Genomic DNA, 110,303 nt, shown 5'->3' on the forward strand with positions numbered 1-110,303 from the left:
CGTGCGGAATAGACCCTGCACTCCGTACTCAATGACATCCATCGAGGTAAGAAAAATTAAATTACTCAAAAGAATCCTACTGGCGACTGCGTTTCTGTCGTCCTTCGTATCCCTGAACACTTGGGCTGATACGGCCATGTCGTGGAACTTGGCCCGGGACATGTACCTGATGATCGAAGCCGCACCGGCCGGTTCGCCATGGTCACTCATGCAAAACAAATCGGGGGTGAATGTCTCGGCTAACTACACGCTCTTTCCTACGTTCAAGGCGGGGACATGCAATGGCCAGCCAACCACCTGCTGGCGGGACGATGCTACGGGAGCCTGGATTTCCATTCCCAACGCAAATTTCACCTTCACGGGTTCAGGCACCAGTTTCGTATTCAAGCAGGGCGATGTAGCCACACATCCCGGCACCAACAGCCAGAGCATCTTCCGCTGGGCCAGTCCTGTCACCGGCAACATCAACGTACTGGGGCGGGTCAACGACCTGCATAACGCCTGCGGGGATGGGATTGGCTGGTCGCTCAACCTGGGCGACACCGTGCTCCAGTCCGGAAGCCTGGCAAACGGCGGCAGCACTACGTTTATGTTGAGTAGCGTAGCGGTTACGCCGACGTCTTCGCTTTATCTGGTCATCGACCGGAAGGCCAACAACTCCTGCGACGCGACCAGCATCGACATGCTCATCACTCGATAAGCGCGATTGGGCCCCTTAACTTCAAACCCTTACTCCCCAGGAAACGAGACATGACAAACGAGCAACAAGCGTTGCTGGACATGCCGATCTGGCTGGTCATCGTGCTCGCCCTGGTGGGCGGGGTGTCCGGCGAGATGTGGCGCGCTGACAAGGAGGGCGCCCGTGGCTGGCCGTTGCTGCGCCGCGTGGTGCTGCGCTCCGGTGCCTGCGTGGTCTGCGGGGTTTCGGCAACCATGCTGTTGTATGCCCTCGGTATGTCGATCTGGAGTGCTTGCGCCCTGGGTTGCCTGACCGCCATGGCCGGTGCCGATGTGGCGATCGGTCTTTACGAGCGCTGGGTCGCCAAGCGGATCGGCGTATGCGAAGTGCCACCGCGGGACCTGCCGCCCGACCAGCAGTGAATCGACAGAGCTGATCCATACAAAAGGAGGCGATCAATGCCTGCCCTTATCGAAAAACCGTCGCAGCTGTTCGCCGCCATTGCCCAGACGCTGCGCAGCACTTATCCCACCTTGAAAGTCGGTAGCCCTCAGGAGTTCGATGGCACCGACGACCAACCCTGGGTGCTGATTGCCATTGAACGCGATGCGTCAGGCAACCGCGCCAATGACGGGCGTATCGCCCATGTCCTGACGGTTTCCCTGCAAGTGGTCATGGCCGTTCCAGGCTGGGAGGCCTGCGATTTGGCCGGTGAATTGAAACACCTGGTCGTGGATAACCGCTGGGGCCTGTCGGGTGATCAATGCGATCTGCCCACGGAGATCGATGGCCTCGCATCCACGTTCATCCACGAAGCGCGGGTGTACAGCGCCTGGACCCTTTCCTTCAACCAAACCCTGTACCTCGGCCCGACGCTGCTGGAGGACCCGTTGGGCATTCCGAAATTTGCCCGTACCTGGGAAGTGTCGAACATCGACGACCCGGATCAATACACCGCACTCGAGGGCTGAGCCATGTTCGATGGGCTGTTACGGATGCATCTGGGGCCGATCATCGAGCGTCTGGCACAGATGGAAACCGAGCTGGAAGACCTGCATCGACGTGCGGAGAGTTTCTGCCGCATCGGCGTTTGCCAGGAAGTCGATGCGGCCAGCAACACCTGCAAGGTCAGCCATGGTGGGTTGCTGACACCGGCGATCCGCTTTTTCAACCCGAGCGCCGGCGCCCAGAGCGAGTCGCGGATTCCGTCCGTGGGCGAGCAATGCCTGTTGCTGAACCATGGCGGCGGCGAGAGCGGCGGGCAGGCGGTGGCGTTGTTCGGCCTCAACGGCGGTCAGTTCCCGCCCGTCTCGACCCAGGCCTCGCTGACGCGTCGTCTCTATCAGGACGGTACGGAAAACGGCTACGACCACGCCAGCCATGTCCTGCACTGGCAAAACGGCCCGGCGGCGTTCAGCGGTTCCCGTGAAGCCCTCCAACTGAGCATCGGCCCGTCGCGGTTGGCGATGACAGCCGAGGCCATCGAATTGCAAGTCGGCGCCGTCGGCATTCGGCTCGACGCTTCCGGTGTGCACCTGAGCGGCCCGGTGGTGGATCACCAGGGGCGCGTCATCAGTACCGCATAAGAGATTTCCTCATGATTGGAATCGATCGAAATACCGGCGCCACGGTCGACGACTGGCTGCAGTTCGTGCAGCGCGCCACCCGTGCATTGACCACGCCGTTGGGCACTCGCCAGAAGCGTCCGTTGTATGGCTGTGCACTCACGCAGTTGCTGGGGCAGAACCTCGGCGACGACCTGCTGATCCTCGCCCAGAGCCACGCGGCCCAAGCGTTCTACAACCCGGACAACGGCATCGATGATTTCGAGCCGCAGGTCATTGTCGCCAGCCGGCAGGGTGCCGGATTGCTGCTGCGTTTCGCTGGCACCTGGAAAAACCGTAAACAGACTTTCGAGGTGGTGACATGAGCATGTTGATACCCGGCCAGAACCAATTGGCCGAACCGGCCATTGTCACCGTCGAAGCATTCGAAGACCTTCTCGCGGAGTTCAAGACCTTCGTGGTCGAGTACGTCGCCGCACGCTCTCCCGCCAGCGCGGCGAAGCTGGTGGACAGCCTCGAAAACGAAAGCGAACTGCTGACCCTGGCCCTGGAGGCGTTCTGTGTCCGGCTGCAAACCCACGAACGCAAATACAACGCTCGCATCAAGCAGATGCTGGCGTGGTGGGCCACCGGAACCAACCTCGATGCCCGCCTTGCGGACATGGGCTTGGAGCGGCAGTTGCTAGACCCGGGCGACCCGGCGGCCTTCCCGCCCATCCCCCCGGTCTACGAGAGCGACGATGACGCTCGGTTGCGTTATTACCTGGCGCCCCACGCCCCGGCAGCCGGCTCGCGCATGCAGTATCGGCGGGAGATTTTTACCTTGGGGGAGCGGCCCGTCGTGAAGGTGGAAAGCGCCTCGGCCGGTGTGGTGACAGTCACCTACACCTTCGACCCGGACGGTCGTGCGGCGCAGGTCAAGGACGGTAACGCACGCCGGACGGCGCCGGGCCAGGTCACGGTCACGGTGTTGTCCCGTGAGGGTGATGGGACGCCATCCGAAACGCTGCTCGACGGTGTTCGCCAGCATTTCGCTCGGCCTGATGTGCGACCGGAAACGGACCTCGTTATTGTCCAGGGCGCGCAGATCAAACCCTACAAAATCCGCGTCGTGGCGAAGATCAATGCCGGCCCGGATTCGGGCTTGACCCAGGTTGCCGCCGAACAGCAATTGCGGGAATACGCCGAGGCGTGTCATCGATTGGAAGGTCGAGTGGACCCGAGCTGGATCGACTACACGCTGCACAGTGCCGGCGCGGTTCAGATCCAGATTCTCGAACCGCTCCAGCCGATCGTGACGACGGCTTTTCAAGCCCCGTATTGCACAGGCGTCGAGGTCGAGGTGGACACGTTATGAGTGACGACACACCACGCCTGAGCCTGCTGCCGATCAACAGTTCGCCACTGGAACGGGCGCTGGATCTCGGTTTCGCCCGGCTGCTCGAACGCATCGATCCGCCGTTTCCCGAGCTGATGAACCCGGCGGCCACGCCCTTGGCGTTCCTGCCATATCTCGCAGCAGACCGCGGCGTCAGTGAATGGAGTTCCGCGGCGCCCGCAGTTGAAAAGCGCCTGACCGTTGAACTCGCCTGGCCCACCGCCCGGCAGGCCGGGACGCGAAAGGCGCTGGAAAATGCCGCCAAGGGTTTGCAATTGATGCCTGAAGTACGCGCCTGGTATGAGCAAACGCCACCGGGTCCGCCCTACAGTTTTTCCGTCAGGGCGTTTACCGAGCAGCCCTACAGCGAAGCTATCGATGCCCGTCTCGACCGTCGCCTGGCCGATGCCAAGAGCGAGCGCGACACCTTGACGGTGTCTGTCGGTTTGAGGGCCTTCGGCAGGCATGTCATCGGCGCCGCGACGCTGTGCGGCGAACTGACCACGGTTTATCCGGTTGTCATCGAAGGGCTTGAAGCCTCGGGCCAGGCCTTCATGGCCGCCGGGCTCTACAGCGTCGAAACCTCCACTATTTATCCACAGGGGTCCTAAATGGCCGACTACTACACCCTGCTCACCGATGCGGGGATCGCCTACGAAACCGCCTGCAAGGCGGCGGGCACACCGATCAAGCTGTCGCAGATTTCCGTTGGTGACGGCGGCGGCGCGGAATACAACCCGGCCGCAACGGCGACGGCACTCAAGCGCGAAGTCTGGCGTGGGCCGCTCAATGCGCTGTTCCAGGATGAAGCCAACCCGAGCTGGCTGCTGGCCGAGGTCACCATCCCGTCCGATGTGGGCGGCTGGTATGTGCGTGAGGCCGGGCTCTGGACCGATACCGGCATCCTCTATGCGATCGTCAAATATCCAGAGTCGTTCAAACCGGTGTTGGCGACGTCTGGTTCGGGCAAAGAGTTCTACATTCGGTCGATTTTCGAGACCAGCAATGCCGAGCTGGTGACGTTGCTGATCGACGACACGGTGGTCAAGGCGACGCGGGCCTGGGTGGCCGGCTATGTGGCCGACGAACTCGCCAAACTCGACAGGAAGCAGTCGGTGCGGGTGGCGACAACGGCCAACATTGCCTTGAGTGGCGCGCAAGCCATCGATGGTGTTGCGGTGATCGCTGGGAATCGGGTCCTGGTCAAGTCCCAGACCTTGGCGAAAGACAACGGTATCTACGTGGTTGCGAACGGCGCTTGGGTTCGGGCAAAGGATGCCGATGCGAGCGTCGACGTGACTTCGGGGTTGATTGTCTCGGTGGAGGAGGGCGCGACGCTTGCCAACACGATCTGGCAGTTGATTACCGACGGTACGATTGTACTGGGCACTACGGCGTTGACGTTTCAGAACATCACTCAAGGATTTGCGCCGCTCAATTCGCCGGTGCTGGTTAATCCGACGGCAAATACGCCGCCGCTATTCGACAACACGAAGTCGATCGCGACGACTGAATACGTTATGCGTGCCAGCGGTAACTATCGCGGCTTTACCAGCTTGACGTCGGCCACCACATTGACAGCAGCAGCGGTCGGCACTCTAGTTTCGGTGATCGGGACGTTCACGCTTACCTTGCCGACGGCCAACGCCCTACCATCGGGTGGTTCGATCCACTTCCGGAACATTGGCGGCGGCATTGTCACCGTGGCCTGTGTGGGGGCTGATCTAATCAACGCCGGGAACTTCAATCAGCCCAACAGTATTGCATTGCAGCCGGGTACCACCTTGGTGTTGAGCAGTAATGGTGTGACTGCCTGGTGGGCGGAAGGATCTGCACAGTTGCAGTTTTCCAAGGTGTTTGGTGACACCCCGGCGCAATTCGATAGCAGTAAGTTGCTGGCAACTACTGAGTTTGTGAAGAGAATGGGGGTCGAGTGGTCGAGCCTCACCTCGGTCAGCGCCAACACCGTTCTGGGGAATTCAAGCGCTGGCGGCATCGTTACTGCGTCAGCGTCGACGGCGATCAACGTTACTTTGCCGCCCACCGCGCCAGTAGGGCCAGGAGCCATGATCATGGTTCTGAGTGGCGGGGCAGGTGCTGTCACGCTGCTGGCTTCGAATGGCGAGCAGATTACTAATTCGAGCGGAAGCGCAATAGCACTTGTTTTGGGACAGGGTGATTTTGCGATATTGACCAGACTAACCGGCGAGTGGCGATTGGTCGGCGGTACCGCTGCGTTGAAGTTCTCCAATGCATTTGCCGCAATTTTTGGAAATACCGCCAATCAGGTATTACCAAGCGGCTGGATATTCAAAATCGGACACGCTTCAACGGATGTCGCGACAGGAACAGTGCCGGTAACGTTTCCTGTCGCATTCCCTACAGCCTGTATGTACGTAGGGGCGATCTATTCCGGGGCTACTTCCGCGACGAATCCATCCGTTTGTCAATCCGGGATACCGACCCGTACAGGTTTTACGGGCTACATCACTAATGTGGCTGGCAATAACTCTGCTGTCACTGTGGGTGGTTACAACTGGCTAGCCATCGGCTACTGAGGCGACTATGTACGCAAAATGGATTGAAGAAGACGGTCGATTTGCCTTCGAGCTAATTGATAACGGGGGCATTGAGATATCTGATGAGGATCATGCGGCGCTCTTTGAGCCGCGACAGGGGGGAAGATCATCGGCAGGGGGCCTGATGGTTTTCCACAATTGCAAGACCCGTCATTGCCGACGCTAGCAGAGCTATCGCTCGTTGAGCGTGCATGGCGGAATAGGCAGCTTTCACTTACTGATGGGATGGTAACGCGTCATCGAGATGAGCTGGAAGATGGGACCGAAACCACGCTTTCGGTTGAGCAATACGCTGAGCTGCAAGCGTATCGCCGGATTCTACGTAATTGGCCTGAGGCCGGGGAGTTCCCGCTGAAGGAGCATCGTCCGCTCGCACCGTCTTGGCTAGCCGAGCAATCCCAGTAACCGCCCCGTAACTACGGGGCGTTTTCTTTTCCGCCAAAACAACTGACAACATCCGACAGCCCCTTCCTCAAGGGGCTTTTTCATATCTGGAGAAACCTAAATGGCACCACGCCAAACCTACACCGTGCTCCTCCCATTCCCCATCGGCGGTGGTCACTGGTCGACCGCCGGCCAGGAACTCGACCTGCTCGACGTCGAGGCCAATGCCTTGCGCAGCGCCGGTCGCCTGGAGCTGAAAAAAACCGAGGCTGGTGAACCGGTCTCTGCATCCACCCCGGCCAAAAAGGCCGCCACCAAGAAGGCTGAATAACCATGGCTGAGGTTTTGAACTTCGAGCACAACGGCATTACCGTCAATGCCACTGAATCTCCCGAGGCCATGGGTGGCCTGGGTGACAACGTCATCGGGCTGGTCGGCACCGCGCCGAATGCCAACCCGCTGATTCCGAAAAACACCCCGTTCCGTATCAACAGCTTCACCACTCAGGCCCAGTTGGACCCGACCGGTGCCGAAGCGGGGACGTTGTTCCACGCCGTCTACCAGATCCTCAAAGTGGTCAAGGTGCCGGTGTACGTGGTCATTGTCGAAGAGGGCGCCACGCTGGCCGACACGCAGAACAACGTGATCGGCGGTATCGAGGCGCAGACCGGGCGCAAGTTGGGCTTGGCCGCGTTGAGTGGGGTCGCTGAAGACCTGACCATCATCGGCGCGCCAGGCTTCACCGGCACCAAGGCCGTCGCCAGCGAGTTCGCCTCGTTCGGCAAGCGCATCAAGGCCCGTGTGGTGCTCGATGGCAAGGACGTCGCGGTCGCCGACCAGGTGACCTACAGCCAGGAACTGGGCGGCGCGGACCTTGGTTTCGACCGTTGCCTGGTGGTGCACAACATGCCGGCGGTGTATTCCAAGGCCGCGAAGAAAAACGTCTTCCTGGCCCCGTCGAGCCTGGCCATCGCCGCCCTCGCCAAGGTCAAGCAATGGGAGAGCCCGGGCAACCAGGTCACCTACGCCGAAGACGTTTCCCGCACCGTCGAATACAACATCCTCGACACCTCCACCGAAGGCGATCTGCTCAACCGCTACGGCGTCAGCTACTACGCCCGGACCATCCTCGGCGGCTTCTCGCTGCTGGGCAACCGTTCCATCACCGGCAAGTTCATCAGCTACGTCGGCCTGGAAGATGCCATCAGCCGCAAGCTGGTGAAAGCCGGCCAGAAAGCCATGGCGAAGAACCTGACCAAGTCGTTCATGGACCAGGAAGTCAAGCGCATCAACGACTGGCTGCAAACCCTGGTCGCCGACGAAACCATCCCGGGCGGCAGCGTGTACCTGCACCCGGAATTGAACAGCGTCGAGAAGTACAAGAACGGCACCTGGTACGTGGTCATCGACTACGGCCGCTACGCGCCGAACGAACACATGATTTATCAACTCAATGCCCGCGATGAAATCATCGAGCAGTTCCTGGAGGACGTTCTCTAATGTTTACCAACCGCGTAAGACAGGCCATCGCGGCCACCCTGCAGGGCCTGCCGTTGTCGGCGACCGTGGAAGAGTTCACCCCGCCGAAGATCGAATTCGAGATGGAAGAGATGCGTGGCGGCCGTTTCATTGGCGAGGAGATGGCCAAGGCCGGCAAAGCGCTGACGGCCAAGCTGACGCTGCAAGGCCTCGGTCCGGAAGTCATGCTGGCGCTGGGCGTGAGTGTGGGCGACGACATTCTGCTGAATGTGCGTGAAGCCGGCCAGGATCAGGACGGCAACACCTGGTTCACCTACCACACGGTGGGCGGCAAGTTGAAGTCCCTTGAGGAAACGACGCTGAAAATGAACGAGAAGCCCAAGACCATCCTTGATCTGTCCTGCCGCACCTACAACCGCCTGGAAAACGGCGTCCCGGTGATCGACATCGACGTGCGCACCCAGAAGTTCGTGCTCAACGGCGTCGACATCCTCGGCGATGCTCGCCGTGCGGTGTTGTTGCCGTAAACGAACGCCCGTCAGTTGAACCCAATCCCTGTGGGAGCGAGCTTGCTCGCGATAGCGGTGTGTCAGCCAACATCGATGCTGACTGATCCGACGTCATCGCGAGCAAGCTCACTCCCACAGGTTGTCCTCTGATTTATCAAGGAACCGATTCCATGTCCTGGACGCCTCCCGTTCACGTCTTGCTGTCGCCGATCGCCGGTGATGACGAAACACAGATCGAGCAACTCCCCCTCAAGCCGCTGTACTACGCCGCGCAAAAAGACGCCCTGGCCCGCGCCGGCGATGACGAAGACGATCAGTTTTTCGAGTTGGCCAAACTGGCCACCGGGCTGTCGGTCAAGGAACTCGACCAGCTCAAGCGCCCGGACTACGTGAGCATTGCGCAGTACGTGCATGAAATGTCCACCCGTCCGACGTCCCACTTCCTGGAACAGGTGGCCGGCGCACCCGCCGACCCTGACCAGGTACAGCTGCTGCAACCGCTCGACGTCGCGGGCCGCAGCATGACTTCGCTGACCCTGGAAATGCCGGTGCTGCGGGCCACCAAGGCGATGAAGAAACTGAAGACGGCCAAGGAACGCGCGGAGTTCATCACCGCCCATTGCACTGGCCTGATGATTCCCGATCTCGATCGGCTGACCGTGCCCGACTGGACCCAGTTGCAGGTGCGCATCGACGATTTTTTAAACAAACCGGCGGACTTCTTTCGGAGCGCGACATCGAAGTGATCCTCGATGTGGTGCCGCTCATTTACTCGGTAAGTGAGGCGGAAATCCTGGAGTGGGACGCCGGCAAGGCCTTGCGCCGCTACGACATCGCGATCGCTCGCCTTGGCGTGAAACAGGAGTAGAGCGGGATGGCGGACGATAGATATTCGCTCAAATACGCAGCCTTCAACGAGAGTGGGTTGGCGTTCGGTAATACCAGCCTCACCAGTGGCGTGTCGGCGCAAGGCGCGTTCGCCAGGGACCAACTGGCGAGCCTCGATCTGGCGCTGGAAACACTCGGGCTCAAGCTCGGCCTGCTGACCACGGCAATCGAGTCGCTGACCGTGAAGCTGTCGGCGCAACGATTGTTCTCCCAAACGATGGGCGCCGACGCCAAGGGCGAGTCGGCCAGTGAGCCAAAGGGCAAGCCGAGTGGCGGTATCGAACCACCGGCGCTGCTCAAGCCCGCAATCGCGATGGATTCGGCCATGGCCGATCTGAAAAAGGCCACCCAATTCGGGCCGCGCCAGATTCAACAGGTGGCTGAGTCAACCCAGCAGATCGCCACCGCACCGTTGGTGGCGGCCAGGGGCACCACGGCGGTTGAAGTGGTGAGGATGCAAAGCCTGGCGGCGGGGAAGGGCATCGGTAGCGATGTGCTCGATGCCTCTGACCGACAGTTGGCGCTGTCACGTTTTGCCTCGGATGCTGGCGTCACTGCGACGGCGTTCGAGATGCCGGCCATGAAGGCCGCCGAAATGCTGGCCGACTGGCGCATCTCCATGAAGCTCAACGGCGCCGAAGCCTTTGACCTGGCGGATGCCGCCAACCAGTTGGGCAAGCTACCCAATGGTGCGAAACCGGCTGAGATTGGTGCGGTCTTGCAGCGTGACGGTGCGGCGGCGACGACGGCAGGCCTGGCCCCTGCACAAGCCGCAGCGTTGACGGCGGCGTTGCTCAATACCGGTACCCAACAAGCTGAAGCCGGCGTGGCGCTGGATGGTTTCACGACGGCCCTGGGCAAGGCTGACCAGACCTCCGCCACCGAGCAAACGGCCTGGAAACAGCTGGGCCTGGAGCCCAAGGCGGTGGCGAGCGGTTTGCGTGACAAGGACACGGCGCCTGGCACGGTGATGACGGTGCTGGCGGCCTTGAACGCGCAACCGGCCGAAAAGCGCTCGACCCTTGCCGCCACGCTATTCGGCAATGGCGACGAGGCGGTGCTGCGCATGGCGCAGAAGCTGCCCGATGTGAACGCCGCCTTCTTGCAGGTGAAAGACCCAGGCCAATACGCCACGTCGCAATTGGGCAACGACGGCTCGGTGCGGCAGGACGCGTTGGCGCTGTCGAACACTCGGCAAGGCCAGTTGAACATCCTCAACGCCCGCAACGAGCGTTTGTCGATGGCCACGGGAAACGCCCTGATGCCTGTGACGGATAGCTCGTTTCAGTGGCTGGGTTCGTTGACCGATGGCATGAGTGAGTTGGCTGAGTCCTCCCCTAAAGCCACCGCGGCCATCGTGCTGCTGGGGGCGGCGATCAAACCGCTGGTGGGGGCGCTGCTCAAAGCCGTAGCGGATGAGATGTCCAATCAGGTAGCCAAGCGGGTGTTGGGTAGGGCCGCTCCGCACCTTCCCGGCCGACTGGGCGAGGTGATCTCCGAGGACTTCAGGAAAAATCTTCCTGGGGACAAGCTGGATACAAGCAATGCCAGCCAGCGTCCCGAATCCACGAGAGGGCCGAAGATACGCGTCAGTACGCGAGGCTCGCGGGGGACCGCAGGGCGTTTTTCACTCGGGCCAACGGCCTCATTACGCTCGATGACGCGCAAGGCGCCCGGCCCATTGAAAGTGGTCGGTGCCGTCGCTGATGTGGCCGAGGGTGTGCTGACCGGCGACAAACGGATGATGGGCGCAGGCCTGGGAGCCGCGGGTGGCGGCTGGGCAGGCGCGGCTGCGGGGTCTGCGGCCGGTGCCGCTTTGGGCAGTGTCGTTCCGGTGATCGGCACTGCCATTGGGGGGCTGGTTGGCGGACTGCTGGGCGGCTGGTTGGGGAGTGATGCAGGCGCGTCCCTGGGGGAAAAACTCGTCGCCCCCGCCGACAGGCTCGCTGCTCCAGACCAGGTCAGCAAAGACCTGGCCAGCACCCAGACAACCACACAGCAGAACACCATGACCGCGAACATCTACATCAACGGCCAAGACCAGGCCAGTGCCAGTCAGTTGGCCAACCTGGTCGTGCAGCAGCTCTCGGGCCAATTCGGCTTGACGACCATGCCCAGCTCACTGGCCATGCGCAGTGATGCCGCCCTGACCGACGGAGGTACGTGATGCGTCAACAAATGGCACTCGGCAGTTTCATCTTTGGGCTGTCGAGAAAGTTTGCGTACCACCAGCTGGTACACACGTCGGAGGGTGGCTGGAAAAGCATCGACATTCTCACCAGCAAACCCAAGTCCAGCCAGATCGGCCAGGGGCTGCAAGGGCTGACGATCACGGGCAAGTCGATGTACGCGACCGCCATGGATCGTCTCGATGAGCTGCGCGCATTGCAGGCGCAGCGCATCCCCCTGCCGTTGGTCGATGGCATCGGCCGCAACTGGGGCCTGTGGCAGATCAACAAGGTCACGGAAACCCAGACCGAAATCATCGATGACGGCACGGCGATGGTGGTCGGCTGGGTGGTTGAATTGATGGAGTTCGCCAATGCGTAGGGTTCGAAGTATCGCCGGTGATTCGGTGAATCTGCTGCTGTACCGCGAGCTGGAGCGTTGTGACGATATCGTCGAGGAGGCGCTCTGGTTGCTCAATCCGGGGTTGGCTGAATGGGGCCCGGTATTGCCGGCGGGCGTATGGGTTGTCTTGCCGGAAGTGGACCTCAAGCCCGTGGCAACCCCACCGGTTTCGGCCTGGGATTAAGGAGGCGACATGTCATTGGGTTTCACGCCTGCGGTGGAAATTTATGGTGCGAACGCCGCGCTGCTCAACGAACGCCTGCTCAAGTGGGTGCATGTCGACGCGGCGGGTATCGAGTCCGATCAATTGACCCTCACCATCAGCCTGGACGGGCTCGAAGGGTTGCCCAGCCTGGGCGGCAAGATTGGCCTGCGGGTCGGCTATCTGGAGTCGGGTCTGGTGGACAAAGGCGAGTTCGTCATCACCCGGCGCACGCCGCTCCTGTTTCCCCTGCAACTCGTGCTGGTGGCCATGGCAGCGCCGTTCAGCGCGGCGGACCAGACCGGGTTCAAGCAACGCCGATCCGTCAGCCATGGCCCGACGACCCTGGGGGCGCTGTTTCGTCAGTTGACCTCCAGGCACGGGTTTTCCCCGCGAGTGGCGCCGGACCTGTCGCTGATCAAGATCGAGCACATCGACCAGTGCAATGAGACCGACATGGGTTTCCTCACGCGTCTGGCCCACCGGTATGACGCCGTCGCCAAGCCGGTCAACGAACTGTATGTGCTGGCCCGGCGCGGCCAGGCGAAGTCGTTGTCGGGCAAAGTTTTGCCCGACATGAAACTGTCGGTGACGACCAACAACCGCCCGGGCGACCACGCCTTCATTTCGGCCAAGCTGGATGAAGGCGCCCGGGCCAAGTACCAAGGCTGCAAGACCCGTTGGTGGGATGCGGCAGCGGGCAAGCTGCAGGTCGAGGAGAGCGGCATCGCGCCGTTCAAGACCCTGCGCCAGCGCTTCCAGAGCGCCGACGATGCCCGCGCCGCCGGTGAAGGCGAGGTACGTCGGATGCTGCGCGAAGCGCTCAAGGTGACGATCGAGTGCCCGGGTAACCCGGGGCTGTCTGCCGAGGGCATCGTCCTGCTGGATCCCTCCTGGCCGGATTTCATGCGCGGTCGCTGGTCGATCGACAAGGTCACCGCCAGTGGCGACCGGGAAAAAAGCTATCGCTGCTTGATTGATGCAACCTGCCTGGATGCCAAGGCCTGATCCCCCTGTGGGAGCGAGCTTGCTCGCGATAGCGCCCCGACATTCAACATTTGCACTGACTGACACGCCGCCATCGCGAGCTAGCTCCCACAGTTTTGTTCAGCGTTGCACATACCCCCTGCGCCCAACCGAGTCCCCCTGTGGGAGCGAGCTTGCTCGCGAAGACGACAGCACATCCGACATCAATGCTGCCTGCCCCACCGCTTTCGCGAGCAAGCCCGCTCCCACAGGGGAGGCTCGCACCTTCAGATACTGGAGTCTCCCCATGAAGATCACACCGATCCTCACGCAATTGCGTGAGCAATGTCCGACGCTTGCCCAGCGTGTGGCCGCAGGTTTTGACCTCGCCACGCTGCAAGCCGAGACCCCGCTGCAAACCCCCTGCGCCTATGTATTGCCCACCGCCGACATCGCCAGCAAGAACGCAGCTCAGAACGTCACGCTGCAAGCGGTGCGTGATCGCTTCGATGCCGTGCTGGTGCTCGACGCCACTGACGCGACAAAAGCGCTGGATCTGTTGCACGACCTGCGGGCCGAACTGTGGCGTGCGCTGGTGGGGTTCAAGCCGGGCGCTGAGTACACCGGCGTCGAATATGACGGCAGCGAACTGGTTTCCACCAACAGCAGCCGGGTGTCGTACCGGCTGCGCTTTTTCGCCGAGTTCCAGCTGGGCCGCAATCTGGCGAGCCAGCCTGCCGAAAGCTGGCACGAGCGTGAACTGGACGGCTTGTCGTCCTTTACCGGGGCCACCGTGCGGGTCGATGCCATCGACCCGGCGGACCCCAACCTGAAACGTCCCGGCCCCGACGGGCGCGTGGAACTGACTTTCTCTGGAGACGTAACCCCATGAGCAAACGCATCACCGTGCTGCCGGCCCCGGGCCGTGCCGTACCGGACCCGGAAGCGGGCGATCTGTTGCCCCTCGAGGGCCGTGAAGTGCCGGACAACGCCTGGTGGCGTCGACGTCTGGCCGATGGCGATATCACTACCAAAGCCGTGAAAGCGGCCAAACCACAGGGAGCCAAATAATGGCGATCGGATTCAGTAACATTCCCGCGGACATTCGTGTTCCGCTGTTCTACGCCGAAATGGACAACTCGGCCGCCAATAGCGCGTCATCGGCCATGCGCCGGTTGATCGTCGCCCAGGTCAACGACAATGTCGCCCCGGCCGCTGTCGGCAAACTGGTGCTGGTGTCCAGCGTCGCCCTGGCCAAGAACATCGGCGGGCAAGGCTCGATGCTTGCCTCGATGTACGAAACCTGGCGCAAGACCGACCCGCTCGGCGAAATCTGGTGCCTGCCGCTGCACAACGTCGAAGGCGCCATCGCCAAGGGCGTGCTGACCTTCACCGGCACCGCGACTGAAAGCGGTGTGCTCAACCTGTACGTCGGCGGTGTGCGCGTCCAGGCCGCCATCGTCAACGGCGCCACGGCGGCCCAGGCCGCCACTGCGCTGGCCTTGAAAATCAACGCCGCCGCCGACCTGCCGGTGACCGCTGCGGCCGCCGAAGGCGTCTTGACCCTCAGCGCCAAATGGACCGGCGACAGTGGCAACGACATCAGCCTGCAGTTCAATCGCCTGGGCAAGAGCAATGGCGAAGACACCCCGGCGGGACTGACCACCGCCATCACCGCGATGACCGGTGGCGCCGGCGTGCCGGACCAGACCGCTGCCGTCGCGGCCCTGGGCGACGAGCCTTTCGAATTCATCGCCATGCCTTGGTCCGACGTGGCGAGCCTCAACACCTGGCAAGCGGTCATGGACGACAACACCGGCCGCTGGTCCTGGGCCAAGCAGTTGTTCGGCCATGTCTACAGCGCCAAGCGCGGCACCATTGGTACCCTGGTCGCCGCCGGACAGGCGCGCAACGACCAGCACATGACCCTCCAGGCCCTGGAGCTGGGCGTACCGCAACCGTTCTGGCTCCAGGCCGCGGCCTTGGCGGCTCGCACGGCGGTGTTCATCTCCGCCGACGCCAGCCGTCCGACCCAGAGCGGCAGCCTGCCAGGCTTGGACCCGGCACCGGCCAGCGAGCGTTTCACCCTGACCGAGCGCCAGTCGCTGCTCAACTACGGCATCGCCACGGCGTATTACGAAGGTGGCTACGTACGCATCCAGCGTTCCATCACCACGTATCAGAAGAATGCCTTCGGCCAGGCTGACAACTCCTACCTGGACAGCGAAACCATGCACCAGTCGGCGTTCATCGTCCGCCGCCTGCAAAGCGTGATCACCAGCAAGTACGGTCGCCACAAACTGGCCTCCGACGGCACCCGTTTCGGCGCCGGCCAGCCTATCGTGACCCCGAGCACCATCCGCGGCGAACTGATCGCGCAATACGCCAAGCTCGAACTGGAAGGCCACGTGGAAAACGCCGAGCTGTTCGCCGAACACCTGGTTGTCGAGCGTGACAGCCAGGACCCGAGCCGGGTCAATGTGCTGTTCCCACCGGACTACATCAACGGCCTGCGGGTGTTCGCGCTGCTCAACCAATTCCGCCTGCAATACGACGCCGCCGCCTGACGGTAGCACTCAGTCGCATGCATTCAGCCCACCTTGCGTGGGCTTTTTATTTGAAGGGAGAAACACCATGGGTCAACTGATTGCGGGCACCTGCTACGTCAAAGTGGACGGCGCTCAACTGACCATCAATGGCGGCTGCGAAGCGCCACTGATGTTCACCAAACGCGAAACCGTCGTACCGGGTTTCTACAAGGAAACCGACATCGCCCCGTCCTTCAAGGTGACGGCCCTGCACACCGCGGACTTCCCGCTCAAGCAGCTGGTCGCCGGCACTGATATGACCGTCACTTGCGAATTCAACAACGGCAAGGTCTACGTGCTGGCTGGCGCCTACCTGGTGGAAGAGCCGGTGTCGAAGGGCGACGACGCCACCATCGAGCTGAAATTCGAAGGCATCAAGGGGACCTGGCAATGACTGATGTCGTGACGCTGCGCGTGGCCATCGAGGCCCACGGCGAGCCCCTGAGCGAACTGACCCTGCGCCGTCCGACGGTGCAAGAGGTCCGGGCGATCAAGGCGCTGCCCTACAAGATCGACAAGAGCGAGGAGGTGAGCCTGGACATGGACGTCGCGGCCAAATACATCGCGGTGTGCGCCGGTATCCCGCCGTCGTCGGTCAACCAGTTGGACCTGGCTGACCTCAACGCCCTGAGCTGGGCCGTCGCGAGTTTTTTCATGAGTGCGGCGTCGCAGCCATCGGCGACCTGATCGCCGCCGCCTATGACCTGGCCTGGTTCTGGAAGGTTGACCCCGAACAGATGATGGCCAGGCCACTGGATGTGCTCCGCGAATCCTTGGAGCACGCGCAACGGATCAATGCGATGCAGCAGGTGCAGTGATGGCAGACACACAAAAGGTAGAGAGAAAGGCGGTGCTGCTGACAGGCATCGACGAGCTGTCACCCAAGCTCGCCGGCCTTCGTGCGAAGGTCGCGAGTTTCAAGCAGAACCTCGACGCCACGGGCCTGGGCAGCCTGGATATTTCCGGTCTGCTGCCCAGCGGCGGCCTGGCCCAGCCCTTTATGGACGGGCTCAAGTCGGCGCTGGCCTTCAAGGACGAGGCGGGCGCCGCGAGCGCGGCGGCCAGCGCCGTCCAGGCCCCTGAAGCGCCCCGTATGGCGGCACAGAACCTGGATGGATTGAAGACTTCCATCAGTAACGTGTCGGTGCAGTTCGGCTCGGCCTTGGGACCTGCGGTCAACGCGGTGGCGGTGAGTTTGCAGCCCATGGTCAGCGGCGTGGCCCAGGTGCTGCAGGACAACCCGCAACTGGTACAGGGCCTGGCGAATGGTGTCGTGGCGTTCAACGCGATTCAGATGGCGGTCAGCGGCGCGAGCCAGGCGTTCGAAGTGGTGAACCTGGCCTTGAAGATGAACCCCATCGGTTTGATTGCCATGGGCATCGCCTTGGCGGCAGGGATGATCATCGCCCACTGGACGCCGATTTCAGCGTTCTTCGCCGGACTCTGGCAGAGGCTTGCGCCGATCGTCCTGCCGATGGTCGAGTTCTTCAAGACGATGTTCGCCTTTACCCCGATGGGGCAGGTGATCAGCAACTGGGGGCCGATCAGCAGCTTTTTTGGCGCCCTCTGGAATGTGATCGTGGCGGCGGCAGCGCCGGTCATCGGTTTCATGCAGACGCTGTTCGCCTGGTCACCCCTAGGCTTGATCGTTGCCAATTGGGCGCCCCTGACCGGGTTGTTCGCGGCGATCTGGGACCTGCTCAGGGCCTTGACCGTGCCGGTGCTGGACGCCTTGAAAGGCCTGTTCGACTGGACGCCGTTGGGGCTGATCATGGCCAACTGGGGCACGATCGGTGAAGTCTTCGCCGGGATCTGGGAGGGCGTGCGCAACCAGGTGTCAATCATGCTGGCGGTGTTCAGCGGCCTGTTCGACTGGTCACCCATCGAGGGTCTCGTCAAGCAGTGGGGGCCGGTGGGCGAGTGGTTCAGCCAGTGGTGGAACGAGTTGCAGGCGGTGATCGCGCCGATCAAGGCATTTTTCAACGGCGGCTTCGGCGAGATGATCACCTCGTTCACCGCTAAGGTCGAGGGTTTGACCGAGGCGCAGCGCGCCACCAACGCCGAAGGCAAAGGTGAGCTGGCGCCGGCGTTTTTTGGCGCGGCCAGCGAACAGCCTCCGGGCCTGTCGTCCAGCCTGGCGCCAGCCTCCGCCAACGTTCCGGCGAAGACCTCGCTGGCGCCGGGTACGTTGCCACAAACCTCCAGCGCCCTGGTGCAACAAAGCGCCGCCAATAACCGCACGCAACTCGAAGGCGGCCTGACCGTGCGCTTCGAAAATGCGCCGGCCGGGTTGCGCGCCGATCCGCCCCAGACCAATCAACCGGCCCTGGCGGTGAGTTCGCGCATCGGCTATCGCTCACTGTCCACAGGAGGCTCCAATGAGCTGGCGTGATCGTTTGTTGCCGGCGTCGTTTCGTGGCGTCGGGTTCTGGGTCGACCAGGCGAAAACCCCGGTCGGCCACAAAGGCCAGCTGCATGAATATCCCCAGCGTGACCAGCCGTTTTTCGAGGGGCTCGGCCAGCAGGCGAAGATTCATGAGCTGACGGCGTTCATCGTCGGCCCCGATTGCCTGGAGCAGCGCGATAAGCTGCTCAAGGCCTTGGAGCAGGGCAGCGGTGAACTGGTGCACCCGTGGCTGGGGCGCCTGCAGGTCAAGGTCGGCGAGTGCGACATGACCCAGACCCGTCAGGACGGCGGGTTGGTGACGTTCGCCCTGAAGTTCTACCCCGACCAGCCGCTGCAATTCCCTTCGGCGACGATCAACAGCCAGAAACTGCTGCTGGTCTCGGCCGACAGCTTCCTCGGTTCGGCGGTGCGGCGCTTCGAAGACGCCATGACCTTGATCAAGGCCGCACGGATCGGCATCGCTGACCTGCGCAACAGCCTCAAGGAGATCTACGGCGTGATCGAGCAGGAGCTCAAGCCGTTGATCGAGACCTATCGGCAACTCAGCGATCTGGTCAAGGCGGTGAAAGCGTTGCCCAAGGAGGTGGTGGCCGAGTTCAAGGGGTTGCTGGGCGATATTCGGGAACTGAAGGACTTCGCCCGTGACGGCTATCGCGGCGTGATTGCCAGCGTGTCGCAACAGGTGGAGGCCATTGGCAAGGCCGACGCGCCCAAACTCACGACGGGCAAGGACACCACGGCGGCGGCCCAGGCCGTGGCCGACCTGGTGCAGGACACGCTGTTGGTGCAGGCCGCGCAATGGATTGCGGCGATGCCGGTAGCAGCGCCTGCGGTCAAGTTGGGCGCCACGCCGTCGGTGGCGCAACAGGCCGTGCAACCGGTCCAGCGCCGGGACGTGCCGGTGGCCGACGATGTGCTGGCCCTGCGCGATGCCCTCAACGATGTCATCTGGCAGGCCTCCCTCAAGGCTGATCCGGAGCACTACCAGGCGATGAACAACCTGCGCCAGCAAATGGCTGCGCACCTGACGGCGGTGGCGTCTTCGGGTGTCAGGCTGATCAACCTGTCGTTCAAGCAAAGCCTGCCGGCGCTGGTGGTGGCGTATCAGCAATTCGCCGATGCCACCCGGGTGACGGAGGTGACCCAGCGTAACGGCGTCGCCCATCCTGGTTTCCTGCCGCCCAATGACCTGAAAGTCTCGGGGGAGTAAGCCATGAACGAGCTCGACAACGCTGTCTCGCTTACTGTCGGCGGGTTGGATTACGGCGGCTGGAAAAGCGTGGAAATCAGTGCGGACCTGGAGCGCCAGTTTCGCACCTTCAAACTCGACATCACTTGGCAATGGCCGGGGCAGACCCAAGCCGTGCCGATACGTCCGGGCGATGAATGCCAGGTGCGCATTGGTGCCGATCTGGTCCTCAGCGGTTATGTGTTCAAGGCACCGGTCAGCTATGACGGTCGACAGATCAGCCTGAGCATCGAAGGTGGCTCCAAGACCCAGGACCTGGTGGACTGCGCCGCGATCAACCGCCCGACTCAATGGCGCGGGCAAACGCTGCTGAGCATCGTCCAGGCCCTGGCATCGCAATACGGCGTGGGGGTCGTCAGCGAGATCCCTGAAACCGCGCGGTTGAGCGAACACAGCATCGTGCCGGGGGAAACGGTCTTTCAATCCATCGACCGTTTGCTGACATTGTTCCGAGTGTTCTCCACCGACGACGCACAAGGACGTGTGTTGCTGGCCAAACCCGGCAGCGGTGGGCGGGCCAGTGATGTATTGGAGCTGGGCAAGAACATTCTGTCGGGCAACGCACCGATGGACTACAGCCAGGTGTTCTCCGAATACCGGGTCATCGGCCAGCACAAGGGCAACGATCAACAGAGCGGGGCGGCGGTGAGCGAAGTCTCTGGCACCGCCACCGATCTGGGCTTCAAGCGCAAGCGGGTGACGGTGATCAGCGAGAGCGCGCAATTGACCTTCGAACTGGCCCAGCAACGGGCCGATTGGGAAAGCGCCATCCGCGCCGGCAAGGCCCTGACCACCACCTACCGTGTGCAAGGCTGGCGCCAGGCCAATGGCGACTTGTGGCGGCACAACACTTTGGTACGGGTGATCGACCCGGTGCTGGGGTTCGACGGTGACATGTTGATTTCCAAAGTGACGTACTTGCTCTCGGCACAAGGCTCCGTCACCACCCTGCAAGTCGCGCCGCCGCATACCTTCGACGCCAACCCGGTGCCGCCAAAACCCTGAGCCCCGGCCCACCACAGATCCCCTGTGGGAGCGAGCTTGCTCGCGATGGCGGTGGGTCAGCTTGCATGGATGTCGGATGTGCTGCCGCTATCGCGAGCAAGCTCGCTCCCACAGTGTTTCGAGAGCGCCCCCAAAGTGTCCGCCCACCACAGATCCCTTGTGGGAGGGAGCCTGCTCGCGATGGCGGCAGTGCAGCCAACAGAGATGTTGATCCAAACACCGCGTTCAAGTCCCCGATTCTCAAGGAAACCTCAATGAGCCTACTGACCCGCCTCCTGGCGCGCGGCACTGTCGTGCTCGCCCATTCGGCCACCAAGCTGCAGTCGCTGCAAATGCGCCTCACCGCCGGCGAAGTGAACGACGATATGGAGCACTTCGAACCCTACGGCTTCACCAGCAACCCGCTGGCCGGTGCCGAGGGCATTGCCACGTTCCTGGGGGGCGATCGCTCCCATGCCGTGGTCCTGGTGGTCGCCGATCGCCGCTTCCGTCTCCAGGCCCTGGCCCCCGGCGAAGTGGCGCTCTACACCGACGAAGGCGACAAGCTCCACTTCAAGCGCGGTCGTGTCATCGACATCGAGACTGCAACCCTGAACATCCGCGCCAGTAGCGCGGTGAACATCGACAGCCCGGTCATCAACCACACCGGCAAGATCGTCTCCCAAGGCGACCAGATCGCCGGCGGCATCAGCCAGATCAAACATGTGCATGGCGGCGTACAGGCCGGCAGCGGCCAGACCGGTGCGCCGGCGGGAGGTCAATGATGTTCATCAGCCAGAACCTGCACGCCGCGCTGACCCGCTCGGTGCTGATCAGCCTGTTCACCTGGCGCCGCGCCGCTGACGACGATGCCGTCGATGATGACGAACGTTTCGGCTGGTGGGGCGACACCTTTCCCACCGTTGCCGACGACCGCATCGGCTCGCGGCTGTGGCTGTTGCGCCGGGTCAAGCTGACCCGCCAGACCCAGCTCGACGCCGAATTCTATGCCCGCGAAGCCTTGCAATGGCTGATCGATGACGGCCACTGCAGCGCCATCGACATCATCAGCGAACGCCTCGACGCCCAGCGCTTGAACCTGCGCACGGTCCTGACCCTGGCCGACGGCGAGCGCCTGGACATCAACCCCGATAACAGTTGGCAGGTGACCTATGCCGTTTGAAACCCCTTCGCTGCCGGTGCTGATCAAACGCGCCCAAAGCGACCTGGCCAGCGATTCGCTGCGCCAGTCCGATGCCCAAGTGCTGGCCCGCACTCTTGGTGGCGCCGCCTACGGCCTGTATGGCTACCTGGACTGGATCGCCGAGCAGATCCTGCCGGACAAAGCCGATGAGTCCACCCTGGAACGCATCGCTGCCCTGCGCCTGAACCAGGCGCGCAAAGCGGCCCAAGTGGCCAGCGGCAATGTCAGCTTCAGCGCTACGGCCGGTGCCGTGCTGGATGTCGATACGCTGCTGCAATCGACCGATGGCCGCACTTATAAAGTGACCACCGCCCGCACCACCAGCAATGGCCTGAACACCGCCACCGTCGCGGCGCTGGAAGCCGGTAGCCTGGGTAATGCCGATGCCGGCCTGGTGCTGACACCGGTGCAGCCGCTTCTGGGCATCGATAATCGCTTCACCGTGCTGGCGCCGGGGCTGACCGGCGGTGTTGCCAGGGAAAGTCTTGAGTCCCTGCGCGCCAGGGTGCTCCGTTCCTATCGCGTGATTCCCCACGGCGGTTCGGCCCAGGACTATGAAACCTGGGCCCTGGAGTGCCCCGGCATCACCCGTGCGTGGTGCCGGGGTAGCTACTTGGGGCCAGGCACCGTCGGCCTGTTCGTGATGCGGGACGACGACCCGCAACCGATCCCCAACGCCGAGCAATTGGAAGAAGTGCGGGCCTACATCGAGCCCTTGCGCCCGGTGACCGCCGAGCTGCACGTGCTGGCGCCGACGCAGGTTCCGGTCAACTACAGGCTGCGCATCACGCCGGACACCAGCGCCGTGCGGGCGGCCATCGAGGCCCAATTGCGCGACTTGCACAATCGTGAAGCCGGCCTCGGCGAAACCCTGTTGTGGAGTCATATCGCTGAAGCCATCAGCAGCGCCACCGGCGAAACCGACCACAAACTCAGTGCGCCAGTCGCCGATGTCGTCGCCGCCAGCAACCAGTTGCTGACGTTCGGAGGTTGCACATGGCAGGAATAAGAACCGCCGAACAGTACCAGGCCCAGCTGCGCAGCCTGCTGCCCAGCGGCCCGGCATGGGATCCGGAGCGCGTGCCGGAACTGGACGACGTGCTGCAAGGCATCGCCCAGGAACTGGCCCGCCTCGACGCCCGTGCCGCCGACCTGCTCAACGAGATGGACCCGGCAGGCGTGAGTGAGCTGGTACCGGACTGGGAGCGGGTGATGAACCTGCCGGATCCGTGCCTCGGGGCCACGCCGTTGTATGACGATCGCCGTCTGGCGGTGCGTCGACGGTTGTTGGCGGTGGGCAGCCAAGCCATTGCCTATTACGTGGAAATCGCCAAGAGCCAGGGTTACCCCAACGCCACCATCACTGAACTGAAGGCGCCGCGCATGGGCCGCGCCCGGTTCGGCGAAGCGCATTTTGGCACCTGGCAGGCGCAATTCATGTGGACCCTCAATACCGGTGGCCGGCTGCTGCTGGGGCGGCGTTTTGGTGCGAGCTATTGGGGGGAGCGTTTTGGCGTCAATCCGGGCTCGGCCCTGGAATGCCTGATTCACCGCAGTGCACCGGCGCATACCAAGGTTCACATCAATTATGACTAGGGAGTAGACGATGGATTATCCGAAAAGTGTGCCCAGCGCCGGGCTGGTGAGTGGGAAGTTCGTGGATGAAAACCCGCTGACCGGGACGCCGGGGTCGTTGATTCCGGCGGCTTGGGGAAACGGGGTGACACAGGAAATCGTGAATGTCATCAAGGCGGGAGATCTGACGCCAGATGAAACCCAGAACGATCAGCTGCTCGAGGCGATTCAGTCGGTCACCGCCAAGGGCTGGAACCAGGACCTCGCGCTTCCGATCACCGCCTTGCCGCTGCCGACGATTGCAACAGCGGACGCCCGCCTGGCGATAACGCCAACGGCACTGTCAACCAGCGGCGGCCGTGTCTCGATTCCGGCGGGTGTGTACATCAGCATTGGACAAGAGGTGGTGAGTGGACGGTTGGGGCGATCACGTACCTACGTGACGGCGGCTTGGAGCAGCGCCGATTTATTGCCCAGCGCCAGTTATTTTCTACGCGCACAGGTCATCGGCGGTGTGCTGACCTTCTATATGCAGCGTGGAAGCCTGTATGACCTTTCGCCGGAGTCCTTGAAGGGTACGGTCAACGGAGCGTCCGGCGGCGGCTTTGCGTCCACCTCCCTGGACATGTGCCTGGCCTGGGTCATGACCGGGGCGCCAGGTTCCTTGCCAACGATTCGCACGATTTACAACCGTGCTCAATTGACCTGGACGCAAACGGTGAATGGCACTGGAGTGGTGTATCTGCCGCTGGATCCGCATGCGCGTGCGGCGCGGCTTGTGGCGGGGAATCCGACACCCTCTCCGAGTGCCGTGACTTCGCTGGCGTTCGTTCAGGCCGGGTGGATTGGGGGCAACTACAGCTATCTGTCTCCCGTCGCGACAACACCCGGCAACAATCCCGGGGGTGGACAAACCCCGCCAGTCCGTCCATGTGCGTGCTGTTCTCCAGTAACGTCGTCAATGACGTGAGCGTCTCCACGGTCACGGCCAGTTTTGACCATACACAGCTGCGTTCGCTTTGGCAGTCGTACCAGGCCGAGCACACACTCGGCGCAACCAATGCCGATAGCGACGAATTGCTATTGAGCATGGGAATCAAGGGGCACCAGGCATTGACGGATTACAGCGTGGGTATCGCCGTCAACTTTACCAATGCAATCAATGTTCACCTGTCCTGGGAGCTGATCCGATGAAAGTCATTCAAGAACTGCACCAGTACGAAGATGGACTTCGCCCGCCTGCACCTTCGTCCGCCCATACCTGGGAGGACGGTACTTGGGTACTTAGCGAAGAGAATGCCGCCGAGCATTTACGCCAGGATGCCGAACGCCTGTGCGCCAAGGTCGATACCGCTGCCGACAACGCCCGTCGCACGATGGCCGGAGATCCGTTGCGGGCCCTGGAATACCAACAAGCCGCCCTCGAAGCGCAGGCCTTCAAGGATCAGGGCTACCCGAAAAAAGCCGTTCCGTTGTCGGTTTCTGCCTGGGTCGTAAAAGGGCGCACAGCCAGGCAGGCGGCGGATCAGATTCTCGCCAAGGCCGCTGAGTTTGAAGCGAACCTGCTGGCGCTTCGCGAACTGCGCCTCAAGGCCAAGGCGCAGATTCGCGCGCACATGGCCAAAGGCAAGGCGGATCTTGCGCGCCAAGTCGCTGATGAGGTGCTTGTGGCCATTCGTGAACTCCACCTCTTCGCGTGATTTCTTTCTTCCTTTCGATATAGAGAAACAAATATGGATTATCCAAAGAGCGTTCCCAGCGCAGGGCTGGTGAATGGGAAGTTTGTCGACGAAAATCCTTTGATGGGGACGCCAGGTTCGTTGATCCCTGCACGATGGGGGAATTCGGTTACAGACGAAGTATTGAATGTTATCGACGAAGCAGGACTCAACCCGAATGAGGCGGATTCCACGCAGCTCATTCAAGCCATCCGACGTCTCAATCAGGCTGGTAGTGAGAATCACGCACAGGATAACGGCGCCGCGAATATCTACACCGTCGCCTACCTGCCTGCTTTGTCCACACTGGTTGATGGAATGGTTTTGCGCTTCAAGGCGAAAACCGCCAACACAGGCGCCAGTACATTTTCACCTAACGATTTATCTGCCAAACCTATTGTTGGCCTCGCCTTGTCTGCTCTTCAGGCTGGTGAGATTGTTGCGAATGGCATGTGCAGTGTCGTTTGGTCAGCGACTTTGGATAAGTGGGTATTGTTGAGTTGTACGGGGGGGGAACAAAGGCCACTACCACCAGTGTCGGTCTTGCCAGATTCGGTACCTCAGCCGAGCAATTGGCAGGTTTACTTACAACGGTTATGTCCAACCCTTCAGGGGTGATGGCTCTCCTGACCGCATGGTTTCCGAGAAGAGCTTTTGCTGTTAATGATTATGTTCGCATCCCAGACGTGCCAGGGGGGCTTATAGTTCAGTGGGGAGAGGCCACGTCAACAGCGGCTACTCATACGGTGAACTGGCCAATTGCGTTTCCTAATGCGGTACGCCAGGCAATTGCGTTTGACCAAACTAATGGGATACCGGTATTCACTATTTCCACTGATCCTACCGCGCTGTCCAATTCTTCGGGTCGGTTTGTTTCGTCGGGAACATTTGGACTTTATGGCTTTTTTGCCATCGGGAATTAAGGAGTCGCTATGTACTATTCGAGTTCAGTCAACGGTTTCATTCCTGCTGCTTGGAAGTCTGATGGGACTTATCTGATTGAAGACTGGCCTACGGATGCCATTCTTTTGACTGAGAAAGAGCTAAACACCTATGCTAGGAAACCACCACCCGAAGGCAAGCAACTGGGGTTTGAAAATGGGCGTCCAGTCTGGATCGATGCCCCCTCACTTCCTCCGTTAACCCGCGAGGGAGTCGAAGCACTACGACTTCGAGCCTATGCCGATCCACTAGCCGGTAGCGACCGTTATTTCTCTGAGGTCCAGCGAATGCGGGCGATGGATATAGAAGGTTGGGAAGTTGTACTTGATTTAGGCGTTGCTCGCTATGAGGCGATTCAAAATCAATATCCCTGGCCTACCGAATTAAGCAATTTGCCGGGTATGCACACCGTCGAGTCTCGCCCGGATAATCTCGATGTCTGGGGGGATAACATTCGGGTATTTGACGAGCCGCTACAACTGGCTGACCTCAAGCGAGAAGCCTTGGCAAAACGCGAAAAACTGTTGCTGGAGGCTGTTCAGAAAGTTGCCCTCTTTCAGTACGCCGAAGACATTGGCGACGCCACTGACCAGGAACAGCTGATGTTGATGGAGTGGAAACTCTACAGCGTTGAATTGAATCGCATCCAGCATCAGGTCGGTTTTCCAACCGATATCGACTGGCCTGTCATGCCTGAGCCTGCTGCTTAAGCAATCGCCAGAAAATTCTCAATTTCCCGTGCCACCGCCGAATGAACAACAGGTGAGGTTTTTTATCGCCTTCATTTTGGTCGCTGGCTAATCAGGAGCGAAAATTTGGATTACCCAAAAAGTGTGCCTAGTGCGGGTCTGTCGAACGGCAGGTTTGTGGACGAAGATCCCTTGGCGGGTAAGCCGGGGTCCTTGATCCCCGCCAGTTGGGGCAACGGTGTGACGCAGGAATTACTCAATGTCATTCAAGCCGCCGGGATAGCGCCGTCGGAAGCCCTCTCCAACCAATTGCTTACAGCCTTGCGGGGGAGCGGGTTGTTTCTCACCGCGCCGCTATTCGATAACAGCCGGGCCGTCGCAACGACTGAATACGTACTCCGCCGAGGGGTGCAATATGGTGGGTTCGATGTCTACAACACCGGTGCGACATTGACAGTATCGGATGTTGGCGGAGTTGCCAGTTTCGCCAGTAACACACCGGTTACCGCCAGACTGCCGGCTACCGCCGAAATTATACAGGGCGCCACAGTGACGATTGTCAATGCGGGAACCGGCATGGTCACCGTTTCAACGGCATCCGCTATTGATGTGCTATGCGCGTCGAATGGTGCGCAGGGGGCAATCACTATTGGTCTGGGCGAAACGGCGGAGTTCATTAAACTCACTAACCAATGGCGTCTTATTGGCGGTACTGTTGCCTTGAAGTATTCGGCCATGTCCATTTCGTCATTGCAACCCAATGGCTGGAAGCGCACGCCTGATGCAACGAGTCCGACGGGATATGTTATCGAGCAGTGGGGCATTTCTTCCAGCGGAGCGGATGCCAACGGCGTTATCGTAACGTTTCCAATGTCCTTCCCTAATGCCGTCAGAAACATTGTAGTGACCGATGGAGGCCCCACTTGTGCGTCTTTTGGAGTCTCCACAGGCTCGCTGAGCCAATTCAGGCTTTATGGGCGGGACTACAATGGCGCCTATTCAAATTGGACTGGATTATGGCGAGCGATAGGTTATTGAGGGGGAGATGAATATGTTGATTTATTACGCTCAATCCACGGGCGGGTTTTACAACTCTATCGATCACGCTAACAATCTTCCTGAAGACGCGATCAAGATCACCGATGAAGAATATAGAGCGTTATTTGCCGCACCCTTTCTGAACAAATGTATCGAGTCGGACGCCAAAGGTCGTCCGGTGCTCTCGGATATGTCCGTTAATGAGCTCACGGTACGAGCGACCAGTGAAAAGAATTGGCGTGATGCATTGCTCACAGCAACCGACCGCCTCATAGCGAGAGATCGCGACGAAATGGATGACGGTGGCGGTACGACGCTGGACCAAACACAGTACACGCAGCTTCAGGCTTATCGCCGGGCTATGAGGGATTGGCCACAGGATGAGCACTTTCCAGCCACTGAACATCGTCCGGTTGCGCCGTCCTGGCTGGCCGGACATCTTTGATCATGCACTTGCGATGACCTGAACATGGATCTTACGCAGCAGCAACTCATCAACATCATGCCCGACGCCCGCGCCCAAGCGGGCGTTTTTATTTCCGCGCTAAACACCGCGATGTCCCGCTATCGTATCGACACACCCAAACGCATGGCCGCGTTCCTGGCCCAGGTCGGTCATGAGTCGGGGCAATTGCGTTATGTCCGCGAGCTGGGCAGTGAGCAATATCTGAGCAAGTACGATACCGGAACCCTGGCCGTTCGCCTGGGCAACTCACCCCAGGCCGACGGTGACGGCCAGAAATATCGTGGCCGAGGACTGATCCAGATTACCGGCCGCGACAATTACCTTCGTTGCAGTCAGGGCCTGTTTGGCGACGCGCGTCTGCTGACGTTGCCGCAGTTGCTGGAGCAACCGCAATGGGCCGCTGAATCCGCGGCGTGGTTCTGGGAGCAGAACGGCTTGAACGAACTGGCCGACCGCGATCAATTCAACACCATCACCCGCCGTATCAACGGTGGTTTGAATGGCTTGGAGGCGCGCCTGCAACTCTGGGCGCGGGCGAGGGTGGTGTTATGCCAGTCTTCGGCCTGATGCCTTTTTCTGCTCGTACCCTTGGCATTGTCGTTTTACTGACAGTGTTGGCGGGTGGTCCGGCAATGCTCGCGTGGCGACTCCAGGATTGGCGTTATGGCCAACAATTGGCGCAATTGGCACAAGCCCAGACTGCGACGTTGAGTCAGATAAGCCAGGCGGCCGCGATGCAGCAAAAGGCCGAGCGGGACAAACGCCTCGCCCTTGAGCAACAACTCTCCACCAGCGAACAAACCCATTACCGAGCCTTGAGCGATGCCCAACGTGACCAGGATCGCCTGCGCGATCGCCTTGCTACTGCCGATGTCCGGCTGTCAGTCCTCCTCGACGCCAACGATGTTGCCGCCGGTTGTGCAGTGCCTGCCGCCACCGGCGCCGGCGGCCTGGATCATGGCGCCCCACGCGCCCGACTTGACCCGGCGCATGCTCAACGAATTATCGCCATCACCGACGCCGGTGATCGCGGACTGATTGCCTTGCAGGCCTGTCAGGCCTATATCAGAGCGCTGGGTCGGTAATCCGGCGAGCCTTGCAAGCGTCGACTGCTCGTGTACGGTAGGCCTCAATCGTGGGGAATCAGGAGAGCACCATGGACGACATTACCGAACTGGCCGCTGAATTGGGCAGACGCCTGCAGTTGCTCAATGCCCACGTCACCACGGCCGAGTCCTGTACGGGCGGCGGGATTGCCGAGGCGATTACCCGGATTCCGGGGAGTTCCGCCTGGTTCGAGGCCGGTTATGTCACCTATTCCAATCGCCAGAAAAGCCAGCAACTGGAGGTGCCGGCCCAGTTGTTCGAGAAGGTCGGGGCGGTCAGCCGCGAGGTGGTCGAGGCCATGGCACAAGGCGCCCAGCGCAAAAGCCTGGCGCGTTTTGCCGTGGCGGTCAGCGGGGTGGCCGGGCCGGATGGGGGTTCGCCGAGCAAACCGGTGGGCACCGTATGGCTCGCCTGGGCCGTTGGCCAGACGCTGATCAGCGAGCAGCGCTTCTTTGCAGGCAACCGCGACGAGGTCCGCCGACAAACGGTGAAGGCCGCGCTAGAGGGGCTGCTGCAACATGCCGCTGTAGAAATCTCAAATCAGGGGTAGGCGATCCTCAATCGCTGTGGAATAATACTGGCTACTTATACAGGTGTTGGCCGTCAGGCCTTATTGATTACGTGAGGACTTTAATGGACGACAACAAGAAGAAAGCCTTGGCTGCGGCCTTGGGTCAGATCGAACGTCAATTCGGCAAGGGTGCCGTAATGCGTATGGGCGATCAGGACCGTCAGGCTATTCCTTCCATCTCCACCGGCTCCCTGGGCCTGGACATTGCGCTTGGCATCGGCGGTCTGCCAAAGGGCCGAATCGTTGAAATCTACGGTCCTGAGTCTTCCGGTAAAACCACACTGACCCTGTCCGTGATCGCCCAGGCCCAAAAAGCCGGCGCGACCTGCGCCTTCGTCGACGCCGAACACGCCCTGGACCCGGAATACGCCGGCAAACTGGGCGTCAATGTCGACGACCTGCTGGTTTCCCAGCCGGACACCGGCGAGCAGGCCCTGGAAATCACCGACATGCTGGTGCGTTCCAACGCGGTCGACGTGATCATCGTCGACTCCGTGGCGGCACTGGTGCCAAAGGCTGAAATCGAAGGTGAAATGGGCGACATGCACGTGGGCCTCCAGGCTCGCCTGATGTCCCAGGCCCTGCGCAAGATCACCGGTAACATCAAGAACGCCAACTGTCTGGTGATCTTCATCAACCAGATCCGTATGAAGATCGGCGTGATGTTCGGCAGCCCGGAAACCACCACCGGTGGTAACGCACTGAAGTTCTACGCCTCGGTTCGCCTCGACATCCGCCGTACTGGCGCGGTGAAAGAAGGTGATGAGGTTGTCGGCAGCGAAACCCGCGTCAAGGTCGTGAAGAACAAGGTGGCTTCGCCGTTCCGTCAGGCCGAGTTCCAGATTCTTTACGGCAAGGGCATCTACCTCAATGGCGAGATGATCGACCTGGGTGTGTTGCACGGTTTCGTCGAGAAGTCGGGCGCCTGGTATGCCTACAACGGCACCAAGATCGGTCAGGGCAAGGCCAACTCGGCCAAGTTCCTGGCGGATAACCCGGAAGTCGCCGCTGCTCTCGAGAAGCAATTGCGTGACAAGCTGTTGAGCCCGGTTGCAGACGTCAAGTCCGTGGCTAATCGCGAGACTGCTGACGATCTGGCTGACGCTGACATCTGATCGATCCCATGACCGCCGTACTCGATACCCTCGTCGCGGTGCGGCGAACCGCGATGGACCTGCTCGCCAGGCGCGAGCACGGTCGGGTCGAGCTGACGCGTAAACTGCGTCAGCGCGGCGCGCCCGATGAATTGATCGACACGGCCCTCGACCGTTTGACTGAAGAGGGCCTGCTGTCTGAATCCCGTTACCTGGAAAGCTTCGTCGCTTATCGCGCCCGCTCCGGCTACGGTCCTTTGCGCATTCGTGAGGAGCTGGGCCAGCGCGGTTTGCAACGCCCGGATATCGAACTCGCCTTGCGCGAAAGCGGTATCGATTGGCAGGAGCAACTGACGGACACCTGGCGTCGCAAGTTCTCCGGACATTTGCCCATCGATGCACGAGAGCGAGCCAAGCAAGGGCGTTTCCTGGCGTACCGAGGCTACTCCATGGAAATGATCAACCGCTTGTTCAGCGGTCGCGGCATGGATGATTAAATAAAAACGGCCCGCTATTTCGATAGCGGGCCGTTTTTTTATGGGCTCAGGTTACCTTGATCGGCTCCCAGGTAAGGGGATGGGTCTGTGGGGTGGGTTGGGCCCAGTTTTCCGGCAGGTTGATGTAGTCCACCAACTCCCTCAAACGACCATGATTGCGGGCGTTGAAGGTGAACGTCAGGCGTGTCAGGTGACTGAACCGGGCCTCGTCGTGCTCTTCACCGTCGTAGTCATGTTGATGAAAACAGTCGTTCAGGCACAGGTCGGCGAAATCTACCTGCATCTGCTGCAGTGCCTGTTCGCTTAGCTTGTGATTCATGCGGATCACGAACTGATGCTTGAGCCAGCGACTGGAGTGGAAGTTGCGGTAGAACTGATTGATCTCCTCCACGGCCTCTTCGGCGTTGTACACCAGGCGCATGAGCTTCATGTCGGTGGGCAGGATGTAGCGATTTTCTTCCAACTGCTCGCGGATAAAGTCCAGGGCGCTTTGCCAGAACTTGCCCCCGGGAACATCCAGCAGGACCACCGGTACCAGTGGGCTTTTACCGGTCTGGACCAGCGTCAGGACTTCCAGCGCCTCATCAAGTGTGCCGAAACCGCCAGGGCAGAGCACCAGTGCATCGGCCTCCTTGACGAAAAACAGCTTGCGGGTGAAGAAGAAGTGGAACGGCAGCAGGTTCGACGTGCCTTCGACGGTCGGGTTTGCGTGCTGTTCGAAAGGCAGGGTGATATTGAATCCGAGGCTATGGTCACGCCCCGCGCCTTCATGGGCAGCGGCCATGATGCCACCGCCGGCACCGGTGATGACCATCATGTCCGAGCGGGCCAGCGAAGCGCCCAACTCTCGGGCCAGGCCGTACAGCGGATGTTCGATAGGCGTTCGGGCCGAGCCGAAAACCGTGACCTTGCGCCGGCCCTTGAATTGTTCGAGCGTACGGAAGGCGTGTTCCAATTCCCTCAGGGTCTGCAACGTGATCTTGGCATTCCAGCGGTTGTGATCTTCCTGGGCCATGCGCAGCACAGTCAGGATCATGTCTCGGTAAATGGGGAGGTTGGGGCTGTTGGGAGACACCAGGTTGAGTTGTTCTTCGACCTTGCGGGTGAGGTCGTGGCCGTGGTTCTCAAAATGACGACTGAGCAGGTCATTCGGTTTATAAGGCATTCAACTTCTCCTTCTTAACAAAACCCTGGCCCGGATGAGAGATTCATCAGGGCCACGACACCTCGTGTGTCGTCGTCAGCCCAGGCAGCGGCCTGGAGGTTGACCTGGCTTGACGCGGTCTGCAGCACGGCGACCAAGCCATCCAGCGGGTTCTGTTTTTCCCTTTTGATGAAAACAAGCACGCCAAGGTGTTGGCCGGGCAGCCTCTTTCTGCCCGATGCAAATACTCAGAATACTTCTGAATCTAGCCGATCTTTGCTGTCCTGATCATGGCGCTCAAAAGTGACCGTTGGCAACCGCTGGATAAGTGCACCGCAATATAGCACCGCTCGTCAGATTGCCGGCCGGGTGTGTGCCGCTCTGATTTACTGATAACAAGCGTACCAATGCAATTTGGCGCTCAGGGCTGGTGCTACGTGATGGATTGAAGCGGACGGGCATGGAGGCGGGAGAGATGACCAGGGTGACTCTGGAGCTCGACAGGCAGTTGTACTTGATGCTGTTGGAATCGGCGCAGGCCAATCGGGTGAGTCTTGAGGAGGAATGCTGTCGTCGACTGGGAGGGCGGGCATGGCGCTCGCGCTACCTGCAGGCGCTGGTAGCGGAATTGCGCGCCGACGATGAACAGAGGCGCGCAAGCTCGGGTTGATTACTTCTTCGTCTTGGCGGGTTTCGGGCAATCCGATTCCTGGAAGCGCTCGGTCGCGACCGGGCGGTTGGTCTTAACCTCGGTGAATTCGTAGCGCATTGTCGCGCCCTTGGCCATCAACTTGCGGAAGCCCGGATTGGTGCACACCGTGGAGCCCAGCTGGAAATACACGGCCTTGGGGTCTGCGCGCATTTTCTGGGCATGGCTGCTTTGCACGCTGAGGTGGTTGATCAGCTCGGTGCCTTCGACGGTATACCCCTGGTCTAGGATGTCTTCGTTGATCGCCCGTGGCGTACCGACGCTACTTTCCTTGGCAACGTTCTGCAGCATCTTGTTCAGTTCGAGTTCTTTCAGCGAGGCAGCCTGAGCGCTGAAGGACGTCGCCAGCAGAACGGCAACGGTAGGGACGATAAGGCGCAGCATGAAACTCTCCTGGTTCAGTGACTGGTGGTTCGACCGATCACATGACTGTGCGTTCAGTGGCCGGGGATTATAGGGGAGCCTGGGTGGACGGTACAGGCTCGTGCGCTCTGGTAGACTGCCGGCCTTTATTGCCCTGCCGAGTGTTGTTCGTGTCGAGTTTTCCTGTCTGTCGGCGTCGCCCACGATGAATCACGCCCCTAACGCCGTAGCCCGCCTGCGCGACCAGCGCATCGATGAAGGGATCAGGCCGATCCAGGCCCGAGGCTGGCGCGCCCCCCGTTGCAGCGCCTGTCGGGTGATCGAGAGCCATTGCCTGTGCGCCTGGCGTCCGAGCGTCGAAACCCGTTCCGGGGTCTGCCTGATCATGACCAACAAGGAAGTGTTCAAGCCGAGCAACACCGGTTGGCTGATCGCCGATGTGGTGCGTGACAACCATGCGTTCATCTGGTCGCGCACCGAGGTCGATGAGCAACTGCTGGCGTTGCTGAACGATCCGCAATGGCAGCCGTACCTGGTGTTTCCGGGTGAATACGTCGAGCCATCGCGGGTCACCCACACGGTGGACCTCGATCAGTCCAAGCGCCCGTTGTTCATTCTGCTGGACGCGACCTGGACAGAGGCGCGGAAGATTTTCCGTAAGAGCCCGTATTTCGACCGGCTGCCGATCCTGAGCCTGCTGCCCGACAAACTGTCGCGCTACCGTTTGCGTCGTTCGACCCGTAGCGAGCACCTGTGCACTGCGGAAGTGGCGGCGTTGTGTCTGGAGCTGGCGGGGGACAGCGACGCCGCGTCGGCCCTGGAGGCCTATTTCGATGTGTTCAGCCAGCATTACCTGGGCGCCAAGGGCCAGCAGGAGGTCAACGTGTCGACCCCGGCCCATGCCGAGTTGCAACCCTTCATTCGTACGCCGCACACGGTATTGGCTCAATAGTGGCCCATACTGGACTCAGGGGCGGCCGTGCTGCTTGACCACCCCGGCTTCGCTGGGCATGCTTGGCGCCGACCAGGGCGCCGACCGTATTTGAAACGTCATGTTTGGCGTTGCACGTGCCCCTGTGGATGCCGCCGCAGGGCGGTGTCTTGAGTTGTCTTGGCGAGGCGCGAATGCATCGGGCCTGCCATTAAAAACAGGATCATTTGAAAAATGGCCACATACGAAATCCTGATTGCCGATGACCACCCGCTCTTTCGCAGCGCGTTGCATCAGGCGGTGACCCTGGGCCTTGGCCCGGATGTCCGATTGACGGAGGTGGCCAGTATCGCCGAACTGGAGGTCCAGTTGACGGCGAAGTCCGATTGGGACCTGGTGCTGCTGGATCTGAACATGCCCGGTGCCTATGGTTTTTCAGGGCTGGTGCTGTTGCGCGGCCAATACCCGCAGATCCCCGTGGTCATGGTCTCGGCCCAGGAAGAAGCGTCAGTGATGGTCAAGGCCCGGGAGTTCGGCGCCAGTGGTTTCATCCCCAAGTCCAGCTCCCTTGAAATGATTCAAAAGGCCGTGAAGGCGGTCCTGGACGGCGATGTCAGCTGGCCACCCCAGGCGTTTGAAGCCGTGAGCGTGTCCGAAGAGGCCAAGGCCGCCAGCGCGGGCCTGGCCAGCCTCACGCCGCAGCAGTTTCGGGTGTTGACCATGGTCTGCGAAGGCCTGCTGAACAAGCAGATTGCCTATGAATTGAACGTGTCGGAGGCCACTATCAAGGCCCACGTCACGGCGATCTTCCGTAAACTGAACGTACGCACCCGGACCCAGGCGGCCCTGCTGCTGCAACAACTTGAGTCAATTTCGCCGCCGGCTTAGTGTTCGGGTTCACGCTTTTTTGACCGGGTTTGAATTAGTTTCTCCACTCCTTTTCGATCAGTTGCTCACTCTATGTCACCTTTTAAAGGCCAGACCGGCCTGAAACGCATCCTCAACGCCTCCGGCTATTCCTTGGACGGGCTGCGCGCGGCTTTTGTCGGCGAAGCGGCTTTCCGTCAGTTGGTGTTGCTCAACGTCGTATTGATTCCGTTGTCGTTCTTCCTGAACGTCAGCCGTGTCGAACAGGCGCTGCTGATTGCCGTGTGCCTGCTGGCATTGATCGTGGAATTGCTCAACTCGGCGGTGGAGGCGGCCATCGACCGCATCTCCCTGGAGCTGCACCCATTGTCGAAAAACGCCAAGGACATGGGCAGCGCTGCCCAGTTCGTCGCCCTGACGATGATCGCGTTGGTGTGGGGCCTGATTCTGCTGTAACGGTTCAGGCAATGGCCGGTAGCACGATTTCGTCGCTGCGCTGGGCCCCGGCGGTGAACGCCCGGCACAATTCGAGAAATTCGCGCATGGCCGAGGTCTGGTACTTCTGTTTGTGCCAGATGAAATAGAACTGCCGCGCCAGGTCCATGTCCGGTGTTTCCACCGCGACGAGGCTGCCGCGGCGGAAGGCGTCGCGCAGGGCCAGGCGTGAGATGCAGCCAATACCGAGGCCGGATTCAACGGCGCGCTTGATCGCTTCGGTGTGTTCCAGCTCCAGGCGGATATTCAATGCGCTGCGGTGGTGGCGCATGGCCTGGTCGAAAGTCAGTCGCGTGCCCGAACCCTGTTCCCGCAGAATCCAGGCTTCATGGGTCAATTCTTCCATGGTCGCCTGGCCGCGTTTGGCCAGCGGGTGTTGAGGGGCGCAGAACACCACCAGTTCGTCCTCGACCCAGCTTTGCACTTCGATGTCCGGATGGCTGCAGTCGCCTTCGATTAGACCCAGATCAATTTCATAGTGGGCAACCTGGTGCACGATATTGGCAGTGTTCTGCACATGCAGCTTCACCTGGCTTTCCGGATGGCGCTGCATGAACCCGCCGATCAACAAGGTCGCCAGGTAATTGCCGATGGTCAGCGTCGCACCGACCGCCAGTGAGCCGAAACCGGACTTGCCATTGAGCAGGTCTTCGATCTCCTTGGCCTGGTCCAGCAGCGCCACTGCCTGGGGCAGCAGCTGTTTGCCCAGGGCATTGAGGCTCAGGCGTTTGCCGGCACGGTCGAACAGCTGGCAGCTCGATTGCCGCTCCAGTTCGGTGATGGAGGTGCTGGCCGCCGACTGCGACAGGTTGAGTTGGCCCGCAGCGCGAGACACGCTTTCTTGCTGGGCGACGGCGACGAAGACTTGAAGTTGACGTAGAGTAAATCGCATATCGATATAACCGATAACCCTTATCTTAATAATCCATTTAACAGATATTGTCGCCGCCATTAGAATGCGATGCAATTGCGCAGATTATCGGCGCAGGCATCATTCCCAGGAGTCCCCGTACATGAGCAACATGAACCACGAGCGTGTCCTCAGTGTTCATCACTGGAACGACACTCTGTTCAGCTTCAAGTGCACCCGCGATCCGGGCCTGCGCTTCGAGAACGGTCAGTTCGTGATGATCGGCCTGCAACAGCCCAACGGCCGCCCGCTTATGCGCGCTTACTCGATTGCCAGCCCGAACTGGGAAGAGCATCTCGAATTCTTCAGCATCAAGGTGCCCGATGGTCCGCTGACTTCCCAGTTGCAGCACCTGAAGGAAGGCGACGAGATCATCATCAGCAAGAAACCCACCGGCACCCTGGTGCTGGACGATCTCAAGCCTGGCAAGCATTTGTACCTGCTCAGCACTGGTACCGGCCTGGCGCCGTTCATGAGCGTCATCCAGGATCCGGAAACCTATGAGCGTTTCGAAAAAGTGATCCTGTGCCACGGCGTGCGTTACGTCAATGAAGTCGCTTACCGCGAATTCATCACCGAGCACTTGCCGCAGAACGAGTTCTTTGGCGAAGCCCTGCGTGACAAGCTGATCTACTACCCGACCGTGACGCGCGAGCCGTTCGAGAACGAAGGCCGCCTGACCGACCTGATGCGCAGTGGCAAGCTGTTCCGCGACATCGGCCTGCCACCGATCAATCCGCAGGACGACCGCGCGATGCTGTGCGGCAGCCCGAGCATGCTCGACGAGACCAGTGAAGTGCTTAACAGCTTCGGCCTGACCGTTTCGCCGCGTATGCGCGAGCCGGGTGACTACCTGATCGAGCGGGCGTTTGTAGAGAAGTAAGCTGTTGTGGCGACTGATAGATCGCCATCGCGAGCAAGCTCGCTCCCACAAGGGATGTTCATTGAACACAGATTCTCTGTTCACAACAGACCCAGTGTGGGAGCGAGCTTGCTCGCGATGGCAGCGACTCGGTCCAACTGACTGAGCATAAAAAAGCCCGCGCCGCCTGATAAAGGCCGCGCGGGCTTTTTCGTTCCCGGGTTTTATCTACCGGCAGGAAAGACTTCCAATACCCGGATCACCCCCGGTTGCGGGTAATGCCAGCGAACGTCCACATCCCAGAACTGCGCACCGTATTCCCGTTCGGCTGTGGGCATCTGGTACGCCGGGCGCGGGTCTTGGGCCAGGCATTGTTCGATCAGCTCCACCAACGGCTCTTCCAGGCGCGTGGCGTGCTCGTGTGCTTGAACCAGGGCGGTGTCCGCCCATTGCACCGCAATCAACTCAGGCGCGGCGCTGGCGATGCGGTTGGAGGCCGAGGGGATGATATCGGCGTAGGGCACGTAGGGCTTGATGTCGAGCACCGGCGTGCCGTCCAGCAAATCGATACCCGAGAGCCACAGGCGCCCGGTTTCGACCCGTTCCAGCTTCACCACCGACTGGCCAATGCCGTTGGGGCGATGGGTGGCGCGGGTGGCGAACACGCCCATGGACTTGTTGCCGCCCAGGCGTGGCGGTCGCACTTTCAAGCGTGGCTTGTCCTCCAGCGCCTGGTGGAACAGGAACAGCAGCCAGACATGGCTGACCTGCTCCAGGCCTTGCACCGCCTCGCCCTGGTCGAACGGCGCCACCAGCTCCAGCACACCGCGTGCGGCCGGAGCCAGTTGCGGTTGGCGGGGGATGGCGAACTTCTCCTTGAAGCAGGAGCGGACGAAGCCGATGGGAGAGACGCTGTAGGTCATGGATTGGGATCGAGGCGAGATGGAGAGGGCATGATAACGCGAGAGCTGAAATCGACACGGTCCTCTGTGGCGAGGGAGCTTGCTCCCGCTGGGCTGCGAAGCAGCCCCCGGTGTTGTCTGACACACCGCGAGGGGACGCTGCGCGTCCAGCGGGAGCAAGCTCCCTCGCCACAAAAGCCCGCAGGATTCAGCTGTCCTTCAAAGTCAGCCGCGAACGCGCAGCGTCAGGCCCTTGAGGAAGTTGCGCAGTAATTGGTCGCCGCACGGGCGGTAGTTGGTGTGGCCGAACTTGCGGAACAGCGCGCTCAGTTCCGGCTTGGACACCGGGAACTCGGCGGCCTTGAGGATGGCGTGCATGTCGTCTTCCTTCAGCTCGAAGGCCACCCGCAGTTTCTTGAGGATGATGTTGTTGGTCACCGGCACTTCGATCGGCTGCGGCGGACGGCTTTCGTCCTTGCCACGCTTGAAGATCACCAGCCCATCGAGAAAATGCGCCATGACCTCGTCAGGGCAGAACACAAAGCCTTCTTCCTCGTCTTTCTTGAGGTAGCCCGCCAGGTCCGCCAGGGAGACGTCCAGGCCGCCCAGCTTGATGATCTCGATGACTTTCTTGTCGCTGATGTCGAGCATGTAGCGCACGCTGCGCAGTACGTCGTTGTGAATCATGTGTGCAGTCCTGATCAATCGGCAGTGGGCGCCTGCGTTCGGTGCGGCGCCGGAAAAAATTAGAATTTCTCTTTGGCAGACAGGTAGCGCCACTGGCCCAGCGGCACCTTGCCGATGGACACGCCGCCGATGCGGATGCGGCGAATGGCGACGACCTTGAGCCCGACCGCCTGGCAGAACAGAGCGATCACGCCGGGCTGCGGGTTTTTCATGGCAAAGCGCAGGCGGTTCTCGTTCTGCCAGCTGGCCTTGACTGCCGGCAGCTCCTTGCCCTTGTAGGTCAAGCCATGGTTCAGGCGATTGAGGCCATGGGCGACCATGTCGCCTTCGACTTCCACCACGTATTCCTGCTCGATCTTGGCGGCGTCGGCAGTGAGCTTGCGCAAGATCTTCCAATCCTGGGTGAACACCAGCAGCCCGCTCGCGTTGGCTTGCAGGTCGGCACTGGCGGTCAGGCGCAGGAAATGGCCCTTGAGCGGCCGCTTGCCGAAGCGATGTTCTTCGCTCAGGGTCTGCGGGCCAAGGGAGGCCATCGCGGTGTCTGCGTCCATGCCGGCCGGGACGTTCAGCAGGAGTGTCACCGGCTCTGGCGCGGTGGCCTTGGCCTCGGCGTCGAGTTCGACCTTCTGGGTCGTTACCTTGAACTGCGGCTCGTCGATCACTTCGCCATCCACGGTGACCCAGCCGCCCTCGATGAACAGCTCAGCCTCGCGACGGGAACAGCCGACGAGTTCGATGAGGCGTTTGGAGAGACGAATCGGGTCAGTCATGACGGGGGCCGTAACAAAAAGAGGGTGGGCATTGTACCTGCCTGGGGCGGTTAATCGCGGGTCCATTTGCCTCATGCAGCTTTTAGCCGCGTCCGGCCTTCAGGTCGGGCTGCTTGTAGCGCATGTGCAGCAGTGGGTAGGGCTGGTTCATGCCATCTTTTGCCGAGCGCCCGACCACTTCGAAGCCTTGCTTGAGGTAAAAGCCCAAGGCTTGCGGGTTCTGTTCGTTGACGTCCAGTTGATCGGCGTTCAGCTGTTCCATGGCATAGCGCAGCAACAGCTTGCCCAGGCCCTGGCCACGGTGTTGCGGGTCGATGAAGAGCATCTCGACCTTGCCAGCCGCGACACCGGCGAAACCGGTGATCCGCTGGCGCGCGTCCCGGGTGCAAATGAGCATCACCGCATCCAGGTAGCGGGTGAGCACCAGGTTTTTCAGCAGTTCGATGTAGCTGTCTGGCAGAAACTCATGGGTGGCCCGCACCGAGGCTTCCCAAACCTGGGTCAGTTCCTGGTAATCGCTCGGTTTCGGTGTATGGATGACCGAATGCTGGCGCATGTCCGCCTGTTCCTTGTGCTGGATGTGCTGGGTTTCTCCATACGATAGCCGTAAAAAAGCCCCGCATCCTGTGAGGATGGCGAGGCTTTTCAATTTTTCGGCGATGAAAGAACTTGTGGGAGCCGAGCTTGCTCGCGATAGCGTCGTGTCAGCCAACATTCATGCTGATTGATGCACCGCTATCGCGAGCGAGCTCGGCTCCCACAGGTATTGCAGCAGCCTGTAAAGCGCGGCAGATCAACCGATCTGTTCAGCCCACAAGTCATACTCATCGGCATCGGTCACCTTGCACCAGACCTTGTCCCCTGGCTTGAGGTTGTTGCCGTTGTCGATGAAGACGTTGCCGTCGATTTCCGGCGCGTCGAAGAAGCAGCGGCCCACGGCGCCTTGCTCGTCGACTTCATCCACCAGCACTTCGATTTCACGGCCGATGCGCATTTGCAGGCGCGCCGAGCTGATGGCCTGCTGGTGCGCCATGAAGCGTTCCCAGCGGTCCTGCTTGACGTCGTCCGGCACCACGTCCAGGTCCAGGTCGTTGGCCGGTGCGCCTTCCACAGGGGAATACTGGAAGCAGCCAACGCGGTCGAGCTGGGCTTCGGTCAGCCAGTCCAAGAGGTACTGGAAGTCTTCTTCAGTTTCGCCGGGGAAGCCGACGATGAAGGTCGAGCGGATGATCAGGTCCGGGCAGATTTCGCGCCAGTTCTTGATGCGGGCCAGGGTCTTGTCTTCGAAAGCCGGGCGCTTCATGGCCTTGAGGACTTTCGGGCTGGCGTGCTGGAACGGGATGTCCAGGTACGGCAGGATCTTGCCGGCCGCCATCAGCGGGATCAGTTCGTCGACATGCGGGTACGGGTAAACGTAATGCAGGCGGACCCAGACGCCAAGGGTGCTGAGGGCTTCGCACAGTTCGGTCATGCGGGTTTTCACCGGCGCGCCATTCCAGAAGCCGGTGCGGTATTTCACGTCGACGCCATAGGCGCTGGTGTCCTGGGAGATCACCAGCAGTTCCTTGACGCCGGCCTTGACCAGGCGCTGGGCCTCGTCGAGCACATCGCCCACCGGACGGCTCACCAGCTTGCCGCGCATCGATGGGATGATGCAGAAACTGCAGCTGTGGTTGCAGCCTTCGGAAATCTTCAGGTAGGCGTAGTGGCGCGGGGTCAGCTTGATGCCTTGGGGCGGCACCAGGTCGATCAGCGGGTTGTGGTCCTGGCGCGGTGGCACCACGTCATGCACGGCGTTGACCACCTGCTCGTACTGCTGAGGCCCGGTCACGGACAGCACGCTTGGGTGCACGTTGCGGATGTTGCCTTCTTCCACACCCATGCAGCCGGTGACGATGACCTTGCCGTTTTCCTTGATGGCTTCGCCGATCACTTCCAGGGACTCGGCCTTGGCCGAATCGATGAAGCCGCAGGTGTTGACCACGACCACGTCGGCGTCCTGGTACGTGGACACGACGTCATAGCCTTCCATGCGCAGCTGGGTCAGGATGCGCTCGGAGTCGACCAGAGCCTTCGGGCAACCCAGGGATACGAAGCCAACCTTCGGATTGGCTGGCGCGGTAGTGGTGGACATGTCTAACCTCGGTGTAGGGGGGATCGTCTCTTGCCGAGACAGGGCGCCTGGCGCGCCTCTGATCAAAAAGTGCGCAATTCTATCCAGGGTCGACGCACTTGACCAGCTTTATACCGGGAAATGCGACGAGTGCTGCGCTATGCTTCGCGCCTTTGCGTTCTGGCGATTGCTACAGTCAATAAAACGTCTGTAACAATACGTAAAACAGCGCATGCTGCCGCAACAAAACATAGCGCTTCGTTCAAGAAGCCAGGTCTGGGAAACGGGAGTGATGGATGGGTCATGCAAGTAGTCAGGTGGCAGGTGCCGAGCATTCGGCAGCTAAGCCGCTGAGCATGCTGGTCGCGGCGGTCGGAGTGGTTTATGGCGACATCGGTACGAGCCCGTTGTACACCCTCAAGGAAGTGTTTTCCGGTGCCTATGGCGTGCCTGTCAATCACGATGGGGTGCTGGGGATCCTGTCGCTGATTTTCTGGTCGCTGATCTGGGTCGTGTCGATCAAGTACATGATGTTCGTGCTGCGCGCCGACAACCAGGGCGAGGGCGGGATCATGGCGCTCACCGCCCTGGCGCGGCGAGCCGCGGCGGGAAGGGCGCGACTGCGGACCTTCCTGGTGATCTGCGGCTTGATCGGCGCGGCGCTGTTCTACGGCGACAGCATGATCACGCCCGCGATCTCCGTGCTCTCGGCCATTGAAGGCCTTGGCCTGGCGTTCGAAGGCATCGATCACTGGGTGGTGCCCTTGTCGCTGGTGGTGCTGGTGGGGCTGTTCCTGATCCAGCGCCACGGCACTGCACGGATCGGCACCCTGTTTGGCCCGATCATGGTCACCTGGTTCCTGGTGCTTGGCGCCCTGGGTGTGTACGGCATCGCTCAACATCCAGAAGTGTTGCAGGCGGTGAACCCGGCCTGGGCCGTGCGTTTTTTTATCGTTCATCCGGGCATGGGCGTGGCGATCCTCGGTGCCGTGGTGTTGGCGTTGACCGGCGCCGAAGCGCTGTACGCCGACATGGGGCACTTCGGCCGCAAACCGATTGCCCGTGCCTGGTTCATCCTGGTATTGCCGGCGCTGGTGCTTAATTACTTCGGCCAGGGCGCGTTGTTGCTGGGCGACCCGGAAGCGGCGCGCAACCCGTTTTATCTGCTGGCGCCGAGCTGGGCGCTGCTCCCGCTGGTGGGCCTGTCGACCCTGGCCACGGTGATCGCCTCGCAAGCGGTGATTTCCGGCGCGTTCTCCCTGACGCGCCAGGCGATCCAGCTCGGTTACATCCCGCGCATGTACATCCAGCACACCTCCAGCGCCGAGCAGGGCCAGATCTACATCGGTGCGGTGAACTGGTCGTTGATGGTGGGTGTAGTGCTGCTGGTGCTGGGTTTCGAATCTTCCGGCGCGCTGGCTTCGGCCTACGGCGTGGCCGTGACCGGTACGATGCTGATGACCACGATCCTGGTGTCCGCCGTGATACTGCTGTTGTGGAAGTGGCCGCCGCTGTTGGCTGTTCCGTTGCTAATCGGTTTTCTTTTGGTGGACGGCCTGTACTTCGCCGCCAACGTGCCGAAAATCATCCAGGGCGGTGCATTCCCGGTCATCGCCGGTATTGCCTTGTTCGTGCTGATGACCACCTGGAAACGCGGCAAGCAATTGCTGGTGGAGCGCCTGGATGAAGGGGCGCTGCCGCTGCCGATCTTCATCAGCAGCATCCGTGTGCAGCCGCCGCACCGGGTCCAGGGCACCGCCGTGTTCCTGACCGCGCGTTCGGACGCTGTGCCTCACGCGCTGTTGCACAATTTATTGCACAACCAGGTGCTGCATGAGCAGGTGGTGCTGCTGACCGTGGTGTACGAAGACATTCCACGGGTGCCACCGCAGCGGCGCTTCGAGGTCGATGCCTATGGCGAAGGGTTCTTCCGGGTGATCCTGCACTTCGGTTTCACCGATGAGCCGGACGTTCCGCAGGCGCTCAAGCTCTGTCATCTCGATGACCTGGACTTCAGTCCGATGCGCACCACTTACTTCCTCAGTCGCGAGACCGTCATCGCCTCCAAGCTTGAGGGCATGGCCCGCTGGCGCGAGATACTGTTCGCCTTCATGTTGAAAAATGCCAACGGCAACCTTCGTTTCTTCAATCTGCCGTTGAACCGGGTGATTGAACTGGGGACGCAGGTCGAGATGTAGCATCAGGAAAACAAAAGCCCTCGTTGCCTTGCGGCGGCGGGGGCTTTTTTGTGGGCGACACACAGGCTGATGCCAGGATGAAGCCCCTGTGGGAGCGAGCTTGCTCGCGATAGCGGAGTGTCAGTTTGTAAAGATGTTGAACATGCCACCGCCATCGCGAGCAAGCTCGCTCCCACAGGGTAATGCTGTTCACTTAAGGCAATCGACAAGCCCGTGGCGAGGGAGCTTGCTCCCGCTGGGCTGCGAAGCGGCCCCAAAACCTGCCAAATGCGGAGAATCAGACACACCGCACCGGTCGGTTTACGACTGCTTCGCAGCCGAGCGGGAGCAAGCTCCCTCGCCACAGGTCCATCATTTTTCTTGAATGAACAGTATTAGCTCCCACAGTGGGGGGCAGTCGAGCACAAAAAAGCCCCGGCAACCTTGAGGCTGCCGGGGCTTTTTGTCAGGCGTGTATCGACTTACTGTTCGGCAACCTTGTTCTGCCGCTCGTTGATCTCATCGATCAGGCGCTTGGCCAGGGCCGGGTAGTTTTCGTCGAAGTGATGGCCGCCAGGCAGCTTGATGGCTTCGCCAACGGCGGTCTTGTCGGTGCAGCCGCTTTCGTCGGCTTCTTCACCGCCGTAGATGCACACCACTTTCTCGGCTGGCAGCTTGGCCATTTCCGGGCCAGTGGCGGCTTCGGTGCCGGCGTTGCCGAGCCAGCCTTCGACTTCGATCTCGAAGCTGCCAGTGCGGGCGAAGGCCAGCAGGATGATCGCATCGACTCGTTGTTGCTCGGTGGCCGGCAGGCGATTGTAGATGGCCGGCAACACGTCGGCGCCGAAGGAGTAGCCGGTCAGGATGACGCGCTTGGTGCCCCAGATCTGCCGGTAGTGCTGCATCAGCTCGGTCAGGTCCGCCGCGCTCTGCTCCGGGCTCTTGTGTTGCCAGTAGTAGCGCAGGGTGTCGATGCCGACCACCGGGTAGCCGATCTTGGCCATTTCATCGGCCACGTCGCGGTCCAGGTCGCGCCAGCCGCCATCTCCGGAGAGAAACAGGGTGACGGTGTCCCGCGTCTGGCTGGCCGGGACTTCCACGACCGGGATGCTCAGGCCGCCCTTGGCCTTGTCAGTGCCCACCAGGATCTTGCGCAGTTCGTTGTTCAGCACTTGCGGGAGGTTGATGTCGTAGTCGCTGATGCTGGTCTCGGCATTCGATTGGTCGCGTACGAAACCGGCGCTGGTGTCGTCAGGGTTATCGTTCCAAGCCACCAGCCAATGGCCGTGGGCTGCCTTTTTAGGCAGCAGGTGGGTGCAGCCGGGTTTTTCCAGGGCCAGGTCCACTGAAACGGCCTTGGCCTTGTCGTCCTTCTGTTCAGCCAGCCAACGCCAGGCCAGCACGGCGCCAGGGCCGATGCCGCTGACCAGCGTGGCCGGGCCCTGGAGCTCTCTCAGGCCGGCCTGCAGGGCACGGCCTTGCAACATGCAGTCCTTGGGCAGGATCACCTGGACGATCTGCGCCGAGCCACTGCGGCTGAGGGTCGTCAATTGCGTGTCGTTGAGCTTCTGGTCTTCATTGACTGCCACCAGCACCCGGGCGCGTGCCTTGGTACCGGGGGTGACCCGGGTCAGCGCTGCGCCATCGGCGGGCGCCAGTTGTTCCAGGGTCGGTTGCGGGGCCGGGCGGTTCCAGTACCAGTAACCGCCACCGAGAATCACCGCCAGCACCAGCAGGGCGGCCACTACGTATCGCCAGGAGCGTTGCATCATCAGCGTTTCACCAGTCCAGTCAGGCCGCCCGCAATCAGGGCGGCAGTATCGGCCAGCGCCACCAGCGGATCGAGTCCGGCGGGCACGGCCATGTAACGAGGTTCCCAGTTTGGCTGGAATTTGTCTTTGAAGCGGCGCAGCCCCTGGAAGTTATAGAGCTGCTCGCCACGGCGGAACACCATCGAGCCCAGGCGCTGGGTCAGTGGTGCGCCGCGCCGCGGTTGCAGGCCCGACAGCGGGACCATGCCGAGGCTGAAGCGGGCGTAGTCATGGTTTTTATAATGCTGGATGAGGCCGACCATCATGAACTCCATGGTCAGTTTCGGCGCCTCGGGGTGGGCGCGCATCAGGTCGAGGCTGGCCAGTTCGTGGCTGTGGGTTTCCAACAGGTTGGCGAACGCCACCGGCCGGCCCTCGAAACGAATCACCGCGATGCGGAAATGCTTGAGGTAATCATCGCTGAAACGCCCCAGGGAGAAACCTTTCTCCCGCACGTTCTTGCCAGTCAGCCAGGCATCGGAAATGACCTTGAGCTCATCCATCGGCGCCTGGCCCGGTTCGTGGATCTCCAGCGACAGGCCGTCACGGGTGCCGCGGTTCCAGGTGTAGCGCAAGTCCTTCATCTCTTTGCCCTTGGCTTCGAGATCGAAACGCTTGAGGTCGACCCGTGCTTCCTCGCCCAGCTTGATGGCCGTCAGGCCGATGTCCATGTAGTACGGCAGGTTTTCGGCGCGCACCTGATAGAACACGGGACGGGCATGGTAGATGTCGCACAGGTCGCGGAACTGCCAGATCATTTCGGCCCGTTGCTGGGTCGGCCCGATCGGGTCATACAGCGCCACCAGGCTGCGACCACGGCGGGCATACATCAGGAACGCCTCGTCGTTGGGGTGGAACAGCAGCGCCTTGTCACCGGTCAGGGCCAGGCCGCCGTCGGGTTGCGAGGAGGTCATGAGAATCGTCTTGGCCCGCTCCAGTTCCTCTGCTGTCGGCAGATGGATCACCGGGCGCGCGGTGCGCAGCAGCCAGGTCAGGGACACCACCACCAGCAGCACCGCGGCACCCAGTAGCGAGCGCAGGCCGCGAGGGGCGTCGGCATCAAGGGTGAACTGCCACCACAGTTGGTGGCTGTAGGGCACGTCCTGATAGGCAAACAGCAGCAGCCAGATCGACGCGCCGAGCACGCAGAGGCTGGCGATCAGGAACAGCGGGGAAAACGGCAGTTCAGTCAGGCGGCTCGGACGATAAAAGGAGCGCCGGAATACCGCCAGCAGGGCGGCTGTCAGGGTCAGTAGCGTGGCTTCTTCCCAGTCGAAGCCCTTGAGCAGCGAGAGCAGGGCGCCCACCAGGAGCAGAACCGTGGTCAGCATCCAGGCGGCCGACAGGCGACGGCGCAGGCCTTGGGCGAGCAACAGGCACAACACGCCCACCAGGCTGGCGCCGAAGTGCGAAGCGTCCACCAGCCGATGGGGGATCAGGAAGCCGATGTGCTCCAGGCGGGTGTCGATTTCCGGTGTCACGCCGGAAAACAGCAGCACCACGCCGGAGAGAAACACCAGCACCGCCAGGATCGGCGCGGCGAAACCCGATGCCGCCCGCAGGCTCTGGCGCGTCTGGAACAGCCGTTGCGCCTCGTTGATCAACAGCAACACGCAGGCCACCAGCATCGGCAGCAGCACGTAGATCAAGCGATACAGCAACAGCGCGGCGGCCAGCGGTGCGGCGCCGAGTTTGTCGGCAAATGCGGCCAGCAGAATCGCCTCGAATACCCCGACCCCGCCCGGTACATGGCTGAGTACGCCGGCAGCCAGGGCCAGCAGGTACACCAGCAGGAAGGCGCCGAACGGTGGCGCCTCGGGCAGCAACAGATACAACACGGTGGCGGCCGCGGCGACATCCAGCGCGGTGATCACCAGCTGCAGGAAGGTCAGGCGTCGGCCCGGCAGGCGCAGCGTGCGACGGCCGGCCTTTACCAGAAGGCTGTCCCGATGCGGCTGTTCCGGCAGGCGTCGGCGGTAAATGCCGATGGCCAGTACGCTGGTGAGCAGCAGCACCGCCACGGAAATGGCCCCCAGCAAAGCGGCAGGCAAGTGCAACGCGGCAGACGCGGCGGGCAGGTTGCTGAGTGTCGCCAGGGCCGCCAACGGCGGCAACGCGCAGCCCAGGGACAGGCTGGCGAACAGCGTCATGTGGGCGACATCCGATGCCCCCAGGCCATGGCGCGCATACAGACGGTAGCGAACCGAACCGCCCGACAGCAGCGACAGGCCAATGGCATTACCGATGGCGAACGCGGTGAACCCGCCCAGGACCATGGTTTGTGGCGGCAGCGTCACACCTGCGTAACGGCTGGCGGACCATTCATAGCCCAAAAGAATGATGAAGCCGGCGACCGTGGCGGCGATCGCACCAAGCAGGGCGGGCCGGGGCACTTCAAGAATCGAGTCGTGCAGAGCGTATAGATCGAGCTCGCTCAGCAGATGGCGGCAGGCAATCAATGCAATCGCAAACAGCAGCAGCGTGACCGCGAGGCCAATGGGCTGGCGATACTGGCTGATCCGATCCAGCCAGCGCAGTCGCTCGGCTTTGATCGGTTGTGTCGCAGTAACGGAGTCTTGCGGGTCAGACGAGTGGGCGCGCATCAATCACCTCTTGAGCTATGCGCGACAGGATGGGGGTATCCAGCCAAGTTACCAATCCCCGCGAAGGAAAATAATTACAAAATCTTTGTAATGTAGAGCTTTTTTCGCCAGACACAAAAAAGGCCACTCTTTCGAGTAGCCTTTCTTGATATTTGGTTGCGGGAGCCGGATTTGAACCGACGACCTTCGGGTTATGAGCCCGACGAGCTACCAGACTGCTCCATCCCGCGTCTGTGTGGCGGCATTCTACAGGCGAACGCCCGAGTGTCAACCGATAAAAGACGCCAGGGTCAAATAAACGGCCAATCCGTCCCTTGCCCTCCTAAATGCGCGGAATCAAAGGGAAATTGTCCTACAACTTGCAGTGCGTAGGGTGTCGCAGGCGGCGAGTCTCTGATCGTGTGGTCAAAAAACGAGCACGCACAAAAAAGGCCACTCTTTCGAGTAGCCTTTTTTGATGTTTGGTTGCGGGAGCCGGATTTGAACCGACGACCTTCGGGTTATGAGCCCGACGAGCTACCAGACTGCTCCATCCCGCGTCTGTGTGGCGGCATTCTACAGAGGATCGAGCCGCTGTCAACCCTGGTGTCACAAAAACCTGTTCCGCTTCAAGCGCTTAGCCTTGCGTGTGGGCATTGTGACAGCGCTGTGACGCAGGCCTGGCAAGGGCTGAAGCTCTATTGGAGGGAGCGTTGCGATTGAAGAAGTAAATTTGTGTAGGGGTTTTCTGAGCTCGACGAAGGATCTTTCAAACTACTGGTGCTATATACAGGTGCTGGTGCGATACTGGGGGCCCGATTCGTCCCACGCCCTGTTCTTCTATGACGCAACGTAAAATCATCCATGTCGACTGTGACTGTTTCTATGCTGCTATCGAGATGCGCGATGATCCGCGGCTGGCCGGCAAGCCCATGGCGGTGGGGGGCTCGGCGGATCGGCGGGGGTGATTGCCACCTGCAACTACGAAGCGCGGGCCTACGGCGTGCGCTCGGCCATGTCTTCCGGCCACGCCTTGAAGCTCTGTCCGGACCTCACCATCGTCAAGCCACGAATGGAGGCTTATCGGGAAGCGTCGAAGGAAATTCATACGATTTTCAGTGATTACACCGACCTGATCGAGCCGCTGTCCCTGGACGAGGCCTACCTCGACGTCTCTGCCAGTGCCCATTTTGGCGGCAGCGCCACCCGCATCGCCCAGGATATTCGCCGACGCGTTTCCAACCAGTTGCACATCACCGTGTCCGCCGGCGTCGCGCCGAACAAATTCCTGGCCAAGATCGCCAGTGACTGGAAAAAGCCCAACGGATTGTTCGTCATCACCCCGGATCAGGTTGAGGACTTTGTCTCGGCCCTGCCGGTCAGCAAGCTCCACGGTGTAGGCAAGGTCACCGCCGAGAAGCTGAACCGGCTCGGTATCGTCGATTGCCTGCAGTTGCGTGAGTGGGACAAGCTGGCGCTGGTGCGCGAATTCGGCAGTTTCGGTGAGCGGCTCTGGAGCCTGGCCCGTGGGATCGATGAGCGTCTGGTGCACAACGACAGCCGACGGCAGTCCATCAGCGTCGAAAATACCTACGATGTCGACTTGCCCGACCTGGTGAGTTGTCTCGACAAACTGCCGGAACTGATGGAAACCCTCAAAGGGCGCATGGCGCGGATCGACAGCAGTTATCGACCGGGCAAGCCGTTCGTCAAAGTGAAGTTCCACGACTTCACCCAGACCACACTGGAACAGGCCGGGGCAGGGCGGGACCTGGGCAGTTATCAGTTGCTGCTGACCCAGGCGTTCAACCGGGGCGGGAAGCCTGTGCGGTTATTGGGAATCGGGGTGCGGCTGGAAGATTTGCGGGGAGGGTTCGAGCAGTTGGAGTTGTTCGAGCGGTGAGACTGACGATGAGTGCCCTGTTTGGCGCGGTCCTTGTGGCAAGGGAATCCTGTGGGAGCAAAGCTTGCTCGCGATAGCGTCCTTGAGACCGTCATCGCGGGCAAGCCTTGCTCCCACAGGTCTTGCCCTCACACAATCCCCTTGCCACAGGGGATATTTCAGTTAGTGCCAGGATCCGCCACCAACCGCCCGCCATCCTTGGTCAGGGCTTTCATGAACTCGGTCTGCAACTCCGGATCGTTGCGCGTCAGTTCGATCAGGCTCTGTTCCAGTTCGCTGGCCTCTTCTTCAAGTCCCAGCTCCGACAGGCGCTTGACCCGATGAACCCACTGGCTCACCTCGTCGTCTTCCAAGTCGTCGTAGATCAGCGCATGAGCTTCCACCAGTTTGCTGCGCAAGGTACTGCTGATGCTCAGGGATGAGTCGGTGTGCACTTCGTCCTGGGCATCCGTCACGCTGATCTGCAATTTGCCAAACTGGCTCAGGTCCTGCTCGGCGAACGGGCTTTCCAGCAGGTTCAAGCGCAGCACGCCATTACGGTCAGTGCTCAGCTCGAAGGTCTGCCGGGCGGCCTTGACCTCCACCGGGCGTTCGCTCCAGGGCAGGCTCGAGTGTTCCGTGCGCTTGTCGCGCTGGACTTCGTCGATGCCCGCCAGGTTCTGCTGGGCACGGCCGTGGGAGGGGACGTTCATGAACGGGTTGAGCCCGGCGAAACCGTAGCTGATCCAGTCACGGGTCGCCGTGTCCGGCAGGTTGCCGAGGGCGAACACATTGACCACGTTCGCGCCGATGCCAGCCACGACGGCCACCGCGCCCAGGGGAATCTCGTAGATCTCCCGCCAGGGTTGGTACGGTGTGTAGCGATCGTAATGGCGGGTAACCTCGAACTCGGTGACTTCGAAGGTTTTCTGCTCATTGATGCGCACCCGACGCTGCGGCAGGTCGAGCACCTTGGGTTCGCCCACGTCGATTTGCAGGCTGTGGTCGAGCAATTTGCGCTCGACCCGCTCTTCGTGCTCGCTGCGTTGTGACATTTGGTTGGCACAGCCGCTGACCAGCAGGGCGCCGCACAGGGCGGCGCCACCGAGGCCTAAGGTGTTTCGCTTGAACATGACGTCTCTATCTGGTGTCAGCGGCGGATACGGGCCTGGAGGAACGACAGCACGTCGGCGACCGGCAGCGCTTGCGGCTCGGCCTCGGTGCGGCTCTTGTATTCCAGGTTGCCTTCGGCCAGGCCACGGTCACTGACGACGATCCGGTGGGGGATGCCGATCAGTTCCATGTCCGCGAACTTGATGCCGGGGCTGGTTTTCTTGTCGCGGTCGTCCAGCAGCACTTCGAAGCCGGCGGCCGTCAGTTCGGCGTAGAGCTTGTCGGTGGCTTCACGCACCAGGTCGGTTTCATAGCGCAGCGGCACCAGGGCCACCTGGAACGGCGCCAGCGTGTCGCTCCAGATGATGCCTTTGTCGTCGTTGTTCTGCTCGATGGCGGCTGCCACCACGCGGGAAACACCGATGCCGTAGCAACCCATTTCCAGGGTGACCGGCTTGCCGTTCTCGCCCAGCACTTCGCACTTCATCGCCTTGCTGTACTTGTTGCCCAGCTGGAAGATGTGCCCGACTTCGATGCCCCGCTTGATTTCCAGGGTGCCCTTGCCATCGGGGCTCGGGTCGCCGGCCACGACGTTGCGCAGGTCCGCGACGGTTGGAACCGGCAGGTCGCGTTCCCAGTTCACGCCGAAGTAGTGTTTGTCGTCGATGTTGGCGCCGATGGCGAAGTCGCTCATCAATGCTACCGAACGGTCGATGATGATCGGCAGTGGCAGGTTCAACGGGCCGAGGGAACCGGCACCGGCGCCAATGGCGTCGCGCAGGTCGGCTTCGGTGGCCATGACCAGCGGGCTGGCGACGCCTGGCTGGTTGGCAGCCTTGATTTCGTTCAGTTCGTGGTCGCCACGGACGATCAGGGCAATCAGCTTGCCGGCTTCTTCCGCCCGCACGATCAGGGTCTTGATGGTGCGTTCGATCGGCAGATTGTAGCCTTCCACCAACTGGGCAATGGTCTTGGCGTTCGGCGTGTCCACCAGGCGCAGCTCTTCGGTCGGCGCGGCGCGGGACGTTTCCCGAGGGACGGCTTCGGCCTTCTCGATGTTCGCGGCGTAGTCGGAGCCGTTGCTGAAGACGATGTCGTCTTCGCCGGACTCGGCCAGTACGTGGAACTCGTGGGAACCGGCGCCGCCGATGGAGCCGTTGTCGGCTTCGACCGGACGGAATTTCAGGCCCAGGCGGGTGAACACGTTGCAATACGCCTGGTGCATGCGGTCATAGGTGACCTGCAGCGAAGCCAGGTCGGCATGGAACGAGTAGGCGTCCTTCATGATGAATTCGCGACCGCGCATCAGGCCGAAGCGTGGACGGATCTCGTCACGGAACTTGGTCTGGATCTGATACAGGTTGATCGGCAGCTGCTTGTAGCTGCTCAGCTCGTTGCGCATCAGGTCGGTGATCACTTCTTCGTGGGTCGGGCCTGCACAGAAGTCGCGACCGTGACGGTCTTTGATGCGCAGCAGTTCAGGACCGTATTCTTCCCAGCGCCCCGATTCCTGCCACAGCTCGGCTGGTTGGGTGCCCGGCATCAATACTTCCAGGGCGCCAGCGGCGTCCATCTCTTCACGAACGATGGCTTCCACCTTGCGCATGACTCGCAGGCCCATCGGCAGCCAGGTGTACAGGCCAGAAGCGAGCTTGCGGATCATGCCGGCACGCAGCATCAGCTGATGGCTGATCACGACGGCGTCGGAAGGCGTTTCTTTCTGTGTGGCGAGCAAATATTGACTGGTGCGCATGGTTGACCGTTGTCGGTTGCTGATGACGAGAAGTGACGGAGCATTGTACGGGCGAGATGCCCTGGCGTACAGGCGCGTGGCCGGTCGCCAGGTGCGAACGCCGTTTCCCCGGCGTTTGCTGAAGTTTCCTACGACTCTTCCGCGGGCCGGGTGGGCGCCGGTTCCTCGGTGGGTGTCGAATCCTGGCGACGGTTCTCCTGGAACCAATGCAAGGCGATCAGCAGCAGGGTGGGCACGCCCAGCAGTGCGGTGATCAGGAAGAAATTGTGGTAGCCGAACTTCTCCACCATCACCCCTGAATAACCACCGATCAAGCGCGGCAGCAACAGCATGATCGAGCTGAGCAGGGCGTATTGGGTGGCGGAGAATTTCAGGTTGGTCAGGCTCGACAGGTAGGCGACGAACGCCGAAGTGGCCAGGCCGGAGCTGAAGTTGTCCAGGGAGATGGTGACAATCAACATCTTCAGGTTGGCGCCCATGTCGGTCAGCATCAGGAAGAGGATGTTGGTGGCGGCCGAGGCGACCCCGCCGATGAACAGGATGGGCAGGATGCCGAAACGGACGATCAGCAGGCCGCCCATGCCGGCGCCGACGAGGGTCATGATCAGCCCGAAAATCTTGCTGACGCTGGCGATCTGGTCCTTGGTGAACCCTTGGTCGATGTAGAACACGTTGGCCATGACGCCCATGACCGTGTCGGACATCCGATAGGTTGCGATCAGCCCGAGCAGCAGCAGGGCCTGCCAGCGATAACGCAGGATGAAGTCGTTGATCGGCGTCAGCACCGGCGCCAGTCCGCGCCGGCCCATGGCCGACAGGCACAGGGCGGTCAGGATGGTATAGAGGATGGCCCGCAGGAAGGCGCGGTCTTCGAGCAGCAGGTCGAGCAGGCTGACGCCTTCGAACAGCACGCTGGCGAAGTCGGTGTTGAACAGCTGGGTGAACATCGCCGGGACGGAGACCAGCAGCACGATCAGCACGAATACCGACGCCAACTGATGAACGAACGTGTAGCGCCCGGCCTGCAATTGGGTGCGCAGCGGCACCGGCGGCTCACGCATGAACAGTGAGGTGAGGAGCGCTGGAACCATCAATACGCCGAACAACAGGTAAGTGCCGGCCCAGGCCGAGTGTTTGTAGCTGAAACCGGTGGAGCCAAAGCCTTCGGCGAAGAACAGGGCGCCGGCGGTGGCCAGTAGCGCAGCGATGCGGTAACCGGACATGTAGCTGGCGGCGAGGGCGGCCTGGCGGGTGTCGTCGGCGATCTCCAGGCGATAGGCGTCGACGGCGATGTCCTGCGTCGCGGAGGCGAAGGCCACGATCACGGCGATGGCGATCAACCATGACAGGTGTTTTTGTGGATCACAGAAACCCATGCCGATCAGGCCGAGGATTACCAAGGCCTGGGAGAGCACCAGCCATGAGCGGCGGCGCCCCAGTTTGCCCAGCAGTGGCAGGCGCCATTGGTCGAGCAGTGGCGACCAGACCCATTTAAAGGCGTACGCCAGGCCGATCAGGCTCGCGTAGCCGATGGTTTCGCGGGCCACGCCGGCTTCGCGCAACCAGACCGAAAGCGTGGAAAACACCAGCATGTATGGCAAGCCGGCGGCGAAGCCAAGCAGCAACAGCACGAGCGTTGAGGGACTGGCATAGGCGGCGAGGGCGGCGCGCCAGGTTTTACGGGGCATGGGCTGGAGTCTGCCTCAAAAATTGCGAAAACAAAGCGCGCACTCTAACCGCTGTGCTCTACCGGGCGCCAGCCATGGCGCTGAATATCAACACGATTGTTCAGGACACTGATGCCTTCCAGGCGCAGGCGTGCGCGCTGTTCATCCCCTGAGGCACTGCCCGCCGGCAGGCTGATCCGACCACCGGCACCCAATACCCGATGCCAGGGCAGCTTGGTGTCGTTTGGCAACTGGCTGAGAGTTCGCCCGACCCAGCGCGCCGCGCGCCCCAGGCCGGCCATTTCGGCGAGTTGGCCATAGGTGACGACTTTGCCCGCCGGCACCTGGGCCAGGGTCAGGTAAAGGGTCGTGCGGCGGATTTGGGCGGCGTTCTCGGTATCCGCGGGTGTGTCAGTCACGTAAAGGGTTCCTGGATGGGATGTCCGTCCGTAGATTAATTCCTACAAGGCTGGTTGAGAAATGAACTCATCATCTATATGCAGGTCAGTCGTTGCTGAGGTGTCATCCTGGGGGATAATGCCGCCTTTTCACTGAAAACTTGAGCCCATTATCGCTTATGTTGTCTAGAACCCTGTTGTGCCTAGCTGTTACCAGCGCCTCCATGCCCTTGCTTGCCGATACCGTCTGGTTGAAGAACGGTGACAAGCTGACCGGTAAAATCACCGTTTTCGATGGCGGCAAGTTGCTGATCCAGACTGATTACGCCGGCGCGGTTCCCATTGACTGGAAGCAGGTCAAGACCCTCGAAAGCGACCAGCAATTGCTGGTCAAGCAGGATGCCTATACGGGCGAAAAAGCCAAGGCGTTGCAGGCGGCCGAGGACGGCAAGGTCACCCTGGCCAACGGTGACGCGCCCAAGACCGTGGAACTGGCCAGTATCCAGCAGATCCTCAAGCCCAAGCCGGTGGTCGAGGATCTGGTGTGGAAAGGCAATATCGATGCCGCGCTGGATTATCAGCGAGCGGAAAACGATACCGATGATTACGACATCGACTTCAAGACTTCGGCGCGCCATGGCAGATGGCGGCACACCGCCGAAGGCGAATACAACCGTGAATTCCAGGATGACGTGGTTTCCGCCGACAACTGGAGGCTGGAGTATTCCCTCGACCGGTTCCTGACGGATAAATGGTTCTGGCAAGGTCGCCTGAACTACAAGCGTGACAAAGTCGAAGACCTGGCCCGCCAGCGCGTGGTGGGTACCGGCCCGGGCTACCAGTTCTGGGACGACGAGCTGGGTGCGTTCTCCCTGGGCTCGCTGCTCAACCGCACCGATTACGAGTACCGCGACGGCGGCAAGGACAACTTCTATTCCGTGGCCATGAAGTGGGACTACAACCGCTACCTGATTGGCAAGCGCGTCGAGTTCTTCACCAACGGCGAAGTGGGCAAGCCGCTGTCCGGCGTGGCGGAGTACGCCTACGACGCTGAGATGGGGCTGCGCTACAAGGTCACCGACTGGGCGTCGCTCAATCTCAAGGCTGAGAAAGATGTCATCGAGGGTACCGAAGACAGCGACTTGAGCAAGACGCGGTACACGGCAGGGTTTGGCGTGACCTGGTAATTCGGGCTCACCCACACACCTGTGGGAGCGAGCTTGCTCGCGATAGCGGTCTGTCAGCCAACGTTGATGTTGCTGATCCACCGTTATCGCGAGCAAGCTCGCTCCCACAGTTTTTTTGTGCGCAGGGAAAAACTGACAGGCACAAAAAAGCCCCGCTTTTGAGGGCGGGGCCTTTTACTAAAGCAAGTGCAAGTTAGATAACTTGAACTTCTTCAGCTTGCATGCCTTTCTGACCGCGGGTAGCGATGAAAGAAACCTGTTGGCCTTCTTTCAGGCTTTTGAAGCCGTCGGATTGGATAGCTTTGAAGTGAACGAACAGGTCGTCACCGGATTGTGGGGTGATGAAGCCGAAGCCTTTTTCATCGTTGAACCACTTAACGGTACCGGTTTGGCGATTAGACATGGTGTAACTCCTTGAACAAAGATAACTGCGACTCAGGAAGAACCCTGGCCGAGACTGAGTGCAAAGAGCAGGAAAAATTCTTGTAGATGGTTGGATCGAAATTCAACATATCGTGTAGAGATTCTCAGTGACACAAGCAACACAGTGGCGCCACCTTAACCCTTTTTCCAGAATGTGCCAATGGTCTTTGCGAAGGTTTCTCTTATTTGGTGACTGACGGCGCGGGCGATGGCCGGCAGGACCCGGAAATCAAGGTGGATCGGCGAGATTTGCGTGCCACGCTTTGAACCCGGCCCCGTGCCCCGGTAAGATGCCGGACGTATTTTTTCCACCTCGCTATTTCAGGAAACCGCCATGAGCATCAAATCGGACAAGTGGATTCGCCGCATGGCGCAAGAGCACGGCATGATCGAGCCCTTCGTCGAGCGCCAGATGCGTGGCGAAGGCGCCGACCGGCTGATCTCCTTCGGTGTCTCCAGCTACGGCTACGACGTGCGCTGCGCCGACGAATTCAAGGTGTTCACCAACATCAATTCGGCCACCGTCGACCCGAAGAACTTCGACGAGAAGAGCTTCGTCGACGTCAAGAGCGACGTTTGCATCATCCCGCCGAACTCCTTCGCCCTGGCCCGCACCGTCGAATACTTCCGCATTCCGCGCAACGTGCTGACCATCTGCCTGGGCAAGAGCACCTACGCCCGTTGCGGGATCATCGTCAACGTCACACCGCTGGAACCCGAGTGGGAAGGCCACGTGACCCTGGAATTCTCCAACACCACGACCCTGCCGGCGAAAATCTACGCCAATGAGGGTGTGGCGCAGATGCTGTTCCTTGAATCCGATGAAGAATGCGAAGTCTCCTACAAGGATCGTGGCGGTAAATACCAGGGCCAGCGCGGCGTGACGCTGCCGCGTACCTGAATCTGACGAGCTGTTTGGAATTCCTGAGCGGGCAGACACTCTATTGCGTGTACTGCCCGTTTTTTGCGTCAGCGCAGCGGGCCTTCGCTCAGGAGTTGCTCTATGAAGATCGATCCGCGAATCAGTGCCGAACTGGCAAGGCTTGAGCCCAATCAGATCGGCGTCATGGCCTGGTCATTGCTGGCCCATCCTGCCGAGGCGGCAGGCGGCATCCCCGGCCAGCCCGATCCCGATACGCCCAACGAACAGCCTACCGAACCCGGCGAACCCACCCTGCCGGACGAGCCGCCTCCTGCGCCTGTTGCCTGATGAGGCGATGGCCCGCCAGCGGTAGCGCAGAGCGCTTCAGTTGACGGGCCATATTTCGTTATCGCCGATGACAAAAATCCTGCAGTCGCTGTCTTGCTCGACTCGATAACCGCCCGTGAACGCGCCAAAGGCCGGCAGCAGGCTGATCTCGCTGCCCAGCCGGAAGCAAGCCAGGCGCAGGCGTTGCCGGCCCTTGCCGCTCAGGTGGTAGACCGGGTGCACGTGGCCGGCCAGCACATGGCGGCTGGGATGGGGGGTAGGCTCGTGTTGCACGGCGAAAGGGCCCAGTAGCAACGGCTCCGGTACGACGCGAATGTTCAGCGCTGGAGGTGGGTCGCCGGCGCGTTTGTCGTGGTTGCCACGAATCAGCGTCATGGCCAGGTGCGGATGTCGCTCACGCCAATCGGAAAGTGCCTTCAAGGTGCCGGGCGCGTGAGAACCGGGGCCGTGGAGAAAATCTCCGAGAAAGATCAACTGTCGACACGCCAGGCTGGCGAGTAATGCATCCAGCACCGCGATGTTGCTGGCGGTGGTGCCGTGGGGCACCGGTTGCCCGAGGCGGCGATAAGCGGCGGCCTTGCCGAAATGAACGTCGGCCACCATCAAGGTTTCCTGGGCGGGCCAATACAAGGCTTTTTCCGCAAGCAACCAGAGTGCTTCGCCGGCCAGGCTGACGGGATACGGCGCTGGCATCAGGCGTCACCCCGATCGGCAGTCTTTTCCAGCTCACTGACCATCCGCCGGATGCGGTCGGCGAGTTTTTCCGAGCTCATGCTTTCCCGGAACCGCTCCACCAGCAGCGGGAACCCGAGTGGGGTGGGGCGTTTGATCATGTGCAGGTCCAGCTTCAGGGTATTGAGGCGTTGCAAGGTCTGCTCCAGTCGACGGATATCCAATTCGTCACGCAAGACTTCCTCCCCGGCCTGGGCCAGCAACAGATTGTCGGCGTCGTATTGTTTGAACACCTGGAAGAACAATCCGCTGGAGGCCTGGACTTGCCGGGTGCTTTTCGGCGCACCGGGGTAGCCGGCGAACACCAGCCCGGCGATTCGGGCGATTTCACGAAAGCGCCGCAGGGCCAGTTCCCCGGCATTCAGGCTCGCCAGCACGTCGGCCAGCAGGTGATCGACGCTCAGCAGGCTCGGGGTCAGGCAGTGCGACCAATCCACTGCCGTGGCGCTGAGCAGTTCCAGGCCGTAGTCATTGACCGCGATGGAAAACGTCAGCGGCTGTTGCCGACTGACGCGCCAGGCCAGCAGGCTGGCCAGGCCCAGATGCACCTGGCGCCCGGCAAACGGGTACAGGAACAGATGCCAGCCTTCCCGGGACTTGAGGGCTTCGGCCAGCAAGGTGTGCTGCGTGGGCAAACCGGACCAGCGTTGCTGGGTCAACAGCAGGGGCTGCACGGCTTGCATCTCCGGGCCTTCGAAGCGGCCCGCGGCGGCTTCGCTCAAACGGGCCACGACGGCGGCCGCCAGTTCGCTGGAAAGCGGCATGCGCCCGCCGTTCCAGCGTGGCACAGCGGCCTTCTTGGCCTGGCTGCGTCGCACATAGGCGGTCATGTCTTCGACCCGGACCAATTCCAGCAGTCGTCCGGCGAACAGGAAACCGTCGCCGGGTCGCAGGCGGGCGATGAAGCCTTCCTCGACGCTGCCCAGGGTCTTGCCACCGCCGCCCTTGCTCCAGAACTTCAATTGCAGGCTGGCATCGCTGACGATGGTACCGATGCTCATGCGGTGACGCCGGGCCAGGCGGGCGTCGGGGACGCGCCAGACTCCGTGTTCGTCCGGTTCGACCCGTCGGTAATCGGGGTAGGCGGTCAATGACAGGCCGCCGTGGCGTACAAAGGCCAGGGCCCAGGCCCATTCGGCCGGGTTAAGGTCGCGGTAGGCCCAGGCACCCCGCACCTCCTCGAACAAATCGTCGGGAACGAAGCCGCCGCCCAGGGCCATGCTCACCAGGTGCTGCACCAGGACATCCAGCGGCTTGTGCGGCGATTCGCGAGGTTCGATGCGCCGCTGGGCCACGGCGTCTTGCGCGGCGGCGGCCTCGATCAACTCCAGGCTATGGGTCGGCACCAGCGTCACCCGTGAGGTCCGCCCGGGTGCGTGGCCAGAGCGCCCGGCCCGTTGCATCAGCCGCGCCACCCCTTTGGCCGAGCCGATCTGCAGCACCCGTTCCACCGGCAGGAAGTCCACCCCCAGGTCCAGGCTGGAGGTGCAGACCACCGCTTTGAGCTGGCCATCCTTCAAGGCCTGCTCCACCCAATCCCGGGTGTCACGCGACAGCGAGCTATGGTGCAGGGCGATCAGCCCGGCCCAGTCGGGTCTCGCCTCAAGAAGCGCCTGATACCAGATTTCCGACTGTGCCCGGGTGTTGGTGAAGACCAGGCAACTGCGGCTGGCGTCGATTTCAGCAACGACCTGGGGCAGCATCTTCAGGCCGATGTGCCCAGCCCACGGGAAACGCTCGAGGGCCGGGGGCAGCAGCGTGTCGACCTGCAGCGCCTTGCTGTTGGCCCCCTGCACACTGATCCCGTTGCCTTGCGGGAGCAACACCTGCTCGGCATGGGCTTGGTTACCGAGGGTTGCGGACACGCCCCAGACAATGAGTCCGGGGTGCCAGTGCCGCAAGCGCGCCAGGGCCAGTTGTAACTGCACGCCACGTTTGTTGCCGAGCAATTCGTGCCATTCATCCACGACCACCATGCGCAGGGTCGAAACGGCAGCTTGCGCATCGGCCCGGGCGAGCATCAGGGTCAGGCTTTCGGGCGTGGTGATCAGTGTGGTGGGCAGGCGACGGCCCTGGCGGGCGCGCTCGCTGGCACTGGTGTCGCCCGTGCGCAGACCGACACTCCAGGGCACTTGCAGGTCTGCCAGGGGCGCTTCGAGGGCTTTGCCAGTGTCGGCCGCCAATGCGCGCATCGGCGTGATCCACAGGACGGTCAGCGGTTCGGCCGGCGGCTTGCGTTTGCGCGGTTTGTCCGGCGGCGGTGCCGAGCGGGCGAAACGGTTGAGGGCGGCAAACCACACGGCATAGGTCTTGCCGGCACCGGTGCTGGCGTGCAACAGCCCGGACTCCCCCCGCTTGACCGCGGCCCATACCTGCTTCTGAAAAGCGAATGGCTTCCAGCCGCGGGCGCCGAACCACTGGTTTGCGAAATTGTTGGATGTCGCCATGCCTGCCGCGTGCGCCCTGGAAGTCCTTCTTCAGTGACCACGGCGGGATACGAAAGGTTTTATGCCCAAGGGGATCGTCTGGCCGGAAGGCTCTTGTGGCGAGGGAGCTTGCTCCCGCTGGGCTGCGAAGCGGCCCCTGGTTCTGACTGACACACCGCAGGGGCCGCTTCGCGCCCCAGCGGGAGCAAGCTCCCTCGCCACGGGGCTTGCCAGGGAGTTTATTTCAAGTTGCCACTGAGGAACTGCTTGAGCCGTTCGCTCTTGGGGTTGCCCAGTACGTCTTCCGGCGCGCCTTCTTCTTCCACCAGGCCCTGGTGCAGGAACAGCACCTGGTTCGAGACTTTACGGGCGAAGCTCATTTCGTGGGTCACCATGATCATGGTCCGGCCCTCTTCGGCCAGGCCCTGGATCACCTTCAGCACTTCGCCCACCAACTCCGGGTCCAGGGCCGAAGTGGGTTCGTCGAACAGCATCACCTCCGGCTCCATCGCCAGCGCACGGGCAATGGCCACGCGCTGTTGCTGGCCGCCGGAGAGAAATGCCGGGTACTGCTCGGCAACCCGTGCGGGCAGGCCGACCTTGTCGAGATAACGACGCGCACGGTCGTCGGCTTCCTGCTTGCTCACCCCCAACACCCGGCGCGGCGCCATGGTGATGTTTTCCAGCACGGTCATGTGGCTCCACAGGTTGAAATGCTGGAACACCATGGCCAGGCGCGTGCGGATGCGTTGCAGTTCGTCGGCGTCGGCCACGTGCATGCCGTGGCGGTCCTTGATCATCTGGACCGGCTGGCCGTCCAGGGTCATGGCGCCGTCATTGGGTTGTTCCAGGAAGTTGATACAGCGCAGAAAGGTACTTTTGCCCGAGCCGCTGGCGCCGATCAGGCTGATGACGTCGCCGGTCTTGGCCTTGAGCGAAACGCCCTTGAGTACTTCATGTTCGCCATAGCTTTTATGCAGGCCTTCGATGGTCAGTTTGTACATGGAGCATGCATCCTCAAGGCGAAAGTAGGTAGCCGCTGCGGTAGGCTTCGGTGCCGGCGACATGGGCGATCACCATGCCGGCGGTGGCCATGCGGCGCAGCGAACGGGCGTACAGCAGCCCGGCGTTACGGCAATGAACGGGGGTGACGGTGTCGTTGACCGGGTCGATGACTTCCGCGATCAGTTGCCCCGCCTCCAGGTATTCGCCGGGCAGGGCGCTGTACACCAGCAACCCGCCCACGGGCGTCGCCACCGGCTCGACCGCGGCCAGCGGCGTGGCCGGGTAGGGCAGTTCGGGCATGGGCATCGGTTCGCCGTCGATGGCGCCGAAGCGGATCAGGTATTCGATCAAGGCCTGGCAGTCGAGGCTCGCCAGGCCATGGTTGACGTCACCCTGGCCACGCAACTCCACGGTCACGGAAAAGCTGCCCAGGGGAATCTCGAAGCGTTCGCCGAAGCGTTCCTTGAGTTGCCACCAGAGCAGGGTGAAGCATTCGTCGAACGACTGGCCGCCCGAATCGGTCGCCAGCAGGCTGGCTTCGGCACCGATGTAGCGGGCCAGCGGCTCGACCTGCGGCCAGGCTTCGGGCGTGGTGTAGAGGTGGGCCACGGCTTCGAAGTCGCAATGCAGGTCCAGCACCATGTCAGCGTCGCAGGCCAGCCGTTGCAGGGCCAGGCGCAGGGATTGCAATTGCGTGCCAGGGGTCTGCCGGGCGAGGGCATCGCGCAGGCTGGTGCGGATCAGCATCAGGTTGTGCTGCGGATCGTCGGTGAGCAGCTCTTCGATTTCATTGCCGATTTCTTCGCTCAGGTCGACGAAGCGGCGGTTGAAGTTCTGCCCGCTTTCGGTTTCGTAGCGCCCCAGGGGCACGTCCATCAGCACTTGTTCGAGGCCGATGGGGTTGGCGACCGGCACCAGCACGATCTCGTGGCGCAGGTGGCCCGACGCCTCGAGCTCGGCCAGGCGTTGCTTGAGGTGCCAGGCGACCAGCATGCCCGGCAGTTCATCGGCGTGCAGGGACGACTGGATATAGATTTTGCCGACGGCTTTTTCCGGGCCGAAGTGGAAGCTGTGGATCTTGCGTGCGGTCCCCGGTACCGGGGCCAGCAGGTCATGGATCTGGTGGCGCATGTGCGTGTGTGTCCTGGAACAAAAGCCCTAGTGGGTCGGCCCGAGGAAGGCCAGCCAGCGGCGTTCGGCGAGGCGGAAGAGGCCCACCAGCGCAAAGGTGACGGTCAGGTAGATCAACGCGGCGATCCCGAACGACTGGAACGTCAGGAACGTGGCCGAGTTGGCATCCCGGGCGACTTTCAGCACGTCTGGAACGGTAGCGGTGAATGCCACGGTCGTCGAGTGCAGCATCAAGATGACTTCGTTGCTGTAGTACGGCAGCGAGCGACGCAGCGCCGACGGCATGATCACGTAGGCGTACAGTTTCCAGCCAGTCAGGCCGTAGGCCTTGGCCGCTTCCACTTCGCCATGGTTCATGCTGCGAATCGCCCCGGCGAAAATTTCCGTGGTGTAGGCGCAGGTGTTCAAGGCGAAGGCCAGGATCGTGCAGTTCATCGCGTCGCGAAAGAAACTGTCGAGCATGGGCTGGGCGCGCACCGCCGCGATGCTGTAGATGCCGGTATAGCAGATCAGCAACTGGATGTAGAGCGGCGTGCCCCGGAACAGGTAGGTGTAGAACTGCACGGGCCAGCGTACGTAGAACTTGGGCGAAACCCGGGCGATGGACAGCGGGATCGACACCACGAAGCCGATCAGCAGCGAGGCGCTGAGCAGCCACAGGGTCATGGCCAGGCCGGTGATGTTGACGCCGTCGCTGTACAGGAACGGCCGCCAGTATTCTTGCAGGAGTTCGATCATCGCACCGCCTCCCGGGCTCCGGCGGCGTAGCGGCGTTCAAGCCAGCGCAGGATGAAATTGGACGCGCTGGTGATCAGCAGATAGATCAATGCCGCCAGCACCAGGAAGTAGAACAGCTGGTAGGTGCTCTTGCCCGCATCCTGGGCCGCCTTGACCAGGTCGGCCAGGCCGATGATCGACACCAGCGCGGTGGCCTTGAGCATCACCATCCAGTTGTTGCCGATACCCGGCAGGGCAAAGCGCATCATTTGCGGGAACACCACGAAGCGAAAGCGTTGGCCACGCTTGAGGCCATAGGCCGTGGCGGCTTCGACCTGGCCCCGGGGGACCGCGAGGATCGCGCCGCGAAAGGTTTCGGTGAAGTACGCGCCATAGATGAAGCCCAGGGTGATCACCCCGGCGCCGAATGGGTCGATCTCGATGTATTCCCATTCCATGAAGTCGGTGAACGAGGTCAACCAGGTTTGCAGGCTGTAGAAGATCAGCAGCATCAGCACCAGGTCTGGCACGCCGCGGATCAGCGTGGTGTAGAGCTGGGCAGGGATTCGCAGCAGTTTGACGCGGGACAGCTTGGCACTGGCGCCCAGCAGGCCGAGCAAGACGCTCAACAACAAGGACAGGGCCGACAGCTTGATGGTCATCCAGGTGCCTTGCATCAGCAGCGGGCCGAAGCCCTGCAGGCTGAAGGCGGAGAGCCCCAGATTTTGTAGGAGTTGTTCGAACATGAAAGAGGCCTTTGGCAGGAAAAAAGCGCCCATCCGAGACCGGATGGGCGCCGCGCATTATTTGCCGCTGTACAGATTCAGATCGCCAAAGTGTTTTTTCTGGATTTCGGCGTACTTGCCGTCGTCGTGTAACGCTTTGATACCTTTATCCAAAAGGGCCTTCAGCTCACTGTTACCTTTCTTGATACCGATGGCGGTCTTGGCGGGCAGCAGTTCGCTGTCCACCGGCTTGCTGACTTCATAGCCTTCGCCTTTTGGCGACTTCAGGAAACCCAGCTCAGCCTGGAGCATGTCCTGGATCGCTGCGTCGAGGCGGCCGGAGGTCAGGTCAGCATAAACCTGGTCCTGGTTCTGATAGGCCTGGGTCTTGACGCCGGCCTTGTCCAGCACGGCCTTGGCGTAAGCTTCCTGGATGGTGCCTTGCTCGTAGCCGATGGTCTTGCCTTTGAGCGAGGCAACGTCTTCGCTCAGGCCCGAGCCCTTCTTGAAGACATAGGCCGTTGGGCCGGAAAACAGCTCGCTGGAGAAGTCGATGACTTTTTCCCGGGCCGGGGTCACGGTCATGGAGGAGATCACGCCGTCGAATTTATTGGCCTTCAGGCCCGGGATCATGCCGTCGAAATCGCTTTCGACCCATTTGCATTTGACCTTCAGCTCCGCACAGATCGCATTGCCCAGGTCGATGTCGAAACCGACCAGGCTGCCGTCGGCGGCCTTGGACTCGAACGGGGCGTAGGAAGGGTCGACACCAAAACGCAGTTCCTTGTATTCCTTGGCTGTGGCGACGCCAGCGGCCATGCACAACGCCAGTGCAGAAAGGGTCAGCAGTGCTTTTTTCATTATTGAGTCCCTAAAACCAATTTGAGCGCTTGTGGCGCATAAGATTGTTACCGGTGAAGGTCTGAACGGTATGACGGCATAAAGGTAGCAATTTCCGAACCATAGTGCCGAACAAGTGTTTTAAAAGCATATGCGGCAGATGGTGGAACGCGGTGGTGCGCGGGGAAGATCGTACAACAAAAAGGTGCCCCAGGATGGGGCGGGCATGATAGGTCTTTGTGGGAGCAAGGCTTGCCCGCGATCAAAGGTGATGCGGTCTACCGGAAAACGAGGCGCCTGCTTCGCGAGCAAGCTTTGCTCCCACAGAGTGTTCGCCACCGAGGTGCTACTTCAACATATCCTGCAGCGTCGCCAACGTGTCGGCTTCATCGACGCCCTTGTCCTGGCGCCAGCGCAGCATCCGAGGAAACCGTACGGCGATCCCACTCTTGTGGCGCTTGGACAAGGCGATGCCTTCGAAGCCCAGTTCGAACACCAGGGTGGGGGTGACGCTGCTCACCGGGCCGAACTTCTCAACGGTGGTCTTGCGCACGATGCTGTCGACCTGGCGCATTTCTGCATCGGTCAGCCCTGAATAGGCCTTGGCGAATGGCACCAGGGTGCGCTCGCGAGTGTCTGGCGGGTTGTCCCACACGGCGAAGGTGTAGTCGCTGTAGAGGCTGGCGCGTCGGCCGTGGCCGCGCTGGGCGTAGATCAGCACCGCGTCGACGCTGAACGGGTCGATCTTCCATTTCCACCACACGCCCATGTCCTTGGTGCGACCGACGCCGTACAGCGCGTCGCGGGCCTTGAGCATCATGCCCTCGACACCGAGGCTGCGAGAGGCTTCGCGCTGCCGGGCGAGGTCGAGCCAGTCCTGCCCGGTTATGATCGGCGAGGGCAATAGCACCGGGCTGTGGATACGGCCGATCAGTGCTTCCAATTGTTCGCGGCGCTCGGCCTGGGGGCGGCTGCGCCAATCCTCGCCCTGCCATTCCAACAGGTCGTAGGCCATTACCACCACGGGGGCGTCGTCGAGGATTTTCTTGCCCAGGGTCTTGCGACCGATGCGCTGCTGCAACAGGGCGAAGGGTTGCACCGCCGGCTGCAACGGTGCGTCCGGGTCGAAGGCGTCCTCGGTGACCGACTGGGGGGCTTTCCAGACCACAATTTCACCGTCGATCACCGTGCCGTCAGGCAACGCCTGGGCCAGTGAGTGCAATTCCGGAAATCGTTCAGTGACCAAGTCCTCGCCTCGCGACCAGACCCACAAATGGCCGTTGCGCTTGATCACCTGGGACCGGATGCCGTCCCATTTCCATTCCACCTGCCAGTCGCTGGCCGGCCCCAGCAGCACGTCGAATTGCTCCACTGGCGCAGACAACGCATGGGCCAGGAAAAACGGATAAGGCTGGCCGCCGCGCTGGGCATGTTCATCGTCGGACTCGGCCGCGATCAGCTTGAGGTAGCTGGCGGCCGTGGGACGATGGGACAGGTCGGTGTAGCCCACCAGACGTTGGGCCACCCGTTTGCTGTCCAGCCCGGCCATGGTCGCCAGGGCCCGGGTCACCAGGAGTTTGGATACGCCCACCCGGAAACTGCCGGTGATGAGTTTGATGCAAAGCATCAGGCTCGGCCGGTCGAGCTGCGCCCACAGCGCCGGAAGCCGTTCAGCCAGGACGTCGGGCGACTCACCGCGCAACGGCAGCAGTTTCTCTTCGATCCACAGCGCCAGGCCTTCATCGGAGCTGTGGGGCGATTCGGGTAATACCAGCGAAATGGTTTCGGCCAGGTCGCCCACCGCCTGATAACTTTCTTCGAACAGCCAGAGCGACAACCCGGATACCCGGACCGCCAACTCCCGCAGGATTTTTACCGGCACCAGTTGCCGTGGACGCCCACCGGAAAGGAAATACACGGCCCACGCCGCATCCTTGGGCGGGGCTTTGCTGAAATAGTCCTGCATGGCGGTGAGCTTGGCATTGCTGGAGGTGGTGGCGTCCAGTTCGGCGTACAACTCGGCGAAGGCTTTCATGGCGCCTCCTCACCGCTGTGGGTGGCCGTAGCGAGGTCTTCTTCGTCGTCGCCGTATTCGGTGGTGAACCCTTGGGCATCGAGGCCTTGCTCGCACAAGTGGCGCACCAGTACGGCGACTGACCCGTGGGTGACCATCACCCGTTCGGCGCCGGTCTGTTCGATGGCCCAGAGCAGGCCAGGCCAGTCGGCGTGGTCGGACAGCACGAAACCCCGGTCCACGCCGCGCCGCCGACGTGTACCGCGCAGGCGCATCCAGCCGCTGGCGAAGGCGTCGCTGTAGTCGCCGAAGCGGCGCATCCAGCTGCTGCCTCCGGCAGAGGGCGGGGCGATGACCAGCGCCTGGCCCATGATCGGGTCGTTCTTCTGGATATCGCCGACATAGATCGTTGGCGGGAGATGAACCCCGGCCTCGCGGTAGACCCGGTTCAGCGGTTCCACCGCGCCATGGGCCAGGATCGGGCCGAGGCTTTCATCGATGCCGTGGAGAATGCGCTGGGCCTTGCCGAAGGAATAGCAGAACAACACGCTGGCCCGGCCGACGGCGATGTTCCCGCGCCACCACTGGTTGATCTCGTCGAAAATCTGCACCTGGGGTTGCCAGCGGTAGATCGGCAGGCCGAAGGTGGATTCCGTGATGAAGGTATGGCATTTCACCGGTTCGAACGGGGTGCAGGTGCCGTCAGGCTCGACTTTGTAATCCCCCGACGCCACCCAGACCTCGCCTTGGTATTCCAGCCGTACCTGGGCTGAGCCCAGCACATGGCCGGCGGGGTGAAAGCTCAAGGTTACGCCATGGTGCGACAGGCGTTCGCCGTAGGGCAGGGTTTGCAGGTTGATGTCCTGGCCCAGGCGTGACCGCAGGATGCCTTCGCCGGGTGCCGCTGCCAGGTAGTGTTGGTTGCCGCTGCGGGCATGGTCGCCGTGGGCGTGGGTGATGACCGAGCGTTCCACCGCCCGCCACGGGTCGATGTAGAAATCCCCGGGCGGGCAGTACAAGCCTTCGGGGCGGGCAATGACAAGATCCATGCAATCACCGGAGCGATGGGCTTGTCAGGTAGAGGCGCGGGTGAGGGGGGAAGTTCTATCGGATTTAGTGGGGGGTGGACTGAACCCGTGGCGAGGGAGCTTGCTCCCGCTCGGCTGCGCAGCAGTCGTAAACCGGCTGATGCGGTCTGGCTGTAGACATGCAGGGGGCTGCTTCGCAGCCCAGCGGGAGCAAGCTCCCTCGCCACAAATACTATCTCCAGTCCCGGGCTGCAGTTACTTGCCAGGCACCAACGTCAACCGCGTCTTGCCGTACGCCCGATCGAAGTTTTGCGATTGCAACGGCAGGCTCTGGTACTGCCCCTTGATCCACGGATCGATGCCATTGGCATAGTGCGGGCTGACCGGGTTGCCGGACTGGCCGGCGCCGTCCTGGATCATTAACGGTTCGGGCTGGCCGAAGTCAACGATAAAGCGCATGGCCGGCGCCAGGGTGGTGGTGAAATCCTGGCCCCAGGCGAACGCTGCCGTGTTGAGCGTGGTGGTGTCGCCACCGGCCGGCAGCGGGCCACGTACGACCTGGCCATTGCTGTTCTTCCAGGCGTAGCGGTGCAATTGGCCCCATTGCCAGGCCTTGTGGTCACCGCCCAACTGGCTGTCACCGGCGTTGATGGTAGCGGCCAGGCTGCGGGCGAGGATAACGGCCTTGTCTTCTTTCTGAGGGGTGCGCACATCGTCCCAGAACGGGCTGTCTTCACGCCCCAGCAGATGATCGGCCTGGGCCGAGTAGGACAATTGGCCGTTGGCGACCAGCGCCTGCCACGCCGGGCTGCTGTCCGGGCCCAGCTCGTCGAGGAAAATCTGCTTCATGCTTTCCTGCAGGAACAGTTCATAGATCGCCGCGTCGGCGGAGGTCGGGCTGAGCCGGCCATCGAATGCCATCAAGCGGGTATAGGCCTCGCGAGCCTTGGCCCGGTCAGCCACCGGCAGGGCCTCGATGGCCTGTTTGAGCGGCTGGGTCATGCCCGGCGCTTCGAAGACTTGCTTGAGCTTGGCCGCGAACGTCGTGCTCTGGTCGTATTGCATGGCGGTCAGGCTGCGGGTGTCGTGCTTGCCTGCGCCGGCCAGTTCGGCCATGCGTTCGCCACGCTCCGGCGAAGCCCAGGAATTGGACAGTTGCATGCCGTAGCCATGGGGAATGACCCGTTGGTTGGCCGTGCCGAGCCAGCCTTGGGCCGGGTCTTGATCGTAGGGGTGCAACATCGGGTCGGCGTAACCGTCCCAATCGTAGCGACCTTCCCAGCCCGGCGACGGCAACAGACCCTCGCCTTCACGGCGGTTCGGGTAGCGACCGGTGACTTGCCAGCCGATATGGCTGGCGTCGGCAAAGACCAGGTTCACGGCCATGGCGCGGATTTCCCGGCTGGCGTCGGACGCTTTCTCGACGTTTTGCGCCCGGGACAGGTCGAAGAAGGCGTCCAGGGTCTTGTCGTCGCTGAAGCTCGGTGTCTGCAAGGCCAGGCCAAAGCCGTTGGCCATGGCGGTGCCTTGGGCGCTGTTGAGCAACGGGCCGTGGCGGGTTTCGAACACCGCTTCACGAATCGGCCGCTGGCCTTTGATGAAGTAGGTTTCGTTGCGCACGATCGCCGGTTGCCATTTGCCGTTGACCTCGTAGGACAGACCATTGCCCTGGCGGCGGATTTTTTCCAGGAACAGGTCCTGGTTGTCCCCCAGTACGCTGGTCATGCTCCAGGCCACTTTGCCGTTGAACCCGGCCAGGATCATCGGGATGCCCGCCACGGAAACCCCGGCCGCCTGGTACTTGGGCGCACGGATCTGTACCGGGCTCCACAGCCCAGGCATGCCCAGCGGCCCGTGGCTGTCGCTGGCCAGCAGGCTCTTGCCGCTGCGGCTGCGTTGTGGCGCGATGGCCCAGTTGCTTGAAGACGCAGCACCCAACAGGTTCAGGCCGGCCAATTGGTGGGTGGCCTTGCTGATTTCGTTCAGGCCCGGGATCTGGCCATTGAGGCGCAGGCCCTGGAGCTTGTCGGCCTCGGCCACGGGCAGTTGCTCGTCCGGATAGGACGGGCTCAGCCAGGCGAGTTTGTCGTTGGTGACGGTCTGGGCCAGCACCAGGTTGGCGATTTCTTCCGGCAGGTTGGCTGACTGGCTGAAGTTCAGCAGACAGAACATCAGCGCCGAATCTTCCGGTTTCCAGTATTCAGGTTTGTAACCGGTGGCGGCCAGGTCCGACGGCAACTTGTCGCGGTAGCGGAACAGGTAGGCGTTGACGCCACGGGCATAGACTTCGAAGAAGCGCTTGAGCCGCGGCGAAGACGCCTTGTACAGCTCGTCGGCGTTTTTCTTCAGGTTGACGGCGCGCATGTAGCGGTCGACCTCCAGCCGTTCGGCGCCGGACATCTCTGCCAACCGTCCTTGGGCGAGCAGGCGCAGGGTCACCATCTGGGTGATACGGTCGCTGGCGTGGACGTAGCCAAGGGTGAACAAGGCGTCATGGAAGCTGTTGCTTTCGATCAGCGGCATGCCCGTGGCGTTGCGGCGGACCGAGACGTTCTGCGCCAGCCCCTTGAGCGGCTGCACACCGGACGTGGGCGGGACCGTGTCCTGGGCATTCCAGGTCTGGCATCCGCTCAAACCGAGCACACTGGCCACCGCGGCGGCAACACCGAGCCGGGGGATGAAGGAAATAGAGGCTGGCGAGGCCATGGCAAAGCTCCTGCGGGAGGGGGGTGGCACCAATAAAGGCGCTACGTTAGTGAGCAGGCGGGGGGCGCGCAAGCGGGGGCGAGGGTTATTTGTTGATTTGGCGATGAAAGCCCGGGACCGGGTCATCGCTTTTGCTCGAAGGCTTGCCTGTTGGAAGGGGTGATGCTCAAGTGTGGAACATACAAAGACCAAGCAAGAGAAACCGGCATGGATCTACAGAACGACGTGGCGCTGATCCTCATCGATCAACAAAAAGGCATCCTTCACCCCAGGCTCGGCCCTCGCAACAATCCCGAGGCAGAGCTGCGCATGCTGGAACTGCTGGCTTTCTGGCGACACACGGCGCGCCCGGTGATTCACGTCCACCACCTGTCCCGCTCGCCGGACTCGGTGTTCTGGCCGGGGCAGTCGGGGGTGGAGGTCCAGCCACGGTTCGAGCCGAAGGCAGGGGAATGGTTGGTGCAAAAGCAGGTGCCGGATGCGTTCAGTGGCACCCATCTGGAGCAAGACCTGCGTAAAGCCGGAATCAGGCAACTGGTGATCGTCGGTGTGGCGACGCACAACTCGGTGGAGTCCACGGCGCGTACCGCCGGCAATCTGGGATTCGATACCTGGGTGGCCGAGGACGCCTGCTTCACCTTCGACAAGAACGATTACTTCGGCAACGCCCGTTCGGCAGCCGAAGTGCATGCCATGTCCCTGGGCAACTTGCACGGTGAGTATGCGACGGTGGTCGGTGTGAAGCGGATTCTGCAGGCGGGCTGATAGATAGGTGCTGACAGCGCCGGCCTCATCGCGAGCAAGCTCGCTCCCACACGGGTTCTGCGCAATTTCCCTGTGGGAGCGAGCTTGCTCGCGATGACGGTCTAACAGGCGAAAAGCTTTTTCGCCCAGCCCCTCAAGCCCCGTGGCACTTCTTGAATTTCTTGCCATTGCCACATGGGCAAGGGTCGTTGCGACCGACATCCTTCAGGGCGTTGCGCACCGGTTCCTGGTGGGCGTGGCCGCAGTTCGGGCCGTGGACGTGGCCGTGGTCATGGTCGTGATGATGGTCGTGATGATGGTCGTGATGATGGTCGTGATCGTGGTTGCAATCAGGGCCGTGGACGTGGGGTTGCTGGGTCATCGGGGTTACTCCGCAATTAAATCGGCGGCGATTATCACGCCATTGCGCTCAAGGTGCACGTAGTGGGCGATGAATAATCCGGTTTCCAGCTCACCTTCCAGGCGATAGGGGATCTGTTCCCGGGGTTTCTCCAGCAGCTTCACCACTTCCCGCACCTGTGGCCACAGATTGGTGCGCACCGGCACCTTGAAGTAGGCGCTGTGCTTGGGGCGCACGGTGAACCAGTGCTCGTGCTCGCCTTCGGTCAGCAACAGGTCGCCCAGGTGGATGCGGTAGGTCAGGCCGCGAACGGTGAGGTCGCTGTCGCCGGGGTTGTCGACGCGAAAGTGCAGCGTGAACCTCTGCTCCACCAGCCGGGCCCGCACCACCTCGACTTTGACCAGATGCACCTGTGGTTCCGGGGCTTCTTCACCTCGCCAGGATGCACAGCCGCCGAACCCAACGAACAGCAGCAGGCAGGTGATGCGCAGCAAGAATGATGGAGGGGTCATGTCCGTGCCTCTGGTTTATCCCCAGTCTAGCCCTATGGGCCGATGGACGATTGTCGGACGTTTCCTAAAATCAGCGATTGAAGTAGCCGGCGCAGCACTTCTTGAATTTGTGCCCGCTGCCGCACGGACAGCTGTCGTTGCGTCCGGTCTTGACCGGCACGGTCGGGTCGATGAAGTACCAGCGCCCGTCGTTCTGCACGAACGAGGACTGTTCACGGTGGCTGTGCTCGCCCTGGCCGTCGTGCCAACGTGCCGTGAACGTGACGAAAGCGTGCTCCGGTTGACCGCCGAACACTTCGCTGCTTTCCACGTCCAGTCCCAACCAGGTGCTGTTGGCGCTCCACTCGCCGATGGACTGGCGGTCGAGGCCTTGCTGCTGGGCGGGCAGGGTAGTGGCGACCAGATAGTCCACCAGGCCCAGCACATAGGCGCTATAGCGCGAGCGCATCAAGGCTTCGGCGCAGGGCGCCGGATGACCGTCGTGGTAGTGGCCGCAGCAGGCCTCCAGTGAGTTGCCACTGCCGCAGGGGCAAATGGGCGAGTGCGAGCTTGTGTTCACGGTTACCACCAGTATTTTCCAAAGTTTTCCGGGTTGGCCCAAAAACGTGAGTTGAGCCAGTCGGGGACCTGTTTGTATTCAAGCAGATCGTAGGTGAACAGGGTCAGCACCTGATCTTCGCGCTGGAATCGCTCACTGGCTTGCAGGGCCAGGGAAAAAAAGTCCGTCTCTTGCCAGCCACAGGCGTTGAGGTCGGCCAGCACGGCGATGCGGCTGGCGTTGAGATTGCGGATGCCGCCCAACAGGTTCAGACCCTCGCGCTTGGGCAAATGCTCCAGGCAATCGAGCGCCAGGGCCAGGTCAAAACGTCGCGCCGCCACGTCCGCCGGCAGCGCGCCGGGGCCGGCGTGGACCACTTCGGTGTCGGGATGGGCCTGCTGGAATGCTTCGAGTGCGGGAAAGCCGCTGGCACCGATCAGCAGCAGTTTTTGCGGGGCGTAACGGTCAAGCACGGCCGCCAGGGCTTGCTGGGGGGTACGCGAAGAAATGGCAACGGTCATCGAAGTTCCTCAGTCAGAACCACCACGATAGCCTGCCCGGACAGCATGGCCTAGAGCGGTTTGTCTCTGAACGTGCGGAAACTTCGCAAACACGGGGCGAAAACCCGCGATTGCTCAGGCTGGCGCAGATACCAAGACGGGTCTTTACTCCCCTGAATCGGCGACAAGCCGATCCCTCAAGGAGAAAACCCGATGAGCATAGTTCGGACAGCGTTACCCCTGGTTCTGCTAACCAGTGTGTTGACTGGTTGCGCAGGTTTGCAGAAAACCGACTGGCCGACCTGTGCGGCCGTCGGCGGTGCGATCGGTGCGGGATTAGGCGCCATAGAAAGCACTTCCTGGGCTGGCGGCGGCGCGCTGTACGTTGGCGGCATGGCGGCAGCTTATTGCTGGGTGCACGGCGACGGCGACGAAGACGGCGATGGTGTGCCGGACAGCCGTGACAAGTGCCCGGGCACACCGAAGGGCGTGCAGGTCGATGCCGACGGTTGCCCGCCACCCGCCCCGGCGCCGGTGGTCGAAGAGCCGGTCGTGGTCAAGGAAGAAACCATCGTGATCCGCGACGTGCACTTCGAATTCAACAAAGCCACGCTGACTCCGGCCGACAAAGAGGTACTGAGCACGGTCGCCACCCGGCTGAAACAGGAAACGTCCACCGCGCAACTGCGGGTCACCGGCCACACCGACAGCGTCGGCAGCGATGCCTACAACCAGAAACTGTCGGAGAGACGGGCCAATTCGGTGGCGAAATACCTGGTTGAAAACGGCGTGCCGCAGGCCAGTTTTGTCTCGGTGTCCGGTGCCGGCGAGAGCCAGCCGGTGGCCGATAACAAGACCGCCGATGGCCGCGCGATGAACCGCCGTACGGAAATCAAGATAAACCGCTGAAACCCTTGTCATCCGCGGCTTGTTGAGTTGCGGATGCGGGTCTTTACTCCTGTGTGACCGGTATGGGCCGGTGACACAGGAGCCTTCACCATGAACGTTCTAATCAGGGCCGCCTTACCGGTACTGCTGGCAAGCAGTCTGTTGTCTGGCTGCGCCACTCACAGCGACGGCAGCGCACCCCTCAATCAACGCACCTGGCCAGTCTGTAGCCTGATCGGCGGCCTCGTCGGCGGCGGGTTGGGGGCCATTGAAAGCAGTGGTTGGGCCGCTGGCGGCGCTGCATTGGGGCTACTGGGTGGTGGCTTGATCTGCTACGCCCAGGATGGCGATGAAGACGACGACGGCGTGTTCGACCGCCGCGACCGTTGTCCCGATACTCCGGCCAATACCCCTGTCGAACATCACGGTTGCCCGCTGCCGCAATACCCGGCCAGTGCGCCACCGGTCGAACCGCAAGCACCGGCGAGCGAGGTCATCACCCTCAACGACGCGGGCAAGGTGCTGTTCGATTTCGACAAGTCCGACCTCACCGCAGACGCTCGAAGCCAGCTCGATGGGCTGATGGGCAAACTCAGCCATGCCAATGTCGCCAGCATCCGCGTGGTGGGCCACACCGACAGTGTCGGCACTGATGCCTATAACCAAGGGCTGTCCGAACGTCGGGCCAGCAGCGTCGTGGAGTATTTGCTGACCCAGGGGCTGGCCCCCGGCAAACTCACCAGCGAAGGCAAGGGTGAAAGCGAGCCGGTGGCCGACAATGAGACCGATGAAGGGCGGGCGCAGAACCGTCGGGTTGAATTGCATATCCAGCGCTGAGGCGCGGCCCAGGGCTGCCGGGTCGTCGGGAGGGCGATCCGGTGGGCCAGGGCCCGGGTTAGATTAAATTTACCGGACCCCCTGGCTTATCCTGCGCGCAAGCCGTTACTGTGCGGGCAAAGAATAATGCTCGATCAGGGGGGCGTATGAAGGTGTTTTGGGGGCTGGGGCGCTTGCTGACCCTGCTGTTCTGGCTGGTGGTGCTGGTCAATCTGGTGGTGCCGTTCGTCCATCCGCTGCATCTGCTGGTCAATGTCGCCGGCGGGTTTTTGCTGGTGCTGCATCTGCTGGAGCTGCTGGTGTTCCGGGCCAGTTTCCGTGGCCGCCCCGCGCCTGGCCGCGATCGCCTCAGAGTGCTGCTGTTCGGCATCTTCCACCTGCAAACCCTCCCGACCGCGCCAGAGGCTTCCCATGCGTAAATTGTGTCTGCTTGCCGCACTCGTATGCCCATGGGCTTCGGCCCAGGTGCTCCAGGTCGAAGGCCATTCGTTGATGCGCCTGCCCAACACCACCAGCACCCTGACCCTGGAACGACTGGACGTGGCCGATTACGGCACACTGCTGGTGCCTTCCAATGTCACTGAATTGACCATCGACCAGTTGCACCTGGGGCGTGAAGCGCGGATCGCCATCGTGCCGGCGCAGCAGGTACTGGAAATGAAAGTGGCCCAGGCTGAATTGGCCGAGGGCAGCCAGATCACTTCCCGCGGCGCACCGGGGACCTATACCAAGGCCGCGCGGCCGGGGCGTGATCTCAACCTGCGTTTCAAGGTGTTGAATGCTCCGTTGTTGTCGGTGGACGCCCGGGGCGGCACCGGTGCACCGGGTTTCGTCGGTCTTGACGGTGCCAATGGCCAGGCGCCGGGTTGCACCTGGGGTTCGGCCGGTCGCGGTGCCGACGGCAGTAACGGCAGCGATGGGCAACCGGGTGCGGCCGGTGCGCTGGTGCGCCTCGAAGTGCCTCGTGAGTATCCCGCCGAACAGATCAAAGTGACGGTGGACGGCGGTGCCGGTGGCGCGGCGGGACACGGCGGCAAACCCGGGGCGGGAGGCAAGGCCAAGGGGTGCCTGGTCTATACCGCCGATGGCGGTAAAAGCGGCCGTCCTGGCGCCGATGGCCAGCCAGGGCCTGCCGGAGCGGCGGGGGCGGTGACGGTGCAGCGGTTCTGACGAAAAATCTGATCTGAACCTGTGGGAGCGAGCTTGCTCGCGATGGCGTTGTGTCAGTCGATCAAGTATTGCCCGACGTGCCGCCATCGCGAGCAAGCTCGCTCCCACAGGGTTTTATGTGATTTTCAGAACATCGGCCGCGCCGCACCGATCGCCACCACCAGCAACCCGATCAACAGATTGATTCCCACCAACCGCCGGATCTTCCCCAGCACCGCCGCACCCGTCGGCCAGTCCTGTGCCGTCACGGCGTTACGCAATGCGGGCAGTTGCAAGCCCTGGATACGGATAAACAGCGCCGTCATCACCACGTACAACCCCATCATCACCTGCACATAACGCGGCGCGGTTTCGAAACCGGCGAAGCGCAGATGGATCAGGCCTACGCCGCTGATCGGCAAAAGTACGACCGCGACCCAGACCCAGACGAAAAAACGCTGAAACACTTCTACCCACAACGTGAGCCGGGCAGGGCCCTCAAGCGCCGTCATTGCGGCGGGGCGCAGGATCATCCAGGCGAAGAACATGCCGCCGACCCAGACCAGGGCCGCCAGTAAATGCAGGGTGTAGACAAGGGCAAAGGGTGTCATTGGGTTACTCCGTTCTGCGCAGGATTCATTAGCGGGGTATGATAGCCGCCGATCCGAACCACTGAAAATTTATCCAGCGTTTTTAGCGCCCGACCATTCATGATCAGCACCGAACTCAAAACCACGATCCAGGGCGCCTATTCGCGTTTTCTCGAAGCCAAGAGCCTCAAGCCGCGATATGGCCAGCGCCTGATGATTGCCGAAGTGGCAAAAGTCCTGGGTGACATCGACACCGACGACGAAGGCCGGCGCAGCGGCGAGCCTGCCGTCGTGGCGGTGGAGGCCGGCACCGGTACCGGCAAGACCGTGGCCTACAGCCTGGCGGCGATTCCCACCGCCAAGGCCGCCGGCAAGCGCCTGGTGATCGCCACGGCCACCATCGCCCTGCAGGAACAGATCGTCTACAAGGACCTGCCCGACCTGATGCGCAACAGTGGGCTGAACTTCACGTTCGCGCTGGCCAAGGGCCGCGGGCGCTACATGTGCCTGTCCAAGCTCGACATGTTGCTCCAGGAAGGCCACGCGCAGACAGCCACGGCCCAGTTGTTCGAAGAAGAAGGCTTCAAGATCGAGGTGGATGAAGCCAGCCAGAAGCTGTTCACCAGCATGATCGAGAAGCTGGCCGGCAATAAATGGGACGGCGACCGCGACAGCTGGTCCACGGCCCTGGAAGACGCCGACTGGTCCCGCCTGACGACCGACCATAGCCAGTGCACCAACCGCCATTGCCCGAACTTCGGCCAGTGCGCCTTCTACAAGGCTCGCGAAGGCATGGGCAAGGTCGACGTCATCGTCACCAACCACGACATGGTCCTGGCCGACCTGGCCCTGGGCGGGGGTGCGGTGCTGCCGGACCCGCGCGACACGATCTACGTGTTCGACGAAGGCCATCACCTGCCGGACAAGGCCATCGGCCATTTCGCCCATTACACCCGGCTGCGTTCCACCGCCGACTGGCTGGAAACCACCGCCAAGAACCTCACCAAGCTGCTGGCCCAGCATCCGTTGCCGGGTGACCTGGGCAAGTTCATCGAGCAGGTGCCGGAGCTGGCTCGGGAAATCAAGACGAACCAGCAGTTCATGTTCACTGCGTGTGAGCAAGTGGCCGATTTCAAGCCCGGCGAAGACGTCGAGGGCCGCGAGCGGCCACGCCATCGCTTCGTTGGCGGAGTGATTCCTGAACACATGCGCGAAATGGGCATCGAGCTCAAGAAAGGTTTCGCGCGCCTGACCGACCTGTTCACGCGCCTGACCGACCTGCTCAAGGAAGGCATGGACGGCGAGGTCAACATCGGTATCGCCAGCAACCAGGCCGAGGAGTGGTACCCGCTGTTCGGCAGCCTGTTGTCCCGATCCCAGGGCAACTGGGAGCTGTGGACGGCATTCACCGTCGAAGACCCGGAAGACAACCCGCCGATGGCGCGCTGGCTGACCCTGGCCGAAAGCGGTTCGCTGTTCGACATCGAGGTCAATGCCAGCCCGATCCTGGCGGCGGAAATGCTGCGGCGCAACCTGTGGAACGTGGCCTATGGCGCGCTGGTGACGTCCGCCACGCTGACCGCCCTGGGCACGTTCGATCGCTTCCGCATGCGCGCCGGCTTGCCGAAGAAAGCCGTGACCGCCGTGGTCCCGAGCCCCTTCCATCACGCCGACGCCGGCGTGCTGCGGGTGCCCGACCTCAAGGCGGACCCACGGGATGCCGCCGCCCACACCGCGGCGATCATCCGCGACCTGCCGGAACTGGTGGAAGGCTCACGGGGCACGCTGGTGCTGTTTTCCTCGCGCAAACAGATGCAGGACGTGTTCGATGGCCTTGATCGTGACTGGCGCAAGCAGGTGTTCATCCAGGGCAACCTGTCGAAGCAGGAAACACTGAACAAGCACAAGGCACGGGTCGATGGTGGGGACTCCAGCGTGCTGTTCGGCCTGGCGAGCTTCGCCGAAGGCGTGGACTTGCCCGGTGCCTATTGCGAGCACGTGGTGATTGCCAAGATCCCTTTCTCGGTTCCTGACGACCCCGTGGAGGCAGCGCTGGCCGAGTGGATCGAGGCCCGCGGTGGCAACCCGTTCATGGAAATCTCCGTGCCGGACGCTTCGCTGAAGCTGGTCCAGGCGTGTGGCCGCTTGCTACGTACCGAAGAGGATCGCGGCACCATCACCTTGCTTGACCGACGGCTGGTCACCCAGCGCTATGGCAAGGCGATCCTCAATGCATTGCCGCCGTTTCGGCGGGAGATTACCTGAGGCTGCTGCGATTTCACGGTGAAGCAATGTATTTGTGGGAGCAAGGCTTGCCCGCGATGAAGGCACCAGGGTTTCAGAAAGACCTCACAGGCCTCGTCGCGGGCAAGCCTTGCTCCCCCAGGTTCTTCTTGCCACAGGGGCATGCTTAGCCAGCCGTCCTGTAGCGGTTCCCAAATGACCTAATGCCTGAAACAATGCCAGCCACTCTGAAAAGTCTTTGTTTCAAGGGAGTTACGGGTGCAAATTCAAGGCCATTACGAACTTCAGTTCGAGGCGGTGCGTGAAGCGTTCGCGGCGCTGTTCGATGATCCCCAGGAGCGCGGCGCGGCGTTGTGCATCCAGGTGGGTGGCCGCACGGTGATCGACCTGTGGGCCGGTACCGCCGACAAGGATGGCCATGAAGCCTGGCACAGCGACACCATCGCCAACCTGTTTTCCTGCACCAAGACGTTCACCGCCGTTACCGCCCTGCAACTGGTGGCCGAAGGCAAGTTGCAGTTGGACGCCCCGGTAGCCCGCTACTGGCCAGAGTTTGCTGCGGCCGGCAAGCAATCCATTACCCTGCGTCAACTGCTCTGCCACCAGGCGGGGCTGCCGGCGCTGCATGAATTGCTGCCGCCCGAAGCGCTTTATGACTGGCAAGCCATGGTCGATGCCCTGGCTGCCGAAACACCTTGGTGGACGCCGGGCGAAGGCCACGGTTATGCCGCGATCACTTACGGCTGGCTGGTGGGCGAGCTGTTGCGCCGGGCCGATGGGCGTGGCCCTGGGGAGTCCATCGTCGCCCGGGTCGCCAAGCCGTTGGGCCTGGATTTCCACGTTGGCCTGGCCGACGACGAGTTCCATCGCGTGGCCCACATCGCCCGTGGCAAAGGCAACGTCGGCGATGCGGCGGCCCAGCGCCTGCTGCAGGTGACGATGCGCGAGCCGACGGCCATGACCACCCGTGCCTTTACCAACCCACCGTCGATCATGACCAGCACCAACAAGCCGGAATGGCGGCGCATGCAACAACCGGCGGCCAACGGCCACGGCAATGCCCGCAGCCTGGCCGGGTTCTATGCGGGGCTGCTGGACGGCAGCCTGCTGGAAGGTGAAATGCTCGACGAACTGACTCGCCAGCACAGCTTTGGCGAGGATAAGACGTTGTTGACCCAGACCCGTTTCGGCCTGGGTTGCATGCTCGACCAACCGGATGTGCCGAACGCGACCTACGGCCTCGGCCCACGGGCGTTCGGTCATCCAGGGGCCGGGGGCTCCATCGGGTTTGCCGATCCCGAACATGACGTAGCGTTCGGTTTCGTGACCAATACGCTGGGGCCTTACGTGTTGATGGACCCGCGCGCGCAAAATCTTGCGCGGGTGCTTGCCGCTTGTCTATAAAACGCCATTGAAGGCCATGGACACAGGAACCTCGTGTCCTTTTCAGTTTCGAAGCGTCTGTTTATGCGGCCAAAACATGGCCTTGTTTTTTCATTTAGATCATTTTGTGGATATCCAATGTCATCGAATAAAACCCTCGCTCTGGCGCTGTGCTTCGCTATCACCGGTTGCGCACAAAACCCACAAAATGATGCCGAGGGCAGCAGTGGCTGGTGGCCGTTCGGCTCTTCCGACAAGGTGGCGGCCAAGGAAACGGCGCCAGCGGCGCCTCTGAAGCCTGCCGCCGTCGCACCGCAAGCCAAGGCCGAGGGCGCCAGCCACTGGTGGTGGCCGTTCTCTTCCGAGGAAACCGCCGCAGACGCTGCCAGAAAAGTCGAAGCAAAGGCAGACGCGCAAGCCAAGCCTGAGGCCAAGGCGCCGACAGCTGTTGCCAAGGCCGAAGCCGAGAGCAACGGCAAGTGGTGGTGGCCGTTCGGCGGCAAGGACCAGGAAACCGCCAAGGCGGTGCCGATGCCCGATCCGAAAGTCACCCAGGCCTGGCTCGACGACTACGAGCCGAAGCTGCGCACGGCGATCCAGGACAGCAAGCTCGAACTCGAGCGCCGCGATAATGTGCTGGTGGTCACCGCGCCCGTGGACGGCTCTTTCAACCCGGACCGTCCGGCCATGTTGCTGCCCGTGACCCTCGGCCCGTTCACCCGCGTGGCGAAGATCCTTGAAGCCGACCCGAAGACCGCCGTGCTGATCCTTGGTCACGCCGACACCTCGGGCGCCGCACCGGCCAACCTCAAGCTCAGCCAGGAGCGTGCCCAGTCCGTGGCGGCGATTTTCCGCCTCAGCGGCCTGCAACGTGATCGCCTGATGCTGCGCGGCATGGGCGCCGTGGCGCCACGTGCGGCCAACGACAGCGTTGAGGGCCGCGCCTTGAACCGTCGTGTGGAATTGCTGGTCACGCCGGCCAACACCATGGTTGCGCTGCTGAGCAAGTACAACATGCCGGCCCCGGCCCCAGTGACGATGGTTGCGGCCCAGGATGTGAAGCCTGCTGCCGCGGCGCCTGCGCCTGCGGCTAAAAAAGCGGTGGCCTCGACCTCCAAAGCCTCGACCAAGAAAGCACCGGCCAAAAAAGCTGCGACCAAGGCGCCTGCAAAGAAGGTCGCGGCCAAGCCCGCTACCCCAGCGAAGAAGCCTCAACCGGCCAAAGCCGCTACCGATACCAAGAAAGTCGCGGCCGCCGATACCCCGAAGCAGTGATGGGCTAACACAAGGAATGCGCCATGACCCAACCGCTGGCTGATATGCGCCGCGACTACACCCGCGAAGGCTTGACCGAGGCGCAAGCCCCGGCCGAGCCGTTCGCCCTGTTCCACCAATGGTTCGCCGACGCGGTGAAGACCGAACAGGCCCCGGTGGAGGCCAACGCCATGACCCTGGCCACGGTGGATGCGCAGGGACGTCCGCACTGCCGGATCCTGCTGCTCAAGGGCCTGGATGCCCAGGGCTTCACGTTCTTCACCAACTACGACAGCGCCAAGGGCCAGCAACTGGCTGCGAATCCATTCGCGGCCATGACGTTTTTCTGGCCGGCCCTGGAACGCCAGGTACGTATCGAAGGCAAAGTGGTCAAGGTCACGGCGCAAGAATCGGACGCTTATTACCAGGTTCGCCCGCTGGGCAGCCGGCTCGGTGCCTGGGCTTCACCCCAGAGCCGGGTGATTGCCGGGCGCGACGAACTGGAAGACCTGCTCAAGGCCACCGAGCAGCGCTTCAGCGACAGCCAGCCACACTGTCCCGAGCATTGGGGCGGTTATCGCCTGCTGCCCGAACGCATCGAGTTCTGGCAGGGCCGTCCGAGCCGCCTGCACGATCGCCTCAACTATCGCCTGCAAGGGGCGCAGTGGACTCGCGAGCGTCTGGCGCCTTAGCATCGGGATAAGCTGCCGCGGCGGTCTGGAGCCATTGCGGCAGGTCTCGGCGCTTGATGCCTTGTGCCTGGGCACGGGCCAATTGTTGCAGCATGTAGGTTTTCTTCTGCCCATCCGGCCCCGCCAGCGAAAGCGCCAGATCGCGATCCACCCAGCGTTTGATCCGCGCGTACAGCCACCAGTGGAAGTACAAACCGGCCACGGTGGTGGCGACGATAATGAAATAATCCATGAAAAATTCCAGGGTTGATGACGCAGGTTTCGGAAATTGACGCTACTGTTTGGTGAATTTTTCGGGCGCGCCTGTATCCCACCTGAATGAAAACAATTTTATCCCGGCGAGGCCGTGACAGGCGTCAAGCTGCGGAGTTTAATGAATCCCTGTCTTTTGGAGTTGATGCTATGCGTAAGTCTGTTTTGCTGGTTGCTTCCTTTTCCACGATGGCGATGTTGCTCACTGGCTGTCAGTCGAGCCTGACCGGTGACTCCTACTCCCGTGACGAAGCGCGTCGCGTGCAGACGATTCGCATGGGGACCATCGAATCCCTGCGTCCGGTCAAGATCGAAGGCACCAAGACCCCTATCGGCGGTGCGGCCGGCGCTGTTGTCGGTGGTGTAGGCGGTAGTGCCATCGGTGGTGGCCGTGGCAGCATCGTCGCTGCCGTGATCGGCGCCGTGGCGGGTGGCCTGATTGGTTCCGCCACTGAAGAAGGCCTGACCCGCACCCAGGGTGTGGAAATTACCGTTCGTGAAGATGACGGCAGCATGCGTGCCTATGTGCAGCAGGTTCAGGAAAACGAGGTGTTCCGTGTGGGTGAGCGGGTTCGTATTTCCACTGTGGGTGGTACGAGTCGCGTATCGCACTAAGTGGGAGTGGGTAAGATCCTTTGCCGATCAATACCTTGGTGTACGGGCGGGACTCTTAAGTTGGTGTGTATATCCATTGCTGCGGTAACGGCTACTTAGGGTTCCGCTCTTACAGCGGGTCACTTTTGAAAAGCGCAAAAGTAACCAAAACGCTCTTGCCCCACCACTCGGTGCCTCGCCTAGGCTCGGCATGCCCGAACGCAGGCATTGCTCCGTGGGCCGCCGCGAAGGGCCATCCATGGCCCAGCGCGGCTACCTCGGCATCCATGCCGAGGTGCCCACTGCGCAATGCCTGCGTTCGGCCATCGTGGTTAACGGGGCGCCCCAGATCAAAAGCCGAAGCGAGGCGGCCTTATAGCCGGCCTGGTTGGGGTGGGACCGCGTTTCTCCTGTGGGAGCGAGCTTGCTCGCGATAGCGGTAGTTCAGTTACATAGATGTTGGACCTGCTGTCGTCATCGCGAGCAAGCTCGCTCCCACAATGGTTCTATGTTTTATATAAGTTTTGTGCTCGCTGAGAACTTGATGCGAGCCTGCTCGCGATACTTGCTATTCAACTTAGATGCTTGCTCTTGCTCTTGCTCTTGCTCTTGCTCTTGCTCTTGCTCTTGCTCTTGCTCTTGCTCTTGCTCTTGCTCTTGCTCTTGCTCTTGCTCTGCTTTAGATGTTGATCTCGGCGCCCCATTAACCACGCTGGCTGAACGAAGGTATTGCGCAGTGGGCAACCCGGCATGGATGCCGGGTTAGCCGCGCTGGGCCATGGATGGCCCTTCGCGGCGGCCCACGGAGCAATGCCTTCGTTCAGGCATGCCGAGCCTAGGCGAGGCACCGAGTGGTGGGGGCAAAGCGTTTTTGGTTACTTTTGGCGCTCTTCCAAAAGTGACCCGCTGTAAGAGCGGAACCGTCAGCAGCCGTTACCGCAGAAACGGATATACACACCAACCCTACTTCTACTTGTTCATTAATTGCTACTTTCCTAAATACCGATAGGGACGGATATCGAGGCCCCGACTCGACTTAAAGACAGATTGCTACACCGAAACGATGTAGCGATCTGTCGTGTTGGAAAGTATCAGGAAGACAACGCAGCCCGCTTGCGACTGGCCGCCGCCGTCACCGCATAACCCAGCAACGCCGCCAGGATAGAGCCCGTGAGGATCCCCATCCGGTCCATGCCAGCGTAGTCACTCACACCCGGTTCGAACGCCAGGGAGCCGACGAACAGGCTCATGGTGAAACCAATCCCGCACAGGATCGCCACGCCCAGTACCTGGCCCCAATTGGCACCGGCGGGTAGGCTGGCGATGCCGATTTTCACGGCCAGCCAGGTCAGGCCGAAGACGCCGACGGTCTTGCCCAGCAACAGGCCGATGGCGATGCCCATCGGCACGTCATGGGTGAAGCTCTCTACGGTGACGCCGCTCAGGGACAGGCCGGCGTTGGCGAAGGCGAACAGCGGCAGGATGCCATAGGCCACCCAGGGATGCAGGGCATGTTCCAAGGAGAGCAGCGGCGAAGTCTCGGCGTTTTTCGTGCGCAGCGGAATGCAGAACGCCAGGGTTACCCCGGCCAGCGTGGCATGGACACCGCTCTTGAGCACGCAGACCCAGAGGATCAGGCCCACGACCATGTAGGGCCCGAGCTTGATCACGCCCATCCGGTTCATCGCCACCAACACGGCGATGCAGGCGGCTGCCAGCATGAGCGACAAGGTCGACAGGGCGCCGGAATAGAAGATGGCGATGATGATAATGGCGCCCAGGTCATCGATGATCGCCAGGGTCATCAGGAACAGTTTGAGCGACACCGGCACCCGCTTGCCGAGCAAGGCCAGCACGCCGAGGGCGAACGCGATGTCGGTGGCCGTCGGAATTGCCCAGCCGGCGAGGGCGGCCGGGTTATCGCGGTTGAGAAACCAGTAGATCAGCGCCGGCACCACCATGCCACCAATCGCCGCCGCGCCCGGCAAGACGATTTGCGATGGCTTTGATAGTTGCCCGTCGAGGACTTCACGTTTGACTTCGAGGCCGATGAGCAGGAAGAACATCGCCATCAGGCCGTCGTTGATCCACAGCAGCAGGGGTTTGGCGATCTTCAGGGCGCCCACCTGGGCGACCACCGGGGTGTCGAGCAGGCCGTTATACAACCAGGACAGCGGTGAATTGTTGATGACCAGGGCCAGTACGGCGGCAGCGATCAGCAGCAGGCCGCTGGCAGCCTCCAGTTGAAAAAAACGTGTCAGAGAATTGCGTAGAGCCACGATCGCTCTCCATGTATCGAATCAAAAAGATGGCACACCCTAACCCGTACTGTTAGTTGTTAAAACAAAAGTTATATTCTTTTTTGTTATATGGCGTTACAAGGCCTGCGCCACGCAGTCGGCAGTTACGGACCATATTGGACCTTAGCTGTACCTGTGCGTGATGTCGGTTTTTTCCTAAGCTGGCGTCTGGTTTTTCCGAACTCAAGCCGTGCCTGCACGACCGCGTGATCTCCCCACGCCGAATACGATCAGTGAGCAAACACACCATGAACGACCACCGCCAGTGGGCCCGTGAAGCGATCCGCATCATCGAGGCAGACTTCCAGCGCAGCGCCGATACCCACCTGATTCCGCTGCCGCTGCCTGGCCTGCCGGGCATCGAGCTGTACTTCAAGGATGAGTCCAGTCATCCCACCGGCAGCCTCAAGCATCGGTTGGCCCGCTCGTTGTTTCTCTATGCGCTGTGTAACGGCTGGCTCAAGCCCGGTGCGCCAGTGATTGAGGCCTCCAGCGGCTCGACGGCGATTTCCGAGGCTTACTTCGCCAGGTTGCTGGGCCTGCCGTTCATTGCGGTGATGCCGGCGACCACCTCCAGGGAAAAAATCGCACAAATCGCTTTCTATGGCGGCCAGAGCCATCTGGTGGATGATCCTACGCAGATCTACGCCGAATCCGAGCGCCTGGCCCGCGAGCATGACGGGCATTTCATCGACCAATTCACCTATGCCGAGCGTGCCACGGACTGGCGGGCCAATAACAACATTGCCGAATCGATCTTCCAGCAGATGCGCTTCGAGCGGCATCCGGAGCCCACGTGGCTGATTTCCAGCCCCGGCACCGGCGGCACCACGGCCACCCTGGGACGCTATGTCCGTTACCGCCAGCATGGCACCCGCGTGCTGTGTGCCGACGCCGAGCGTTCGGTGTTCTTCGATTACTACCGCAGTGGCGACGCCAGCCTGCGCCTGGATTGCGGTTCACGCATTGAGGGTATCGGCCGGCCGCGAGTCGAAGCGTCGTTCCTGCCGAACGTCATCGATGCGATGGTCAAGGTGCCGGACGCCTTGTCGCTGGCGGCCATGCATTACCTGGCCGAGCGTCTGGGACGACGGGTCGGTGGGTCCAGCGGCACCAACCTGATCGGCGCGCTCATGGCGGCCCGGCAGATGGCGGATGGGGGGGAGTCGGGGTCGATCGTGGCGATCTTGTGTGACGGCGGCGAGCGCTACGCCACGACCTATTACGACCCGGCATGGCTCAAGGCCCAAGGCTATGAGTTGAGCGGGCTGATGGACATCGTAGCGGCGAGTGTGGAGCGGGGCGCGGCACTGCCAGAGAGTGTGTTGCGGGCCAATATCTGAATCTTGAAAACCCTGATCCCCTGTGGGAGCGAGCTTGCTCGCGATAGTGGTGGATCAGTCAACATCTGTGTTGAATGCCAGGCCGCCATCGCGAGCAAGCTCGCTCCCACAGGGCCAACTGTCAGGCTTCGAGACCGAGAATGTCCCGCGCCACGGCCTCGGCAATCCGGATCCCGTCCACCCCCGCCGACAGGATTCCGCCCGCATAACCGGCGCCTTCACCCGCCGGGAACAGACCCTTGACGTTCAGGCTCTGCAGCGATTCGTTGCGGGTAATGCGCAGGGGCGATGAGGTGCGGGTTTCGATGCCGGTCAGCACGGCGTCGTGCAGCGAGTAGCCGCGAATCTGTTTCTCGAACGCCGGCAAGGCTTCGCGGATGGCTTCGATGGCGAAGTCCGGCAAGGCCAGGGCCAGATCACCCAGGGACACCCCAGGCTTGTAGGAAGGTTCGACGCTGCCCAGTGCCGTAGACGGCTTGCCGGCGATGAAATCGCCCACCAGTTGCGCCGGGGCCTCGTAGTTGCTGCCGCCGAGCACGAACGCGTGGGACTCCAGGCGTTCCTGCAACTCGATGCCGGCCAGCGGGCCACCCGGATAATCCACTTCCGGGGTAATGCCGACGACGATGCCAGAGTTGGCGTTGCGCTCATTGCGCGAATACTGGCTCATGCCGTTGGTGACGACGCGGTTCGGCTCGGACGTCGCCGCTACCACGGTGCCACCCGGGCACATGCAGAAGCTGTACACCGAGCGGCCATTCTTGGCGTGGTGCACCAGTTTGTAGTCGGCGGCGCCGAGTTTCGGATGGCCGGCGTACTTGCCCAGGCGCGCGCTGTCGATCAGCGATTGCGGGTGTTCGATGCGGAAACCCACCGAGAACGGCTTGGCTTCCATATACACGCCACGGCTGTGGAGCATACGGAACGTGTCCCGGGCGCTGTGGCCGAGGGCCAGGATCACGTGTTTCGAATGAATGCGTTCACCGCCGGCCAATTCGACGCCGACCAGTTGGCCGTCCTCGATCAGCACATCGGTGACCCGCTGCTGGAAGCGTACTTCGCCGCCCAGGGCGCGAATCTGCTCACGCATGGTTTCCACCACGCCTGTTAGGCGGAACGTGCCGATGTGCGGCTTGCTGACGTAGAGGATTTCTTCCGGCGCCCCGGCCTTGACGAATTCGTGCAGGACCTTGCGGCCAAGGAATTTCGGGTCCTTGATCTGGCTGTAGAGCTTGCCGTCGGAAAACGTCCCTGCGCCGCCTTCACCGAACTGCACATTGGACTCGGGGTTGAGCACACTTTTGCGCCACAGGCCCCAGGTGTCCTTGGTGCGCTGACGCACTTCCGGGCCACGTTCGAGGATGATCGGCTTGAAACCCATCTGCGCCAGCAACAGGGCGGCGAAAATCCCGCACGGGCCGAAGCCGACCACGATCGGTCGCTCGCTCAAGTCGGCCGGTGCCTGGCCCACCACTTTGTAGCTGACATCCGGCGCTTCGTTGACGTTACGGTCATCGGCGAACTTGCGCAGCAGGCTGGCTTCATCACGCACCGTCAGGTCGATGGTGTAGATGAAGCACAGTTCGGAGGATTTCTTGCGCGCATCGTAGCTGCGCTTGAACAGGGTGAAGTCGAGCAGGTCATCGCTGGCGATGCCCAGGCGCTGCACGATGGCAGGGCGCAGGTCTTCTTCGGGGTGATCGATTGGCAGCTTGAGTTCGGTGATTCGTAACATGGCGGGGTCCGGTTCGCGGGATGCACAACTGCACCAGGGCGTGAACCGGCGATTATAAGCCAAAAGCTGTGAATCAGTCGTCGCGCGCGCCACCGAAGTAGGCGCAGCCGCGTTGGACCTGGCCGTTGACCCGTAACTCGGCGCTCATGTGTTGCACGCTGTCGTTGACACTGTCGACACAACGCGCAGGTGTGACCCACAGCTCGACTTTCTGGCCGTTGGCCTCGGTGCCCAAGTTGAAGCGGCCATCGCCCAATTGCTCCTCGACGTAAGGCACCGCCAGCGGCGGCTGGCCTTCGCGATCCAGCACCAGGCCCTTGCCACTGGCCTTGAGCGTCCATTCCGGGCTGTGTCCCGCGGCGCGCAGGATCACGCGTTTGAAGTCGACGTCTTCGCAAGCCGTCCCCGAGCGCTCCAGGCGATACAGTTGTTCAACGTCCAACTGACTGTCGGTGCCGGCCGCTGCGCTGGAAACGATACGGCCACGTACATCGGCAAACAGTTTGCCCTGGTCATCGGCCAGGCTGGCGGCCTGTTGCAGCACGCTGGTGCCACCGCTGTCGTTGACGATGTAGCGGCGCTGTTCCTGGCATGGCTGGAACACCAGTTTGCCGTCGGCCGCCGTGAGTTCGCCCTGCAGGCGTGTCTGGCCGGCGTGGGAGGCGCTCTGACGTGGGGTGTCGAGCAATTGGCAGCCGGTGAACAGCGGCAGGAGGGCGACAAACAGCAGGGAGCGGGCGGCACGCATCATTGGGTCTCCAGACAAGTGCCGCCACGTTACTCAGACTGATCCTGCATCACAAGGGGTGTTAGCCCACGTGAAAGGTCTGACCGGTTTGTAGGCCTTCGACGCTCTTGGCGTAGGCCAATGCCACATCCACTGCGGGGACGGGTTTGAAGCCACGGAAATAAGGCGCGTATTTGCCCATGGCTTCCAGCAGCACGTTCGGGCTCACCGAGTTGACCCGCAGGCCCCGTGGCAACTCGATTGCCGCGGCGCGCACGAAACTGTCCAGGGCGCCGTTGACCAGGGCCGCCGAAGCACCGCTCTTGATCGGGTCGTGGCTGAGCACGCCGGTGGTGAAGGTGAAGGATGCGCCGTCATTGGCGAATTCGCGACCGATCAGCAGCAGGTTGACCTGGCCCATCAGCTTGTCCTTCAAGCCCAAGGCAAAGCTGTCTTCGGTCATGTCGGCCAGGGGCGCGAAGGTGACGTTGCCGGCGGCGCAGACCAGGGCGTCAAAACGGCCAGTCTTCTCGAACAGGGCGCGAATCGAGGCGCTGTCGCTGATATCCACCTGCAATTCACCGCTGTGGCGGCCGATCCGAACGATTTCGTGGCGGGGCGACAGTTCTTTATCAATGGCCGAACCGATGGTGCCGTTGGCGCCGATCAAGAGGATTTTCATGAGCTGTTCCTTAATGGGTTGAACGAGTTTTCAGTCTAGAGGGGTTCTTTCCAGTGATAATCGTGCTAATAGGCAACCTTTGGTTTTCATTTGGAAACAATCCAATGAGCGAAATGGATGACCTGGCGGCGTTCGCCGTGTTGATGGAGGCCGGCAGTTTTACCTTGGCGGCCCAGCAATTGGGGTGCAGCAAGGGCCAGTTGTCCAAGCGCATCAGCCTGTTGGAGAGCCGGTTTTCAGTGGTGTTGCTGCAACGCACCACACGGCGCTTGAGCCTCACGGCGGCAGGGGCGGCGCTGTTGCCTCAGGCCCAGGCGCTGCTGGTGCAGGTGGAAAGGGCGCGTCAGGCATTGGCTCGGTTGAAGGATGACATTTCCGGACCGGTGCGTATGACGGTTCCGGTTTCGTTGGGTGAAACCTTCTTCGAGGGCTTGCTGATGGAGTTCGCGCGCACGTACCCCAATGTGCAGATCGAACTGGAGCTCAACAACGGTTACCGTGACTTGAGCCGCGATGGTTTCGACCTGGCGATCCGTTCCGACGCCGCCATCGATGAGCGGCTGGTGGCCCGGCCATTGTTGGCGTGGCACGAAATGACCTGCGCCAGCCCGGCCTACCTCGAGCACTATGGCGAGCCTGAGACGCCCCAGGCCCTGGCCGAGCACCGCTGTTTGCTCAACAGCCACTACAGCGGCCGGGAAGAATGGCTTTACCACCAACAACACGAACTGTTGCGGGTCCGAGTGTCGGGGCCGTTCGCCAGCAATCACTACAGCCTGCTGAAAAAAGCCGCCCTGGCCGGTGCCGGAATCGCCCGGCTGCCGTCGTACCTGCTGCATGAAGCGTTGGCGGATGGACGCCTGCATTGGCTGCTGCGCGACTACCAGACCCGGCGCATGCCGATGTACCTGGTGCACCCGTACCAGGGTGGCCTGCCCAAGCGCACCCAGGTGCTGGCCGACTATTTGATCGACTGGTTCAAGCGCAGTGGCGAGGCGTTGGATCGGCTACAGCGATAACCCGGTCATTTGATATCCCTTGTGGGAGCGAGCTTGCTCGCGAAGGCGTTGGTACATCCGGTATTTGTGCAAGCTGACCCACCGCTATCGCGAGCAGGTTCGCTCCCACAGGGGATCTGTGTTCAGCCGTGGGCGTAACGCCTGGCTATCAGGTGATCGATCGACAACACCCCCGGTCCACGGGCCATCAGGTAGAGCAAGACCGCCGCCCAGGTGCCATGGGTCGGGTAGGCGTCCGGGTAGACGAACACCTGGATGGTCAAGGTCATCCCCAGCAAGGCCAGCGCTGAAAAGCGTGTCGCCAGGCCAAGCAGGATCATCACCGGGAAGACATGCTCGGCAGTGGCCGCCAGGTGCGCGGCCAGTTCCGGCGACAGCAGCGGCAGGGCGTATTCGCTTTTGAACAGTGGAATGGTCGAGTCTGCCAGTCGCGGCAGACCGATCTGGAAGGTGCCGTCGAACAGGTCGATGGCCAGTCCTTCGATTTTGGTCTGGCCGGATTTCCAGAACACGGCGGCAATCGAGAAGCGTGCGACGAAGGCGATCAGGCTGTGGGGGATTTTCTCCAGCCATTGAATGAAACTGGCAATCAGGGCGTTCATGGAGATACCTGTTCGGCTAGGAGATGGGTGATGGCCTGGTGGCGGATGAGCCCCGCCAGGGTGTGTTCCAGGTCAAGATCGATTGAGGCCTCGATGGCAGCCGTCAGGGAAAAGCCTTGTTGCAGGGCTGCGATGAACCCATGGGCAGCGCGACTGATCGCAAACACCTCCACCTCCAGGCCGTTGCGCAGCACCAAGGCGTTTTGCGCGGGAAACGTTTCGAACGGTACGGGCGCCTGGTGCTGATGGGCGGCCCAGATCGTCACCACGGCGTAGGGGGATTGCAGCAGCCGCAGTGACGGGTGAAGCCCGATCTTCAGGTGCCCCGTCAGCGTTGGGGATGACAGCGCTGCCACGATTCGTTCTTGCGCCATGGGCTTGGCGTCGGCGGCATGCCAGGCTTGCACATGCAGTCGCTCCAGCCGGGCGACGTCCGTCAGGTAAGGCACGCTGGCGGCGGGCTCGAAGTGTTCGATGAACTCGGCAAAGTCGCCCCCGTAGTCGTTCATCACCGGGCTGCGCGGCGGCGTCGATTGGACATAGACCCCGGCCATGGCCCGGAAGAATTCCTCGCCCACCAGTTGCACCACCACCGGGTAGTTGTCGGCGAGGGCGTTGATCAATGAGCAGAGCACGTTGTTGCGGTACACCGCGAAACGGCTTTCCGGGGCCGCCCCATTGGCGCTGACCAGGCCCGGCGGACACGCTTTGCGCGGGTCGAGCAGGGCGGCGGCAAATGCGTGCTGGTTGCTCATGGCCGGGCTCCGGCGGCGCTCAACAGTTGATCGGCCTGGCGTGCTTCGGCCAGCAGCACTTCCCATGCGGGGATGTGGTTGTCGCGCTCGATCAAGGTGGCGACTGGCCCGGTCCGCTCCAGTGCCTGGAGATACAGTTGCCAGACCGCGTGGTCGACGGGTGCTCCGTGATCGTCTATCAACAGGCGCTCGCCGAGGCTGTCGGAGTCTTCGGCGAAGCCGGCCAGGTGAATTTCGCCGGTCGCATGCAGAGGCAGGGCGTCGAGGTAGGCCAATGGATCGCGGCAATGGTTGATGCACGAAACGTAGACGTTGTTCACATCCAGCAGCAGGCCGCAGCCGGTGCGACGGATCACTTCGCTCATGAACTGTGGCTCGTCGAAGGTCGAGGTTTCAAAGGCCAGGTAGGTGGCCGGGTTTTCCAGTAACAGCGTGCGCTTGAGGCTGGACTGCACCTGGTCGACGTGTTCGCAGACCCGGTCGAGGGTTGCTTCGTCATAAGCCAGGGGGAGCAAGTCATTGAGGAACACCGGGCCGTGGCTGGACCAGGCCAGGTGTTCGGAAAAGGATTGGGGCTGATAGCGTTCGATCAAGGCGGCCAGGCGCTGCACATGCGTGACATCCAGCGGCCCCTCCCCACCGATCGACAGGCCGACGCCGTGCAACGACAGCGGATATTGTTCGCGTATCAGCCCCAGGAAGTGATGAAGCGGCCCGCCGGCCACCATGTAGTTTTCCGCGTGCACCTCGAAGAAACCCAGGTCCGGTCGGGTCTGGAGTACCTCACGAAAATGCGCACTCTTGAGCCCCAGCCCTGCCCTTGGCGGCAGCCGGCTATCGGTGGCGAGCGAAAGGGTATCCAACATGGTGGCAGGCCTCAGGCAGATGCGATCAGGACTTGGCTTTGAACGCTTCGAGCTGGCCGAAACCGGTGGGGGAGGTTTTGCTTTCCATGGTGGTGCAAGTGCCTTTCGGGACCGATTTCCAGGCGTTGGCCTGATAGTCCATTTTTGCGGTACCGGCGCAGGTGGTGCCGGCGCCGGCAGCGCAGTCGTTCTTGCCTTTGAGGGCGACGCCGAAGCATTTTTCCATGGTGTCGTCGGCTGCGTGAACGGTCGGGACGGCTGTCATGCTCAGGGCAGAACCCAGGGCGAGGACCAAGGCAGCGGCGGACAGGGTACGGGTCGAAGCAGTCATGGTGATTCTCCAGTCTTCAGGGAAATGAACCGGCGTTAGCGCCGGTCTGCTGAACTAGAGAAGGGCGGTGGGAAAGCGTTACAGCGGACTCTCGATTTTTTTATGCACTGCAAAACCCGTGGCGAGGGAGCTTGCTCCCGCTGGGCTGCGCAGCGGCCCCAAGATTTTGCGGTTGCTGCGCAACCGAGCGGGAGCAAGCTCCCTCGCCACAGGGGATTGCGGGCGGTCCGGGCAAAAAAAAACGGCCCGAAGGCCGTTTCTTTTACTGTGACAGACTCAACCGCCCAGATACGCCTCGCGCACTTTCGGGTCGGTCAGCAGGGCTTCGCCGGTGCCTTGCATCACCACCCGGCCGTTCTCCAGCACGTACGCCCGGTCGGCGATTTTCAGCGCCTGGTTGGCGTTCTGCTCCACCAGGAACACCGTCACGCCATCCTTGCGCAGTTGCTCGATGATGTCGAAGATCTGCTGGATGATGATCGGTGCCAGGCCCAGGGAAGGCTCGTCGAGCAGCAGCAGCTTGGGTTTGCTCATCAGCGCACGGCCGATGGCGAGCATTTGCTGTTCACCGCCGGACATGGTGCCGCCGCGCTGGGTAAAGCGTTCTTTCAGGCGTGGGAAAAGGTGCAGGACCTTGTCCATTTGTTCCTGATAGTCGCCCTTGTCGGTGAAAAATCCGCCCATGGCGAGGTTTTCTTCCACGGTCAGTCGGGCAAATACCCGACGGCCCTCAGGTACCACGGCGATGCTCTTGCGCATGATCCGCGCCGAGTCCTGGCCCACCAGTTCCTCACCCATGTAGCGGATGCTGCCGCTGTGGGCCTGGGGCGAACCGCAGAGCGTCATCAGCAGGGTGGATTTGCCGGCACCGTTGGCACCGATCAGCGTGACGATTTCGCCCTGGCGGACTTCGACGTTGACGCTGTGCAGGGCCTGGATCTTGCCGTAGAAGGTGGAAACGTTTTCGAACTGCAGCATTTACGCTTCCCCCAGGTAGGCTTTGATCACTTCAGGATTGTCGCGGATCTGTTCCGGCGTACCGTCGGCCAGGGGCGTGCCCTGGTTGATCACGACGATGTGGTCGGAAATGCTCATGACCAGCTTCATGTCGTGCTCGATCAGCAGCACGGTGACGTTGTGCTCCTCACGCAGCACGCCGATCAGGGCCTTCAGGTCTTCGGTTTCCTTCGGGTTCAGGCCGGCGGCCGGTTCGTCGAGCATGAGGATCCGCGGACGGGTCATCATGCAGCGGGCGATTTCCAGGCGCCGTTGCTGACCGTAGGCCAGGGTGCCGGCGGTACGGTTGGCGAACTCGGTGAGGTTGACCTTGTCCAGCCAGTACTCGGCGTACTCCATGGCCTCGCGTTCGCTTTTGCGGAACGCCGGGGTCTTGAACAGGCCGGCAAAGAAGTTGGTGTTCAAATGACGATGCTGGGCGATCAACAGGTTCTCGACCGCCGTCATGTCCTTGAACAGCCGCACGTTCTGGAAGGTACGCACCACACCCTTGCGGGCGATGTGGTGGCCGGGCAGGCCCTGGATCGGCTCGCCGTCCAGCAGGATGGTGCCGCCGGTGGGCTGGTAGAAGCCGGTCAGGCAGTTGAACACGGTGGTCTTGCCCGCGCCGTTCGGCCCGATCAGGGCAACCACTTGCTTCTCTTTCACGGTCAGGGCCACGCCGTTGACCGCCAGCAAACCGCCGAAGCGCATGCTCAAGTTTTCGACTTTCAGGATCTCGCGGCTCATTTGCGCAGCTCCATGTGGGGGCGTTGCATAGGCAGCAGACCTTGAGGACGCCAGATCATCATCAGCACCATCAAGGCGCCGAACATCAACATGCGGTATTCGCTGAATTCACGCATCATTTCCGGCAGCAGGATCATCACGATCGCCGCCAGGATCACGCCCAACTGCGAGCCCATCCCGCCCAGCACCACGATGGCGAGGATGATCGCCGACTCGATGAAGGTGAAGGATTCCGGCGTCACCAGGCCTTGGCGCGCGGCGAAGAAGCTGCCGGCAAAACCGGCGAACGCAGCGCCGAGGGTAAAGGCCGACAGTTTGATCACGGTTGGGTTGAGACCCAGGGCACGGCAGGCGATTTCGTCTTCACGCAGTGCCTCCCAGGCGCGGCCGATCGGCATGCGCAGCAGGCGGTTGATGACGAACAGCGCGGCCAGGGCCAGCAGCAGGGCAACCAGGTAGAGGAAGATCACCTTGTTGATCGAGTTGTATTCCAGGCCGAAGTACTCGTGGAAGGTCTGCAGGCCTTCGGCGGCTTTACGTTCGAAGGTCAGGCCGAAGAACGTCGGTTTCTCGATGTTGCTGATGCCGTTCGGGCCACCGGTGATGTCGGTCAGGTTGCGCAGGAACAGGCGGATGATCTCGCCAAAACCCAGGGTCACGATCGCCAGGTAGTCGCCGCGCAAGCGCAGGACCGGGAAACCCAGCAGGAAACCGAAGGTGGCGGCCATCATCCCGGCGATGGGCAGGCAGATCCAGAAGCTCAGGCCGAAGTAGTGGGACAGCAGCGCGTAGCTGTAGGCGCCGACGGCGTAGAAACCGACGTAACCCAGGTCCAGCAGGCCGGCCAGGCCTACGACGATGTTCAGGCCCAGGCCCAGCATCACGTAGATCAGGATCAGCGTGGCGATGTCCACCGCGCCGCGAGAGCCGAAGAACGGCCACACCAGGGCCACGACGATTAGGCCCAGCACGATCCAGCGCTGGGTGCTCGGCAGGGTCAGGAAGTGGCTGGCCTTGGCCGGGATCACCGGCAGGCCGGGCGAAGACTTCCACGCCGCGCTGATCTGTGTGCTGAACAGCACGCGCACGAACATCAGCAGCGAGCACACGGCGATGGTCGCCAGGATCGCCGGGCTGGTGCCGTGCACTTCCAGGTTGATGCCGACGATGGTCAGTTTAAGACCCAGTACCGGGTAGGCCACGGCCCAGACCAGCAGGGCGCTGAAAAGCGCCGATTTGAGATGCCTAGTCATACTTTCTCAACCTCCGGGCGGCCCAGGATGCCGGTCGGCCGGAATAACAGAACCAGAACCAACAAGCCGAACGCCACGACGTCCTTGTACTGGTCGCCGAAGATATCGGCGCCAAAGGCTTCCGCCACGCCCAGCACCAACCCGCCGAGCATCGCCCCGGGGATGCTGCCGATGCCGCCCAGTACCGCGGCGGTGAAGGCCTTCAGGCCCACGAGGAAGCCGGCGTTGGGGTTGATCACGCCGTATTGCATGCTCAACAGCACCGCGGCGATGGCCGCCAGGGCCGCACCGATGACGAAGGTCAGGGCGATGATGTTGTTGGTGTTGATGCCCAGCAGGTTGGCCATCTTGATGTCCTCGGCACAGGCGCGGCAGGCGCGGCCGAGGCGGGAACGGGAGATGAACAGCGTCAGGCCGAGCATGGCGACCAAGGTCACCACGAACACCACGATTTGCATGTAGGAAATCAGCACTTCATGTGCCCCGCCTGGCCCGATGGCAAAGTTGCCCGGGATCAGGTTGGGAATGGATTTGTCCTTGGAGTCTTGCGAAAGCAGTACCGTGTTCTGCAGGAAGATCGACATGCCGATGGCGGAGATCAGCGGGATCAGACGGTTGCTGCCGCGCAGGGGGCGGTAGGCGATCCGTTCGATGCTGTAGCCATAGGAGCTGGTGACGACGATGCTCGCGAGAAACGCCGCGGTCATCAACAGCGGGACACTGTCGAGTCCCATCATGCTCAGCCCGGCGATGGCGATGAACGCCACGTAGGAGCCGATCATGTACACCTCGCCGTGGGCGAAGTTGATCATTCCAATGATGCCGTAGACCATCGTATAGCCGATGGCGATCAGGGCATACGTGCTGCCAACGGTCAGGCCGTTAACCAGCTGCTGGAAGAAGTGATAGATGTCAGGCATTACAGCGCTCCTAAAAACCTGATACGCATTTCACTGGTGGAGTCATTTTCCCGCCCGGGCCCCGTGGATCTGCATCCACTTCGAACACGAGGTTTGCCAGCGAACCGCTGATGACGGTTTTGAGATTTTCAGGTGGGGAGGCTGGCGGATCACGCCAGCGCGGCCCAATACATTTAAAACAAAGCCCACGGCACGCCGTGGGCTTTATTGGCAGTCAGTCCGGCCAGGCCTTACTGAGGCGAAGCTTCGGTTTTAGGTTTGCCGAAGTGCCACTCGTAGACCACGAACTTGAAGTCCTTCAGGTCGCCTTTGGCGTCAAAGCTCAGGTCACCGGTAGGGGTCTTGAAGGTGCCGGCGTGGATGGCTTCAGCCACTTTGCCTGCGTCTTCACTCTTGGCAGCCTTGATGGCGTCAGCGATCACGGTCACTGCGGAGTAGGACGGGAACACGAACGGACCGCTCGGGTCTTCTTTCTTGGCCTTGAACGCGTCAGCCAGGGCAACGTTGGCCGGATCCTGGTCGAAGGATTTCGGCAGGGTCACCAGCAGGCCTTCGGAGGATTCCTTGGCGATTTGCGAGATGGAGTCGTTACCCACGCCTTCCGGACCCATGAACTTGGCCTTCAGGCCTTTTTCCTGGGATTGACGCAGGATCAGGCCCAGCTCCGGGTGGTAGCCGCCGTAGTAGACGAAGTCGACGTTGGCTTGCTTGAGCTTGGCGATCATCGAGGAGAAGTCTTTGTCGCCGGCGTTCACGCCTTCGAAGACGGCCACTTTCACGCCTTTGCCTTCGAGGGTTTTCTTCACGGCGCTGGCGATGCCTTCACCGTACTGCTGCTTGTCGTGCAGGACCGCAACGATCTTCGGCTTGACGTGGTCGGCGATGTAGTTGCCGGCCGCAGGGCCTTGGGCGCTGTCCAGGCCGATGGTGCGGAAGATCATCTTGTAGCCGCGAGCGGTGATGTCCGGGCTGGTGGCCGCCGGGGTGATCATGACCACGCCTTCGTCTTCGTAGATGTCGGAAGCTGGCTGGGTGGAGCTGGAGCACAGGTGGCCGACCACGAACTTGACGCCGTCGTTGACGACTTTGTTCGCGACCGCGACCGCTTGTTTTGGATCACAGGCGTCATCGTACTCGACGGCGACGAGCTGCTTGCCGTCGACGCCGCCCTTGGCGTTGATCTGTTCGATGGCCATTTTCGCGCCACTGAACTGCATGTCGCCGTATTGGGCTACAGGGCCGGTCTTCGGGCCGGCGATGCCGATCTTGATGGTGTCGGCGGCAAACGAATGGCTGGCAACCCCGGCCAGAACCATAGCGGCAAACAGTTTGGAAATCTGCTTAGTAGCCTTAGTCATAGTGCTCCACTCATGCTGTTGTAGTTTTTATAGTCCTGGCGCCGTAGCAGCAGAACCGGGTCAGATATCTTGGATACCCTCGCGGAAAATGCCCCGGCAACTGTACCGGTACAGTGTAGAGCGCCCATTGTTGGCAAGGGAAGCTGGCGCTTGGGGGCAAAACCTGGGGGTGTCGCTTAATTGAAAGAAAAAGACAGAATAGCGGCGGGGGTTGTCCGGTCGTTTCGGCAATCCTTGGCTTTCCTGCGCTTTTCAATCGGTACCGCAATTTGCTACCGGGTTTTTCTGCCAGACCACCGACGTTATCATTCGCGCCGATTTCTTTTCCGGACAGGTCCCATGAATCAAGAACCTAGCACCCTCTATGCCAAGCTGCTTGGAGAAACCGCATCCATCACCTGGAAAGAGCTGGAGCCGTTCTTTGCCAAGGGTGCCCTATTGTGGGTCGATCCGGCACTGGATTTGATCGCCGCCGCCGAGGCCGTCGCCCAGGACGAAGGTACCAAAGTCGCCGCCTGGCTGGCCGCCGACCAGCTCGCCAAGCTGTCTGAAACGCGGGCGCTGGATTTTCTGGAGCGCGATCCGCAGCTTTGGGCGGTGGTGGTTTCGCCGTGGATTATGATCCAGGAAAGGGCGTCGAATTGATTGGTGCACCAAGTTGGTTCGTGTTTTTGCGTTTGAAAAAGTGTGTAGGTGAGTAGCGTGATGGCACCCTGCCGTGGCGAAACGCCACAGGGCAGGGTGACGTATACGTAACGGGAACAGTTCATGGAGCAGCCTTTGGGCTGCTCAATTGTTTCTGGATGTTGTTCAGGTGCAGGATTCAGGACCGCTATCGCGAGCAAGCTCGCTCCCACAGTGGGCCTGTGTACACAAACCCTTGTGGCAGCGAGCTTGCTCGCGATCGAGGCGACGCGGTCCCTGCACCAGCCTCAGTAAGTCCTGCCAGTATGGTTATTGAGGGAAATAACCTTGGTCTTGCCAATGCGGTGACGGTAGATCTCGCGCAGGTACTTGATGGATTTCTTCACGCAGTCGCGGGACAGGCGGATGTCGTTGATCGAGACGAACTTGTCCTTGTCATTGATCAGCTCGCGGTACTTCTTCTCGTACATCGGCTTGATCGCGTACCAGTTGGTGTCGAGGATCTTCGCCGGGTTTTCGAATTCGTTGAGCAGGTCGTCGATGCGTGCTTCGTCGAAGTCTTCATTGATGATGAAGTCCAGGATCGAGTTGTCCAGGGTTTCGTCGAAACGGTACGGGGTGCGGGCGAAGCAGCGTTTGATGAAGGCGACGATCAAGGTCAGGAAATCATCCGACAGGCACGGGCTCTTGGCGATCAGGGTGGTCAGCGACAGGTTCGCCGAGGCGCCGATCACCAACGCGTAACGCTTGAGCGTGGTGTTGGGGAACAGGCTGTTGAGGTGGGTCTTGAGCCGGTTCAGGTCCATGTAGGACAGCTTGTAGTCCTTGGGCAAGGAGACGATGGACACCACCGACGAGCAGTTCTTGAAGAAGTGCAGGTCATGCAGGGCCGCGGCGTCGTAGCCGGAATTCTTGTATTGCTCCAGGGAGGCGCGGTAGCGCTTGGATTCGATCGGCAACAGGCTGATGCCTTCGATGGCCTGGGTGACTTTGTTGAAGTGCGGCAGGTCGATGGAACGGAAGAACAGGTCGTCGATGTTCAGGCGCGGCGGCTCTTTCTCGAACACCTTGAACTTGTCGCCGCTCGGCACCGGGGTTTCCGGGACGACAGACTCGGCGTAGGCGATTGCCACCGGGCCGGCCAGGCTCATGAACAGGTCGTTGGCGTCCAGGCGAATGGTTTCGCCGATGTCGATGCCGGCACGGCGGAAGTAGTTCTGGTCGTAGTCGGTGGTGACGGCCTGGGCCGTCAGGATGTTGAAGATCTGCTGGGAGATGTACTGGTTGGCATGCTTCTCCATGGCATTGACATCAATGTTCTGGATGTTGCCGTCATCGCTTTCTTCGGCGTAGCGCATGATGTCGTTGGAGATCAGCATCATCGCGTTCCACGGCCGGATACGGCCCATCACGCTGGCTTCGCTGCTGTCTTCGTTGGCGAAGTTGTACGAGAAATCCCATTCTTCCGACAGGTACTTGCACAGCAGGCGTCCGGCGTTGATGTGCAAGGCTTCGGACATTTCGCTGCGGTGGTCGGAAATGTTCGGCAGCACGCAGATGCCGCTGGTGAAGATCGGCTCGAAGACGAAGGAGTGGCCGCTCTTGCTGTCGTGTTCGTCCATCGGCTTGGTGTCGAACGTCTTGTTCATGTACGAGTACTGCTGGGCCAGGCCGAACTCCGAGGCCATGCCCGAGCCGGTACCGCCGCCGGCGCTGAAGATCGAGAAGTACAGGCGCGACTGGTTGGCCTTGATGCCGCAGCTGTCGATCAGGTACGAGTGGATCATTTTCCAGTCGGGGCTGGAGAAGCGCTGGGTGTCCTTGTTCAGGATGATCTTGGCCAGGTACTGGCCCAGGATCGGCGCGTTACCGGCACCACCGGCGTGGACTTCCGACAGGTCCATGATTTTCATTTTGCTGTAGTCGCGCAAGAAGCCGCTTTTTTCGCCCTTGCGCGAGAAACGGATGCGCCCGGCGATGTCCTTGTCCAGGTCGCCGAGCATCACCAGCGGCTCTACCAGGAACACCGGCTTGCTGGCCTTGCTGGTGCCCAGGCGCAGGTTGTTGCGGATCCATTGTGCGGGGCTGTAGCCCTTGTCGCTGTAGCCTTTGTCTTCGGCGTTGAATTCGTTGAGGTAGAACTTGCGGGCGTTGTACACCAGCTCGGCCACGTCCAGGGCGATGTTGGAGCCGCAGCGACCCAGGCCGATCAGGCACACCGACGGGAACTCCTGCTGGGCGCGGTCGTATTCGTCGTCCACCAGGTGCGGCGGGCGCGGGAACACGGTGTCACGCAGGCCGTCGAGGTTATCGAGGATACGGTCGGTGTTGGTTTCGGTGAAATACAGATACTGCTGGGTCGACAGAGGGCGCGGGGGGCTCGACGGCTTCGAGACTTCCGGGCCGTTGGCGGCCGGGCTCAAGGTCAGATCGGATACCGCAGTGGCTGTTTTTTTTGAGGTCATTGTGCGCCATGTGCCTGAACTGGTGGCTCGACGAATGCGATCATCGAACGCTCGCGGATGGGAGTTCGCGCCTGGATAAACGCGAAAATCGGTCCAAGCGGTCAGGGCTACGGCCTGAGCAGCGCTCGGGATAATCTTTTCCTGATCACGTTGAATCGGCCACCGGACTTCGATCTTTAACCAGCAAAAGGCAAAATGATGGCAATTGTTACAGGAGTTTGATCGGCATCAAGAAATACGCCGCGTCCCATGGGCGGGTATCAGCCTTGCGAATGATTGGAGACAGCTCCCGTGCCGCTGTCTAGATTGCATATCCAGGCCACGGACCGTTGGCCCATAACAATAAAAGAGACGGACCCATGCAGAACTCGACCCAAGCGGCGAATGCCTGGCGCATTCTGTTCCTGTTGTTCCTGGCCAACCTGTTCAATTTCTTCGACCGCACCATCCCGGCGATCATCATCGAGCCGATCCGCATGGAGTGGAGCCTCAGCGACTTCCAGATCGGCATCATCGGCACCGCTTTCACCATCGTTTATGCCATCGCCGGCTTGCCGCTGGGGCGCATGGCCGATACCGGTTCGCGCAGCAAGTTGATGGGCTGGGGCCTGGCGGCCTGGAGCGGACTGACGGCGGTGAACGGCCTGGTGGGCAGTTTCTGGGCGTTCCTGGTGGTGCGCATGGGCGTCGGTATCGGCGAGGCCAGCTACGCACCCGCCGCCAACTCACTGATTGGCGATCTGTTCCCGGCGCACCGTCGGGCTCGGGCGATGGGCATCTTCATGCTCGGCCTGCCCCTGGGCCTGCTGCTGGCGTTTTTCACCATTGGCGCGATGGTCAAGGCGTTCGACAGCTGGCGTGCGCCGTTCTTCATCGCGGCGGTGCCGGGGCTGGTGCTGGCGGTGTTCATGTTTTTCATCAAGGAGCCCAAGCGCGGCGCGGCGGAAACCGTGCAGGTCTCCCAGGAAAAAATCGACAAGCCGGTTCGCCGGGTGCTGGCGATTCCCACCTTCCTATGGCTGGTGCTGGCGGGGCTGTGCTTCAACTTCGCCACCTATGCCTGCAACTCCTTCCTGGTGCCAATGCTGCAACGTTATTTCCTGATGCCGCTGCACGAGGCGGCCGTGGCCACCGGGATCATGGTGGGCGTGACGGGGTTGTTCGGGCTCACCCTGGGCGGCTGGGTCGCGGACAAGATCCACCAGCGCGTGCCCAACGGCCGCCTGCTGTTTGCCGCGTTCAGCCTGGCGATCTCGACGGTCACCACGGCGTGGGCCCTGCATGCCGGACGCATTGAAATCGGCGTGTTCGTGGCGGTGTTCAGCGTGGGTTGGCTGTTTGCCTATAACTTTTACACCTGCGTCTACACCGCGATCCAGGACGTGGTGGAGCCACGCCTGCGCGCCACGGCGATGGCGTTGTACTTTGCCGGGCTGTATTTGCTCGGCGGCGGCCTGGGGCCGGTGGTGGTGGGCGGCTTGTCCGACTACTTCGCCCGTACGGCCATGGCCAGCGCGGGTGTCGACCAGATGACCGAAGCATTCAAGGCCATCGGCCTGCACGATGCGATGTACCTGATCCCGGTGGCGCTGCTGTTGACCATGGTGTTCCTGTTCCTGGCGTCACGCTGCTTCGTGCGCGATGCCAAGCGGATGAAGGACGGGATGAGCGCGCAGGTGATGTCGCAGGGTGTCGCGGCGACGGCTTGATAGCATTTGTGCGAGCAAGGCTTGTGTGGGAGCAAGGCTTGCCCGCGATGAAGGCGATGCGGTCTTTCAAAAAACCGAGGTGCCTGTTTCGCGAGCAAGCTTTGCTCCCACAATCCTTCTTCACCGATACAGGTTACCCAGCCTTTTCATCCCGCCCACGCAGCAAGCGATTGGGCATCGCCACCGCGGCCGCCAGCCCCAACAGCGATACCGCCGCGCTGATCAACAGCAAATGCCGGAATGTCGCCTGCAATGCCTGGCGCAAGGCGTTCTGGGCTTCGCCCGGGGCGGCGTTGAGGCCGTCCAGCAAGACGTTGCCGGCATGTCCTTCACCGATCAGCGACGCGCCGGCGAGTTGGGCCAGGCTTGAATCCTGCAGCAAGGCCAGCAGCAAGGCCGACATCAACGCCACGCCCACTGCGCCGCCAAGGGAACGGAACAGGTTGGTGGTGCTGGTGGCGACACCGATATCCGCTTGTTGTACCGAGTTCTGCGAACCCACCAGCGACGTGGGGAACTGCATGCCGGAGGCGATGCCGCTGAGCAGCATGAACAGGCTGCTGAGCCAGAACGCGTCAGGCGCAGTGAAGGCCATGCCGAGGATGGCGAAGGGAAAGAGCAGGGCACCGCTCAGGATCATCGGTTTGTAGCGCCCCGTGACCGAGGTCCGGCGGCCGGCGAAATACGCACCGATCGGCAGCCCTATCGCCAGCGGCAACAAGTGCAACGCCGCACTGTCGGCACCGGCGCCGGTCACGCTCTGGAAGCGCAACGGCACCAGCACCGTCAGGGAAATCGCCTGGAAACTGGTGAAGAACACCGTGCACCAGCACAGCACCGCGCTGCGGTTGGCGAACAGGTGCATCGGCAGCAACGGTTCCCGCGCCCGGCGCTCGTACCAGGAGAACGTCCCCAGGGCTATCCCCGCGCAACCCAGCAACCCCAGCACTTCACGGCTGTGCCAGGCATGGCCCTGGCCGACCTCGGTGATCCCCAGCAGCAACGCCGTCAGGCCAATGATCAGCAACACGGTGCCCAGGTAATCGATGATCGGCGTGCGTTGCGGTACTGGCAGCCCCACCAGGGTGCGTCGGGCCACCCACCAGGCCGTGAGGCCCAGCGGCAGGTTGATCCAGAACACCCAGCGCCACGACAAGTATTCGGTCATGTAGCCACCGAGCACCGGCCCGGCCACGCTGGCCACCGCGTACATGCTGCTGAAATACCCTTGGTAGCGCCCCCGTTCGCGGGGCGGGATGATGTCGCCGATGATCGCCTGGCTCACCGAAATCATCCCGCCGGCACCGATGCCCTGGACGATCCGCGCCAGCACCAGTTGCTCCATGTTTTGCGCCAGGCCACAGAACAGCGAGGCCAGGGTGAACAGGCCCATGCCGAACAGCATCAGCGGCCGGCGTCCGTAGAGGTCACCGAGCTTGCCGTAGATGGGCACCGCCACGGTCATGGCGACCATGTAGCCGGAAATCACCCAGGCCAGCAGGCTGACGTCGGCAAATTGTGCGGAAATGGCCGGCATCGAGACGGCGACGATGGTCTGGTCCAGCGCACCCAGGAAAATCGCCAGCATCAGGGCCACCAGCACGCTGCGGATGGCCGGTTTCGGGGCTTGGAGTGTATTGAGCTGAGTCACGGCAGAACCTGCGGGCATTGCGCCGAAGAGGCGAATGGGACGGAGCCCGCAGTTTAAGTCGGTAGGCGGCTATTCGATAGCCTCGTAAGGAAGTCCAACGTAATTTTCCGCAATGGTTTTTCGGCCGGCCTCGGAGTCGAGGAAGTACTCGAGCTCGGCTTCGCTGATGCGCTGGTTGAAGGCATCGTCGTCGAAGCGGTGCAGCATCGAAGTCATCCACCACGAGAACCGTTCGGCTTTCCAGACGCGCCGCAGGCAGATGGCCGAATACTGCTCCAGCAAGTCCACACGGCCGTCGCGATAGACCTTGAGCAGGATGTTGAACAACGTACTGACATCGCTGGCGGCCAGGTTCAGCCCCTTGGCCCCGGTCGGTGGGACGATGTGCGCCGCGTCGCCCACCAGGAACATCCGCCCGTACTGCATCGGCTCGACCACGAAGCTGCGCAGCGGCGCGATGCTTTTCTCGATGGACGGGCCGGTCACCAGGGCTTCGGCCAGGTCGGTGGGCAGGCGGTTTTTCAGTTCATGCCAGAAACGCTCGTCCGGCCAGTCGGCCACTTGTTCCTCGGCAGGGACTTGCAGGTAGTAACGGGTGCGGGTCTTGGAGCGCATGCTGCACAGGGCAAAGCCGCGGGCGTGCCGAGCGTAGACCAACTCTTCGTGAACCGGCGGGGTGTCGGCCAGCACGCCGAGCCAGCCAAATGGGTAGACGCGTTCGAAGACCTTGAGTTTTTCCGCCGGAATGGACTGTCGCGCCACGCCGTGGAAACCGTCGCAACCGGCAATGTAGTCGCAGTCCAGGCGCAAGGTTTGCCCTTCATGCTCGAAGGTCACGAAAGGGTGCTCGGTTTGCATGTCGTGGGGCTGGGCGTTGCTGGCCAGGTACAACGTGCGGGCGCCGGCGGCTTCGCGGGCGGCCATCAGGTCACGGGTCACTTCGGTCTGGCCGTAGACCATGACGTTTTTACCGCCAGTCAGGCCCTTGAGGTCGATGTGCACCCGCCGATCGTTGAGCACCAGTTCAAAGCCGTCATGGGGCAGGCCTTCGGCGTCCATGCGTTGGCCGACGCCAGCCTGGCGCAGCAGTTCGACCATGCCTTGCTCCAGTACACCGGCGCGGATGCGGCCCAGTACATAGTCCGGGGTCTGGCGTTCGAGGATGACAGTGTCGATGCCGGCGTTGTGCAGCAATTGGCCGAGCAGCAGGCCAGAGGGGCCGGCGCCGATAATAGCGACTTGGGTCTTGAGGGTTTTCATTGTTCTTATGACTCGCACGAAGCACGCGACCAGGGTCGGTGTTGATTATTAGAAATCGAGTGCCTACATTTTTCGCTTGCGGACCTGTCAGTTGAAGGGGAAAACTGAGCCGATACCTGTACTTTCTGCCAATTGGTGCGATTATCGCCCGCAACCCCAGGCCCGGATCCACGTTATGAAAAAACCTGACCTGCCTTCGATCCCGGTGTTCAAGCTCTATGGTGAGAGCCAGGAATGGCCGACCCCGGACCTGCTGCACTGCGAAACCATCTCCAAGCGCAGCCGCGAGCATCATTGGGAAATCAAACCCCATCGGCATGCCGATCTGTGTCAGTTGTTGTTTGTCTTCAAGGGCCAGGCGGAACTGGAAATCGAAGGCCGGCGCACGCAGCTCACCGAGCCGGCGGTGCAGATCCTGCCGCCGCTGTCGGTCCATGGCTTTCGTTTTTCCGAGGATGTGGAAGGTTACGTGGTGACCCTGGCGGCGCCGCTGGTCACGCACCTGCAAACGCAACTGGGGCATTCGGTCAATGTGCTGGCCCAGGCCGAAAGCTACCCGGCCCTCGAGAATGCCGAGTACCTCAACAGCCTGTTCAGCGCCCTGCAGAATGAATACATGGGGCATCAGCCGGCTCGGGAAATGCTGATGCATGCGCTGGTCAGCGTGATCATGGTCTGGGTCAGCCGCCAGGTGATGCAGCGACACACCCAGGCCCAGCGCCCGCAACGGGCCCGGGAATACCTCAACGGGTTCATTCAGTTGGTGGAAGAAACCTATCGCGAGCACGTCAAGGTCGAAGACCTGGCCCATCGCCTGGGCATTTCCGTGTCGCACCTCAACGGCACCTGCCGGGAACTGGCGGGGCAACCGGCGTTGCAGATCATGCACGAGCGCCAGTTGTTGGAAGCCAAGCGCCTGCTGACCTACACCGGCATGACCATCTACGAGATTTCCGAACTGCTCGGTTTTTCCGACCCGACCAACTTCACCCGGCTGTTCCGCCGGCGCGTCGGCATCTCGCCCAAGGCGTTCCGGGACCGGCTCAAGACCGATCAACAGGACGACTGACCACGCCTCAGCGCAGGGCGTTCAGGGTTGCGCTGTGGGGGATGCAGCGTTCGAAGTTGCAGCTGGCGTATTCACGGGGCAGTTGCCTGGCCTGCTCGACCCGGTAGGCCGCAGTGCCATACAGCGCAAGCGTGGCGGCGCAGGTGACGAAAATGGCGAGGCGTCTTCTTGTTTTGATGTTCATGGCGGTGACCTCTGAACGAATACCCGGGGGTACTACTTTCAGCATAGGTCAGCCGTGGCGGGTTGCCAGCCAGGCCGGTATCGCATGTAACTCGATATTCAGAACGCTGATGCCCCTGTGTGGAGCGAGCTTGTGGGAGCAAGGCCTGTGGGAGCAAGGCTTGCCCGCGATGGCATCGCCTCGGTTTATCCGCTACACCGAGGTGTCTGCATCGCGGGCAAGCCTTGCTCCCACAGATCAGTTCCACAGGGGATTGGGGTGGTCTTTTAACCGGGTTATGCCAGGTGTTCCGGCTTCATCGGATCGCCCGGCTTGACGTCCAGTTGCTTGCGCACGTCTTCGAACATTTTGTCGTAGTACTCGTGCATCGAGCCGATGCTGGCGGTCTTGGGCAGGCCATATTTCCGCGCAATGCGCGTGGCGTAGCGGGCGAAATCGAAGGCCTGGTCCTTGGCCAGGAAGAATGTCTCGTCCAGTGATTTGTCTTCGACGGTGCCATGCACCCGGAATGACATGCCCGTGCCTTCCTTGCCGTCCTGGTCGACCTTATAGTCGATGCACAGGTTGTAGCTGAAATCTTCCTTGGTCAGCGCGTGGCGCTCCATGTGCAGGTGACCGGGTTCGAACATGGCCATAAACGACTCTCCTCAAGGGCGTGGGTGTAGGGCAGACCCCGGATCCGCCCTGCAAGTTTCCTGTTATCGAAAAGTGATGCCCGCCGTGGCCGTGCTGATGCGAGTGCCGGCCTGGCCCTGGACGATAGCATCGATGTCCGACAGCGACCCGATCACCGCGACCTTGCCCGTGTTGCGCGCGAACTCGCAGGCGGCCTGCACCTTCGGCCCCATGGAGCCGGCGGCGAAACCGAGCCGTTCCAGTTCGTCGGGGTGGGCCTGGGCGATGGCTTTCTGGGTCGGCTTGCCGAAGTCGATGAACGCGGCGTTGACGTCGGTGGCGATCACCAGCAGATCGCTTTCCAGCTGTTCGGCCAGCAGCGCCGAGCACAGGTCCTTGTCGATCACCGCTTCCACGCCCTGCAGCTTGCCGTCGGTGTCGTACATCGTCGGAATGCCACCACCGCCGGCGCAGATCACGATGCTGCCTTTTTCCAGCAGCCATTTGATCGGGCGGATCTCGAAGATGCGCTTGGGCCGTGGGCTGGCGACCACCCGGCGGAACTTGTCGCCGTCCGGGGCGATGGCCCAGCCTTTCTCGGCAGCGAGTCGTTCCGCGTCCGCTTTGCTGTAGACCGGGCCGATGGGCTTGGTAGGGTTCTGGAAGGCCGGGTCGTTGCCATCCACTTCGACCTGGGTCAGCAGCGTGGCGAAGGGGACTTCGAAGTCCAGCAGATTGCCCAGTTCCTGTTCGATGATGTAGCCGATCATGCCTTCGGTTTCGGCGCCGAGCACGTCCAGCGGATACGGCGTGACCGCGGTGTAGGCCGCCGCCTGCAACGACAGCAGGCCGACCTGCGGGCCGTTGCCGTGGGCGATGACCAGTTGGTTGCCGGGGTGGATCTTGGCGATCTGTTCGGTC

General features: G+C 61.6%; 116 protein-coding genes, 2 tRNA genes and 2 pseudogenes (2 of these 120 cut by a window edge). 68 read left to right on the forward strand and 52 right to left on the reverse strand.

Annotated elements, in window-relative coordinates; all coding sequences use genetic code 11:
* The 43 genes and pseudogenes from ACZ5M5_RS06190 to recX form a co-directional block, all read left to right on the forward strand.
* On the forward strand, positions 1-35 hold the final stretch of the coding sequence (locus ACZ5M5_RS06190) for a Com family DNA-binding transcriptional regulator (protein ID WP_081015322.1). 148 nt of this gene lie to the left of the window's left edge; the window shows 35 of its 183 coding nt (coding positions 149-183); its start codon lies beyond the left edge, outside the window; its stop codon occupies positions 33-35.
* A 101-nt stretch (positions 36-136) separates the two neighbouring features.
* Positions 137-700, forward strand: coding sequence for a hypothetical protein (locus ACZ5M5_RS06195; protein WP_256587171.1), 564 nt, complete (start codon positions 137-139; stop codon positions 698-700).
* Between the two features lie 50 nt (positions 701-750).
* Positions 751-1,101 carry a phage holin family protein gene (locus ACZ5M5_RS06200; protein WP_060738977.1) on the forward strand — a complete coding sequence of 117 codons (351 nt, stop codon included), beginning with the start codon at positions 751-753 and terminating at the stop codon, positions 1,099-1,101.
* 36 nt (positions 1,102-1,137) lie between these two features.
* Complete coding sequence (locus ACZ5M5_RS06205; protein ID WP_464738773.1) at positions 1,138-1,650, forward strand: hypothetical protein; 513 nt, start codon at positions 1,138-1,140, stop codon at positions 1,648-1,650.
* 3 nt (positions 1,651-1,653) lie between these two features.
* Positions 1,654-2,265, forward strand: a complete 612-nt coding sequence (locus tag ACZ5M5_RS06210; protein ID WP_060738975.1) for a phage baseplate assembly protein V — start codon at positions 1,654-1,656, stop codon at positions 2,263-2,265.
* Between the two features lie 11 nt (positions 2,266-2,276).
* On the forward strand, positions 2,277-2,609 hold the full coding sequence (locus ACZ5M5_RS06215) for a hypothetical protein (RefSeq protein WP_018607976.1): 333 nt from the start codon (positions 2,277-2,279) through the stop codon (positions 2,607-2,609).
* Positions 2,606-3,601: a baseplate J/gp47 family protein gene (locus tag ACZ5M5_RS06220; RefSeq protein WP_464738774.1), complete on the forward strand. Its 996-nt coding sequence runs from the start codon at positions 2,606-2,608 to the stop codon at positions 3,599-3,601. The genes ACZ5M5_RS06215 and ACZ5M5_RS06220 overlap by 4 nt, the downstream gene beginning before the upstream one ends.
* Positions 3,598-4,233, forward strand: coding sequence for a phage tail protein I (locus ACZ5M5_RS06225; RefSeq protein ID WP_464738775.1), 636 nt, complete (start codon positions 3,598-3,600; stop codon positions 4,231-4,233). Before ACZ5M5_RS06220 ends, ACZ5M5_RS06225 begins: the two co-directional genes overlap by 4 nt.
* Entirely contained in the window at positions 4,234-6,180 is a 1,947-nt protein-coding gene (locus tag ACZ5M5_RS06230) for a phage tail protein (RefSeq protein ID WP_464738776.1), read from the forward strand.
* A 246-nt stretch (positions 6,181-6,426) separates the two neighbouring features.
* Entirely contained in the window at positions 6,427-6,606 is a 180-nt protein-coding gene (locus ACZ5M5_RS06235; RefSeq protein WP_464739330.1) for a hypothetical protein, read from the forward strand.
* Between the two features lie 100 nt (positions 6,607-6,706).
* Entirely contained in the window at positions 6,707-6,916 is a 210-nt protein-coding gene (locus ACZ5M5_RS06240; protein ID WP_060738970.1) for a hypothetical protein, read from the forward strand.
* 2 nt (positions 6,917-6,918) lie between these two features.
* Entirely contained in the window at positions 6,919-8,085 is a 1,167-nt protein-coding gene (locus ACZ5M5_RS06245) for a phage tail sheath protein (protein WP_060738969.1), read from the forward strand.
* Complete coding sequence (locus ACZ5M5_RS06250; RefSeq protein WP_060738968.1) at positions 8,085-8,591, forward strand: phage major tail tube protein; 507 nt, start codon at positions 8,085-8,087, stop codon at positions 8,589-8,591. The genes ACZ5M5_RS06245 and ACZ5M5_RS06250 overlap by 1 nt, the downstream gene beginning before the upstream one ends.
* Positions 8,592-8,743: 152 nt before the next feature.
* Complete coding sequence (locus ACZ5M5_RS06255; RefSeq protein ID WP_464738777.1) at positions 8,744-9,319, forward strand: phage tail assembly protein; 576 nt, start codon at positions 8,744-8,746, stop codon at positions 9,317-9,319.
* Positions 9,316-9,441 (forward strand): hypothetical protein, encoded by a 126-nt coding sequence (locus ACZ5M5_RS06260; RefSeq protein WP_256573040.1) that lies wholly within the window; start codon positions 9,316-9,318, stop codon positions 9,439-9,441. Before ACZ5M5_RS06255 ends, ACZ5M5_RS06260 begins: the two co-directional genes overlap by 4 nt.
* Positions 9,442-9,447: 6 nt before the next feature.
* Positions 9,448-11,628, forward strand: a complete 2,181-nt coding sequence (locus ACZ5M5_RS06265; protein WP_464738778.1) for a phage tail tape measure protein — start codon at positions 9,448-9,450, stop codon at positions 11,626-11,628.
* On the forward strand, positions 11,628-12,011 hold the full coding sequence (locus tag ACZ5M5_RS06270; protein ID WP_060738965.1) for a phage tail protein: 384 nt from the start codon (positions 11,628-11,630) through the stop codon (positions 12,009-12,011). Before ACZ5M5_RS06265 ends, ACZ5M5_RS06270 begins: the two co-directional genes overlap by 1 nt.
* Positions 12,004-12,216, forward strand: a complete 213-nt coding sequence (locus ACZ5M5_RS06275) for a tail protein X (RefSeq protein ID WP_058542798.1) — start codon at positions 12,004-12,006, stop codon at positions 12,214-12,216. Before ACZ5M5_RS06270 ends, ACZ5M5_RS06275 begins: the two co-directional genes overlap by 8 nt.
* A 9-nt stretch (positions 12,217-12,225) precedes the next feature.
* On the forward strand, positions 12,226-13,242 hold the full coding sequence (locus ACZ5M5_RS06280) for a contractile injection system protein, VgrG/Pvc8 family (RefSeq protein WP_060738964.1): 1,017 nt from the start codon (positions 12,226-12,228) through the stop codon (positions 13,240-13,242).
* A gap of 265 nt (positions 13,243-13,507) precedes the next feature.
* On the forward strand, positions 13,508-14,092 hold the full coding sequence (locus ACZ5M5_RS06285) for a phage tail terminator protein (RefSeq protein WP_060738963.1): 585 nt from the start codon (positions 13,508-13,510) through the stop codon (positions 14,090-14,092).
* Entirely contained in the window at positions 14,089-14,271 is a 183-nt protein-coding gene (locus ACZ5M5_RS06290; protein WP_003198311.1) for a DUF2635 domain-containing protein, read from the forward strand. Before ACZ5M5_RS06285 ends, ACZ5M5_RS06290 begins: the two co-directional genes overlap by 4 nt.
* The gene (locus tag ACZ5M5_RS06295) at positions 14,271-15,767 is read left to right on the forward strand and encodes a phage tail sheath subtilisin-like domain-containing protein (RefSeq protein ID WP_464738779.1); all 1,497 of its coding nucleotides are present in this window, start codon (positions 14,271-14,273) and stop codon (positions 15,765-15,767) included. The genes ACZ5M5_RS06290 and ACZ5M5_RS06295 overlap by 1 nt, the downstream gene beginning before the upstream one ends.
* 67 nt (positions 15,768-15,834) lie before the next feature.
* Positions 15,835-16,182 (forward strand): phage tail tube protein, encoded by a 348-nt coding sequence (locus ACZ5M5_RS06300; RefSeq protein ID WP_003198314.1) that lies wholly within the window; start codon positions 15,835-15,837, stop codon positions 16,180-16,182.
* Positions 16,179-16,475, forward strand: coding sequence for a phage tail assembly protein (locus ACZ5M5_RS06305; RefSeq protein ID WP_045155211.1), 297 nt, complete (start codon positions 16,179-16,181; stop codon positions 16,473-16,475). The genes ACZ5M5_RS06300 and ACZ5M5_RS06305 overlap by 4 nt, the downstream gene beginning before the upstream one ends.
* 130 nt (positions 16,476-16,605) lie before the next feature.
* Positions 16,606-18,180: a phage tail protein gene (locus tag ACZ5M5_RS06310; RefSeq protein ID WP_464738780.1), complete on the forward strand. Its 1,575-nt coding sequence runs from the start codon at positions 16,606-16,608 to the stop codon at positions 18,178-18,180.
* Positions 18,167-19,405 carry a DNA circularization protein gene (locus tag ACZ5M5_RS06315; RefSeq protein ID WP_060738960.1) on the forward strand — a complete coding sequence of 413 codons (1,239 nt, stop codon included), beginning with the start codon at positions 18,167-18,169 and terminating at the stop codon, positions 19,403-19,405. Before ACZ5M5_RS06310 ends, ACZ5M5_RS06315 begins: the two co-directional genes overlap by 14 nt.
* A gap of 3 nt (positions 19,406-19,408) precedes the next feature.
* Entirely contained in the window at positions 19,409-20,449 is a 1,041-nt protein-coding gene (locus tag ACZ5M5_RS06320; protein ID WP_464738781.1) for a phage baseplate assembly protein, read from the forward strand.
* 254 nt (positions 20,450-20,703) lie between these two features.
* A complete protein-coding gene (locus tag ACZ5M5_RS06325) occupies positions 20,704-21,213 on the forward strand; it encodes a phage baseplate assembly protein V (protein WP_060738958.1) in 510 nt (169 codons plus the stop codon).
* Positions 21,213-21,611, forward strand: coding sequence for a phage GP46 family protein (locus ACZ5M5_RS06330; protein ID WP_072387841.1), 399 nt, complete (start codon positions 21,213-21,215; stop codon positions 21,609-21,611). The genes ACZ5M5_RS06325 and ACZ5M5_RS06330 overlap by 1 nt, the downstream gene beginning before the upstream one ends.
* On the forward strand, positions 21,601-22,641 hold the full coding sequence (locus ACZ5M5_RS06335; protein ID WP_464738782.1) for a baseplate J/gp47 family protein: 1,041 nt from the start codon (positions 21,601-21,603) through the stop codon (positions 22,639-22,641). Before ACZ5M5_RS06330 ends, ACZ5M5_RS06335 begins: the two co-directional genes overlap by 11 nt.
* Positions 22,629-23,228: a YmfQ family protein gene (locus tag ACZ5M5_RS06340; RefSeq protein WP_060738955.1), complete on the forward strand. Its 600-nt coding sequence runs from the start codon at positions 22,629-22,631 to the stop codon at positions 23,226-23,228. The genes ACZ5M5_RS06335 and ACZ5M5_RS06340 overlap by 13 nt, the downstream gene beginning before the upstream one ends.
* Before the next feature lie 10 nt (positions 23,229-23,238).
* Positions 23,239-24,401, forward strand: a pseudogene (locus tag ACZ5M5_RS06345) (phage tail protein).
* A complete protein-coding gene (locus ACZ5M5_RS06350) occupies positions 24,398-24,907 on the forward strand; it encodes a phage tail protein (protein ID WP_464738783.1) in 510 nt (169 codons plus the stop codon). Before ACZ5M5_RS06345 ends, ACZ5M5_RS06350 begins: the two are co-directional and overlap by 4 nt.
* Positions 24,908-24,940: 33 nt before the next feature.
* A complete protein-coding gene (locus tag ACZ5M5_RS06355) occupies positions 24,941-25,543 on the forward strand; it encodes a hypothetical protein (protein ID WP_464738784.1) in 603 nt (200 codons plus the stop codon).
* Positions 25,543-25,848, forward strand: a complete 306-nt coding sequence (locus ACZ5M5_RS06360) for a gp53-like domain-containing protein (RefSeq protein ID WP_404942919.1) — start codon at positions 25,543-25,545, stop codon at positions 25,846-25,848. The genes ACZ5M5_RS06355 and ACZ5M5_RS06360 overlap by 1 nt, the downstream gene beginning before the upstream one ends.
* Positions 25,849-25,857: 9 nt before the next feature.
* A complete protein-coding gene (locus ACZ5M5_RS06365; protein ID WP_060738951.1) occupies positions 25,858-26,577 on the forward strand; it encodes a tail fiber assembly protein in 720 nt (239 codons plus the stop codon).
* 105 nt (positions 26,578-26,682) lie between these two features.
* On the forward strand, positions 26,683-27,594 hold the full coding sequence (locus ACZ5M5_RS06370) for a gp53-like domain-containing protein (RefSeq protein ID WP_060738950.1): 912 nt from the start codon (positions 26,683-26,685) through the stop codon (positions 27,592-27,594).
* A gap of 7 nt (positions 27,595-27,601) precedes the next feature.
* Positions 27,602-28,039: a phage tail assembly chaperone gene (locus tag ACZ5M5_RS06375; RefSeq protein WP_177431706.1), complete on the forward strand. Its 438-nt coding sequence runs from the start codon at positions 27,602-27,604 to the stop codon at positions 28,037-28,039.
* Between the two features lie 24 nt (positions 28,040-28,063).
* Positions 28,064-28,627, forward strand: coding sequence for a glycoside hydrolase family 19 protein (locus ACZ5M5_RS06380; protein WP_464738785.1), 564 nt, complete (start codon positions 28,064-28,066; stop codon positions 28,625-28,627).
* A complete protein-coding gene (locus tag ACZ5M5_RS06385; protein WP_060738948.1) occupies positions 28,609-29,145 on the forward strand; it encodes a lysis system i-spanin subunit Rz in 537 nt (178 codons plus the stop codon). Before ACZ5M5_RS06380 ends, ACZ5M5_RS06385 begins: the two co-directional genes overlap by 19 nt.
* Before the next feature lie 71 nt (positions 29,146-29,216).
* The gene (locus ACZ5M5_RS06390; RefSeq protein ID WP_103308739.1) at positions 29,217-29,717 is read left to right on the forward strand and encodes a CinA family protein; all 501 of its coding nucleotides are present in this window, start codon (positions 29,217-29,219) and stop codon (positions 29,715-29,717) included.
* Positions 29,718-29,800: 83 nt separating this feature from the next.
* Positions 29,801-30,853: a recombinase RecA gene (gene recA, locus ACZ5M5_RS06395; protein WP_003198351.1), complete on the forward strand. Its 1,053-nt coding sequence runs from the start codon at positions 29,801-29,803 to the stop codon at positions 30,851-30,853.
* Between the two features lie 8 nt (positions 30,854-30,861).
* Positions 30,862-31,329 carry a recombination regulator RecX gene (recX, locus tag ACZ5M5_RS06400; RefSeq protein ID WP_053118941.1) on the forward strand — a complete coding sequence of 156 codons (468 nt, stop codon included), beginning with the start codon at positions 30,862-30,864 and terminating at the stop codon, positions 31,327-31,329.
* Between the two features lie 46 nt (positions 31,330-31,375).
* Here the strand turns inward: recX and ACZ5M5_RS06405 are convergent, their stop codons facing one another.
* Entirely contained in the window at positions 31,376-32,494 is a 1,119-nt protein-coding gene (locus ACZ5M5_RS06405) for an LOG family protein (RefSeq protein ID WP_464738786.1), read from the reverse strand.
* 454 nt (positions 32,495-32,948) lie between these two features.
* On the opposite strand from ACZ5M5_RS06405, the gene ACZ5M5_RS06410 reads away from it, so the two are divergent.
* Complete coding sequence (locus tag ACZ5M5_RS06410; protein WP_003198357.1) at positions 32,949-33,143, forward strand: hypothetical protein; 195 nt, start codon at positions 32,949-32,951, stop codon at positions 33,141-33,143.
* On the opposite strand, the gene ACZ5M5_RS06415 is transcribed toward ACZ5M5_RS06410, so the two are convergent.
* A complete protein-coding gene (locus ACZ5M5_RS06415) occupies positions 33,144-33,566 on the reverse strand; it encodes a quorum-sensing-regulated virulence factor family protein (protein ID WP_003198359.1) in 423 nt (140 codons plus the stop codon). It abuts the gene before it with no gap.
* A gap of 184 nt (positions 33,567-33,750) precedes the next feature.
* On the opposite strand from ACZ5M5_RS06415, the gene ACZ5M5_RS06420 reads away from it, so the two are divergent.
* The 3 genes from ACZ5M5_RS06420 to ACZ5M5_RS06430 all read left to right on the forward strand — a co-directional run bounded on the left by ACZ5M5_RS06420 (position 33,751) and on the right by ACZ5M5_RS06430 (position 35,799).
* A complete protein-coding gene (locus ACZ5M5_RS06420) occupies positions 33,751-34,497 on the forward strand; it encodes a tRNA-uridine aminocarboxypropyltransferase (protein WP_103311209.1) in 747 nt (248 codons plus the stop codon).
* A gap of 213 nt (positions 34,498-34,710) precedes the next feature.
* Positions 34,711-35,364 (forward strand): response regulator transcription factor ErdR, encoded by a 654-nt coding sequence (gene erdR / locus ACZ5M5_RS06425; RefSeq protein ID WP_060738944.1) that lies wholly within the window; start codon positions 34,711-34,713, stop codon positions 35,362-35,364.
* Positions 35,365-35,436: 72 nt separating this feature from the next.
* Positions 35,437-35,799, forward strand: a complete 363-nt coding sequence (locus ACZ5M5_RS06430) for a diacylglycerol kinase (RefSeq protein ID WP_053118952.1) — start codon at positions 35,437-35,439, stop codon at positions 35,797-35,799.
* A 4-nt stretch (positions 35,800-35,803) separates the two neighbouring features.
* Here ACZ5M5_RS06430 and ACZ5M5_RS06435 read toward each other — a convergent pair whose 3' ends face one another.
* A complete protein-coding gene (locus ACZ5M5_RS06435) occupies positions 35,804-36,730 on the reverse strand; it encodes a LysR family transcriptional regulator (protein ID WP_024617637.1) in 927 nt (308 codons plus the stop codon).
* Positions 36,731-36,851: 121 nt separating this feature from the next.
* Between ACZ5M5_RS06435 and fpr the strand changes: the two genes are divergently transcribed.
* Positions 36,852-37,631 carry a ferredoxin-NADP reductase gene (gene fpr / locus ACZ5M5_RS06440; RefSeq protein ID WP_003184787.1) on the forward strand — a complete coding sequence of 260 codons (780 nt, stop codon included), beginning with the start codon at positions 36,852-36,854 and terminating at the stop codon, positions 37,629-37,631.
* A gap of 203 nt (positions 37,632-37,834) precedes the next feature.
* Here the strand turns inward: fpr and tsaA are convergent, their stop codons facing one another.
* The 5 genes from tsaA to rimO form a co-directional block, all read right to left on the reverse strand.
* Positions 37,835-38,533, reverse strand: coding sequence for a tRNA (N6-threonylcarbamoyladenosine(37)-N6)-methyltransferase TrmO (gene tsaA, locus ACZ5M5_RS06445; protein ID WP_464738787.1), 699 nt, complete (start codon positions 38,531-38,533; stop codon positions 37,835-37,837).
* Between the two features lie 204 nt (positions 38,534-38,737).
* Entirely contained in the window at positions 38,738-39,199 is a 462-nt protein-coding gene (locus ACZ5M5_RS06450) for a YehS family protein (protein ID WP_053182473.1), read from the reverse strand.
* A 59-nt stretch (positions 39,200-39,258) separates the two neighbouring features.
* Positions 39,259-39,969: an rRNA pseudouridine synthase gene (locus tag ACZ5M5_RS06455; RefSeq protein ID WP_103311297.1), complete on the reverse strand. Its 711-nt coding sequence runs from the start codon at positions 39,967-39,969 to the stop codon at positions 39,259-39,261.
* A gap of 82 nt (positions 39,970-40,051) precedes the next feature.
* Entirely contained in the window at positions 40,052-40,525 is a 474-nt protein-coding gene (locus ACZ5M5_RS06460; protein WP_060738940.1) for a GNAT family N-acetyltransferase, read from the reverse strand.
* Between the two features lie 237 nt (positions 40,526-40,762).
* A complete protein-coding gene (gene rimO, locus ACZ5M5_RS06465; protein WP_464738788.1) occupies positions 40,763-42,103 on the reverse strand; it encodes a 30S ribosomal protein S12 methylthiotransferase RimO in 1,341 nt (446 codons plus the stop codon).
* Between the two features lie 335 nt (positions 42,104-42,438).
* Here rimO and ACZ5M5_RS06470 point away from each other — a divergent pair, with 335 nt between their 5' ends.
* Positions 42,439-44,280 (forward strand): potassium transporter Kup, encoded by a 1,842-nt coding sequence (locus ACZ5M5_RS06470; RefSeq protein WP_371919237.1) that lies wholly within the window; start codon positions 42,439-42,441, stop codon positions 44,278-44,280.
* A gap of 461 nt (positions 44,281-44,741) precedes the next feature.
* Here ACZ5M5_RS06470 and ACZ5M5_RS06475 read toward each other — a convergent pair whose 3' ends face one another.
* From ACZ5M5_RS06475 to ACZ5M5_RS06490, 4 genes are all read right to left on the reverse strand, one after another.
* Complete coding sequence (locus tag ACZ5M5_RS06475; protein ID WP_464738789.1) at positions 44,742-46,031, reverse strand: virulence factor family protein; 1,290 nt, start codon at positions 46,029-46,031, stop codon at positions 44,742-44,744.
* On the reverse strand, positions 46,031-48,673 hold the full coding sequence (gene mprF / locus ACZ5M5_RS06480) for a bifunctional lysylphosphatidylglycerol flippase/synthetase MprF (RefSeq protein WP_060738937.1): 2,643 nt from the start codon (positions 48,671-48,673) through the stop codon (positions 46,031-46,033). Before mprF ends, ACZ5M5_RS06475 begins: the two co-directional genes overlap by 1 nt.
* Before the next feature lie 153 nt (positions 48,674-48,826).
* A tRNA-Met gene (locus ACZ5M5_RS06485) sits at positions 48,827-48,903 on the reverse strand.
* 232 nt (positions 48,904-49,135) lie between these two features.
* Positions 49,136-49,212, reverse strand: a tRNA-Met gene (locus ACZ5M5_RS06490).
* Between the two features lie 282 nt (positions 49,213-49,494).
* On the opposite strand from ACZ5M5_RS06490, the pseudogene dinB reads away from it, so the two are divergent.
* A pseudogene (gene dinB / locus ACZ5M5_RS06495) lies at positions 49,495-50,555 on the forward strand (DNA polymerase IV).
* A gap of 158 nt (positions 50,556-50,713) precedes the next feature.
* Here the strand turns inward: dinB and ACZ5M5_RS06500 are convergent.
* The 4 genes from ACZ5M5_RS06500 to ACZ5M5_RS06515 all read right to left on the reverse strand — a co-directional run bounded on the left by ACZ5M5_RS06500 (position 50,714) and on the right by ACZ5M5_RS06515 (position 55,486).
* A complete protein-coding gene (locus ACZ5M5_RS06500) occupies positions 50,714-51,667 on the reverse strand; it encodes a hypothetical protein (protein WP_060738935.1) in 954 nt (317 codons plus the stop codon).
* A 17-nt stretch (positions 51,668-51,684) separates the two neighbouring features.
* Entirely contained in the window at positions 51,685-53,400 is a 1,716-nt protein-coding gene (locus ACZ5M5_RS06505; protein ID WP_060738934.1) for a proline--tRNA ligase, read from the reverse strand.
* A gap of 128 nt (positions 53,401-53,528) precedes the next feature.
* Complete coding sequence (locus ACZ5M5_RS06510; RefSeq protein WP_060738933.1) at positions 53,529-55,088, reverse strand: AmpG family muropeptide MFS transporter; 1,560 nt, start codon at positions 55,086-55,088, stop codon at positions 53,529-53,531.
* 44 nt (positions 55,089-55,132) lie between these two features.
* Complete coding sequence (locus ACZ5M5_RS06515) at positions 55,133-55,486, reverse strand: MGMT family protein (protein WP_060738932.1); 354 nt, start codon at positions 55,484-55,486, stop codon at positions 55,133-55,135.
* A 158-nt stretch (positions 55,487-55,644) separates the two neighbouring features.
* Here ACZ5M5_RS06515 and ACZ5M5_RS06520 point away from each other — a divergent pair, with 158 nt between their 5' ends.
* A complete protein-coding gene (locus ACZ5M5_RS06520) occupies positions 55,645-56,652 on the forward strand; it encodes a DUF481 domain-containing protein (protein WP_464738790.1) in 1,008 nt (335 codons plus the stop codon).
* A gap of 193 nt (positions 56,653-56,845) precedes the next feature.
* On the opposite strand, the gene ACZ5M5_RS06525 is transcribed toward ACZ5M5_RS06520, so the two are convergent.
* Positions 56,846-57,055, reverse strand: coding sequence for a cold-shock protein (locus ACZ5M5_RS06525; RefSeq protein ID WP_002554837.1), 210 nt, complete (start codon positions 57,053-57,055; stop codon positions 56,846-56,848).
* Between the two features lie 354 nt (positions 57,056-57,409).
* On the opposite strand from ACZ5M5_RS06525, the gene dcd reads away from it, so the two are divergent.
* Complete coding sequence (dcd, locus tag ACZ5M5_RS06530; RefSeq protein WP_003184751.1) at positions 57,410-57,976, forward strand: dCTP deaminase; 567 nt, start codon at positions 57,410-57,412, stop codon at positions 57,974-57,976.
* Positions 57,977-58,078: 102 nt separating this feature from the next.
* Positions 58,079-58,285: a hypothetical protein gene (locus tag ACZ5M5_RS06535; RefSeq protein WP_041022879.1), complete on the forward strand. Its 207-nt coding sequence runs from the start codon at positions 58,079-58,081 to the stop codon at positions 58,283-58,285.
* 36 nt (positions 58,286-58,321) lie between these two features.
* On the opposite strand, the gene pdeM is transcribed toward ACZ5M5_RS06535, so the two are convergent.
* The 10 genes from pdeM to ACZ5M5_RS06585 form a co-directional block, all read right to left on the reverse strand.
* Positions 58,322-58,978, reverse strand: coding sequence for a ligase-associated DNA damage response endonuclease PdeM (gene pdeM / locus ACZ5M5_RS06540; protein ID WP_060738930.1), 657 nt, complete (start codon positions 58,976-58,978; stop codon positions 58,322-58,324).
* Positions 58,978-61,464: a ligase-associated DNA damage response DEXH box helicase gene (locus ACZ5M5_RS06545; protein WP_464738791.1), complete on the reverse strand. Its 2,487-nt coding sequence runs from the start codon at positions 61,462-61,464 to the stop codon at positions 58,978-58,980. Before ACZ5M5_RS06545 ends, pdeM begins: the two co-directional genes overlap by 1 nt.
* A gap of 218 nt (positions 61,465-61,682) precedes the next feature.
* On the reverse strand, positions 61,683-62,447 hold the full coding sequence (locus ACZ5M5_RS06550) for an ABC transporter ATP-binding protein (RefSeq protein WP_060738928.1): 765 nt from the start codon (positions 62,445-62,447) through the stop codon (positions 61,683-61,685).
* Between the two features lie 13 nt (positions 62,448-62,460).
* Complete coding sequence (locus tag ACZ5M5_RS06555; RefSeq protein WP_103310332.1) at positions 62,461-63,579, reverse strand: succinylglutamate desuccinylase/aspartoacylase family protein; 1,119 nt, start codon at positions 63,577-63,579, stop codon at positions 62,461-62,463.
* 27 nt (positions 63,580-63,606) lie between these two features.
* On the reverse strand, positions 63,607-64,317 hold the full coding sequence (locus ACZ5M5_RS06560) for an ABC transporter permease (RefSeq protein ID WP_060738926.1): 711 nt from the start codon (positions 64,315-64,317) through the stop codon (positions 63,607-63,609).
* Positions 64,314-65,042: an ABC transporter permease gene (locus ACZ5M5_RS06565; RefSeq protein WP_060743074.1), complete on the reverse strand. Its 729-nt coding sequence runs from the start codon at positions 65,040-65,042 to the stop codon at positions 64,314-64,316. Before ACZ5M5_RS06565 ends, ACZ5M5_RS06560 begins: the two co-directional genes overlap by 4 nt.
* 57 nt (positions 65,043-65,099) lie before the next feature.
* A complete protein-coding gene (locus ACZ5M5_RS06570; protein ID WP_060738925.1) occupies positions 65,100-65,882 on the reverse strand; it encodes a transporter substrate-binding domain-containing protein in 783 nt (260 codons plus the stop codon).
* Positions 65,883-66,207: 325 nt separating this feature from the next.
* On the reverse strand, positions 66,208-67,896 hold the full coding sequence (locus ACZ5M5_RS06575) for an ATP-dependent DNA ligase (RefSeq protein WP_464738792.1): 1,689 nt from the start codon (positions 67,894-67,896) through the stop codon (positions 66,208-66,210).
* Entirely contained in the window at positions 67,893-68,924 is a 1,032-nt protein-coding gene (locus ACZ5M5_RS06580; RefSeq protein WP_464738793.1) for a ligase-associated DNA damage response exonuclease, read from the reverse strand. Before ACZ5M5_RS06580 ends, ACZ5M5_RS06575 begins: the two co-directional genes overlap by 4 nt.
* Before the next feature lie 234 nt (positions 68,925-69,158).
* Positions 69,159-71,609, reverse strand: a complete 2,451-nt coding sequence (locus tag ACZ5M5_RS06585; RefSeq protein ID WP_464738794.1) for a penicillin acylase family protein — start codon at positions 71,607-71,609, stop codon at positions 69,159-69,161.
* A gap of 207 nt (positions 71,610-71,816) precedes the next feature.
* Here ACZ5M5_RS06585 and ACZ5M5_RS06590 point away from each other — a divergent pair, with 207 nt between their 5' ends.
* Positions 71,817-72,374 carry a cysteine hydrolase family protein gene (locus ACZ5M5_RS06590; RefSeq protein WP_464738795.1) on the forward strand — a complete coding sequence of 186 codons (558 nt, stop codon included), beginning with the start codon at positions 71,817-71,819 and terminating at the stop codon, positions 72,372-72,374.
* 133 nt (positions 72,375-72,507) lie between these two features.
* Here the strand turns inward: ACZ5M5_RS06590 and ACZ5M5_RS06595 are convergent, their stop codons facing one another.
* From ACZ5M5_RS06595 to ACZ5M5_RS06610, 4 genes are all read right to left on the reverse strand, one after another.
* Positions 72,508-72,735, reverse strand: coding sequence for an SEC-C metal-binding domain-containing protein (locus tag ACZ5M5_RS06595; protein ID WP_464738796.1), 228 nt, complete (start codon positions 72,733-72,735; stop codon positions 72,508-72,510).
* A gap of 5 nt (positions 72,736-72,740) precedes the next feature.
* Positions 72,741-73,226: an LEA/WHy family protein gene (locus ACZ5M5_RS06600; RefSeq protein WP_060738920.1), complete on the reverse strand. Its 486-nt coding sequence runs from the start codon at positions 73,224-73,226 to the stop codon at positions 72,741-72,743.
* A gap of 70 nt (positions 73,227-73,296) precedes the next feature.
* A complete protein-coding gene (locus tag ACZ5M5_RS06605) occupies positions 73,297-73,785 on the reverse strand; it encodes a YchJ family protein (protein ID WP_060738919.1) in 489 nt (162 codons plus the stop codon).
* Between the two features lie 2 nt (positions 73,786-73,787).
* Positions 73,788-74,285, reverse strand: coding sequence for a DUF6231 family protein (locus ACZ5M5_RS06610; RefSeq protein WP_060738918.1), 498 nt, complete (start codon positions 74,283-74,285; stop codon positions 73,788-73,790).
* Between the two features lie 192 nt (positions 74,286-74,477).
* Between ACZ5M5_RS06610 and ACZ5M5_RS06615 the strand changes: the two genes are divergently transcribed.
* From ACZ5M5_RS06615 to ACZ5M5_RS06630, 4 genes are all read left to right on the forward strand, one after another.
* A complete protein-coding gene (locus ACZ5M5_RS06615; RefSeq protein ID WP_464738797.1) occupies positions 74,478-75,173 on the forward strand; it encodes a PA1041 family peptidoglycan-binding anchor lipoprotein in 696 nt (231 codons plus the stop codon).
* A gap of 90 nt (positions 75,174-75,263) precedes the next feature.
* Positions 75,264-75,989: a PA1041 family peptidoglycan-binding anchor lipoprotein gene (locus ACZ5M5_RS06620; RefSeq protein ID WP_060738916.1), complete on the forward strand. Its 726-nt coding sequence runs from the start codon at positions 75,264-75,266 to the stop codon at positions 75,987-75,989.
* A 146-nt stretch (positions 75,990-76,135) separates the two neighbouring features.
* Positions 76,136-76,408, forward strand: a complete 273-nt coding sequence (locus ACZ5M5_RS06625; RefSeq protein WP_060738915.1) for a DUF1145 domain-containing protein — start codon at positions 76,136-76,138, stop codon at positions 76,406-76,408.
* Positions 76,401-77,159 carry a hypothetical protein gene (locus tag ACZ5M5_RS06630; RefSeq protein WP_060738914.1) on the forward strand — a complete coding sequence of 253 codons (759 nt, stop codon included), beginning with the start codon at positions 76,401-76,403 and terminating at the stop codon, positions 77,157-77,159. Before ACZ5M5_RS06625 ends, ACZ5M5_RS06630 begins: the two co-directional genes overlap by 8 nt.
* 125 nt (positions 77,160-77,284) lie before the next feature.
* Here ACZ5M5_RS06630 and ACZ5M5_RS06635 read toward each other — a convergent pair whose 3' ends face one another.
* Positions 77,285-77,749, reverse strand: coding sequence for a CopD family protein (locus tag ACZ5M5_RS06635; protein ID WP_060738913.1), 465 nt, complete (start codon positions 77,747-77,749; stop codon positions 77,285-77,287).
* A gap of 99 nt (positions 77,750-77,848) precedes the next feature.
* Between ACZ5M5_RS06635 and dinG the strand changes: the two genes are divergently transcribed.
* The 4 genes from dinG to pdxH all read left to right on the forward strand — a co-directional run bounded on the left by dinG (position 77,849) and on the right by pdxH (position 83,301).
* A complete protein-coding gene (gene dinG, locus ACZ5M5_RS06640; protein WP_060738912.1) occupies positions 77,849-79,993 on the forward strand; it encodes an ATP-dependent DNA helicase DinG in 2,145 nt (714 codons plus the stop codon).
* 237 nt (positions 79,994-80,230) lie between these two features.
* A complete protein-coding gene (locus tag ACZ5M5_RS06645; protein ID WP_060738911.1) occupies positions 80,231-81,376 on the forward strand; it encodes a serine hydrolase domain-containing protein in 1,146 nt (381 codons plus the stop codon).
* Positions 81,377-81,493: 117 nt separating this feature from the next.
* A complete protein-coding gene (locus ACZ5M5_RS06650) occupies positions 81,494-82,630 on the forward strand; it encodes an OmpA family protein (RefSeq protein ID WP_464738798.1) in 1,137 nt (378 codons plus the stop codon).
* A gap of 23 nt (positions 82,631-82,653) precedes the next feature.
* Positions 82,654-83,301: a pyridoxamine 5'-phosphate oxidase gene (gene pdxH, locus ACZ5M5_RS06655; protein WP_060738909.1), complete on the forward strand. Its 648-nt coding sequence runs from the start codon at positions 82,654-82,656 to the stop codon at positions 83,299-83,301.
* Here the strand turns inward: pdxH and ACZ5M5_RS06660 are convergent.
* Positions 83,249-83,533, reverse strand: a complete 285-nt coding sequence (locus ACZ5M5_RS06660) for a hypothetical protein (RefSeq protein WP_060738908.1) — start codon at positions 83,531-83,533, stop codon at positions 83,249-83,251. The genes pdxH and ACZ5M5_RS06660 overlap by 53 nt on opposite strands.
* A 170-nt stretch (positions 83,534-83,703) precedes the next feature.
* Between ACZ5M5_RS06660 and ACZ5M5_RS06665 the strand changes: the two genes are divergently transcribed.
* The gene (locus ACZ5M5_RS06665; protein WP_024776354.1) at positions 83,704-84,168 is read left to right on the forward strand and encodes an outer membrane lipoprotein; all 465 of its coding nucleotides are present in this window, start codon (positions 83,704-83,706) and stop codon (positions 84,166-84,168) included.
* Between the two features lie 1,070 nt (positions 84,169-85,238).
* On the opposite strand, the gene nhaA is transcribed toward ACZ5M5_RS06665, so the two are convergent.
* On the reverse strand, positions 85,239-86,426 hold the full coding sequence (gene nhaA / locus ACZ5M5_RS06670) for a Na+/H+ antiporter NhaA (RefSeq protein ID WP_060738906.1): 1,188 nt from the start codon (positions 86,424-86,426) through the stop codon (positions 85,239-85,241).
* Positions 86,427-86,695: 269 nt separating this feature from the next.
* Between nhaA and ACZ5M5_RS06675 the strand changes: the two genes are divergently transcribed.
* Complete coding sequence (locus ACZ5M5_RS06675; protein WP_464738799.1) at positions 86,696-87,790, forward strand: PLP-dependent cysteine synthase family protein; 1,095 nt, start codon at positions 86,696-86,698, stop codon at positions 87,788-87,790.
* 121 nt (positions 87,791-87,911) lie between these two features.
* Here ACZ5M5_RS06675 and ACZ5M5_RS06680 read toward each other — a convergent pair whose 3' ends face one another.
* From ACZ5M5_RS06680 to ACZ5M5_RS06690, 3 genes are all read right to left on the reverse strand, one after another.
* Entirely contained in the window at positions 87,912-89,525 is a 1,614-nt protein-coding gene (locus tag ACZ5M5_RS06680) for an NAD(P)/FAD-dependent oxidoreductase (RefSeq protein ID WP_092443776.1), read from the reverse strand.
* 73 nt (positions 89,526-89,598) lie between these two features.
* Positions 89,599-90,273, reverse strand: a complete 675-nt coding sequence (locus ACZ5M5_RS06685; RefSeq protein ID WP_464738800.1) for a COG3650 family protein — start codon at positions 90,271-90,273, stop codon at positions 89,599-89,601.
* A gap of 61 nt (positions 90,274-90,334) precedes the next feature.
* Complete coding sequence (locus ACZ5M5_RS06690; RefSeq protein WP_060738903.1) at positions 90,335-90,934, reverse strand: short chain dehydrogenase; 600 nt, start codon at positions 90,932-90,934, stop codon at positions 90,335-90,337.
* A 104-nt stretch (positions 90,935-91,038) separates the two neighbouring features.
* On the opposite strand from ACZ5M5_RS06690, the gene ACZ5M5_RS06695 reads away from it, so the two are divergent.
* Complete coding sequence (locus ACZ5M5_RS06695; RefSeq protein WP_060738902.1) at positions 91,039-91,953, forward strand: LysR family transcriptional regulator; 915 nt, start codon at positions 91,039-91,041, stop codon at positions 91,951-91,953.
* A gap of 122 nt (positions 91,954-92,075) precedes the next feature.
* On the opposite strand, the gene ACZ5M5_RS06700 is transcribed toward ACZ5M5_RS06695, so the two are convergent.
* From ACZ5M5_RS06700 to ACZ5M5_RS06740, 9 genes are all read right to left on the reverse strand, one after another.
* Entirely contained in the window at positions 92,076-92,555 is a 480-nt protein-coding gene (locus ACZ5M5_RS06700) for a DoxX family protein (protein WP_464738801.1), read from the reverse strand.
* The gene (locus ACZ5M5_RS06705) at positions 92,552-93,310 is read right to left on the reverse strand and encodes an HvfC/BufC N-terminal domain-containing protein (protein ID WP_060738900.1); all 759 of its coding nucleotides are present in this window, start codon (positions 93,308-93,310) and stop codon (positions 92,552-92,554) included. Before ACZ5M5_RS06705 ends, ACZ5M5_RS06700 begins: the two co-directional genes overlap by 4 nt.
* Positions 93,307-94,176: an MNIO family bufferin maturase gene (gene bufB / locus ACZ5M5_RS06710; RefSeq protein ID WP_103311246.1), complete on the reverse strand. Its 870-nt coding sequence runs from the start codon at positions 94,174-94,176 to the stop codon at positions 93,307-93,309. Before bufB ends, ACZ5M5_RS06705 begins: the two co-directional genes overlap by 4 nt.
* Before the next feature lie 25 nt (positions 94,177-94,201).
* Positions 94,202-94,507, reverse strand: coding sequence for a BufA1 family periplasmic bufferin-type metallophore (locus ACZ5M5_RS06715; RefSeq protein WP_060738898.1), 306 nt, complete (start codon positions 94,505-94,507; stop codon positions 94,202-94,204).
* Positions 94,508-94,783: 276 nt separating this feature from the next.
* Positions 94,784-95,485 carry an ABC transporter ATP-binding protein gene (locus ACZ5M5_RS06720; RefSeq protein ID WP_003184675.1) on the reverse strand — a complete coding sequence of 234 codons (702 nt, stop codon included), beginning with the start codon at positions 95,483-95,485 and terminating at the stop codon, positions 94,784-94,786.
* On the reverse strand, positions 95,486-96,253 hold the full coding sequence (livG, locus tag ACZ5M5_RS06725) for a high-affinity branched-chain amino acid ABC transporter ATP-binding protein LivG (protein WP_060738896.1): 768 nt from the start codon (positions 96,251-96,253) through the stop codon (positions 95,486-95,488).
* The gene (locus ACZ5M5_RS06730) at positions 96,250-97,506 is read right to left on the reverse strand and encodes a high-affinity branched-chain amino acid ABC transporter permease LivM (protein WP_060738895.1); all 1,257 of its coding nucleotides are present in this window, start codon (positions 97,504-97,506) and stop codon (positions 96,250-96,252) included. The genes livG and ACZ5M5_RS06730 overlap by 4 nt, the downstream gene beginning before the upstream one ends.
* Positions 97,503-98,426: a high-affinity branched-chain amino acid ABC transporter permease LivH gene (gene livH, locus ACZ5M5_RS06735; protein ID WP_060738894.1), complete on the reverse strand. Its 924-nt coding sequence runs from the start codon at positions 98,424-98,426 to the stop codon at positions 97,503-97,505. The genes ACZ5M5_RS06730 and livH overlap by 4 nt, the downstream gene beginning before the upstream one ends.
* Before the next feature lie 230 nt (positions 98,427-98,656).
* Positions 98,657-99,784, reverse strand: a complete 1,128-nt coding sequence (locus ACZ5M5_RS06740; protein WP_103308796.1) for a branched-chain amino acid ABC transporter substrate-binding protein — start codon at positions 99,782-99,784, stop codon at positions 98,657-98,659.
* A 339-nt stretch (positions 99,785-100,123) separates the two neighbouring features.
* Here ACZ5M5_RS06740 and ACZ5M5_RS06745 point away from each other — a divergent pair, with 339 nt between their 5' ends.
* A complete protein-coding gene (locus ACZ5M5_RS06745; protein ID WP_053119051.1) occupies positions 100,124-100,429 on the forward strand; it encodes a DUF2288 domain-containing protein in 306 nt (101 codons plus the stop codon).
* 287 nt (positions 100,430-100,716) lie between these two features.
* Here the strand turns inward: ACZ5M5_RS06745 and ACZ5M5_RS06750 are convergent, their stop codons facing one another.
* Positions 100,717-102,894 carry a hypothetical protein gene (locus ACZ5M5_RS06750; RefSeq protein WP_060738892.1) on the reverse strand — a complete coding sequence of 726 codons (2,178 nt, stop codon included), beginning with the start codon at positions 102,892-102,894 and terminating at the stop codon, positions 100,717-100,719.
* Between the two features lie 359 nt (positions 102,895-103,253).
* On the opposite strand from ACZ5M5_RS06750, the gene ACZ5M5_RS06755 reads away from it, so the two are divergent.
* Entirely contained in the window at positions 103,254-104,603 is a 1,350-nt protein-coding gene (locus ACZ5M5_RS06755; RefSeq protein ID WP_060738891.1) for a spinster family MFS transporter, read from the forward strand.
* A gap of 133 nt (positions 104,604-104,736) precedes the next feature.
* Here ACZ5M5_RS06755 and ACZ5M5_RS06760 read toward each other — a convergent pair whose 3' ends face one another.
* Together ACZ5M5_RS06760 and pobA are read right to left on the reverse strand one after the other, a co-directional pair.
* A complete protein-coding gene (locus ACZ5M5_RS06760) occupies positions 104,737-106,254 on the reverse strand; it encodes an MDR family MFS transporter (protein ID WP_464738802.1) in 1,518 nt (505 codons plus the stop codon).
* A 69-nt stretch (positions 106,255-106,323) separates the two neighbouring features.
* Positions 106,324-107,514: a 4-hydroxybenzoate 3-monooxygenase gene (pobA, locus tag ACZ5M5_RS06765; RefSeq protein WP_060738889.1), complete on the reverse strand. Its 1,191-nt coding sequence runs from the start codon at positions 107,512-107,514 to the stop codon at positions 106,324-106,326.
* A gap of 175 nt (positions 107,515-107,689) precedes the next feature.
* Here pobA and ACZ5M5_RS06770 point away from each other — a divergent pair, with 175 nt between their 5' ends.
* A complete protein-coding gene (locus ACZ5M5_RS06770) occupies positions 107,690-108,583 on the forward strand; it encodes a helix-turn-helix domain-containing protein (RefSeq protein ID WP_060738888.1) in 894 nt (297 codons plus the stop codon).
* A 7-nt stretch (positions 108,584-108,590) separates the two neighbouring features.
* Here ACZ5M5_RS06770 and ACZ5M5_RS06775 read toward each other — a convergent pair whose 3' ends face one another.
* The 3 genes from ACZ5M5_RS06775 to arcC all read right to left on the reverse strand — a co-directional run.
* Entirely contained in the window at positions 108,591-108,767 is a 177-nt protein-coding gene (locus tag ACZ5M5_RS06775; RefSeq protein ID WP_162843733.1) for a hypothetical protein, read from the reverse strand.
* Positions 108,768-109,042: 275 nt separating this feature from the next.
* Positions 109,043-109,402 carry a DUF5064 family protein gene (locus ACZ5M5_RS06780; protein ID WP_060738887.1) on the reverse strand — a complete coding sequence of 120 codons (360 nt, stop codon included), beginning with the start codon at positions 109,400-109,402 and terminating at the stop codon, positions 109,043-109,045.
* A gap of 63 nt (positions 109,403-109,465) precedes the next feature.
* Positions 109,466-110,303, reverse strand: the 3' portion of a protein-coding gene (gene arcC / locus ACZ5M5_RS06785; protein WP_464738803.1) for a carbamate kinase. It continues 92 nt past the right edge of the window; the window shows 838 of its 930 coding nt (coding positions 93-930); its start codon lies beyond the right edge, outside the window; its stop codon occupies positions 109,466-109,468.

This window comes from Pseudomonas sp. Van50, from assembly GCF_055390755.1.

Coding starts and splice junctions, on each gene's coding strand:
- ACZ5M5_RS06720 (WP_003184675.1), bottom strand. CDS start 95,485: ATGCTGCAGTTCGAAAACGTTTCCACCTTCTACGGCAAGATCCAGGCC.
- ACZ5M5_RS06250 (WP_060738968.1), top strand. CDS start 8,085: ATGTTTACCAACCGCGTAAGACAGGCCATCGCGGCCACCCTGCAGGGC.
- ACZ5M5_RS06675 (WP_464738799.1), top strand. CDS start 86,696: ATGAACGACCACCGCCAGTGGGCCCGTGAAGCGATCCGCATCATCGAG.
- ACZ5M5_RS06630 (WP_060738914.1), top strand. CDS start 76,401: ATGCGTAAATTGTGTCTGCTTGCCGCACTCGTATGCCCATGGGCTTCG.
- ACZ5M5_RS06575 (WP_464738792.1), bottom strand. CDS start 67,896: ATGAAAGCCTTCGCCGAGTTGTACGCCGAACTGGACGCCACCACCTCC.
- ACZ5M5_RS06745 (WP_053119051.1), top strand. CDS start 100,124: ATGAATCAAGAACCTAGCACCCTCTATGCCAAGCTGCTTGGAGAAACC.
- pdeM (WP_060738930.1), bottom strand. CDS start 58,978: ATGCCAGCGCCGTATCCCGTCAGCCTGGCCGGCGAAGCACTCTGGTTG.
- mprF (WP_060738937.1), bottom strand. CDS start 48,673: ATGCGCGCCCACTCGTCTGACCCGCAAGACTCCGTTACTGCGACACAA.
- ACZ5M5_RS06195 (WP_256587171.1), top strand. CDS start 137: ATGTCGTGGAACTTGGCCCGGGACATGTACCTGATGATCGAAGCCGCA.
- ACZ5M5_RS06470 (WP_371919237.1), top strand. CDS start 42,439: ATGCTGGTCGCGGCGGTCGGAGTGGTTTATGGCGACATCGGTACGAGC.
- ACZ5M5_RS06280 (WP_060738964.1), top strand. CDS start 12,226: ATGTCATTGGGTTTCACGCCTGCGGTGGAAATTTATGGTGCGAACGCC.
- ACZ5M5_RS06335 (WP_464738782.1), top strand. CDS start 21,601: ATGCCGTTTGAAACCCCTTCGCTGCCGGTGCTGATCAAACGCGCCCAA.
- ACZ5M5_RS06320 (WP_464738781.1), top strand. CDS start 19,409: ATGAACGAGCTCGACAACGCTGTCTCGCTTACTGTCGGCGGGTTGGAT.
- ACZ5M5_RS06390 (WP_103308739.1), top strand. CDS start 29,217: ATGGACGACATTACCGAACTGGCCGCTGAATTGGGCAGACGCCTGCAG.
- ACZ5M5_RS06615 (WP_464738797.1), top strand. CDS start 74,478: ATGAGCATAGTTCGGACAGCGTTACCCCTGGTTCTGCTAACCAGTGTG.
- ACZ5M5_RS06555 (WP_103310332.1), bottom strand. CDS start 63,579: ATGCGCCACCAGATCCATGACCTGCTGGCCCCGGTACCGGGGACCGCA.
- dcd (WP_003184751.1), top strand. CDS start 57,410: ATGAGCATCAAATCGGACAAGTGGATTCGCCGCATGGCGCAAGAGCAC.
- ACZ5M5_RS06590 (WP_464738795.1), top strand. CDS start 71,817: ATGGATCTACAGAACGACGTGGCGCTGATCCTCATCGATCAACAAAAA.
- ACZ5M5_RS06455 (WP_103311297.1), bottom strand. CDS start 39,969: ATGACTGACCCGATTCGTCTCTCCAAACGCCTCATCGAACTCGTCGGC.
- ACZ5M5_RS06625 (WP_060738915.1), top strand. CDS start 76,136: ATGAAGGTGTTTTGGGGGCTGGGGCGCTTGCTGACCCTGCTGTTCTGG.
- ACZ5M5_RS06755 (WP_060738891.1), top strand. CDS start 103,254: ATGCAGAACTCGACCCAAGCGGCGAATGCCTGGCGCATTCTGTTCCTG.
- ACZ5M5_RS06410 (WP_003198357.1), top strand. CDS start 32,949: ATGACCAGGGTGACTCTGGAGCTCGACAGGCAGTTGTACTTGATGCTG.
- ACZ5M5_RS06550 (WP_060738928.1), bottom strand. CDS start 62,447: ATGTACAAACTGACCATCGAAGGCCTGCATAAAAGCTATGGCGAACAT.
- ACZ5M5_RS06610 (WP_060738918.1), bottom strand. CDS start 74,285: ATGACCGTTGCCATTTCTTCGCGTACCCCCCAGCAAGCCCTGGCGGCC.
- recX (WP_053118941.1), top strand. CDS start 30,862: ATGACCGCCGTACTCGATACCCTCGTCGCGGTGCGGCGAACCGCGATG.
- dinG (WP_060738912.1), top strand. CDS start 77,849: ATGATCAGCACCGAACTCAAAACCACGATCCAGGGCGCCTATTCGCGT.
- ACZ5M5_RS06695 (WP_060738902.1), top strand. CDS start 91,039: ATGAGCGAAATGGATGACCTGGCGGCGTTCGCCGTGTTGATGGAGGCC.
- bufB (WP_103311246.1), bottom strand. CDS start 94,176: ATGTTGGATACCCTTTCGCTCGCCACCGATAGCCGGCTGCCGCCAAGG.
- ACZ5M5_RS06660 (WP_060738908.1), bottom strand. CDS start 83,533: ATGGATTATTTCATTATCGTCGCCACCACCGTGGCCGGTTTGTACTTC.
- ACZ5M5_RS06780 (WP_060738887.1), bottom strand. CDS start 109,402: ATGGCCATGTTCGAACCCGGTCACCTGCACATGGAGCGCCACGCGCTG.
- erdR (WP_060738944.1), top strand. CDS start 34,711: ATGGCCACATACGAAATCCTGATTGCCGATGACCACCCGCTCTTTCGC.
- pobA (WP_060738889.1), bottom strand. CDS start 107,514: ATGAAAACCCTCAAGACCCAAGTCGCTATTATCGGCGCCGGCCCCTCT.
- ACZ5M5_RS06380 (WP_464738785.1), top strand. CDS start 28,064: ATGGATCTTACGCAGCAGCAACTCATCAACATCATGCCCGACGCCCGC.
- ACZ5M5_RS06460 (WP_060738940.1), bottom strand. CDS start 40,525: ATGCGCCAGCATTCGGTCATCCATACACCGAAACCGAGCGATTACCAG.
- ACZ5M5_RS06500 (WP_060738935.1), bottom strand. CDS start 51,667: ATGTTCAAGCGAAACACCTTAGGCCTCGGTGGCGCCGCCCTGTGCGGC.
- ACZ5M5_RS06535 (WP_041022879.1), top strand. CDS start 58,079: ATGAAGATCGATCCGCGAATCAGTGCCGAACTGGCAAGGCTTGAGCCC.
- ACZ5M5_RS06705 (WP_060738900.1), bottom strand. CDS start 93,310: ATGAGCAACCAGCACGCATTTGCCGCCGCCCTGCTCGACCCGCGCAAA.
- ACZ5M5_RS06750 (WP_060738892.1), bottom strand. CDS start 102,894: ATGACCTCAAAAAAAACAGCCACTGCGGTATCCGATCTGACCTTGAGC.
- ACZ5M5_RS06405 (WP_464738786.1), bottom strand. CDS start 32,494: ATGCCTTATAAACCGAATGACCTGCTCAGTCGTCATTTTGAGAACCAC.
- ACZ5M5_RS06700 (WP_464738801.1), bottom strand. CDS start 92,555: ATGAACGCCCTGATTGCCAGTTTCATTCAATGGCTGGAGAAAATCCCC.
- ACZ5M5_RS06430 (WP_053118952.1), top strand. CDS start 35,437: ATGTCACCTTTTAAAGGCCAGACCGGCCTGAAACGCATCCTCAACGCC.
- ACZ5M5_RS06300 (WP_003198314.1), top strand. CDS start 15,835: ATGGGTCAACTGATTGCGGGCACCTGCTACGTCAAAGTGGACGGCGCT.
- ACZ5M5_RS06520 (WP_464738790.1), top strand. CDS start 55,645: ATGTTGTCTAGAACCCTGTTGTGCCTAGCTGTTACCAGCGCCTCCATG.
- ACZ5M5_RS06740 (WP_103308796.1), bottom strand. CDS start 99,784: ATGACTAAGGCTACTAAGCAGATTTCCAAACTGTTTGCCGCTATGGTT.
- ACZ5M5_RS06295 (WP_464738779.1), top strand. CDS start 14,271: ATGGCGATCGGATTCAGTAACATTCCCGCGGACATTCGTGTTCCGCTG.
- ACZ5M5_RS06545 (WP_464738791.1), bottom strand. CDS start 61,464: ATGGCGACATCCAACAATTTCGCAAACCAGTGGTTCGGCGCCCGCGGC.
- ACZ5M5_RS06650 (WP_464738798.1), top strand. CDS start 81,494: ATGTCATCGAATAAAACCCTCGCTCTGGCGCTGTGCTTCGCTATCACC.
- ACZ5M5_RS06330 (WP_072387841.1), top strand. CDS start 21,213: ATGTTCATCAGCCAGAACCTGCACGCCGCGCTGACCCGCTCGGTGCTG.
- ACZ5M5_RS06770 (WP_060738888.1), top strand. CDS start 107,690: ATGAAAAAACCTGACCTGCCTTCGATCCCGGTGTTCAAGCTCTATGGT.
- ACZ5M5_RS06355 (WP_464738784.1), top strand. CDS start 24,941: ATGGATTATCCAAAGAGCGTTCCCAGCGCAGGGCTGGTGAATGGGAAG.
- ACZ5M5_RS06420 (WP_103311209.1), top strand. CDS start 33,751: ATGAATCACGCCCCTAACGCCGTAGCCCGCCTGCGCGACCAGCGCATC.
- ACZ5M5_RS06220 (WP_464738774.1), top strand. CDS start 2,606: ATGAGCATGTTGATACCCGGCCAGAACCAATTGGCCGAACCGGCCATT.
- ACZ5M5_RS06340 (WP_060738955.1), top strand. CDS start 22,629: ATGGCAGGAATAAGAACCGCCGAACAGTACCAGGCCCAGCTGCGCAGC.
- ACZ5M5_RS06205 (WP_464738773.1), top strand. CDS start 1,138: ATGCCTGCCCTTATCGAAAAACCGTCGCAGCTGTTCGCCGCCATTGCC.
- ACZ5M5_RS06315 (WP_060738960.1), top strand. CDS start 18,167: ATGAGCTGGCGTGATCGTTTGTTGCCGGCGTCGTTTCGTGGCGTCGGG.
- ACZ5M5_RS06600 (WP_060738920.1), bottom strand. CDS start 73,226: ATGACCCCTCCATCATTCTTGCTGCGCATCACCTGCCTGCTGCTGTTC.
- tsaA (WP_464738787.1), bottom strand. CDS start 38,533: ATGACCTACAGCGTCTCTCCCATCGGCTTCGTCCGCTCCTGCTTCAAG.
- ACZ5M5_RS06665 (WP_024776354.1), top strand. CDS start 83,704: ATGCGTAAGTCTGTTTTGCTGGTTGCTTCCTTTTCCACGATGGCGATG.
- ACZ5M5_RS06375 (WP_177431706.1), top strand. CDS start 27,602: ATGAATATGTTGATTTATTACGCTCAATCCACGGGCGGGTTTTACAAC.
- ACZ5M5_RS06245 (WP_060738969.1), top strand. CDS start 6,919: ATGGCTGAGGTTTTGAACTTCGAGCACAACGGCATTACCGTCAATGCC.
- ACZ5M5_RS06570 (WP_060738925.1), bottom strand. CDS start 65,882: ATGAAAAAAGCACTGCTGACCCTTTCTGCACTGGCGTTGTGCATGGCC.
- recA (WP_003198351.1), top strand. CDS start 29,801: ATGGACGACAACAAGAAGAAAGCCTTGGCTGCGGCCTTGGGTCAGATC.
- ACZ5M5_RS06385 (WP_060738948.1), top strand. CDS start 28,609: ATGCCAGTCTTCGGCCTGATGCCTTTTTCTGCTCGTACCCTTGGCATT.
- ACZ5M5_RS06510 (WP_060738933.1), bottom strand. CDS start 55,088: ATGCCCCGTAAAACCTGGCGCGCCGCCCTCGCCGCCTATGCCAGTCCC.
- ACZ5M5_RS06595 (WP_464738796.1), bottom strand. CDS start 72,735: ATGACCCAGCAACCCCACGTCCACGGCCCTGATTGCAACCACGATCAC.
- livH (WP_060738894.1), bottom strand. CDS start 98,426: ATGCCTGACATCTATCACTTCTTCCAGCAGCTGGTTAACGGCCTGACC.
- fpr (WP_003184787.1), top strand. CDS start 36,852: ATGAGCAACATGAACCACGAGCGTGTCCTCAGTGTTCATCACTGGAAC.
- ACZ5M5_RS06580 (WP_464738793.1), bottom strand. CDS start 68,924: ATGGATCTTGTCATTGCCCGCCCCGAAGGCTTGTACTGCCCGCCCGGG.
- ACZ5M5_RS06565 (WP_060743074.1), bottom strand. CDS start 65,042: ATGTTCGAACAACTCCTACAAAATCTGGGGCTCTCCGCCTTCAGCCTG.
- livG (WP_060738896.1), bottom strand. CDS start 96,253: ATGAGCCGCGAGATCCTGAAAGTCGAAAACTTGAGCATGCGCTTCGGC.
- ACZ5M5_RS06325 (WP_060738958.1), top strand. CDS start 20,704: ATGAGCCTACTGACCCGCCTCCTGGCGCGCGGCACTGTCGTGCTCGCC.
- ACZ5M5_RS06365 (WP_060738951.1), top strand. CDS start 25,858: ATGTACTATTCGAGTTCAGTCAACGGTTTCATTCCTGCTGCTTGGAAG.
- ACZ5M5_RS06690 (WP_060738903.1), bottom strand. CDS start 90,934: ATGAAAATCCTCTTGATCGGCGCCAACGGCACCATCGGTTCGGCCATT.
- ACZ5M5_RS06290 (WP_003198311.1), top strand. CDS start 14,089: ATGAGCAAACGCATCACCGTGCTGCCGGCCCCGGGCCGTGCCGTACCG.
- ACZ5M5_RS06505 (WP_060738934.1), bottom strand. CDS start 53,400: ATGCGCACCAGTCAATATTTGCTCGCCACACAGAAAGAAACGCCTTCC.
- ACZ5M5_RS06310 (WP_464738780.1), top strand. CDS start 16,606: ATGGCAGACACACAAAAGGTAGAGAGAAAGGCGGTGCTGCTGACAGGC.
- ACZ5M5_RS06435 (WP_024617637.1), bottom strand. CDS start 36,730: ATGCGATTTACTCTACGTCAACTTCAAGTCTTCGTCGCCGTCGCCCAG.
- ACZ5M5_RS06305 (WP_045155211.1), top strand. CDS start 16,179: ATGACTGATGTCGTGACGCTGCGCGTGGCCATCGAGGCCCACGGCGAG.
- ACZ5M5_RS06285 (WP_060738963.1), top strand. CDS start 13,508: ATGAAGATCACACCGATCCTCACGCAATTGCGTGAGCAATGTCCGACG.
- ACZ5M5_RS06730 (WP_060738895.1), bottom strand. CDS start 97,506: ATGACTAGGCATCTCAAATCGGCGCTTTTCAGCGCCCTGCTGGTCTGG.
- ACZ5M5_RS06225 (WP_464738775.1), top strand. CDS start 3,598: ATGAGTGACGACACACCACGCCTGAGCCTGCTGCCGATCAACAGTTCG.
- ACZ5M5_RS06685 (WP_464738800.1), bottom strand. CDS start 90,273: ATGCGTGCCGCCCGCTCCCTGCTGTTTGTCGCCCTCCTGCCGCTGTTC.
- ACZ5M5_RS06210 (WP_060738975.1), top strand. CDS start 1,654: ATGTTCGATGGGCTGTTACGGATGCATCTGGGGCCGATCATCGAGCGT.
- ACZ5M5_RS06240 (WP_060738970.1), top strand. CDS start 6,707: ATGGCACCACGCCAAACCTACACCGTGCTCCTCCCATTCCCCATCGGC.
- ACZ5M5_RS06715 (WP_060738898.1), bottom strand. CDS start 94,507: ATGACTGCTTCGACCCGTACCCTGTCCGCCGCTGCCTTGGTCCTCGCC.
- ACZ5M5_RS06200 (WP_060738977.1), top strand. CDS start 751: ATGACAAACGAGCAACAAGCGTTGCTGGACATGCCGATCTGGCTGGTC.
- rimO (WP_464738788.1), bottom strand. CDS start 42,103: ATGTCCACCACTACCGCGCCAGCCAATCCGAAGGTTGGCTTCGTATCC.
- ACZ5M5_RS06235 (WP_464739330.1), top strand. CDS start 6,427: ATGGTAACGCGTCATCGAGATGAGCTGGAAGATGGGACCGAAACCACG.
- ACZ5M5_RS06255 (WP_464738777.1), top strand. CDS start 8,744: ATGTCCTGGACGCCTCCCGTTCACGTCTTGCTGTCGCCGATCGCCGGT.
- ACZ5M5_RS06275 (WP_058542798.1), top strand. CDS start 12,004: ATGCGTAGGGTTCGAAGTATCGCCGGTGATTCGGTGAATCTGCTGCTG.
- ACZ5M5_RS06560 (WP_060738926.1), bottom strand. CDS start 64,317: ATGATCGAACTCCTGCAAGAATACTGGCGGCCGTTCCTGTACAGCGAC.
- pdxH (WP_060738909.1), top strand. CDS start 82,654: ATGACCCAACCGCTGGCTGATATGCGCCGCGACTACACCCGCGAAGGC.
- ACZ5M5_RS06230 (WP_464738776.1), top strand. CDS start 4,234: ATGGCCGACTACTACACCCTGCTCACCGATGCGGGGATCGCCTACGAA.
- ACZ5M5_RS06680 (WP_092443776.1), bottom strand. CDS start 89,525: ATGTTACGAATCACCGAACTCAAGCTGCCAATCGATCACCCCGAAGAA.
- ACZ5M5_RS06270 (WP_060738965.1), top strand. CDS start 11,628: ATGCGTCAACAAATGGCACTCGGCAGTTTCATCTTTGGGCTGTCGAGA.
- ACZ5M5_RS06475 (WP_464738789.1), bottom strand. CDS start 46,031: ATGATGCAACGCTCCTGGCGATACGTAGTGGCCGCCCTGCTGGTGCTG.
- ACZ5M5_RS06415 (WP_003198359.1), bottom strand. CDS start 33,566: ATGCTGCGCCTTATCGTCCCTACCGTTGCCGTTCTGCTGGCGACGTCC.
- ACZ5M5_RS06620 (WP_060738916.1), top strand. CDS start 75,264: ATGAACGTTCTAATCAGGGCCGCCTTACCGGTACTGCTGGCAAGCAGT.
- ACZ5M5_RS06350 (WP_464738783.1), top strand. CDS start 24,398: ATGAAAGTCATTCAAGAACTGCACCAGTACGAAGATGGACTTCGCCCG.
- ACZ5M5_RS06360 (WP_404942919.1), top strand. CDS start 25,543: ATGGCTCTCCTGACCGCATGGTTTCCGAGAAGAGCTTTTGCTGTTAAT.
- ACZ5M5_RS06265 (WP_464738778.1), top strand. CDS start 9,448: ATGGCGGACGATAGATATTCGCTCAAATACGCAGCCTTCAACGAGAGT.
- ACZ5M5_RS06775 (WP_162843733.1), bottom strand. CDS start 108,767: ATGAACATCAAAACAAGAAGACGCCTCGCCATTTTCGTCACCTGCGCC.
- ACZ5M5_RS06585 (WP_464738794.1), bottom strand. CDS start 71,609: ATGGCCTCGCCAGCCTCTATTTCCTTCATCCCCCGGCTCGGTGTTGCC.
- ACZ5M5_RS06525 (WP_002554837.1), bottom strand. CDS start 57,055: ATGTCTAATCGCCAAACCGGTACCGTTAAGTGGTTCAACGATGAAAAA.
- ACZ5M5_RS06450 (WP_053182473.1), bottom strand. CDS start 39,199: ATGATTCACAACGACGTACTGCGCAGCGTGCGCTACATGCTCGACATC.
- ACZ5M5_RS06635 (WP_060738913.1), bottom strand. CDS start 77,749: ATGACACCCTTTGCCCTTGTCTACACCCTGCATTTACTGGCGGCCCTG.
- ACZ5M5_RS06215 (WP_018607976.1), top strand. CDS start 2,277: ATGATTGGAATCGATCGAAATACCGGCGCCACGGTCGACGACTGGCTG.